We start from the raw sequence: 115,069 nt of genomic DNA, 5'->3' as shown, positions 1-115,069 counted from the left end.
GGCATCCGCCTCGGGAAGTCCTGCGGGTGGGGTCGTCAAAGGAACCTCCTCGGGTCAGGAGGCCCACTTCTTGAGCCACACCAAGTATGTCATGGCTCTGTTACCAAGCATTGGTCCATCGGTTCCCGAGTGTGACCCACGTCATATGGGAGAGTTCGCCCTCGTGTGGGCGGCGCTCAGGTACCGGAAGGGGCAGGCGGCCGCCCTGGCGGTCCTGGCGGCGCTGGTCACCGCCTGCGCCGTGTTCGCGCCGCTCTACGACCGCGTGATGCTGCAGAGCCTGGTCGACGTCCGGCTGGCGCACACGACGCCGCTGCTCTCCGGCGTCCAGCTCGAGGCGGCGCAGCGTGAGGCCGCCCGGTGGTCGACGGAGAAGCCGGCCGTCCCGCCGGAGCCGACCGAGCTGCTCGACCGCGTGCCGCCCGGTGCCCGGGCGTCGTACGGACCGCCGGTGCTGGGGTGGACCGACACGCTGACCCATCGCGTCGGGACGGAGGTGTCGGTCGGACAGCTGATGTGGCGCACCGCCGCGTGCGAGCACGTCGAGATCGTCGACGGCCGGTGTCCGCGCGCGGCGGGCGAGATCCTCGTCAGCGCGGCCGACGCCGACTACTTCCACCTGGCGGTCGGACGACGCGTGCAGGCCTCGGAGCTCTCCCCCGGCACGGAGGCTCCCCCGGGCCGCCACCTCACCGTCGTGGGCGCCTACAGCGACCCCGACGCCTCCTGGTTCGTGCAGGACCTGACCGGCTTCTCCGGCACGACCACGGAGGACGTGCCGGTGATGAAACGGCACGAGGCGTGGCTGACCGTCGAGCAGACCTTCACGAGCGGCCGACGGCTCCCGGTCGCCACGTCGTACGTCGGCCTTCGCCTGCGCCCCGAGCGCGTCGGCGTCGACGAGCTGCTCCGGCTGGGCGACCAGCTGTCCGCACTGCGCACGAGCCTCGCGCGATCGACGTCGGGGCCGCGCGTGCAGCTGACGACCGGGCTGACCGACACCGCCGCCGACGTCCGGTCCCAGCAGCACGACGCCCACGTCATCGTGCCGCTGCTGATGGCGCAGCTCGGCCTGCTCTGCCTGGTCGTCCTCTGGCTCGCGCTCGTCGCGGTCACCGACCTGCGCCGCAACGAGGTGGCGGTCGCCCGGCTCCGGGGCCGCGGCGTGCGGGGTGGCGGCCGGCTGGTCCTCACCGAGCTCCTGCCGGCGGTCGGTCTCGGTCTGGTCCCCGGCGTCGCGGCCGCCTGGGCCGGCGGGGCGCTCGCAGCACGGCTGCTGCCGGGGGACGCCGGCGTCGAGCTCCGGCTGCCGGTCCTCCTCGCGGTCGCCGCCGTGATCGCCGTCCTCGTGCTCACGATCCTCCTGGCCGCGAGCCGGGTCGGCCGGATGCCGGTCGACGCGCTGCTGCGCCGGAGCTCCTCGGCCCGGCGCGGCTGGCGGGTGGGCGCGGTCGACGCGGTGCTGGTCGTCGCCTGCGGGGTCGTGGTCGTCCTCTTCGTCGGCGGCGGCCTCGACGGTCCGGTCGCGCTCGTGGCGCCCAGCATCGTGGCGCTGTTCACCGGGCTGCTCCTGGCGCACCTGCTGACACCGCTCACGGCGGCGTGGGGGCGCCTGCTGTTGCGCCGTGGCCGCGCACGGACCGCCGTCGCACTGCTCGAGGCCGGCCGCAGCCCGGCGCTGCGCAGCACGGTCACCGTCCTCACGGTCGCCGCGGCGCTCGCGGTGTTCTCGGTCGACGCGGTGGTGGTCGCCGACCGCAACCGCACGGCCGCCGCCGAGCAGGAGGCCGGCGCGCCGGTCGTCGCGCTCGTCGCCAGCCACGACCTGACGGCCGTCGAGGAGGCGGTCGGTGACAGGCCAGGCGTCATGCCCGTCGTACGGATCCAGGGGACGAAGACGGTCCCCACCTTGGCCGTCCGCCCCGCCGACTTCCGCCGCATCGCGCTGCTCCCGGGCGACCTGGCGGACGACCTGGCGCGGACGAAGGCCTGGGCGGCACTGGAGGCCGGCGCCGTCGCACCGGTGGCGTTCACGGGCACGGCGCTCTCCGTGACGGCCACCGCACCGGGGCTGAGCGAGCCCGGCGAGGGCGCCGTCACGCTCGGCGCCGACCTCGCCTCCGGCAGCTCTCGGTCCCACACCGAGCTCGGGCCGGTGCCCCGCGAGGGCTCGCGACGGCTGACCGCGCCCGTGAGCTGCGACGACGGCTGCGACCTCGTCGGTCTCACGCTCTCGACCACCGGCGGGTCGCGGGTGACCGGGTCGGTCACCGTGCAGGACGTCCGGAGCGACGGCGCCCCCGTCGCCCTCGGCGACGCCTGGAGCCCGGGTCCCGACGACCGGGCCACCCCGCACCGGATCGCCGACGGGCTCACCCTGGCCGTCGACACCCGCGGCGAGGAGCGCGTCTCCGTCTCGCAGGGTTGGCTGCCGGAGGAGGTCCCGGCCCTCGTCACGGCCCCTGCCGCGACGCCCGACCTCGTGCTCACCGGCTTCAACGGTCGCCCGCAGGCCGGACGGGCCGCCGCGGTCGTCCCGAGGATCCCCGGCGCACCCGACCGGGCCGCCCTCGTCGACCTCGACGTCTTCCGGCGGGCCGCCTCGTCGGGGAGCGACCTGCAGGTCGAGCTGTGGGCGAAGGACACCGCGGCCCTGGGCCCGGTCGTCGACGCGCTGGAGCACGACGGCATCGGCGTCGTGAGCACGACGCGGCTCGCCGAGATCAGGCAGCGCTACGACCAGTCGGCACCCGCCTGGAGCGTCTCGCTCGGGCTCGTGGTCGGCCTGGCCGCCATCGGCGTCGCGCTCATCCTGCTCACCGTGCTGGCCGTCAGCGGCTGGCGGCGCACGGCCCGGGACCTGTCGACCCTCTGGCTCGGCGGCGTACGTCGTCGGGACGTGCACCGGCTGGGCTGGACCGCGCAGCTCCCCGCCGTGGTCCTCGGCGTGCTCGCCGGCGGCGCGTGCGGCCTGGTCGGAGCCGCCATGTCCATGCCGATCGTGCCGCTCTTCGCCGAGGCGCCCGGCGTCGACACCCTCGACCTCGGAACGCCATGGGTCCCGGTCACCGTCGTCGCCGCGGCGGTGCTCGCCGTGGTCGCCGCGTGCAGCACCGGCATCGGCTGGACGGTGGCCAGGCGCGCCTCGCTCGAACGGGTCCGGGAGACCGCATGATATTTACCCAACCGTGACCACGAACACCCGCCGACGTGGGAGAGTCTCCGGCGTGTGGCGCGCGCTCGGGTATCGCAAGGGCCAGGCCGCTGCACTCGCGGTCCTCGCCGCACTCGTGACGGCGTGCGCCGTGTTCGCGCCGCTCTACGACCGCGCCATGCAGCAGGCGCTCGTCGACGTGAAGCTCGACCAGGCGCCCGTGCTCGACACGGCGCTCCGGATGCAGGTGCAGGCCCTCTCCGGGGACGGCTACGTCCCGGCCCACATCCCCGCTCCCGACGACCTGGTCGCGGCCGTCCCCACGGACATCAGGCACGACTTCCGGGCGCCGACGCTCGGCTGGACCGCGACCGCCGACGAGGACCCGCGCGTCGGCGGCACGCTCGCCGGCCAGGTCACCTCCCGCACCGCCGCCTGCGACCACGTCCGGATCGTCTCCGGACGCTGTCCCGCGAAGGCCGGCGAGATCCTCGTGTCCACGCAGGACCAGAAGGTCCTCGGGCTGAACCCCGGGAAGAGCGTCACGGTCGCGGAGCAGCCCGCCGAGCACGTCCCCGACGGCCAGCCCCTCCCGCAGCGCGAGCTCGCCATCGTCGGGACCTACGCGCCGATCGCCGGCGATGACTGGTTCCACGAGCCGCTGACCGGCTGGGCCGGCAGCTCCACCGAGACCGTCCCGTCGCTCGTGCGGCACGAGATGTGGCTGTCGACGGACGCCACCTTCACCGACACCACGACGTCGCCGCTGCCCGACCTGCGCTCGTCGGTCCTGTTCAGGCTCGCGAAGGGCCGCGTCGGCATCGACCAGCTCCGCAAGCTGACGACCCTCGCCGGGCTCAGCGGTGCGCCGGTGCTCCGCGAGACCACCGCGCTCCCGGAGGTCCACACCGGGCTGCCCGCGATCGCCACCTCGGTCGCCTCCCAGGTCGACGACTCGCGGGTGCTCGTCCCGCTGATCCTGCTCCCCCTCGGCGTCCTGTGCCTCGTCGTGCTGTGGCTGGTGCTGCTGACGATCACCGACCTGCGCCGGACCGAGGTCGCCGTCGCCCGCCTGCGTGGCCAGGGGGTGCGTGGGGCACGCCGGCTGCTCACGACCGAGCTGCTGCCCGCCGTACTGCTCGGAGCAGTGCCGGGTGCGCTCGCCGCGCTCGTCGGCGCCTGGCTGGCGGCTCGTGCGCTCCCCGGCGACGCCGGTCTCGAGGTGCGTCCTCCCGTCTGGCTCGCCCTGGTCGGTGTCCTGCTCGTGCTGGTCGCGACGACCCTCGTGGCTGCCGTCCGTGTGGCGCGTACGCCGGTCGACGCACTGGTCCGCCGGAGCTCCACCGTCCGGCGTGGCTGGCGGCTGCGCGTCCTCGACGCCGTGCTCCTGACCGGCTGCGGCGTCACCGCCGCTGCCTTCGTGACCGGGAGCCTCAGCGGCCCGTTCGCCTACGCAGCACCCGCGCTCTTCGCGCTCCTGGTCGGCCTGGTCCTCGCCTACCTGCTGACGCCGCTCGCGGCCGCCGGCGGGCGCGCCCTGCTCCGCCGCCGGGCGACCGGCGGCGCCCTGGGGCTGCTCGACGCCGCGCGTAGCCAGAGCCTGCGCAGCACTGTCACTGTGCTCACCGTCGCGACGGCGCTCACGGTGTTCTCCGTCGACGCGGTGCTGGTGGCCGACCGCAACCGGGACGCGGCCGCGCGCCAGGAGGCCGGGGCGCCGGCCGTGCTCGACGTCTCCACCACCGACGTCGGCGCCATCGACGAGGCCCTCCAGGAGGTCGGCGACCCGCGGGTGACCCCGGTGGTGACGATCCAGCCGCCGGGCGCGGGGGCGGTCACCACGCTCGCCGTACGGCCCGAGGGGTTCGCGAAGGCCGCCCTCATCCCGCCCGGCGTGCTGCCGGCCGGGTGGGCGAAGGCGATCTCACCGAGCGGGGTCGACCCGGTCGACGTCACCGGCCGCCACCTCAGCGTCACCGTCAGCGGCGGTGTCTCGGCGGTCGACCTGCGGGCGAACCCCGTGGAAGCCGTCCTCGGGGTCGACCTCGTCACCAACCGGCTCGCCTTCCACCGCGACCTCGGCCCGCTCCCCGCGTCGGGGACCGCGCGCCTCGCCACGGCGATCCCGTGCGACAAGACGTGCCACCTGGAGGCGCTCACGCTGACGACCACGGTCGGCGCCTCCCTGGTCGGCGAGGTGACCCTCGATCGCGTCGCCGTCGACGGCAAGCCGGTCAGCCTGGGCGCATCCCAGACCTGGGCGGGCTACGACGACCCTGACGGCGGCGCCGTCGTGCCCAGCGGCGGCGACCCGCTCACCCTCACGATCAGGACGCAGGGCCCCGACGCGGTGGCGGTGACCCAGGCCTGGTTCGGGACGACCGCCGCCGCCGTCGCCACGAAGGGCACCTCCGTCACCGACAAGACCCTCTCCATCTCCGGGATCGACGGGAAGTCGCGCCCCGCGACGGTCGTCGGCAGGGCCGACCGGCTCCCCGGCGCGCCCGTCCGCGCCGTGCTGACCGACCTCGACGTGCTCCAGCGCGCGGCGCGCCCGAGCAGCGACGCCCGCGTGTCGGTGTGGCTGGGGAGCTCCGACCACGCCTTCGTCGAGCGGGTCGAGCACGCCCTCGCCGACCACGACGTCGCCGTCACCAGCACCCGCACGCTCGCCGACGTACGCCGCGGCTACGACCAGTCGATCCCGACCTGGAGCGTCCAGCTCGGCGTCCTCACCGGCCTCGCCGCGCTCGGCGTCGCCGTGCTGATGCTCGCGGTCGCCGCGGTCAGTGGCTGGCGCGTCCGCGCCCGCGACCTCGCCTCGCTCTGGGTCGGCGGCGTTCCCCGGCGCACCGTCGGCCGGCTCGCCGTCGCCGCTCAGCTGCCGACCATCGCGGTCGCCGTACTCGCCGGAGCGGTCTCGGGCCTCGTCGGATCGGCGGTCTCGATGTCGGCGATCCCCCTGTTCGCCGAGACACCCGAGGTCGACACGCTCGACCTCGCCACACCGTGGCTCGCGGTCGGCGCGGCGACGGTGGTGTGTCTCGTGCTGCTCGGCGCCATCGGCGCCGTGGCGGGCCGGGCGGTGTTCCGCCGGGCCGACCTCGACCGACTCAAGGAGGGCGCATGACCGGGCTGCGCGTGAGCACCCACGGCCTGGTGCACATCTACCGCGCCGAGGGCCATGACGTCGCCGCGCTCTCGGGCGTGGACCTGCACGTCGCCCCGGGCGAGCTGATGGGCCTGCTCGGTCCGTCCGGCGCCGGCAAGTCGACGCTGATGAACCTGCTCGCGGGTGTCTTCCGACCCTCCGCAGGCAAGATCCACGTCGGCGACACCGAGCTGTCGGCTGCCACGACCCGAGAGATCGACCGGCTGCGCGCGACCGAGGTGTCGCTGACCCTCCAGGGCGCGGCCCGCAACCTGCTGCCCTACGCAAGCCCCGCCGACAACGTGCGCTTCGCGCAGCGCGCGGCCAGGACGACGGGCAAGGACCTGCCCGAGCCCCTCGAGGTACTCGCCGACGTCGGGCTGACGAAGGACGCCGACGCGCCGTTGAGCGCCCTGACCCCCGGCGAGCTCCAGCTCGCCGCGCTGGCCGTCGCCCTCGCGCCGCGTCCGGGCCTCCTCTTGGCCGACGAGCCCACCAGCCAGCTCGACCACGGGGCTCGCGACCGCGTCCTCGACCAGCTCGCCTCGGTCAACGAGTCCTACGGCACCACGGTCGTCCTGGTCACCCACGACCCGCACGTCGCCGCGTTCCTCCCCCGCACCATCACCATCCGCGACGGCCGGGTCGGCGGCGAGGGCCGCAGCGGCGAGGAGTACGCCGTCGTCACCGCCGACGGCTTCCTCCCCCTGCCCGCCCACGTCCGTGACGACCTGCCGCCGGGGACGCTGGTCCGGTTCCACCAGACTGACGGTCGCTACGAGATCGTCCCGGAGGAGACCCATGACTGACCTGGTCGCCGACAGCCTCTCCGTGTCCTACGACGGCCTCGTCGCCGTACGACCGCTCGACCTGCGGCTGTCCCCCGGCTCCTTCCTCGCCGTGACCGGACCCTCCGGCGCCGGCAAGTCCTCGCTCCTGTGGGCGCTGGCCGCGGCGCTCGCCCCGGCGACCGGCACCGTGACGCTGGGCGCGACACCGGTGGACGGCCGCGACCACGCCGCCGCGCTGGGCATCTCCCTCATCCCCCAGGGCAACGGGCTGGCCGGCTCGCTGTCGGCCGACGAGAACGTGCTCGTCCCGCTCCTGACCCGCCGCGTCCCCCCGGCGGAGGCCCGACGCCGTACGGCCGACGCCCTCGCACTGGTCGGCCTCGCCGAGTCGGGACGGCATCTCGTCGACGAGCTCTCCGGCGGCCAGCAGCAGCGGGTCGCCCTGGCGCGGGCGTTCGCCCAGCAGCCGGCAGTCATCCTCGCCGACGAGTCGACCAGCGACCTCGACGCCGGCAACCGCGAGCGGATGATCGCCGCCCTGCGCGGCGAGGCCCAGCGCGGCGCCGTCGTCGTGCTCGCCACCCACGACCCCGAGGCCGCAGAGGAGGCCGACGCCGAGCTCGCGCTCGACGAGGGTGTGTCGACGTGGGTCAGGCCGCTGTCGGGCTGAGGGATGGTCTCGGTCGTGGGCGGTGAGTGACCAACCGTTGCTCAGCGCCGATCGGTTGAACCCTCACCGCCCCAACCCCAGCTGCACCTCCAGCGGTGAGTGACCAACCGTTGCTCAGCGCCGATCGGTTGATCACTCACCGCCCCAACCGCAGCGCCACCTCCAGCGGTGAGTGACCAACCGTTGCTCAGCGCCGATCGGTTGAACACTCACCGCCCCAACCGCAGCGGCACCCCCAGCGGTGACTGACCAACCGTTGCTCAGCGCGGATCGGTTGAACACTCACCGCCCCAACCCCAGCTGCACCCCCAGCGGTGAGTGACCAACCGTTGCTCAGCGCCGATCGGTTGATCACTCACCGCCCCAACGAGCAGCTCAGGCCCCGGCGCCGCCCGGCTCGTCGGCGAACACCACCGGACGATCGCCGGGGGTGCCCTCCATGTTGAGCGCCGCGTGGGAGATGACGGAGCGGACGTGCGCGCGCTCGCGGTCGGCTCCGCTGCGGCACGGGATCAGCACGTCGTGGATGGCGGGGGCGGGTGAGAGCGTGGCGGCGTATCCCTCGGTCTCGAGGGCGGCGATCACGGCGGCCGGGTCCTGCCCCTCCGGCACGTGGTAGCACAGCGTGTCGGTCGTCGGGGAGAACGCCTCCGCCTTCACCGCGGCGTCACGACGCCTGAGGGCCGAGACGGCGGCGACGATGACGACCATCGGGATGATGACCACGATCGCGGCGACGAGTACGGCAGACATGCGCGTCCGGTACCCAGATCGCTCAGTCGTGCTCCCAGTCCCGGCGCGGGCCGGTGACGGCGTCGCGCTCGGCCTCGCTCATCCGCCGGGAGCCGATGAGGCTGGCGACGGTGGTGATGGCGAGGGTGCCGAGGATGACGGCCAGCGACAGCCAGATCGGGATGTCGGGCGCCCACTCGACGTGGTGGCCGCCGTTGATGAACGGCAGCTCGTTCTCGTGCAGGGCGTGCAGGATGAGCTTCACGCCGATGAAGCCGAGCAGGAACGCGAGCCCGTAGGACAGGTAGATGAGCCGCTCGAGCAGGCCGCCGATGAGGAAGTAGAGCTGGCGCAGGCCCATCAGCGCGAACAGGTTCGCGGTGAAGACGATGTAGGGATCGCGGGTCAGCCCGTAGATCGCCGGGATCGAGTCGAGCGCGAACAGCAGGTCAGTCGTGCCCAGCGTGAGGACGACGAAGAACATCGGCGTCATCAGCCGCTTCCCGCCCACCTTGGCGAGCAGGTGCGTGCCGTGCCAGTCCGAGGTCGCGGGCAGGTTCTTCTCGGCGAAGCGGACGAGCCGGTTCTCCTCGTACTCGTCCTCGTCCTCGCCGCCCTCGCGGGCCAGCTTGACGGCCGTGTAGACCAGGAAGAGGCCGAACAGGTAGAAGACCCAGCTGAACTGGTTGATCGCCGCGGCGCCGAGGAAGATGAAGGCCCCGCGCATGATGAGCGCGAGGACGATGCCGACCATCAGGGCGGTCTGCTGGTACTCGCGAGGCACCTTGAAGTTCGCCATGATGATGATGAAGATGAACAGGTTGTCGACCGAGAGCGAGTACTCGGTCAGCCACCCCGCGAAGAACTCCGCCGACGGGTTGTGCGAGAGCGCGTGCGGTTCCGCGAAGATCGCCAGGCCGATCCCGAACAGGACCGCCAGGCCGATGAAGACGGCCAGGTGACGGCCGACCTCGGCCATCGTCGGCTCGTGCGGCCGGCGGGCGATCACGAAGATGTCGAGGGCGAGGACAGCGACGAGGACGACGGTCGTGACCGCCCAGACGGTCGGGGAGGCGACCGAGTCACCGAATGCGTTCATGCGAGATATCTCCTCCGGAGTGCGTGACGGAACTCCGGAGGTCTCTTCCACCCACGAGAACCGTGGATCGACGGCACCGGGTCCGTTCCGAGGAACGAGCCGTACTGACGACACCGCCGCGAAGGAATACTCCCCTCCATGCGTCGCCCATTGTGGCACGCCGCTGGTCGCCCCCGACCAGGCGGGTCGCCGGTAGCGTGATGGCGTGGACGCGAGCGAGTGGGACCAGCGGTACGCCGGCACGGAGCTGGTCTGGTCGGCGCAGCCGAACCGCTTCGTGGCCGAGGAGGTCGCCGACCTGCCGCCCGGCCGCGCCGTCGACCTCGGCGCCGGGGAGGGCCGCAACGCCCTCCACCTGGCCCGGCTGGGCTGGGAGGTCACGGCCGTCGACTTCTCGCAGGTCGCGCTCGACAAGGGCCGCACCGTGGCGGGCGACCTGCCGGTCACGTGGGTGTGCGCCGACGCGACGGCCTGGACCGCCGCGGAGCCGGTGGACCTGGTCGTCGAGGCCTACCTGCACGTCGAGCCGGCCGCCCGACGCGTCACCACCGACAACGCGTTCCGGTCGCTGCGGGTGGGCGGGACGTTCCTGCTGGTCGGCCACGACAGCACGAACCTGACCGAGGGCACCGGCGGCCCGCAGGACCCGGCAGTCCTGATGACGGCCGAGGACATCCTCGCCGACCTCGACGCCGCGGGGGCGTCGTACGACGTCGTCAAGGCGGGCCGGGTCGCGCGGCCGGTGGCCGAGCCCGGTCACGAGCACGCAGGGGACGACCGGATCGCCTGGGACTGCCTCGTCAGGGTGATCCGTCGGGCCTGAGCCGTCAGGCGTGGGGCGCGTGGCGCTCCTTCTGCCGGTCCTTGGAGGAGGGCAGGATGCCGGCGTCCTTGTTGCGCTGGGCCTTCTTGAGCTGACGCGACAGGCTCCAACCGAGGAGCGCGACGGCGACGAGCAGCAGGATGAAGACCGCGAAGGCGGTCCAGCCGGCCTTGACGTCCTCCGGCTTCGGGCCGTCGGTGGCCCAGGTGGTGGCCAGGGTGGCGATCAGGGTGTTCATGCGTGTTCCTCTGTGCTGATGCCGGCGAACAGGTCGTCCTCCGGCACGGTGGTCTCGACGTGGCTCGTGACGAGCTCGAAGTCCTCGGTCGGCCAGACCGTCGCCTGGATCTCGTGCGGGATCGCGAACCACGAGCTGTCGGGGTCGATCTGGGTGGCGTGCGCGAGCAGCGCCTGGTCGCGGACCCCGAAGTAGTCCGAGCATGGCACCTTCGTGGTGATCCGCTCGTCCCACTCCGGCTCGGGCTTCCAGCTCTCGAGCCGCTCGGCGTACGGCGACTCCAGCCCGTGGGCCAGCATCGCCTCGTGCAGGGCCAGGGTCTTCGGGCGGTTGAAGCCGTGGTGGTAGTAGAGCTTGAGGACCTGCCACGCCTCCCCCAGCTCCGGGTGCCACGTGGGGTCGGCCGCCTTGTCGAACGCGTAGACGCTGACCTGGTGGCACATCACGTGGTCGGGGTGGGGATAGCCGCCGCGCTCGTCGTACGTCGTCAGGACGTGCGGCCGGATCGAGCGGATGAGCCGCACCAGCGGCACCGCCGCCTCCTCGACCGGGACGAGCGCGAAGCAGCCCTCGGGGAGCGGGGGCAGCGGGTCGCCCTCGGGCCAGCCGGAGTCGACGAAGCCGAGCCAGTCCTGGGTGATGCCCAGGATGTCGCGCGCGCGCTCCATCTCCTGCCGCCGGATCTCGTGGATGTTCTCGAGGATCCCCGGCCGGTCCATCTTGGGGTTGAGGATCGAGCCGCGCTCGCCACCGGTGCAGGTCACGACGTGGACGTCGACGCCGTTGGCGGAGTACATGGCCGTGCTCGCCGCGCCCTTGCTCGACTCGTCGTCAGGGTGCGCGTGGACGTGCATCAGGCGCAGACCGGCCCAGTCGGCGGCTCGGGGGTGCTGGGGCATGCCCTGATCCTAGGTGGGACAGTAGGGCGGTGACTCAGCAGGATCCGCGCATCGCGCAGCGCTACGCCTCGAACCCCTCCGTGTGGCCCAAGGTCTTCCTGGTCCTCGGGGTGCTGCTCTCGTTCCTGCTCGCCGGCTGGCTGGCCTGGGCGGTCTGGGTCCACTCGACGCCGGAGGTCACCTCCAGCCTCACGACCTGGAAGGTCGTGGACCAGCACTCGGTGAACGCCACCTTGCAGGTCGACCTGCGGTCCGGGTCGAAGGACCCGCAGTGCCTGCTGCGGGCCTACGCCGAGGACCACACGCCCGTCGGCGACGCGGCGTTCACGCCGACGAACGGCCGCAACGACGTCACGATCAGGACCGAGCGACTGGCCACCTCGGTGGAGAAGATCGGCTGCACGACCGCCGGACAGAACGACGCCCGCTGACGCCCCGGGGTGTCGGGGACGTCAGCGGGCGTCGCGCGGGAGTCGCGGGGCGTCAGCCGTCGAAGCGCTCGGCGCTGAGGACCTGGACCTTGATGGCCTTGCCGGTCGGGCCGGTGAACTCGACGGTCTCCCCGGCCTTGTGGCCGAGGAGCGCCTGGCCGATCGGGGCCTGCGGGCTGAAGACGTCGCCGTCGTAGAACGGCTTCATCTCGATGGAGGCGAGCAGGAAGGTCTCGGCCTCGTCGTCGGCGTCGCCGTCGTACTTGTAGGTGACGACCTTGCCGGCGGCGACGGTGCCGTCGTCGGCGGCCTCGGTGGTGTCGGCGGTGCGCAGCAGCGCCTCGAGCGCCTGGATCTCGCCCTCGAGACGGCCCTGCGCCTCGCGAGCGGCGTGGTAGCCGCCGTTCTCCTTCAGGTCGCCCTCATCGCGCGCGGCGCTGATCTCGGCGACGATCGCCTGGCGCTGGGGACCCTTCATGTCCTCCAGCTGGGCGGCCAGCTGGTCGTAGGCGGACTTCGCCAGCCACACGGTGGCCGAGGTCTCGGTCTGCTGCGTCATGACGGGGCACTCCTGAGTGAAACGAAGGAAACTGGGCCGATCGGGAAAAACACGATCGCCATGAGTGACAACAACAGTCGGCGGGCGCATCCTTTCTCGACGGCCCAGCGGACTGTCAGATCGTCCAGTGTAACAAGTACTCGGCCGCGACGCAGGTAGATCCGAGGCGCCTGGGGAAAGCCCGATCAGGTGGTCTCGACGCGGTAACCGCGCGAGCGCAGCCGCTCCATGAGGTCGACCGCGTGCGGCTCGCCGCGGGTCTCCAGCTGCAGCAGCACCTCGACCTGGGTCAGGCTCAGGATCGGGCTGTTGCGGGCGTGGACGACCTCGAGGACGTTGGCGCCGGCACCGGCGACCTCGGCGAGCAGGTGCGCGAGCTCGCCGGGCAGGTCGGGGATCACCACGCGCAGCGTGAGGTAGCGGCCCGCGGACGCCAGGCCGTGCCTGATCACCTTGTTGAGGAGCAGCGGGTCGATGTTGCCGCCGGAGAGCACGATGACCGTCGGCCCGCGGAACGCGGCCGGGTCGTCCAGCACGGCGGCCACACCCGCGGCGCCGGCGGGCTCGACGACGAGCTTGGCCCGCTCCAGGACACCGAGCAGCGCGCGCGAGAGCGACTCCTCCGAGACGGTGCGGATCTCGTCGACGTGGTCGCGTACGGCGGCGAACGTGATGTCGCCCGGGAGCCCGACCGCGATGCCGTCGGCCATCGTGGTCATCGCCTCCAGCGCGACCGGGCGGCCCTCCGCCAGCGACCCGGGGAACGCCGCAGCGCCCTCGGCCTGGACGCCGACGACGCGGACGGACGGGTCCTTCGCCTTGATGGCGAGCGCGATGCCGGAGAGCAGGCCGCCGCCACCGGTCGGCACGACGACGGTGCGTACGTCGGGCACCTGCTCGAGGATCTCCAGGCCGACGCTCCCCTGCCCCGCCACGATGTCGACGTGGTCGAACGGGTGGATCAGCACGGCGCCGGTCTCCTCGGCGTACCGCCTGGCCGCGACGAGGCTGTCCTCGAGGTAGCGACCCTCGAACACGACGGTGGCGCCGTAGTTGCGGGTGGCCTTCTCCTTGGGGATCGGAGCGCCCTCCGGCATGAAGACGGTGGCGGGGATCCCGAGCCGCTGAGCGGCCAGCGCGACGCCCTGCGCGTGGTTGCCGGCGCTGGCCGCGACCACGCCGCGGGCGCGCTCCTCGGGACTGAGCCGGGCGATCCGGACGTAGGCGCCCCGGGACTTGAAGGACCCGGTGCGCTGCAGGTTCTCGCACTTGAACCGCACCGGGGCACCGGTCAGAGCCTCCAGCCAGCGGGCGCCCTGGACGGGCGTCTCGATGATCGCGTCACCCAGCAGGCCGCGCGCGGCCTCGATGTCGGCGAGCGTGATCAGGCCAGGGTCAGTCACCGGGTCGGTCACCGGTCACCTCCGCATCCTCGGGATCGACGTCTTCGGTGTAATCCTCGGCCAGCTCCTCCTCGGCGTCGGCACCGACCTCGGTCCCGGCGGCGAGGTGCTGGACGACGGCGTTGAGCGCGGCCGCCAGCGGCACCGCGACCAGCGCGCCGGCGATGCCCGCCACCAGCACGCCCGTCGCGATGGCGACGATGACGGCGAGCGGGTGCACGGAGACCCAGCGGCCGAGCAGGAACGGCTGGAGACCGTGTGCCTCCACCTGCTGGACGAGGATGACGCCGCCCAGCATCAGCAGCGCGGTGAGGGGGCCCTGGTCGACCAGCGCCACCAGGACAGCGACGCTGCCGGCGACGGTCGCGCCGACGAGTGGCACGAACGCGCCGAGGAAGACGAGCACGCCGATGGCGGCGACGAACGGCACGCCGAGGATGGCGGCGACGATCATGGTGCCGATCGCATCGACGGCCGCGACGATGACCGTCGCCCGCACGAACTGGGTCAGCGAGATCCACGCGACCCGGCCGGAGCCGTCGACCTGGCCGCGGGCCGCCCGCGGCGAGAGGCGGACCAGCCACGCCCAGATCCGGTCGCCGTCGGCGAGGAAGAAGTAGGTGGCGAACAGGGTGATGAAGATGCCGGCGAAGACGTGCGACAGCGCGCTGCCGACCTCCCCGACCCGGCCCACGACGTTGCCGCCGTTGGTGGTGCGGTCGGTGATCGCCTTCTGGATGCGGTCGATGTAGTCGTTGATCTGGCTGTCGCTGGCGTGCAGCGGGCCGGTCTTGAGCCAGTCCTTGATCTCACCGAGGCCCTTGACCGTCTGGTCGGCGAGGTCGTTCGCACCGTTGGCGACCTGCTGCCCGGCGAAGGTCAGCAGCGCCCCCACGAACAGGAGGCCGCCGATGACGACGAGGAGCGCGGCGGCACCCCGCGGCAGGCCGACGCGCTGCAGCGCCCCCACCACGGGTACGACGAGCGCGGCGATGAGCATCGCGACGACGATCGGGATCACCACGACCTCGAGGAAGCCCAGCGCGCGGACCAGCACGTACCCGGCGGCTGCGATGACCAGGAACCGCCAGGCCCACTGGGCGGCCAGCTCGACCCCGCGCGGCACCTCCGGCCGGCCGAGCGGCGCGACCGTCGTGACCGGGACGGCGAGCTGGGCCTGACGCTCCTCGCGCAGCTGGCTCCACTGGTGGAACAGCCGGGCGGCGAAGCTCGGGTCGTCCGGCGGCGGTGGCTGCGGTCCCGGCGCCGGATCGGTCGGGTTCTCCTCGGTCATGGGGAGGAGCCTAGGCCGGTGTGACGCGACACAGTCGGAGCACCGACCACGACACCGGCGGCAGCTCGATCCGGACGCCTGCGGCGGACATCCGCGCCGACTCGTTGGGACGCGGCAGGACCGACGTGGCGTCGTCGGCAGTCGCCGACCAGCTGTGGTCCGCGTGCGCGAGGGTCAGCGCCTCCACGACCTCGAGGTCGTCGAACCGCTGGAGGTCGACGGTCAGCCCGAGCTCGTCGTCCTGCGAGCGGTTGACCGCCAGGACGGTGACGTCACCGGTCGCGGCGTCGTGGGTCGCGGCCGCGTCCAGCAGCGCCACCTCGCCGTACCTGGAGGTCTCGTAGGTGGGCGTCTGGACCGCAGTCCGGAGCACGTCGCCGACGGCGTACCGCGAGGTGAGTGCGAAGGGGTGGAAGGTCGTCTGCCGCCAGCTGCGTCCGCCCGGCTCCGTCATGATCGGCGCGATGACGTTGACCAGCTGCGCGAGCGAGGCGGCATGCACCCGATCGGTGTGCCGGAGCAGGGCGATGAGCAGGTTGCCGACGACGACCGCGTCGGCGACGTTGTAGCGGTCCTCGAGGAGCACCGGCGCCACCGGCCAGTCGTCCCCGGACGGCGGCTTCGACGTGGCGCGATGCATATACCAGACGTTCCACTCGTCGAAGGAGAGATGGATCCGCTTCCGGTGCCGACCGACGGCCCGGACCGCGTCGGCCGTCGCCGTCACCGCCTGGATGAAGCGGTCCATGTCGACGGCCGAGGCGAGGAACGAGCCCAGGTCGCCGTCCTGCTCGCAGTAGTAGGCGTGCGCGGAGACGTAGTCCACGTGCTCGTAGGCCTCGGTGAGGACCACCCGCTCCCACTCGCCGAAGGTGGGCATGTCGGAGGACGACGAGCCACAGGCGACCAGCTCGAGGTTCGGGTCCATCATGCGCATCGCGCGGGCCGTCTCGGCAACGAGTCGTCCGTACTCCGCCGCCGTCTTGTGACCCAGCTGCCAGGGCCCGTCCATCTCGTTGCCGAGGCACCAGATCCTGATGTCGTGCGGCTGCTCGGATCCGTGGGACCGGCGCAGGTCGACGAGCGCCGTGTCCGCCGTTCCGTTGCAGTACTCCAGCAGGTCGAGCGCCTCCTGGACGCCGCGCGTCCCGAGGTTGACCGCCATCATCGGCTCGACTCCGGTCTTGCGGCACCAGCGCACGAACTCGTCGACGCCGACCCAGTTCGGCTCGGTGGAGTGCCAGGCCAGGTCGAGGCGCCGCGGCCGCTGCTCGCGCGGTCCCACACCGTCCTCCCAGCGGTAGCCGCTGACGAAGTTCCCGCCCGGGTAGCGCACCGTGCTGACGCCCAGCTCGCGGGTCAGGTCGACGACGTCCTCACGGAAGCCGTCGCCGTCCGCCGTGGGGTGGTCGGGGTCGTGGATGCCCGTGTAGACACATCGACCGAGGTGCTCGACGAAAGAGCCGAAGGTACGCCGACGGACCGGGCCGACGACGAAGGCGGGGTCGAGCGTCAGCGTGGCGGCGAGGGTCACCCCAGGGCTCGATCGAGGTCGGCCACGAGGTCGTCGGCGGTCTCGATGCCGACGCTCAGCCGGACCAGGTCGGCCGGTACCTCGAGGTCGGTGCCGGCGACGCTGGCGTGCGTCATCCGGCCCGGGTGCTCGATGAGCGACTCGACACCGCCCAGCGACTCGCCGAGCGTGAAGACCTCGGCGCGCTCGCACACCGCCAGCGCCTGGCTCTCGCCGCCGGCGACGCGGAACGACACCATGCCGCCGTACCGCTTCATCTGGCGGGAGGCGACCGCGTGGCCCGGGTGGCTCTCGAGACCCGGGTAGATGACCTCGGCGACGCGGGAGTCGTGGGACAGGAACTCGACGACCCGCTGGGCGTTGTCGCAGTGTCGGTCCATCCGGACCGCGAGCGTCTTGAGGCCGCGGTGGGTGAGGAAGGCGTCGAACGGGCCGGCGACCCCACCGATGGCGTTCTGGTGGAACCCGATCTTCGACGCCAGCTCGAGGTCGCGCACGACGAGCGCGCCCCCGACGACGTCGGAGTGGCCGCCGACGTACTTGGTGGTCGAGTGGACGACGACGTCGGCGCCGAGGGACAGCGGCTGCTGGAGGTAGGGCGACGCGAACGTGTTGTCCACGACCAGCAGCGCGCCGGCCGCGTGGGCCAGGTTGGCGAGCGCCGCGATGTCGGCGATGTTGAGCAGCGGGTTGGTCGGCGTCTCGACCCACACGAGCTTGGTGTGGCCCGGCCGGATGGCCTCGGCGACCGCCGAGACGTCGTGGATCGCGGCCGGGGTGTAGTCGAGGCCCCAGGGCCGCGCGACCTTGTCGACCAGGCGGAACGTGCCGCCGTAGGCGTCGTCGGGGAAGACGAGGTGGTCACCGGGCGTCATCAGCGACCGCAGGAGGGTGTCCTCGGCCGCCAGCCCGCTGGCGAACGCGAACCCGCGCTCCCCCTCCTCGACCGCCGCGATGGCGCCCTCGAGCGCGGTGCGGGTCGGGTTGGCGGAGCGGCTGTACTCGTAGCCGCCGCGCAGGCCGCCGACACCGTCCTGCTTGTAGGTGCTCGACGCGACGATGGGCGGGTTCACCGCTCCGGTCGTGGGATCCGGCTCGTATCCGGCGTGGATCGCACGCGTCTCGAAGCCTGACTTGTTCCGGTGCTCCTGGGTCACGGGATCGAGCCTAGAGGGTGGGAACTTCTGCACGGGTCGCGGTGTTGGATGGATGCCACCATCAGACCCTTGAAGGAGGACCACCATGTTCGGTCGTCCGACCGCACTCTTCTCCCCCGAGCAGACGCTCCCCGGCCACGAGGCCCCTCAGTGGGACCTGCCCGCCCAGCACCGCGTGCTCGGCACACCGCTGGACGCGACGCCCGGCGACGGCACCACGCCCGAGTCGTACGAGGTCGCCTACTTCGGCCTCGGCTGCTTCTGGGGCGCGGAGGAGATCTACTGGCAGAAGCCCGGCGTCTACTCGACCTCCGTCGGCTACCAGGGCGGCACGTCGCCCAACCCGACGTACGAGGAGGTCTGCACGGGCCGTACCAACCACACCGAGGCGATCCGGATCGTGTTCGACCCCTCGGTGATCTCGTTCGCCGACCTCGTCAGGACGTTCTTCGAGGTGCACGACCCGACGCAGGGCATGCGGCAGGGCAACGACGTCGGGACGCAGTACCGCTCGGCGATCTACTTCACCTCCCCCGAGCAGGAGCAGACCGCGCGCGAGCTGACCAAGGTGTACGGCGACGAGCTGGCGCGTCGCGGCTTCGACCCGATCACCACCGAGGTGCGCGAGGCGCCGATCTACTACTACGCGGAGCCGGCCCACCAGCAGTACCTCGACCGGGTGCCCCACGGCTACCGCTGCCACGCGAAGACGGGCGTTCCGTTCCCGGCGTCCGCCTGACGTTCACCCACACACCGAGAGCCTCGGCCGGAAGGCCGGGGCTCTCGGTGTGTGGCCCGCGGTAGCGTTCGGCGTCCACAGACACCGCGTCGAGGCTGGGAGAACACGTGTCGGCTCGTCCCGGGGCGCCGTCCGCGACCGCGCCCGTCCTCCCTGTCCCCGGCCCTGGCGCCGTCCCGGTCCCGGTCGCGGTCCTGGTTACGCTCCTCGTCGCGGTCCTCGTTGCGGTCGTGGCGCCCGCGGGATCCGCGTTTGCCGAGACCTCGCGATGGCCCGCCTACCAGCGTGTGTGGAGCGGCACTCTGCCGCAGGTCGCCGGGAACCGCGTGCGCGTCGTCGTGGACCGGGACGGCCAGGCGACAGCGGCCTGGGAGGCGAAGGAGTCGGCTGACTCCGTGTCGCTGTGGACCGCCCGGCGGTCCTCCGGCGGCGCCTGGGCGGCTGCCGAGGGGGTGACGACGTTCTCCGGCTTCTCGGTCGACTTCGACCTCGCCGTCGACGGCTCCGGCACCACGTCGATCGCCTGGGCCGACACGACCGACGGCACCGACATCCGGGCGGCTCGTCGCACCCGGACGGGGGCCTGGGGATCGCCGGTCGACCTGGGCAGCGGCCACCGGCCGCAGTTCGCCGAGGCGGCCGGCGGGGAGACGATCCTCGTCTGGAGAGGCTCCTCCTCGGTCGACGTACGACGCCTCGACCCCGGCACCGGCACGTGGACGTCGCTGCCCACGCTGGAGCTCTCGCGCCTGAGCAGCGACGTCGCCGTGGTCGGCGGGTCCGACGCCGGCCGTGGCCTCGTGGTGTCGTGGCGGGACGGCTACTCGTCGGGCGGCACGGTCCGCGTCGCCCGCCTCGGCGCGGACGGATGGCAGGACATCGGCACCTCGGCAGTGGTCGAGGGCTCCACGTGGCCACGCGTCGGTGTCGACCCGACCGGGCGCATCGTGGCGGGCGGCAAGGCGGCGTCCGGCGACGGCGTCGCCGGCACGCTGGTCACCGTGGGACCGGAGGGCACCGATGACGTCCCGTTCGAGCTCCCGGGCAACGACACCACCGTCGTCGAGATGTCCGCGACCGGCGAGATCGTCGCCGCGTGGCACGAAGGCGGCACCGTCTTCACGGCCGAGTACGACGCGGGCCGGTGGAGCGCGCCGCGACGCGCCCACAGCGCCCGACTGACCTCGACCGACGTCTCCGGGCTCCGCATCCAGCCCCTGTCGGACGGCCGGTGGCTCGCCAGCTGGCACCAGTCGGGCAGCTCCACGGCGGAGCAGGGCTTCTGGACCTCCCTGCGTGACGCCGACGGTCGGTGGCGCGAGGAGTATGCCGGCGACGGCTGCTTCTTCCCGGACGCCGTCGCCGCGGCACCGCGCGGCAGCATCGAGGTCGTCGGCGGATGCGGCAGCGGGGCGGTCGTCTCACGTCGGCTCGACGTCCACGGACCGACGGCGCGGATGCTGGGCGGCACACCGCTCCTGCCGACGTACCAGACGGGGATCGGGGCGACGGCGACCGACGACATCGGCGGCGTCGGCGTCGCCGGGTTCGAGTACCTCGCGAGGTCGGTGGGCTGGAACGGCGGCCCGTGGACCGGCTGGTCGCCGATCGGCACCGACGGCGTGCACACCGACGGCAACAGCGTGATCGACAACCCGACCGAGCGGCCGGGCCGCACCTACTGCGCCCGCGTCCGAGCCGTCGACGGCGGCGGCAACGTCGGGCCGCTGTCGACCGACGAGAGCTGCTACTCGGTGCCGATCGACGACCGGCAGATGCGGCGCAGCCGTGGCTGGCACGTACGGACGAACCACTACTGGCAGCACACCGCGCTGGTGACGAGGAAGCGGGGCGCGACCCTCCGCATGCCCGCCGTCCGCGCCCGTCGGTTCGCGCTGCTCGCCGACGCGATGCCGAGGGGCGGCCGGGTCGAGGTGCGGTTCGGGGGCCGGCTGCTCAAGCGGGTCACCCTGCGCAGCGCCTCCGTCAACGGCAACGACTACCGCAACATCCCGCTCGGCGTGCTCCCGGCGGCCCGGAGCGGGACGCTCGTCATCAAGGTGATCTCGACGGGGAGACCCGTGCAGATCGACGGGATCCACGCGACGCCCCTCTGAGCCGACACCCGTCGACGGGCTCGTCGAACGGGCAAAAGGGCTTCGACTTTCTCGCTCGAGGATGTCGTATCCGTCGGTCGCCGTTCGTGGAAGGGTTGGCGGGCATCGGGTCCGCGACTGACTGACGCAAGGGAGCAGGCATGACCGAGTACGCCATCTTCTTCAACCAGCAGTGGGTGGGCGACCACACCGAGGAGTGGTTCCACAGTCGCGGGCCGCTCGCCATGGCGGTCGTGCACGAGATGGAGGCAGCCGGCGTCCTGGTGTTCGCCGGGGGGCTCGAGGAGGAGATCGAGACCGCCTTCAGCGCCGACGCGACCAGCGGCACGCTGACCTTCACCGACGGGCCCTACGCCGAGACCAAGGAGTATCTCGGCGGCCTCACGATCGTCGACGTCCCTGACGACGCGGCGGCCAAGGTCTGGGCCGGCAAGATCGCCGAGGCGTGCGGCTGGCCCCAGGAGGTCCGCCGCTTCAAGCCGAGGCCCGACCGCGGCTGACCGGTGCCCGTCGGAGCCGCCCGACCGCCGAGGAGCCTCTCAGCCGAGGTCGCGGAGGTCGCGGTGGAGGGTCTGCTCCGGGGAGTTCTCCGTCACGCAGAACAGGAGGCCGGCGGGGTCGCGCAGGACGTGCCAGCCGCGGCCGGGACGCACGTCCTCGGCGCCCAGCGCCAGGATCCGGCCGACCTCGGCCGGGACGTCGTCGGTCCCGTGGTCGAGATGCGCACGCACCGGACCGTCCGGCTCGTCGAGCCGCTGGAACAGCAGCTGGAGCGGCGAGCCGCGGTCGTCGTGGAGCTTGCCGGCGAACTCGTGCGCCTCGGCGGCGGGGAACCACCGTCCCCCGAGGACTGCGCGCCAGAAGTCCACCTCGCGATCGTGCGCCGCCTGCGGCGAGTCGATGCAGACCTGCACCATGCGGGAGCGGTGGCCGTCGGGCCACGAGGTCGGCGCCGGCGGCTCCTGCTCACCGCTCGGGACGACGCAGAAGGGCAGGCCGCCGGGTGACCGCAGGGTCTGCCAGCGGTCCGCCTCGCCGACGAGCACGGCGCCGAGCCGGACCGCGTCGCGCACCGTCTGCTCGGGCCGGTCCGACGCGACGTCGACGTGCACCCGCGGGGGCCCGTCGATCTCCTGGAGGTGCAGGTAGGGCGCCCCGCCCGGCGGCTCGAAGCTGCGCAGCTCGGGATGCCCGGCCCACGTCGGGCCCGCCGGCCACCCGAGGACGCCCGCCCAGAAGGCGGCCGTCCTGGCGTGGTGCTCGACGGGGACGTCGACGACCGCGTGCAGCCAGCCCATCCCAGGAGGCTAGCCGGGATCGGGGCCGTCTCCGGCGGCGAGACGCCCCGCCCCCGCTCCGAACGCGAGCCCGAACGCGGGAGAACCCGCTGGCCTGAAAGGCTCAGCTCGGCCGCCGCGGGGCCGAACGGGAGTTCCGACCACTGCCCTGTAGAGATCGCGGGGACCCCTCGATGCCCGTCACGCCTGCTTCTCGGCGAGCGCTCGGCTGGCTGTTCAACATCGCCGTCTGCTGCGTCGGCGTCGCGATCGCGACCGTTGCCGCGGTGCTCGCCGTGTCGGACACGGACACCGTGCCCGCGCTGATGTGCATCGGCGGGCTGCTGCTCATCGTGATCGTCGGCCGGTTCCCGATCGTCTTCGACCCGGGCGACGGCGGCGGCGTCCAGATCGCCTTCGACTCGGCCGTCCTGATGTTCATGGTGTGCACGCTGAACACGTCGGATGCGCTGGTGGTGTGGTCGCTGGGCATCGTGGCGACCCAGCTCATCACCGACCGGCGCGCGGCGGCCAAGGTCTTCAACGTCGGCGTCCAGATCGTCGCCGGCTCGCTCGCGGCGCTGATCCTGACGAGCGTGCGCGGCGACGCCATCGGCACCGCGCGCGAGCTCGGCGGCGTGGCCCTCGCCGCGACGGCGTACTTCGCCGTCGACCTCGTGCTCTCCGCCGTCTCGGTCACGATCGCCGGCGGCGGCTTCGGGCGTCACCTCATGCAGCCCAAGTCGCTGCTGGCGGTCGCCTGCTTCGTCCCGTTCGACACGCTCGGCTACCTGGCCGCGGTGGTCTACCGGGTGACGCCGTGGTGGACGCTCACGCTGCTGTGCGTGCCGCTCGTGACGCTGCTCGTCGCGACCCGGGCGGTCACCCGGGGCCAGGAGAACGCGCGCCGGCTCTCCGCCCTCTTCGAGGCCGCCGTACGGGCGCAGACCCTCACCACCCGGGCCGACGTCGAGCAGGCCCTCGCCGGCGACGCCCGGCGGCTGCTCCGGCAGCCCCAGGTGTCGGTGCGGTCGACGCCGCCCGGCCGCGGCGAGATCGGCGCCCAGGTCGACGCCGGCGACCCGCCCACGTGGGTGGTGGCGCGCTCCCTCGACCGGGCCGTCTCGACCTCCGGCGCCGACGAGCAGGCCCTCAAGGCGCTCGCCGCGGTCGCCGCGGAGGCGCTGTATCGGCTCGGCCTGACCGACGAGATGGTGCACGTGGCGCGGCACGACCCGCTCACCGACCTGCCCAACCGCGGCATCCTGCTCGACCGCGTGACCGAGGCCCTGCGGACCGCCGACCAGCAGCCGGTCGCCCTGCTCTTCATCGACCTCGACGGGTTCAAGCCCGTCAACGACCGCTTCGGCCACGAGGCGGGCGATGACGTGCTCGTCCAGCTCGCCGACCGACTCCGCGCCTGCGTCGGCGACGTCGGCACGGTCGCCCGGCTCGGTGGTGACGAGTTCGCCGTCCTGCTGGAGAACCTGCGGCCGCCCGACGTGGAGGCGATGTGCAACCGCGTCGTCGCGGCGATCCGTGAGGACCTCTGCGTCGAGGGCCACGCGTTCTCCATCGGCGCCAGCGCCGGCATCGCGTTCGCGACCGCCGGCGACACGGCCGCGGGGCTGGTGCGCAAGGCCGACCTGGCGATGTACACCTCGAAGCTCGCGGGCAAGGGCGAGATCGAGGAGTACGACGAGGCGATGGGCCGCTCCCGCCTGGAGCGCCTCGAGCTGGTCGACGACCTGCGCGGTGCCGTGGCCCGAGCCGAGATCCAGGTCGCCTACCAGCCGATCGTCGCCGTCGACACCGGCCGCATCATCGGCGCGGAGGCACTCGCCCGGTGGACGCGCGACGGCGTCGCCGTACCTCCTGACGTGTTCATCCCGGCCGCCGAGGACGCAGGCCTCATCGTCGCGCTCGGCGAGCAGGTGCTGCGCCGGGTGGCCGCCGACGCGGCGTCCCTGCGCGGGGCCGTCGACGGCCCGTTCCGGATGACCGTGAACATCTCCGCGCGGCAGCTGCGCGACCCCGACTTCGTCGACAGCGTCCGGCGGGCGGTCGCGGAGATGGGCGGGATCACCCTCGTCCTCGAGCTCACCGAGCGGCAGGGCATCGACCTCGACCCGCACGTGCTGGCCCGGATGGAGGGGATCTGCGCCGCCGGCGCCCAGCTGGCGATCGACGACTTCGGCGTGGGCTTCTCCTCGATCAGCTATCTGCACGACCTGCCGGTGCACTACATCAAGGCCGACGCGTCCCTGGCCGAGGACATCGACATCGACGACCGTGCCCGTGGGCTGCTCCGCTCGGTGATGGCCATGGGCCGCACGCTCGGCTTCGGGGTGATCATCGAGGGCATCGAGCGCGAGACCCAGTTCAGCGCGCTCGGCGAGGACGCGGCCGGGCTCTGCGCCCAGGGCTTCTTGATGTACCGCCCGATGCCGGCCGACGACCTCCTCTCGGCCGTCGCGGCCGACCGGGTCGTGGGCGAGCCGCACACCGTCGCCGTACGTCGCTGGGAGGGCGTGGCCGCCGCGGTCGAGGCGACCGCCTGAGCCGTCCGCGGGCCATGGCCAGACCGCGCCGTCGGGTCTACCGTGCAAGGGAAGCGGCTCGGGCACTTCCCGACCCAAGGAGCAGCGATGCTGAACGACAGCAAGGTGACAGCCAACGTTCCGGCCGCAGACCTCGACCGGGCGCGAAGCTTCTACGCCGACAAGCTCGGCCTGGTCCCCAGCGAGGAGAACCCCGGCGGCCTCGTCTACAGCACGAGCGGTGGGACGACGTTCTTCCTCTACGAGACCGAGTACGCCGGCCGGTCCGGCCACACGATCGCCCAGTTCCACGTCGGCAGCGTCGTCGACGAGGTGCGCGACCTGACGGCCAAGGGCGTGACGTTCGAGCACTACGACATGCCCGGCGTCAGCTGGGACGGCGACGTCGCCAACATGGAGGGCATGGGCAGCGCCGCCTGGTTCAAGGACAGCGAAGGGAACATCCTCTGCCTCGACGACGCCAGGGTCGACTGACCCGCACCGCGTCGCTTCGTCCGTAGCCTGGGCCTCGTGGCGAGAGATCCTGCCCGGCCGGCCCAGGTCGCGGACGTGCACGAGCTCGCCCTCGGCATGCCGCACGTGACGATCTACCCGGGCACGCAGGGCAGGCCCGTCTACCAGGTCGGCGGCCGGTCGTTCGTCTTCTTCCGCAACCCGCGGCCCGACGCCGTCGACCCGGGGACGGGGCAGCGCTACGACGACGTCATCGTGTTCTGGGTGCCCGACGAGGGCGACAAGCTCGCGATGGTGCAGGACGAGTCGTCGCCGTTCTTCACCACCTCGCACTTCGACGGGCACCTCTCGGTCCTCCTCCGGGCGAGCCGCGTCGGGGAGATCAGCTATGGCGAGCTCGCCGAGGTGGTGCAGGACGCGTGGCTGTCACGCGCCTCGGCCCGACGCAGGGAGACCTGGCTCCGGGAGCACCGGGATGCCACAGTGTCCCCCGTGTCCTTCGACGTCTTCTTCCAGCGCTTCCAGGACGGTCGAGCGGCGCCGGGCGGCGGCGAGGCGATGCGCCGGGCGCTGGAGCCCTACATCGTCCAGGAGGACCCGGAGCACCGGTTCGCCTTCGTGGAGTACGGCGACGGCTCGGCCGACGTCTACCTCGACGACGACTCGATGATGGTCAACCACGTCGTCGGCGAGAAGCCGTGGGAGCTGCTGGTCGAAGGGGCGCGCGCGGCCGGGTGGGTCATCATGCCGACCGACGGCCCTACGTGCGTCACCGACGAGGCCCAGCGGCCCCACCTGCCCGAGGACCTCGCCGGCCAGGTCGTCCTGGTCGGGAGCGGCGTCGACCTGGTGCGCGTCATCCGAGCGTTGTGACCGCCGGCGGCTCGACGTCGCCGCAGCGCGCGCAGTGCCAGCACCAGGCCACGTTGACCGGCTCGGCACCGGCTCGCTGCGCGACGCCGACGACGCGGGCGTGGAGCGGCTCACCGCAACGGCACGTTCGCGGTGACGTCTCTGCGTGGCGTCGTGCCCACCAGCGCATCATGCCTCGACGATGCCACCCCCGGCCTGCCGGCGCCAGGGGCGGGCGCCAGCGGAGGGGCCGAGCCGGGGTCAGGGCTGGAGCTCGCCGACCGGGACCACGACGTCGACCCGGTTGCCGACCGGCGCCAGCGGGCACGCCCAGGCCGGGTCGTAGGCGCACGACGGCGCGTAGGCGAAGTTGAGGTCGATGACCAGGCGGTCGCCGTCGCCGCCGAGATCGGCGCCCTTGACGGTGTCGAGGACGTAGCGCCCGCCGCCGTAGCTGCCGCCCGGTGTGCCGCTGCCGCCGTCGCGGAGCGGGACGAACACCCCGCCGGCGTACGACCTGAGGCGCCACACGTCGAGGTCGCCGACGCCCGGGAGCGACACCACGCCGAGCCGTTCGAACGGCACGACCCCGTCCGTGCCGGTCTGGACGTCCCACGGTGTTGCGGCCGTGGGCCGCACCTCCACCTCGAAGCGCCACGACGGGTCGTAGGGCGCGACGGTCAGCCCGTCGAAGCCGGTCCGCCGCTCCGGCAGGAGGGGGCTCGCGGGGTGCTCGGCGAAGAGCTGGTCGCGACCCCGTCGCCACAGGTCGTGACCGGCCGCGGGGTCCGCCTCGGCGCGGACGGCCGCATAGAGCTCGAAGACCCGACGGCGCCAGTCGACCACGTCATAGGCATCCACGCCGGCGAGCCTACGCAGGATGGGTCAGAGCGGTGATGCCGCGGATCCGGTAGCCGTTGATGGAGTTCGCCCAGCCGGCGTAGTGCAGGTCCCACTCGCGGCTGAGGTGGTGGATCGGGACGGTCGCCACGTCTCCCTGGCCGCCGGCGTCGGAGGACCTGACCTTCCCGTGGCCCACCGAGATCGCGATGTGCCCGAAGCCGTGGCTCCCGCCGGTCCAGTAGACGGCCGCTCCTCGGGGCGGGTTCGGGTCCCGCGGGCGCCGGCCGGTCGCGTGCCGCCACGCGGTGGCCGCGTCGGAGTACTTCGAGGGGATGCCCGCCTGGTGGCGCGACCACACCAGGCACATGCCCGGCACGTTGGACACCGAGTGCATGGCCTTCGCGACGATCTGGGCCGCGTTGCTCCGCGCCATCGGGAACCGTGGTCGCCGTGGCGCGGGCAGGTGCGGCCGGCGTACGCGCGGCCGCCACCGGGCGGCCCGCTTCGGCTGGTGCGTCGCCGCCAAGGCACCGGACCGCGCGAGGGTACGCCGGTCGGATCCGCCGGAGACGGAGCGCGAGACCGGCAGGGCCGGGTGCTGCGGCGCGACGGTCGCGGGTCCACGGGGCGCTTCGGTCGTGGTCGCCCGCGCCTCGTCGGCCGCTGCGTGCTTGTGCTCGGCCACGATCGCGGTGGTGGTCAGGGCGATGCCCGTCACCAGGCAGACCGCCCAGGCGGGCGCGTCGGCGGCCCGGAGCATCCGGGTGTTGAACGGCGTCGACATGGTGCTTCCTCTCGCCAGCGTCACTTGCTGGTGAGACGTCGGCGGAGCGAGCGCCTGATGCGGGTGCGCGGGTGACCTACGTCATCCCGCGAGTCAGGCCGAGACGGCGGCCTGGCGGTCGTCCTCCTCGTAGCCGACCAGCCAGTGCAGGCCGAACCGGTCGACGACCTGGCCGTCGGAGGCACCCCACGGCCGCACCTGCAGGTCGTCGACGACGCGGCCGCCCTCGGAGAGCCGGGCGAACCAGTCCCGCAACGCGGTCGGCGCGGCCGCGCCCAGCAGCGAGAGCATCAGCCCCTCGGCACGGTACGGCGGCTCGTCGCCCGCGACGTCGGAGGCGAACAGGGCGACCGGTCCGTCGTGCAGGTAGCCGTGGGCGATGGCGTCGGCGGGGCCGTCGGTCCTGCTGAACTCGGCGTAGGTGTGCAGCTGCACGGCGCAGCCGAAGACGTCTCCGTAGAACGTCAGGGCCTCGCGGGCGGTTCCGGGGAGGTGGAGGTACGGCGTGGGCGCGGTCACCCGTCGGATGCTACTGATCCCGCGGACTCCGGAACGCTCCCTTTTCAGGGACGCCGGCCCCAGGCGCCGACCAGGAGCGGCGGCACGATGACGGACCCGGTGGACCGCAGCGACTCCGCGAGCCGGGCGGGCAGCGTGTCGAGCGCCAGGTCCTCCTCGGTCGCGAGTCCGTGCGCGACCATCACCGGCGCCAGGGAACGCACCACCGCGCTGAGCATGGGCGGCCCGACCGGGTCGTCGGGTGAGAGGTACTGAGCGATCCCGAGCCCGGCGACGTCCTCGACCCCTGCCTGCGCCAGGACGAGCTTGAGCCGCGAGCCGATCACCGGGTCCGCGCCGGCGGCACGGAAGGCGGTCATCACCAGCGAGGTCAGCTCGTCGCTCAGCCGGTTGGCGGGCTCGCTGCGCAGGCCGCCGATGTCGAAGTCGAGGAACACCACGCGACCGCCGGGACGGACGGCGCTGAGGTGGTGGCGCAGGACGCCGACGGGGTCGGCCATGTGGAACAGGATCAGCCGACCGACCACGGCGTCGTAGGACGCGCCGTCGGACCACTGCGTGACGTCGGCCTCGACGAACCGCACGTGCGGAAGGTGCGCGGACCGTGAGCGGGCCACCTCGAGCATGTGCGGGTCGACGTCGACGCCGACCACCTCGCCGCCCGGACCGACGAGCTCGCCGACCGCGCAGGCGACGTGCCCCAGGCCGGTGCCGAGGTCGAGCACCCGCATGCCGGCTGCGATCCCCGACGCCTGGAGGAGGACCCGGGTCGGCTCGGCGATGAAGGCGGCCTGTGCCTCCAGCCGGGCCAGCTCGGCGTCGTTGGAACCCAGTGCGTAGGTCGGCATGACGTGCTCCCTCCACTTCCTGGTGAAGAGGAGATCTGACGCTCGATGATACGCGCGCCGGCGGCCGCGGGACGGCCGTGGACGGGTCCGCCCTAGGTCGTGGCGGCGACGCGTCGGCGCCGTCCGACGGTGTCGTCCAGCGCCGGCCCGAGCTCGGGCCAGGCGAAGTCGAACCCTGCGGACGTGAGCCGGTCCGGCAGCACCCACCGACTCTTGAGCACGAGCTCGGACTCGTTGCGCAGCGCCCACAGCGCGGGCTCCAGCAGCCAGCGCGGAGCCGGCAGCCCGACCGGCATGCGCACGGCACGGCGCAGCTCGGCCATCAGCGTCCGGTTGTCGCTCGGGTTCGGCGAGGAGAGGTTCACCGGCCCGTCGATGTCGTCGCGCTGCTCGAGGAAGCGCACGGCGGCGAGCACGTCGTCGATGTGGATCCACGAGAACTTCTGCCGGCCGTGCGAGTGGTGGATCGGTACCGGTCCGCCGGTGGGCTCGTCCCCGATGCCGCGGTAGCGACGGTGCTGGAACCACCGGCCGTCGTACTGCGTGCCGCCGACGCCGAGGCGGGCGATCCGGGCGAGCATGTCGGAGGCGGGGCCGCCGAGCACGGCCATGCGCAGGGACACGCGGCGGGTCCCGGGCAGCTCGCCGGCGAAGAGCTCCCGCTCCCAGCTCCGCGCCACGTCGACCGAGAAGCCGGTGCCGAGCTCGCCGGCGGACTCCGTCTGCGGCCGGTCGAGGGCGTAGCGGTAGATCGTGGCCGTGCTGGCGTTGAGCCACAGCCGCGGCGGCTCGGCAGCGGCCGCGATGGCCTCGCGCAGCCCGCGGGTCGTGAGCACGCGTGATCGCAGGATCTCGTCGCGGTTGCGGTCGGTGTAGCGGCACCCGACGCTCTTGCCCGCCAGGTTGACGACCAGAGCCGCGCCGTCGACGAGCGCGGCGAGCGACGCCGGGTCCGACCAGCGGCCCTCCGGACCGTCGCGCCCGACGCGTGCGACGTCGTACCCCCGCGCGGTGAGGTCGTCGACCAGGCGACGCCCGATGAAGCCGCTCCAGCCGGCCACCACGGCGCGCGCCCCCTGAGTCATGGGCGGACGCTATCGACCGAGCGGCCTCCCCCGCCGGGCTATCCCCGGATGGCGTCGGCGATGGGCGTCGCCCCGTTGCGGAACTCGATGCTGCGGCCGACGGTCGCGTCGTCGTGCAGGACGGCCGCGACCACCGCCGCGACGTCGGCGCGCGAGACCGCGGTGTCCCGACCGGCGGTCTCCGCGGTGACGACGTCGATCCGTCCGGTCGGCTCGTCCAGGGTCAGGTGGCCCGGCCCGACGATCGTGAAGGCCAGCGAGGAACGGCGCAGGTGCTCGTCGGCCCTCGCCTTCGCCTCGGCGTACGCGAAGAACGGGTCGCTCCGCTCGAAGCCGTGGTCCGGCCGCGCACCGAGGTAGGACACCATGACGTAGCGCTGCACGCCTGCGGCCTCGGCCGCGTCGATGCTGCGGATGGCCGCGTCCTGGTCGACGCCGAAGGTGCGCACGGGGTCGCCTCCTCCGGCGCCCGCGGACCACACCACCGCGTCCTGGCCGCGCAGCAGGTCGGCGAGGTGCGCGGTGTCGAGGGTCTCGATGTCGGCGAGCACGGGGTGCGCGCCGGTCGCCGCGACGGCCGCCTGGTGGTCGGGATTGCGGAACACGCTGGTGACCTGGTCGCCGAGCTCGACCAGGAGCGGGGCCAGCCGAAGCGCGACCTTGCCGTGTCCACCCAGGATGATGACCTTCGCCATGAGGTGCAGGTACCCAGCGAGCGGTGCTTCAGGTGCCCAGGCGCTCACGGAGCAGCCGGGTGATCGGCCACGCGCCCTGCGACCAGTTCGAGACGACGGTGTAGGTGGTCGCCGTGGACGGCCGGTGCACGCTCGCGAACGACACGCCCGCGTCGTAGCCCTCGAGCCAGACCGCGTCGTGGGTCGCGTGGAGGTGGAAGCCGAGGCCGTAGCGCTCCTGCTCCTCGGGCCAGTCGCTGCGCGGTCGCACCATCTCGGCGACCCGATCCGAGGAAACGATCCGTCCGGCGAACAGCGACGTCCAGAAGCTGCTGAAGTCGGCGACCGTCGCGTAGGCGCCGCCGTCGCCGCTCCCGACGACGGGGAGGTGGAAGACGTTGGTCCTAGGGCCGTCGACGGCCAGGTAGCCGAGCGCGGCCCGGCCGGGCAGCTCGTCCGAGCGCAGGTAGGCGGTGTCGACCATGCCGGCGGGCTCGCACACGAGGGTGCCGACCAGCTGCTGGAAGGCGAGGCCGCTCGCCCGCTCGGCCAGCAGGGCGAGCACGACGTAGCCGCCGTTGTTGTAGGCGAAGCGCTCGCCCGCCGGGAACACCGTCTCGTGCCCGTCGAGCACCGGCAGGAACTGCTCGGTCGTCGCGAGCTCGTGCACGGGCACGGGCATCACGAAGTCGGTGATGTCGCCGACGGAGTGCTCGTCGAGGTAGTCGCCGATGCCGGAGCGATGGGCCAGGAGGTGCTCGACCGTCACGTCGTCGGCGATCGCGGGCAGGTCGTCGCCGAGCAGCGACCGGGCGGTCGTGCCGAGCTCGAGCGTCCCGCGCTCGACCAGGCTCATCACCGCCAGGGCCGTGAGGCCCTTCGACCCGCTCGCGGTCGCGAACAGTGTGTCGATGGTGTTGGGGATCCCGTGGGCGCGGTCGGCGAGCCCGTACGCCGCCGACAGCTCCGTCACCCCTGACCGGTCGACGCGGACCGCGCCGGAGAACCCGGTGCGTGCGGCTGCCTCGTCCACGGCGTTCGCGAGGAGCCCCATGCTCAGGTCACGTCGACGTCGCGGTGCCACGACTCGGTGACGAAGTCGGTGGTCCAGCCCATGGCGCGGTAGAGGCCGTCGGCGCCGGTGGGGCTGTCGGCGTCGACCTCGAGGCCGACGCTGTCCTGGCCGCGCTCGGCGACGTCGCGGATCACGGCACCGAGCAGGGCCTTCGCGACGCCGCGGCCGCGGGCGTGGCGGTTGACCCCGATGTACTCGACATAGCTGCTGCCGCCGGGCAGGACGGTGGCGACGAGGGCCCCCGCCGCGCGCGGCTCGGCGTCGGGTCGGTCCGGGTCGTCGACGAAGGCCAGCCACCACTGGTCCCAGTCGTGACCGGGCTCCTCACGGAGCCGTTGCACGAACTCGGGGAAGCTCTCCCGGTAGGAGTTGAAGTGGTCGGCGAAGGACTCCTCCAGCATCTGGTGGACCGTCCACAGGTCGGCGGCGACCGGCAGCCCGTTGTCGTGCCGGCGTACGCGCCGCACGGTCACGCCGGGGCGCGGCTCCGGCGGCTTCTCGTCGGTCTCGACCGGGCGACTCATCTGGAGCCAGGTGCGCACCTTGCGGTAGCCGGCGTCGGCGAGCCACTGCCGCTGGACGGTGTCGTCGGCGAACGGGCTGGCGTCGAGCTGGGTGGCGTGCAGGCCGCGCATCCGGGCGATCCCACGCGCGCGGTCGGCCGTCCAGGCGTAGAGCGCCGCGGCCACCTGCGCCGCCTGCTCCACCGAGCGGTCGACGTAGAGGTGGACCATCGTGCGACCGGCGGCGCGGTCGTGCACGGCCACCCAAGCGCGTACGACGCCCTCGGGGTCGACCGCGACCAGCTGCCGTCGCGTCCACGACCGCAGGCCGGCGATCTCCGACTCGACCCGGGACGCGTCGACGGAGCCGGAGCCGGTGTAGGGCTCCTTGTCGGCGGACCGGAGCGCGACGAGGGCCGGCAGGTCGTCGAGCTCAGGGGGCCGCGAGGTCCAGTGGGCGGGCAGGCTGACGGCGGTCGTCGACGGCGGCATCCCGCCAGTCTCCCAGAGGTCAGCAGACGGCCTTGCCGCCGGCGTAGTCGGGCGGCGGCGGACCGTCGGCGGAGTAGGGCGGCCGGTGCAGCACCACGCTCGCCGGCTCGATGCGGATCTCGTCGCCCTCGACGGTGGCCGTGCCGTCGATGAGCAGCGTGAAGCCCTTCTCCTCCGACGGCGGGCAGAGCACCGTGACGGCGGGGTTCGCGGTGACGTTGGCGCTGCTGGACCGGCCGGCGCCGACGACGACCCGGCCGTCCACCAGGCGGGGCCGCACCGCGACCGCACGCGTGGTGGCGTCGGTGGTGACGGTGAGCAGGTAGCCCTCGGCGTACTGCTCCAGGGCGCGGCCCAGGTCGGCCGCGGCGACCGGATAGCTCATGTCCTCGAGGCTAGAGCCCGTCAGCCGGCGCTGGCCAGGGAGAGCTTGACCGCGAAGCCCAGGAACAGCGCCGCGATCGTCGAGGTCGCCGCGGCGGAGACCGCACGACGCCGACGGAAGGTGTCGGCCAGCCGGTCGCCGCTCAGGATGAGCAGGGTCAGGTAGGTGGCGCTGGCGATCTGGGCGATGACCCCGAGCAGCAGGAACGACACCGCCGGCATGCCGTAGTCCGGGTCGACGAACTGCACGAAGAACGCCACGAAGAACAGGATCGCCTTCGGGTTGAGCAGGCTGATCACCAGCGCGCGCCGGTAGGGCCGCTCGCCGGGGACCGCCGGCTGCTCGGCGACGGCCTCCTGCACGGGGGTGCGCCGCGCCCGCCACAGCGCCCAGGCGCCCCGGAGCATGTTGAGGGCGAGCCAGCCGAGGTAGCCGGCGCCGAGGTACTTCACGATCCCGAACAGCAACGCGTTGCCCTGCAGCATCGAGGCCACGCCGCCGGCCGAGAGGGTCATCAGCACCGTGTCGCCCGTCCACACCCCGGCCGCCGCGGCATAGCCGCTGCGCACTCCGCGACGGGCCGCCACGGAGAGCACGTAGAGCGAGTTGGGTCCCGGCAGCAGCACGATGAGAACGGTCCCGACCAAGTAGGTCCCGAGGTCGGTCACGCCCAGCACGCACGGAGTGTGGCACGCCGGCGCTGCCGCCGGTGCGACATCTCAGGAACGGTCGACCCACCGGTCCTCGCCCGCCATGAGCACCCCGGTCCCGGCGGTCAGCTCGGCGACCAGCGCCGCCAGCCGCCGCTCGTCGGCGGGCGGCGCTCCGACGGTGAGCAGCACCGAGGCGTCGTACGACGTGCCGAGGACCGTGACCCCTGCCGACCGGAGGTCGGTCTCGACCCGGCCGGCGGTGTCGTAGGGCACCGCGAGCGAGAACTCGCGGACCAGCTCGCGGCGCAGCGTGCCGACCTCGTCGAGCCCCGCCCGTACGGCGTCGGAGTAGGCGCGCACCAGGCCGCCGGCGCCGAGCAGGGTGCCCCCGAACCAGCGGGTGACGACGGCGACCACGTCGGAGACGCCGGCACCACCCTGGTGGCCGCGGAGCACCTCGAGCATCGGCGCGCCCGCGGTGCCGGCCGGCTCGCCGTCGTCGTTGGACCGCTCGACCGGCTGCGGCGGCGACCCGAGCCGGAAGGCGGAGCAGTGGTGCCGGGCGTCCCAGCGCTCCTTGCGGAGTCGCTCGAGGAGGGCGCGGGCGTCGGCCTCGGTCTCCACCCGCCGCAGGGTCGCCCGGAAGCGGGACCGCTTGACCTCGATCTCGGCCTCGCCGTCCCGGGCGATCGTGAGGTAGCGCGTCACCACACCCCGATGATGTCTCCGCCGATCTTCACGATGAAGCCGGAGACGACGAGGATGAAGAAGATCCGCACGAACCGGGTGCCGCGCGAGACAGCGACGCGCGCGCCCAGCCAGCCACCGAGCAGGTTGCAGGCGGCCATGACCAGGCCGACGTGCCAGATCACTGCTCCCTGCGGGATGAACACGACCAGGGCGGCGAGGTTGGTGGCGACGTTGGCCATGCGTGCCTTGGCGGAGGCCTCGAGGAAGTTGTAGCCGAGCAGGCCCACGAGGCCGATCACGAAGAAGCTGCCGGTGCCCGGGCCGAGCGCGCCGTCGTAGAAGCCCACGCCGAGGCCGACCGCCACCGCGGCGAGCGTGTGGTGGTGCCCGGCGAAGCGGAGCTGCGTGATCTCGCCGAGGCTGGGCCGGAACAGCACCCACGCGCCGACCAGGATCAGCGCGACCAGCACGATCGGCTCGAAGACGCTCGACGGCAGGTGGGAGGCGACGGCCGCGCCGGCCGCCGAGCCGGCGAACGCGGCGATCATCAGCGGCACGAACGTGCGCGGGTCGGGGCGCACCCGGCGGTAGTAGGTCGTCGACGCCATCGTCGTGCCGAAGATCGACGACAGCTTGTTGGTCGCGAGCACCTGGACCGGGGCGGCGTTCGGGAGCCCGAGCAGCAGCGCCGGCAGCTGGATGAGACCGCCGCCGCCGACGACCGCGTCGACGAACCCCGCCGCCACCGCTGCCAGTCCGAGGAGGGCCAGGACGGTCAGGGTGGGGTCGGACACCCGGCCATTGTCCAAGGGCTCGCCGGGCGCCTCGCGGAGGGTGCAGACTCGTGGGGTGGCCGACCCCTTCCACCAGCGCCTGCACCACGTCGCTCCGAGCGGGTTGACCGGTGAGACCTCGCAGTCCGCCGGCATGCGGCGGCTCGAGGCGATCAGCGGCAAGAGCGTCGGGGCGCAGCACCTCTGGATGGGGCAGACGCACGTCCCGGCCGCGACCGCGTCGGCCGACCACCACCACGGGGAGTCCGAGACGGCGATCTACGTCGTGTCCGGTCACCCGGTCTTCGTCTTCGTCGACCATGACGTCGACCCGCCGGTGGAGCGCCGGATCGAGACCGCGCCGGGCGACTACGTGTTCGTGCCGCCGTACGCGCCCCACCGCGAGGAGAACCCCGACCCCGAGGAGGAGGCAGTCGTCGTGATCGCACGGACGACGCAGGAGGCGATCGTCGTCAACCTGGACCGGCTCGCATGACGTCGGTGAGCCTGCCGGTCGAGCGGCACCTGCTGCGGGCGAAGGACCAGATGGACGCGCGGTACGCCGACCCGCTGGACGTGGCCGCCCACGCCCGTGCGGCCGGGTTGTCCCCTGCGCACTTCAGCCGGCTGTTCAAGCAGGCGTTCGGCGAGAGCCCGCACGGCTACCTGCTCACCCGCCGACTCGAGCGGGCCGCCGCGCTGCTGCGCAACACCGACCGCAGCGTCGCCGAGATCTGCATGATGGTCGGCCTGAGCTCGGTGGGCAGCTTCACGACCAGCTTCAAGCGCATGTTCGGCGCCACGCCGACCGACTACCGCGCCGCCTATCCCGCGATCGCCGACCGCGTGCCGCTGCCGGGCTGCGTCGTCCGGGTGCACGGCCGCCCGCAGCGGCGCACGTTTCGAGAAGACGGCGACGGCACGGGAACCCTAGCGTCGGTTCCCACGGACCCGCCCGGGTCCGACGACTTGTGAGGAGCAGTCAGATGATCAAGATCACGACCGCCCAGGTGTGGGTGCTCGACCAGGACGAGGCCGTGCGGTTCTGGACCGAGAAGCTCGGCTTCGAGATCCGCCAGGACGCCTCGTTCCCCGAGCTCGGCGACTTCCGCTGGGTCACCGTCGGGGCGCCCGGCCAGGACTCCCCGGAGCTCGTGCTCATGGCCATTCCCGGCCCGCCGGTCTTCCCGGACTCGACGGTCCAGGAGATCAAGTCGCTGCTGACGAAGGGCCACTCCGGCGGCATCTTCATGCAGACCGACGACGTGCAGAAGGTCTACGAGGACCTCTCCGCCAAGGGCGTCGAGTTCACCGACCTGCCCGAACGGCGGCCCTACGGCATCGACTGCGGCTTCCGCGACCCGTCGGGCAACTCGTTCCGGCTCATGCAGCCGCTGCCGGAGTGATCCGATGTGCGCGTGGGCCTCAGCCCGCCCACCAGCCGCGACCACCCCAGCCGCCGAACCCGTCCGGGCCGCCGAAGCGGTCCGAGCGCGAGCCGAGGTAGGAGCCCACGACGGCGGCGCCGAGGTCATCCAGCTCCGGCGCGACGACCTTGCCCTCGACGCGGTCGGCCATCGAGTCGACGAACCGCGCGAGACCGGGGTCGTCGCCGAGCCGGAAGAACGTGGTCTGGGCGCCGAGCCGGCGGGCGTTGTCGAGCTCGCGGACGGCGTTGGCGATCGTGAGCGGGTGCGGCGGGTAGGAGAAGTAGACCTCGCCGTTCGGCTCCAGGTGTGAGGTCGGCTCGCCGTCGGTGACGATGAGCAGCACCGGCTGCGCGGTCGGGTGCTTGCGGAAGTGCCGGTTGGCGAGCAGCAGGGCGTGGTGCAGGTTCGTGCCCTTGTCCCACATGGCGTCGAGCGCGGTGAGCTCCTCGATCTCCATCGTGCGGGCCGCCCGGCCGAAGCCGATGAGCTGCAGGTCGTCGCCCCGGAACCGCGACCTGATGAGCGTGTGGAGCGCGAGCGCGGTGCGCTTCATCGGCACCCACCGGCCGTCCATCGCCATCGAGAAGCTGGTGTCGACGAGGAGCGCGACGGCGGCCTGGGTGCGGTCCTCGGTCTCCTGGACCTCGATGTCGTCGACGGTGAGGCGGACGGTGGGGCCGCCGCCCTCACCGGCGGTACGCCGCACCGCGTTCGTGATCGTGCGCGGGACGTCCCACGGCTCGGTGTCACCGAACGCCCACTGCCGGGTCGCCCCGGACAGGTCGCCGGCGGCGCCGGCGCGACGCAGGTCGCGCTGGCCCTGCCGGCCGTTCATCCGGTCGGCGACGTCCTTGAGCAGTGCCTTGCCGAGCTGGCGCATCGCCTTCGGGGTCAGCCGCAGGTCGCCGTCCGAGCCGCGTTCGAGCTGTCCTGTGTCCCGCAGCGCGCGCTCGATCTCCGCGAGCGTGCGCGCGTCGACGGCCGCCTGGTCGCCCAGCTGTCGCGCGAGCGCGTCGAGGTCGATGTCGTCGAGCCGGCTGCCGGCGTAGGACTGCGAGAGCTGCTCGGAGAGCTGGTCGAGCTCGGAGAGCTCCTGCAGCACGCCGGTCCCGTCGCCCAGGCCGAGGCCCTCCTCGCCGTCGAAGGTTTCCGACCCGCCCCAGTCCTCACCCGGCCTGAGCATCTGCAGGTTCGAGTCGAGCCGGGCCAGCGACTCCATCAGCGCCGGTGACCCGAACGCCTGCTGCGAGAGCTCCATCAGCTCCGCACGCTGCTCGGGCGACATCGAGTTGAGCATGCGCTGGGCGGCGGCCGCGCGCTGGGCGAGCGCGTCGAGGAGCTCGTCGACGTCCTGCGGGTTCTCCGGGAAGAAGTCCCCGTGCTTGTCCATGAACTCCTGGAAGTCCTCCGGGGTGTCCTGACCCATCGCATGCTTCTCGAGCAGCTCGTTGAGGTCGGTGAGCATCTCGTTGATGGCCGCCCGGTCCTCGTCGGTGGCGCCCTCCAGCGCCTGCTTCATCCCGGCGAAGCGCTGGTCGAGCAGCTCACGGCCGAGCAGGTCCTTGATCTGCTCGTAGGCCTCGCGGGCCTCGCGGCTCTGCCAGTCGTACGACGACAGCTCGGTCACCGCCGCTGCCGTGTTGGGCGGCAGGGAGTCCAGGCGCATCTCCCGGAACGCGCGGTCGCCGTCGTCCATCATCGCGTCGCGGGCCAGCTGCTTGCGCTCCTCGAGCACTGCCTTGTCGAGCAGCTCGCGCACCTCGTTGAGCGTGCCGTCGAGGTTGTGCCGCTGGGTCAGCTCCCGCCGCTTCTCGGCGACCTGCCGGGCGAGGTCGTCGAGCCCGCGTCCGCGATCGGTCCCTGCGCCTGTGGAAGGGCCGCGGCGGAGGAACTCGCGCATCGCCCGCTCGGGGCTGTAGCCGGCCATGACGTCCTGGCCGATCGCGTCGAGCGCCTCGGCGAGGTCGACGGGCGGGGCGAGCGGGTCGCCGCCGGCGTACTTCTTGTATCTCATGGATGCTCCCGGGTCTCGATACGACCGCTCGTCCGTCGCGGGCTGCTCGACCTCGATGTTCAGCCGTAGACGACCTCGTTGCCGTCGGTGTCCTTGCCGATCTTGCGGGCCAGGTAGAGGCCCTCGAGGGCGAGCTCGATCGCGCCGGCGCGCTCGCCGTCGCTGCGGGCCCGGAGCCGGTCGCAGACCTGGTCGTAGAGGTCGGACTCGCCCAGCCGCGGCAGGCCGGAGAGGAAGTCGATCGCAGTCATCCGGCCGCTGGTGGTCACCATCGCGCCGCTCTCGATCGCGTCGACCAGCAGCGCGAAGTCGAGGCCGCGGAAGTGCAGCCGCACGGTCTCGGCCACGGCGGTGCGCAGGAGGTGGGTGAGGATCTCGGCCTCGCGGCCCTCCTCCCCCGACTCGAACTCGACCTTGCCGCCGAGCACGTCGACGGCCGTCTGGAGGTCGACGACGCGGGCGACCGGCTCCTCGCCGTGGATGGTGGCCCGGTGCAGCGCCGCGGCCGCGATGGTCTCCGCGCCGGCGATCGAGAAGCGCGCGCTCACGCCGCTGCGCTGGTCCACCGCCGACGACTCCCGGAGGTTGCGGGTGAAGCGGGCGAGGATCTCGACGAGGTGGTCGGGTACGTCGGCCACCAGCTCGGCCTCCTGCCTGATCACCGCGACCTCCGCCGCCAGCTCGGCCGGGTAGTGCGTGCGGATCTCGGCGCCGAACCGGTCCTTCAGCGGCGTGATGATGCGCCCGCGGTTGGTGTAGTCCTCGGGGTTCGCGCTCGCCACGACGAGCACGTCCAGGGGCAGCCGCAGCACGTAGCCGCGGATCTGGATGTCGCGCTCCTCCATCACGTTGAGCATCGCGACCTGGATCCGCTCGGCGAGGTCGGGCAGCTCGTTGATGGCGACGATGCCGCGGTGGCTGCGCGGGACCAGGCCGAAGTGGATCGTCTCCGGGTCGCCCAGGGACCGGCCCTCGGCGACCTTCATCGGGTCCACGTCGCCGATCAGGTCGGCGACCGACGTGTCGGGGGTCGCCAGCTTCTCGGCGTACCGCTCGTCGCGGTGCCGCCAGGAGACGCGCAGCTCGTCGCCGTAGGTCGCGGCGGCCTGCCGGGACCCGACGGTGATGGGCTCGTAGGGGTGCTCGCCCAGCTCGGAGCCGGAGATCACCGGCGTCCACTCGTCGAGGAGGCCGACCATGGTGCGCAGCAGCCGGGTCTTGCCCTGGCCGCGCTCGCCCAGGAGGACGATGTCGTGGCCGGCGATGAGGGCGCGCTCGAACTGCGGGATGACGGTCTCCTCCATCCCGTGCAGACCGGGCCACGGATCCTCCCCGCTCCGCAGCTTGGCCAGCAGGTTGTCGCGGATCTCTGCGCGCAGCGGACGGTGGACGTGACCGCTCGCGCGGAGCTCTCCCAGGGTGGCGATCGTGGGGGCATCAGACACGCTCCTCACGCTACGCCCGGCGCGCAAGCGGATAGTCTCTCCGACTGTGTTGGTTCGGGACTGTCCCTGCGGCTCGGGCACGCGCTACGACGAGTGCTGCGGTCGCCTGCACCGCGGGGCGGCGACGGCGACCACCGCGCTGGAGCTGATGCGGGCGCGCTACGCGGCGTACGCCGTCGGCGAGGCGGGCTTCGTCTTCGCCACCTGGCACCCGCGGACCCGGCCGGACGACGTCACGCTCGATCCGGATCTGATGTGGACCGGCTTGAGGGTCGATCGACACGGCGAGGACTGGGTCGAGTTCACGGCGTCCTACGTGTCCCGCGGCGTGGCCGGGGGGCTCCACGAGCGCAGCCGGTTCGAGCAGCGCGCGGGACGGTGGGTCTACGTCGACGGCGAGGTCGACTGAGCCCCTCCGGAACGCTGGGCCGAAGGTCCCGTGTTGCCGGCTTCGTCCCCGCGCGACCCGGGCTTCGGGGAGAATCGACGCACCGCTCCCCCCTCTCGATGATGACTTCCCTGATGCCGACGATGCTCCCTCCTCTGCACGCCCAGCTCGTCCTCAGCGACGGCGAGGGCCGCGACTGGCAGAGCCGGGTCGAGGCGATCGACCCCTACGCCCTGACCGTCGCCCGACCGTTCGACCTGCCGCTCGACGGCGGCCCGACCACCGGCTCGCCGCTCGAGCTCACCTGGGGCTCCGACGGGGGCTCCTTCAGCCTGCCGGTCGAGCTCGCCGAGACCGTCCGTGACGGACACGTCGCGCTCTGGGTGGTCACGCCGAAGGGCGAGGCCACGCGGTCCCAGCGGCGCGCCCACTTCCGGCTCGACCTCGACGGCGACGTCGCGCTGACCGTGCAGGACGAGGCGTTCGACGGCCACCTCGTCGACGTGAGCGAGGCCGGGCTGCGTGTCCGGCTGACGCCCCAGGACGCGCGGGCGTTCCGGCCGGGCTCGCCCGTGACCGCCGCCTTCGAGATCAGGCAGGAGCGGTTCGGGGTGGCGGGCAGGGTCCTGCGCAGCTGGCCGAGCGCCCGCGCCAACGGCGACGACGCGACCGACGTCGTGCTGGTCCTCGAGCTCCCCGAGCCGCAGGCCCGTGACCTGCGCCGGGCGATGATGGCCGAGCAGGTGCAGCGCAGGCGGCTCGCGCGGGACTGACCTCCGGCCGGCCGGCCGGACCGGGGACGTCCGGCCCTGCCCGACGGCCAGGCGGCGTACGAGCATCGACCGCACGGCGCCGACCCGGCACCGACGCACCGGCCATGATGGCGGCGAGGAGCGCCTCGTCGTCGTCGAGCAGCAAGACCTCGGTCATCGTTCCTCCCCCGCCAGTTCCACCACCCGGTCGACGAGGTCGAGCCCAGACGTCTCGTGGGTGATCCACAGGATGCTGCGGTCCTCGTCCTGCAGCACCTCGCGTGCGAGCGCCTCCGCCGTCGCGGTGTCGAGGTGGGCCGTCGGCTCGTCGAGCACCAGCACGTCCTGCCCGGCGAGCAGGGAGCGGGCGATCGCGAGCCGGGCCCGCTCCCCGCCGGACACCTGCGCGCCGCCGTCGCCCAGCCGGGTGCCGAGGCCCTCCGGGAGGTCGTCGAGCCACCCGCCGAGGTGCGCCTTCCGGAGCGCAGCCTCGACGTCCGCGTCGCCCGCGCCGGGGCGCGCGAGGCGGACGTTCTCGACCACGTTGGACGCGAAGACGTGCGGGTCGTCGTCGACGAGGCCGATGGTGCGGCGTACGTCGTCCAGCGCCAGCGACCTCATCGGCCGGGTGCCGAGCCGCAGCTCGCCGGCGTCCGGGTCGACGAACCGGAGCATGAGGGAGGCCAGCGTGCTCTTGCCCGAGCCGCTCGGGCCGGTGATGCCCACCCGCTCGCCGGGCGCGAGGGTGAGGTCGAGTCCGTCGAGCACCCGTCGCTCCCCCCAGCTGACGGCGAGCTCACGGCCACGGACCGCCGAGCCGTCGGGCTCGGCCGGGCTCGCCGGGTCGCTGACCGCGGGGTCGCGGGTCTCGAGGTCGTGCAGTCGTCCCTCGGCAGCGGCGGTGCGCGCCGCGACTGCGCCGGCGTCGGCCAGCGTGCCGACCGGCTCGGCGAGCGCGAGCGGTGTGAGGGCGAGCAGCGCGAGGATCGGTCCGCCGACCTCGCCCGTCACGAGCGCGGTGGTCGCCGCGACGCCGGCGCCCGCGGCGAGAAGGACCAGCGCGCGGGCGAGCCCGAGCCAGGTGGCGCTCGCGACCGTCGCGGCGGCGAGGTCGCGGCCGGCCTCGTCGACGCGGGCGACCGCCCGCTCCTCCGCCTGCCACACCCGCAGCTCGGTGGTCGCCTGGACCGCCTCGGCGACCCGCTCCGAGACGGCGGCACGCGCGGTGACCGCCCTCCGCTCGGCCGTGCGCGCACCGGCCCGGGCCAGCGCGTAGGCGACGCCGCCGACCCCGCAGAGCGCCACCACGACCGCCGCGGCCCGGGCGTCGAGCAGCGCCGTCACCGCGGTCGCGACGACGGCTGTCACGACGAAGGACCGCACCGGCAGCCGGACCCGCAGCTCGCGGTCGAGCACCGCGTCGACGTCGTCGACGATCGCGGCGAGCACGTCGCCCCGGCGCTTCCCGAGCCGGCCGGGCGTGAGCGGCACGACCGCGTCGAAGACCTGCACCCGCCGGGCGGCCAGCAGCCGCAGCGCACTGTCGTGGGACAGCAGCCGCTCGGCGTACCTCAGGGCCGGCCGGGCGATCCCGAACGTCCGCACCCCCACGATCGCGACCAGGAGCGTGAGCACCGCGGGCTGGTAGGACGCCTGCACGATCAGCCACCCGGCCGTCGCGGTGAGCGCCACCCCCGCCGTGCTCGCCAGTCCCCCCAGCACCGCCGAGATCCGGGTTGTCGCCCCTCGACTTCCGGGTTCCCGCCCCTCGAGATCCGGCTTGTCGCCCCTCGAGACGGGGGTTGTCGCCCCTCGAGATCCGGCTTGTCGCCGTCCGTCGACGACCGGCCGCAGCTCGACGACGTGGTCGGCGAGCGCGACGAGGGCCGGCCGGTGCGCCACGAGTACGACGGCCCGCGACCGTCCGAGTTCGGCGACCGTGTCCGCGATGACCCGCTCGGTGTCCGCGTCCAGGTGCGCGGTCGGCTCGTCGAGCAGCACCCACGGCCGGTCGGAGAGCACCACCCGGGCCAGCGCCAGCCGGGCCCGCTCCCCCGCGGAGAGCGTGAGCCCGTCCTCACCGAGCTGGTCGCCGAGCTCGACCCGGTGGTCGAGGGCGACCCGGGCGAGCACCGCCCGGAGCTCGTCGTCGGTGGCGTCGGGCCGGGCCAGACGGAGGTTCTCGGCGACGGTGCCGGCCAGGAAGACGGGTCGCTGGGGCAGCAGGGCGATCCGGTCGGGCGCCGGGAGGTCGGCGTACCCGGTGGTCGGCGGGAGGAGGCCGGCCACGACCGCGAGGAGCGTCGACTTGCCACAGCCCGACGGGCCGACGATCGCGGTCACGCCCCGGCTCGGGACGGACAGGGTGATCGGCGCGAGGGCCGGCACCGAGCGCCCGGGATAGGTCACCGACACGCCCTCGAGCGCGACGGACGGGCAGCTCTCCGGATCTCGAGGGGCGACAACCCCGAACTCGACGGGCGACAACCCGGAGGTCGAGGGGCGAGAACCCGGAAGTCGAGGGGCGACAACCCGGGTCTCGGCGACGCTGGAGAAGGTGGCGGCGCCCTCGGCGGCGGCGTGGAACTCGGCACCGACGCGGCGCAGCGGCCAGTAGGCCTCGGGCGCGAGCAGCAGCACGACGAGGGCGGTCTGCAGGGAGAGGGAACCGGAGGCCAGGCGCAGGCCGACGGTGACAGCGACCAGCGCCACCGAGATGGTCGCGACCAGCTCGAGCACCGCCGAGGAGGCGAACGCGATCCGGAGGGTGCGGAGGGTACGGCGGCGGTAGCGGTCGGTCACCGCGGCGATGACCGACGACTGCGCCCGCGCGCGACGGAACGCGACCAGCGTCGGCAGCCCCCGCATGACGTCGAGGAAGTGCCCGGCGAGGTCGGCCATCGCCCGCCACTGGGACTCCGCCCGGTCGCGGGTGGCGAGCCCGACGAGGATCCCGAACACCGGGATGAGCGGCAGCGTCGCGAGCACGATGACACCGGAGAGCGGGTCGAGGACGGCGATGGCCACGACCACGAGGAAGGGCAGCACGCCGGCGAGGACCAGGGCGGGGACGTAGCGGGTGAGGTACGGCTCGGTCGCCGCCGCCCCACGGGTCGCCAGCGCGGTGACCGAGCCAGACGAGCCGGGGAGCGAGCTGGAGAGGGCGGCGCGCACGACCCCCCGTCGTACGTCGGCCCCGACGAGCGCCGCCGCACGGGCCGCGGCGACGTCGGAGGCCCAGCCGACCAGGGCGCGCGCCGCGAAGACGCCCACCACGAGGGCCGCCCACGCCGTCAGCGGCTCGGCGTGCAGCGCGGCGATGATCAGCTCGGTGACCGCCCAGGCCTGGCCGACGAGGAGGAGGGCGCCGACCACTCCGCACAGCAGCACGACGGCGAGCGGGCGGGTCGCGACGGCGAGCTGTCGGCGCACCGCCGGGTCGGTCGGCCTCATGCCGGCGAGGCTGTCGGCCGCGGTCCGCCGTGCTCGAGCTCGGCGTCGGGCAGGTGGTGGACGCCGATCCGGCGCCGGAACACCCAGTAGGTCCACGCCTGGTAGCAGAGGACCAGCGGCGTGAAGACCAGCGCGACGATGGTCATCACCTTGAGCGTGTAGTCGGTGGCCGACGCGTTCGAGGTGGTGAGCGAGAGACCGTCGGCGAGGGTCGTCGGCATCACGTCGGGGAAGAGCGCGACGAACAGGCCGGCCACCGCCAGGGCGAGGGTGACGAACGTGCCGAGGAAGGCCCAGCCCTCTCGGCCGCGGGCTGCCATGAGCAGCCCGGCGACCAGGGCCAGTGCGGCGAGCGCGAACAGGACCGCTGACCCGCCGTTGCCGGTGTGCGCCTGCGTCCAGACGAGGAACACGACGGCCAGCACCGCCGCGACGGCGCCGACCTTCACCGCCAGGGCGCGCGCCCGGTGGCGGATGTCGCCCTCCGTCTTGAGCGCGACGAACATCGCGCCGTGGGTCAGGAACAGCGTCAGCGTGACCAGCCCGCCGAGGAGGGCGTAGGGGTTGAGCAGGGTCCACAGCGAGCCGGCGAACTCCTTGTCGGCGTCGATCGGGACCCCGTGCACGATGTTGGCGAACGCCACGCCCCACAGCAGCGCCGGCACGAAGGAGCCGACGATGATCACGCGATCCCACCAGCCGGCCCAGGTGGCTCCGGGGCGCTGGTGGCGGTACTCGAACGCCACCCCGCGCACGATCAGCGCCAGCAGGATGAGCAGCAGCGGCAGGTAGAACCCGGAGAACAAGGTGGCGTACCACTCCGGGAACGCGGCGAACGTCGCGCCGCCGGCGGTGAGGACCCAGACCTCGTTGCCGTCCCAGACCGGGCCGATCGTGTTGATCATGACGCGCCGCTCGCGGTCGTCGCGGGCCAGCACCGGCAACAGCATCCCGACGCCGAAGTCGAAGCCCTCGAGGGTGAAGTAGCCGACCCAGAGGACGGCGATGAGGCAGAACCAGACGGTGGACAGCTCCAGGCCAAACACGGGTCAGTCTCCTCAGTAGGCGAAGGTCAGCGGGCGGTCGGCGTCGTCGGCCGGCGGTCGCAGGCTCGGCGACGGTGGCTCGACGAACTCGTCGGGCCCTTGACGGATCACCCGCCGCAGGAGGCTGATCTCGACGACGGCGAGCACGAGGTAGAGGAGGGAGAACGACAGCAGTGACGCCCACACCTCACCCGCGGAGACGCCCGGCGAGACCGCGTTGCGGGTGGTCATCACGCCGAAGACGACCCATGGCTGGCGGCCCATCTCGGTGAAGATCCAGCCCATCGAGTTCGCGAAGAGCACGAACAGCGGCACGGAGATCGCCAGCGGCGCGAACCACCGCGAGGTCGGCGTACGCCCCTTGCGGGTGAGCCACAGGATCAGGGCCGCTCCCCCAGCGCCGGCGGCGCCCAGGCCCATCATCCAGCGGAACGTCCAGTAGGTGACGGGGACGATCGGCGTGTAGTCGTCGGGCGTGTAGTAGCGGGCGCCGGGGTCGGAGCCGTACTGCTGCTGGTACTGCTCACGCAGCTCGTTGATGCCGTGGACCTTCTGGTCGAAGTGCCCCGTGGCCAGGAAGGAGAGGACGCACGGCACCTCGAGCGCCCACTTCTTCTCCTTGCCGTCGCGGGTGCCGATCGTGAACACCGAGAACGGCGCGCAGCTGTCGGAGGTGTCCCACAGGGCCTCCGCGGCGGCCATCTTCATCGGCTGTACGTCGGTCATGATCTTGCCCTGCACGTCGCCGGTGAACGCGACGACGATCCCGGCCCCGAAGAGCACCCAGGCGCCCATGCGGATCGAGCGCCGGTGCAGCCGCTGGTCGTCGCGCCGGCCCCGGACGTAGAGCCAGGCGCTGACGCCGATGACGAACGCCGCGCCGGTCATGTACGCCGCCCCGATGACGTGCGGGAACGTGCCGAGCTGGACCTTGTTGAACATCACCGCCCAGAAGTCACGCAGCTCGGCCCGGCCGGTGTCGGGGTTGTAGACGTAGCCGACGGGGTGCTGCATCCAGGAGTTGGCGGCGAGGATGAACCAGCTCGAGGCGAGGGTGCCGAGGTGGACGATCCACATGCACGCGGCGTGCAGCCCGCGCGGGAGCTTGTCCCACCCGAAGATCCACAGGCCGATGAAGGTCGACTCGAGGAAGAACGCCAGCAGCGCCTCGATCGCGAGCGGTGCTCCGAAGACGTCGCCGACGAAGCGGGAGTAGTCCGACCAGTTCATGCCGAACTGGAACTCCTGCACGATGCCGGTGACGACGCCCATCGCGATGTTGATGAGGAAGAGCTTGCCGAAGAACTTCGTCAGCCGGAGCCACTCCTCACGCTTCGTGGTCAACCACAGCGTCTCCATGAGGGCGACGAGGAAGCTGAGCCCGATCGTGAGCGGGACGAAGAAGAAGTGGTAGACGGTGACGATGCCGAACTGCCAACGCGCGAGATCCAAGACGCTGTCCACGTCACGGACCGTACACCTTGTGAATGCATTCACAAGGTCGCAAGCGGACTTCCCGATGGGACCTTCATCACCTTGTGAATGTATTCACAAGGTGATGAAGGTGTGGAGACGGACGACGGGCCGCAGCCGGTGGCTGCGGCCCGTCGTGAGAGGGGTGGCCCCTACTTCGCGCTGAGGTAGGCCAGCAGGTCCTGCCGGGTGAGGACCCCGACCGGCTTGCCGTCCTCGTGGACAAGCACCGCGTCGGCCGTCTCGAGCAGCTTGACCGCGGCGCGGGCGTCCTCGGTGGAGCCGATCGTCGGGAGCGTCGGCGACATGTGCTGCTCGACGGAGTCGGTCAGCGTCGCGTTGCCGGTGAAGAGCGCGTCCATCAGGCTGCGCTCGGAGACCGACCCGGCCACCTCGGCGGCGACGATCGGCGGCTCGGCCCGCACGACGGGCATCTGGCTGACGCCGTACTCCTGGAGGATGTGGATGGCCTCGGCCACCGTCTCGCTCGGGTGCGTGTGGACCAGGTCGGGCAGCCGGCCGCTCTTGCCGCGCAGCACCTCGCCGACCGTCTGGGTCGGGGTCTCGCCGCCGGTCGCGAAGCCGTACTGCGCGAGCCAGGCGTCGTTGAAGACCTTGGTGAGGTAGCCGCGGCCGGAGTCCGGCAGCAGCACCACGATCACGGCGTCGGTCTGCCCGGCCTCGGCGAGCTCGTGGGCGAGCTGGCGGGCGGCGTACGCCGCCATGCCGGACGAGCCGCCGACGAGGAGGGCCTCCTCCCGCGCGAGCCGGCGCGTGAACGCGAACGAGTCGCCGTCGGAGACCTCGATGATCCGGTCGGCGACCTTCCGGTCGTAGGTCTCCGGCCAGAAGTCCTCGCCGACGCCCTCGACGAGGTAGGGGCGGCCGGTGCCGCCGGAGTAGACCGAGCCGGCCGGGTCGGCGCCGATGACCTGGATCTCGGGGTTCTGCTCCTTGAGGTAGCGACCGATGCCACTGATCGTGCCGCCGGTGCCGACACCGGTCACGAAGTGGGTGATCCGCCCGTCGGTCTGCTTCCAGATCTCGGGGCCGGTGGTCTCGTAGTGCGACCGCGGGTTCTCCGGGTTGGAGTACTGGTCGGGCTTCCAGGCCCCCGGCTGGCTGGCCAGCCGGTCACTCACGTTGTAGTAGCTGTCGGGGTGCTCGGGCGGCACCGCTGTCGGGCAGACGACCACCTCGGCGCCGTAGGCGCGCAGGACGTTGCGCTTGTCCTCGCTCACCTTGTCGGGGCAGACGAAGACGCACTTGTAGCCCTTCTTCTGGGCGACCATGGCCAGGCCCACGCCCGTGTTGCCGGAGGTCGGCTCCACGATGGTGCCGCCTGGCTGGAGCGCCCCGGAGGCCTCGGCGGCCTCGATCATCCGGGTGGCGATGCGGTCCTTCACCGAGCCACCGGGGTTGAGGTACTCCACCTTGGCGAGGACGAGCGGGCCGGCCTGGGTGTCGCCGGACGGCAGGTCGAGGGTGCGTCCGAGCCTCAGCAGCGGGGTGTTGCCGATGAGGTCGATCAACGAGTTCACGTACTCCACGTGGCCAGCGTACGGTGACGGCCGCGTACGAGAACGATCGCCGCGTTCTCTAAGGTGTGGGTCGTGCGTTCCCGCAGCCGAGGCCTCCCCACCAGGACCGCCGCCGTCACGGCCGGCGGGCTCGGCGTCACCGCTGCGGGGCTGTTCGCGGTGCTGGCCGCCGAGGCGAAGTTCGCCTACGCGGCGGTGCACGCCGTCGAGCTGCAGCCGCCGCCGAACGCGAGCGGTTGGTACGGCCACAGCAAGCCCGGAACGCCGATCCGCGTCGCGCTGCTCGGCGACTCGTCGGCCGCAGGCTACGGCCTCGACGTCGTCGAGGAGACGCCGGGCGCGATGCTCGCCGGGGGCATCTCGGAGCAGACCGGACGGCCGGTCCGGCTCGACGAGATCGCCGTCGTCGGGGCCCTGTCGGCCGACCTCGACCTACAGGTCGACCGGGCGCTCTCGCTGCGGCCCGACGTCGCGGTCATCCTCATCGGCGCCAACGACGTGGTGCGGCTCAAGCGGCCGACGTCGTCGTCGCGCCACCTGGCCCGCGCCGTACGCCGGCTCCGGGACGGCGGCATCCAGGTCGTCGTCGGCACCTGTCCCGACCTCGGCACCGTCCAGCCGATCCTGCCGCCGCTGCGCCAGATCGCCCGCGCCTGGTCGCGCCGTGTCGCCGCCGAGCAGACCCTGCACACCATCCGCGCCGGCGGTCGCACCCTGTCGCTCGCCGACATCCTGGGTGCCGAGTTCCGCGCGCAGCCCGGCTTCTTCTTCGGCCCCGACAAGTTCCACCCCAGCGCGCCCGGCTACGCCGCGCTCGCGGCCGTGCTGGTCCCCTCGACCCTGGCCGCGCTCGGGGTGGTCGGCGACGAGGAGGCCGAGCTCGAGGCGGTCCGCGGCCGGGTGGTCCTGCCCATCGCCGCCGCCGCGCTGCGCGCCGTCAACCGGCAGGGCACCGAGCTCGACCCCACGGAGATGCCGCCGCGCCGCTTCGGCGTACGCGGCCTCTGGGTCACCCTGCGCCGCCGCCGGCGGCGGGCCGTGCCGCGCGAGGCGCCCGAGGTCGAGTCGGCCTGACGGGTCGGACAGGTGCGCCGGGGTCTGCCCGCGACCCCGCCAAACTGTCACGGTGACAGTTGGGGGTGTGAGTGCCGTTCCGAAGGGTCACCGGCGGCGCGAAGTGTCACGGTGACACTTTGGCGCCGTTCCGCGAACGAACACCGTGACACGTGGGGGTGTGAGTGACCGTTCCCAAGGGTCACCGACGGCGCGAAGTGTCACGGTGACACTTCGGCGCGGTTCCGCGAACGAACACCGTGACACGTGGGGGTGTGAGTGACCGTTCCGAAGGGTCACCGACGGCGCGAAGTGTCACGGTGACACTTCGGCGCGGTCCCGCGAACGATCACCGTGACACGTGCGTGAGCAACCCCGGAACGACGAAGCGGCCGCCGGGGAGTCCCGGCGGCCGCTGTCGTTGCGTGGGTCAGTTGCGGAAGGCGGCGAGGATCCGCAGCAGGTTCTGGTAGATCCAGACGAGGCTGACCGTCATCGCGAAGGCCGCCCGCCACGACTCGCGCTCGTCGAGGCCGTTGCGGATGCCGTTCTCGACGAAGTCGAAGTCCAGCACCAGCATGAAGATGCCGAGCGCGAGGCCGGCGACCGCGGTGAGCAGGCCGATGCCGCCGATGCCGAACAGGCCGAGACCGGCGCCGAACATGCTCAGGACGAGCTCGAGGATCGACAGACCGATCATGCCGAACACGCCGGCCATCACGATCATGCGGAACTTGTTGCCGACCTTGATGTCGAAGAACTTGTACGCCGCCAGGGTGCCCGCGAACGCCGCGAACGTGCCGGCGACGGCCGGGACGACGAGGCCGCCGCCGTAGGCGCCGTCGATGAGCTTGCTGAACGCGCCGAGCGCGACACCCTGCAGCGCGGCGTAGATGAGGACGAGCGCCGGGCTGATCACGCGCTTGAACGAGTTGACCCAGGACAGCGCGAACGCGCCGAGCGCGCCGATGGTGCCGGCGGCGGCGAGGGAGCTGATGTCGACCGTCGGGTCCGTGACGTCGGGCGTCACGATCCAGGTCGCGGCGGCGGCGACGATGACGACGGCGAGCGAGATCGCGGTCGCCTGGACGACCGAGTCGATCGTCATCGGCTTGGCGGTGCGTGTGGGCGCACCGGGCGTGCCGACGCCCCACGTGCTGGGGTCGGAGTAGCCCGAGCCCGAGCCGTAGCCCGAGTGGGCCTGCCCGTTGCCGGCGTACGTCGGGTTGCCGTAGGCGTTCTTGCTGAAACCCTCGGAGTTGCGGAACACCGGGTTGTTGCTCTGCATGTTGGTCTCTCCTTGGAGGCCGACGAGGGCCGTCGATCTGACGGCACCTGATGGAGCCATCCTAGGCACCACCTAGTGCTTGAACGCCCGGTCCCACCGGGACGTTCCGGCCACAGGATGAGAATCGGCTGATCTTCCCATCGGCCGTCGATGCAGGTGCCCCCACTGGGACTCGAACCCAGACTGAACCGCTTTTAAGGCGGCTTCCTCTGCCGATTGGGATACGGGGGCCTCGGGGCGTCACGTCGCTGGTGACGTCCCGAGGCTAGTGGGGCTCAGCTCCCGACCGGCGCGGGGTCCGGCTCGTCGTTGGTGTCGTCGCCGTCGTCGGAGTCGTCGAGCACGACGTCCTCGAACTCCTCCACCGCCTGGGCGGCCCGCTCGGCGAGGAGGACCGGCGGGTTCTCCTGACGGGTCTTGAGGACGGCGGCGGCGACGGTGACGAGCGCGGCGAGGCCGACGAGGAGAAGCAGCTTCTTCATGGCAGGGGGCCTTCCCGAGGGAACGAGGACGCTGGTGCGGTGCCCAGTCTGCCGTGCCGGGGGTAGCGGTGTCAGTCGACGAGCGACCAGGCGATGCCGTCGAGGATGTCGCTCTCCGAGACGACCAGTGCGTCGACGGGTGCGCGCCGCAGCACGCGACTCAGGATGAGGCCGCCCGCAGCGATCACGTCGGCACGCCCCGGGTGCATCCACGGCAGGGCGAGTCGCTCGTTGACGGTCATCGCGACCAGCCGGTCGACGAGGGCGTGCACGTCCTCGACCGCGAGGACCGCCTGGTCGATGGCCGCACGGTCGTACGCCGGCAGGTCGAGCACCCCCGCGGCGATGGTCGTGATCGTCCCGGCGACGCCGACGACCGTCGCCGCCCGAGCCGGCGAGACCGGGCTCTGGTCGAGGTGGTCGTCGATGTCGCGCACGCAGGCCGAGACCTCGACCATCGTGGGCGGGTCGGAGCGCAGGTGCCGCTCGTGGAGCCGGACGGACCCGACGTCCATGGAGTGCGCGGCGGACGGCGGCGCGGTCAGCGAGGAGCCGCGGATCAGCTCCGTCGACCCGCCGCCGATGTCGAGGACGAGCACCGGCAGGTCGGGGGCGTGACGCAGGTGGCGGGCCGCTCCGTCGAACGCGAGCGCGGCCTCCTCGGAACCCGACACCACCTCCGGCTCCACCCCGAGCCGGTCGCGGACACCGGCCGTGAACGCGTCGGCGTTCCCCGCGTCGCGAGTCGCCGAGGTGGCCACGAAGCGGACACGGTCGACGCCGTGGTCGCGGATGAGGCCGGCGTACTCGTCGATCGCGGCGAACGCACGCCCGAGCGCCTCGTCGGCGATGACGCCCGAGGCGTCGAGGCCCTGACCGAGCCTGACCATCCGGGCCTCGCGCACCGCGACATCGAGCCCTCCGCTGCCGTGGGTCCCGATCAGCAGCTTGATGGTGTTGGTGCCGCAGTCGATCGCGGCGACGGCGCTCATGCCGGGTCGACCTCGACGCACGGCCCGCTCTCCCACCACTCGCCGAGCGCGTCGAGCACCTCGTCGCCGAGCGGGTTGACGCCGCGTCCCTGGGCCAGCGCCTGGCCGGCGAGGACGTGCAGGCACTTGACGCGGTCGGGCATGCCCCCGGCCGAGATGCCCTCGATCTCGGGGACGCTGCCCAGCTCGGCCCGCGCGGCGAGGTAGCGCTCGTGCGCGCCGCGATAGGCGGCGGCCAGCTCTGGGTCGGTCCCGAGCCGGTCCTGCATCTCCTTCATCACGCCGCCGCCCTCGAGCGTGCCGATCCGGGACGCGGCGCGCGGGCAGGTCAGGTAGTAGGTGGTCGGGAACGGAGTGCCGTCCGGCAGCCTCGGCTCAGTCGTCACCACGTCGGGCAGGGAGCAGGGACACCGGTGACCGATCTCGTGGATGCCGCGGGGCAACCGCCCGAGCTGAGCGGCGACGGCCGCCTCGTCGGCGGGATCGATCACTGAGACTCCTTCTCTTCCTTCGCTCCGTTGATCTTCCTCGCGGGCCCGCGCTCGTCGAGCGCGGGCGGGTCGCCGGCGAGCGCCACCGACGCCCAGGCATCCTCCCACCACGCCTTCGGCTGGTGCGACCCCACCGCGTCGGGCGCGGTGAGCGTCGACTCCGGCTCGATCCGCTTCCCGTTGGCGTCGAGGGCGACGTACGCCGTCTCGCCCGGCATCACGTAGCCGAACCGCTCGCGCGCCTGCTGCTCGACGTAGGCCGGGTCCTTCCAGCGCTCCTTCTCGCTCTGCAGCTCGTCGATCGCCTGGGTGCGCTGGGCGATCTGCGCCCGCATCGTGTCGATGTGGTCACGCTGCTGCAGGTAGGCCTTCAGCGAGGACGCGAACGACACGACCAGCACCGCGACGACGAGGACGAGCACGGCGGCGCGGCCGGTCAGCCTCGGGTTGGCGCGGGGGTCGATCTTCGTGAGCCGGTCGGCAGCGGCGGCCGCCGCGGCCCGCGCCTCGGCGGCGCGGCGGGCGGCCGGCGTACGGCCCGGGCCGGTGCGGCCGCGAGGACCCCGTGCGGAGCTGCGTCGCTGGTCGGCCATGCCCGCGATTCTCCCTGACGCGGTGGGTCGATCCCGGGAGTGAAACGCAGACGCCGAGATCGGGGTTGTCGCCCCTCGAGCGACAACCCCGATCTCGGCGGGGTGGGTCAGCCCTGGTAGCGCGGGAAGGCGCCGCGGCCGGCGTAGCGGGCCGCCTCGGCGAGCTCGTCCTCGATGCGCAGGAGCTGGTTGTACTTCGCGACGCGGTCGGACCGGGCGGGTGCGCCGGTCTTGATCTGGCCGCAGTTGGTGGCGACGGCGAGGTCGGCGATCGTGGTGTCCTCGGTCTCGCCGGAGCGGTGGCTCATCATGCAGCGGAAGCCGCTGCGGTGGGCCAGGTCGACGGAGTCGAGCGTCTCGGTGAGCGAGCCGATCTGGTTGACCTTGACCAGCAGCGCGTTGGCCTGCCCGCCCTCGATGCCGCGACCGAGCCGCTCCACGTTGGTGACGAACAGGTCGTCGCCGACGAGCTGGGTCTTCGAGCCGAGGGCGTCGGTGATGGCCTTCCAGCCGTCCCAGTCCTCCTCGTCGAGCGGGTCCTCGACGCTGACGATCGGGTACGACGACACGAGGTCGGCGTAGTAGGCGATCATCTCGTCGGTGGTCTTGGCGGCGCCCTCGAACGTGTAGGAGCCGTCCTTGAAGAACTCGGAGGCCGCGACGTCCATCGCCAGTGCGATGTCCTTGCCCAGCTCGTAGCCGGCCTTGCCGACGGCCTCGGCGATGAGGTCGAGCGCGGCGCGGTTGCTGTCGAGGTTGGGCGCGAAGCCGCCCTCGTCGCCCAGGCCGGTCGACAGGCCCTTCTTCTTCAGGACCGACTTCAGCGCGTGGTAGACCTCGGCGCCCGAGCGCAGCGCCTCGCGGAACGTCGGGGCGCCGATCGGCGCGATCATGAACTCCTGGACGTCCACGTTGGAGTCGGCGTGCGAGCCGCCGTTGAGGATGTTCATCATCGGCACCGGCAGCAGGTGGGCGTTGGGGCCGCCGACGTAGCGGTAGAGCGGGAGGCCCGAGCTGTCGGCGGCGGCGCGGGCGACGGCGAGCGAGATGCCGAGGATCGCGTTGGCGCCGACGTTGGCCTTGTTGGGGGTGCCGTCGGCGTCGATCATCGCCTGGTCGACGAGACGCTGGTCGTCGGCGTCGAGGCCCTCGACGACGGGCGCGAGCGTCTCGACGACGGCGTCGACGGCCTTCTGAACGCCCTTGCCGGCGTAGCGCTCGTCGCCGTCGCGCAGCTCGACGGCCTCGAACGCGCCGGTGGACGCGCCGGACGGGACGGCGGCACGCGCGAAGGTCCCGTCCTCGAGGAGGACCTCGACCTCGACGGTGGGGTTTCCGCGTGAGTCGAGGATCTCGCGGGCTCCGACGGCTTCGATCGCAGACACTGATGAACTCCTAGGTCGATGGGGTCGATGGGACCGCCCGTCAGCCTAGTGGTCGTCAGGACTGGTCGGGACAGCTGCCGGGGAGGTTCTCCTCGGCCCAGGTGGTGATCGCCTCGAAGGCGGGGGCGAGCGCCTGGCCGGACGGGGTCAGCTGGTAGGTCACGGCGATCGGCGGGCCGGCGTCGACGGACCGCTCGAACAGCCCCGCCGCGGTCAGCTCGGAGAGCCGCTCGGACAGCATGGAGTCGCTGATCCCGGGGACGGCGCGCTTGATCTCGGCGTACCCGGCCGGACCGTCGAGCAGGACGCCCAGCAGGAGGCCGTTCCACCGCTTCCCGAGGAAGCCGAAGGCGCGCCCCAGGGCCGCGGCGCACTCGCGCGGCTCGTGGCGGAGCTCCTCGGTGGTCATGCCTCCAGCGTACGGGCAAGGCCCTCGGATCCGGGTGTTACTTTTATTTCCGGAGTTACAGGAATAGTCGAAGCAACCCGGAAGTTGAGAGCACCATGACCGCCAGCACTGAGACCGTCACCCTCGAGCCGCTCGACGCCCGAGGCCGGGAGATCGTCTTCACCCACGCCCGTACCGTCAACTCCTTCGCCGACACCCCCGTGTCGGACGAGGAGCTCCGCGACATCTGGGAGCTGACCCGCTTCACGCCGACCATGGCCAACACCCAGCCGCTCCGCGTCGTCTACGTGCGTACGCCGGAGGGCAAGGACCGCCTCGTCGAGCACCTCGCCGAGGGCAACCGCGCGAAGACCGCGTCCGCCCCGGTGACCGCCATCGTCGCCTACGACAAGAAGTGGCACGAAGAGATCCCCAACGTCTTCCCGATCCGCCCGGAGATGAAGGACCACTTCGAGGCCGACGAGGCCGCCCGCCACGGCGCCGGCAACTTCTCCGCCGCGCTGCAGGCCGGTGCCTTCATCCTCGCCATCCGTGCCGCCGGCCTCGCCGCCGGCCCGATGGGTGGCTTCGACAAGGACGGCATCGACGCCGAGTTCTTCCCCGAGGGCGACTGGACCACGCTCATGGTCGTCAACATCGGCCACCCCGGTGAGAGCCCCTGGTTCGACCGCCTCCCCCGCGTGTCCGTCGACAAGGCCGTCGCCTGGGCCTGACCCGTCCCTCCCCTGAGTCGGGGGTCCTGCACCGTCGAGGTGCGGGGCCCCCGACTCGTCGTCTTACGATGGGGAGGTGCCAGCGGTCACCCGCTCGGCTCTTCTCGGGCAGCTGGGCATGCTCGTCGACGAGGCCTCCACCGGTCAAGGAAGGGTCGTCGTGGTCTCGGGCGAGCCCGGAATCGGGAAGACCACGATGGCGCGGGCGCTCCTGACCGGACGCCGCGAGCGGGTGCTGTGGGGCGCCTCCGAGCCGCTCGCCACGACGCGTGCGCTGATGCCGCTCTACGACTGGGCGGCCACGCTCCACGGCGAGGTCGCCGCTGCCCTCGCCAGCGACGACCCCCGGCACGACGTCTTCATCGAGACGCTCGCCGAGATCGGGGTGGAGCCGACGATCGCCGTCGTCGAGGACGTCCACTGGGCCGACGACGCGACCCTCGACCTGCTGGTCTTCCTCGGCCGCCGGCTGGCCGGCCGCCCGGTCACCCTCCTCGTCACAGCCCGCGACGACGAGCCGTCGGCCGGTCCCCGCGTCGCCGACGTGCTGCGTCACCTGGCCTCCCTGCCCGGCAGCCACCGGGTCGTCGTACCGCCGCTGACACGGGGCGAGGTCGCCCAGCTCACCGCCGGCACCGGGCTGGACGCAGTCCGGGTGCGCGAGGTGACCGGCGGGAACGCCTTCTTCGTCACCCAGGTCGTCGCGACGCCGGACGGCGAGCTCCCCGCCTCGGTGCGCGACACGGTGCTCGCCCGCGTCGCGCTCCTCTCCCCCGGCGCCCGGCGCGCCGTCGAGACCGTGGCCGTGGTGCCCGACCGGGCCGAGCTCGACGTCGTGTACGCCGCCGGCCCGGCGGACCCCTCCGACGTCGAGGAGGCCGAGCGGGCCGGCCTGCTCGTCTCCGACGGGCGGACCGTCAGCTTCCGCCACCAGCTGGGCCGCGAGGCCGTCGAGACCTCGCTGCCGGGCGCCCGCCGACGCGACCGGCACGTCGCCGTGCTCGCCGCTCTCACCGCCGGGCCGGGCGCCCAGGACGCGGCGATCGCCTACCACGCGGACCTGGCCGGCGACCACCAGGTGGCGGTCGCCTACGGGCTCCGGGCCGCCCAGGCCGCGGGCCGGCAGCGCGCCCGCAAGGAGGCGTGCGTCCACCTGGCTCGCGCCGCCGCACACATCGACCACCTCGAGGCGGCCCAGGCGGTGTCGCTCCTGCGCGCCAGCGCCGAGGCCCTCACCCTCGGCGGGGACGTCCCCGCCGCGGTGTCGTCGTCGGAGGCGGCCGTCGCCTACGCCCGCACCGTCGGCGATCCCGACGTGCTCGCCGGGCAGCTCGCCGCCCACGCGCAGATGCTGTGGCGGAGCGGCCGCGGCGCCGACGCCCGCAGCGCCTTGGGGGCCGCTCTGGAGAGTGCCACCGAGGCGCCCGGGAGCGCCGGCGAGCTGGCGGCGCTCGCCATGTCGAGCACGTTCCACATGCTGTCCCGGGAGATCGAGGAGTCGATCACCACCGGCCGGCGGGCGATCGAGCTGGCGCAGACACGCGGCGACGACCGGCTGCTCGCGCAGTCCCTGCACGCGGTCGGCACCGCGTCCTGGTTCTCCCGGCCGCAGGACGCCGAGAAGCTCATGCTGCAGGCCTACGACCTCGCGGAGGCGATGCAGGACGACGAGCACGCCGGCCTCACCCTGGTGAACCTCGGCTGCGGCGCCGGCGAGGTGCGCCACTACGCGGAGGCCAGGCACTGGCTGGACCGTGCGCTGGTCTACTGCACCGACCGCGACATCGACATCTACGTCGGCTACGCGACCGCCTGGCTGTCGCGCGTGTGCCTGGAGCAGGCCGACTTCCGCCAGGCCGAGATCCTCGCCACCTCGGTCGCCGACGGCCCCTACCTCGTCACGCGGATCGTCGCCCACACCACGCTGGGTCGTCTCGACGTCCGGCTCGGCAACGCCGGCGACCACCTCGACACCGCGTGGGCGCTCGCGGAGCCGACCGGCGACCTCCAGCGGCTGTGGCCGGCGGCCGCCGGGCTGGCCGAGGCGGCGTGGGCGCACGGCGCGCCCCTGCCCGACCGGGTGCTCCCCGTCTTCGAGCAGGCGGCGTCGCTGCGGCACGCCTGGGCGGTCGGCGAGCTCGGCTGGCACCTGGTCAGGGCCGGTGTCCTCCCTCCCGACGACCTGCGGCTCGCGCCGGCGGCGCCTCCCTACGCCGCCCTCATCGCCGGCCGCGACGCCGAGGCGGCCGCGCTCTGGGACGCGCTCGGGTGCCGCTACGAGGCAGCGCTGGCCCGCTCCGAGCTCGGTGACCCGCGCGCGCTCCGCGCCGCGCTCGCCACCCTCGACGAGCTCGGCGCCCGGGGCGACGCCGACCGCGTCGCCAACCGGCTCCGCGCGCTCCACGTCCCGGTCCCACGACGCCCCCGGCGTACGACGGCCGCCAACCCGTCGGGCCTGACCGACCGCGAGCTCCAGGTGCTGGCGCTGCTGCGCGAGGGGCTGACCAACGTCGAGATCGCCGAGCGGATGTTCATCTCCGCCAAGACCGCCGAGCACCACGTGTCGGCCATCCTGACCAAGCTCGGGGTCGAGTCGCGCACGGCGGCGGCCGCCCGGACCGACATCGCGGCGCGGTGACGAACGCAATGTGGGGGGTCGACACCCATGTGCCGACGCCGCCGACGCGTGAGGGTGGTGGGATGCGCGTCGACATCACCCTCCTGGGCGGGTTCTCCGTCCTGGTCGCCGGCGCGCCCGTGGCCGACGGGGCGTGGCGGCGACGCAGCGCGAGCGCCGTCGTCAAGCTGCTCTCGCTGAGCGAGGGCCGCGCCCTCCACCGCGAGCAGGTGGTCGACCTGCTGTGGCCGCACCTGCCGGCCGCGACGGCGCTGCCGCGCCTGCACCAGGCCGCCCACTACGCCCGCAACGCGCTCGGCCGGCGCGACGGCGTCGTGCTGCGCCGCGACCGGGTGCACCTGCTCCCCGACGCCGACGTCCGGGTGGACGCGCTGGAGTTCCGTCTTCGCGCCGAGCGCGCGCTCACCCTGGGCACGCCCGACGCGGCAGACGACGTCCTCGCCGACTACCCCGCCGACCTGCTTCCCGAGGACCTCTACGCCGAGTGGGCGGCCCCGCATCGCGAGAGCGTCGGCGTGCTCCGCGACCGGCTCCAGCGGCTGACCGGCCGCGCGGGCTACCTGGGCGACCCGGGCGAGCCGGACGACCCGGACGATGCCGCCGACGGGCTGCGCGACAGGACCGCCCGCTCGGTGCGCGCGCTCGCCGGCCACCACCACGGCAGGCGCCACGCGCGCACGCTCCTCCTGGTCATCGACGACCTCGCCGCCGCGGACCCTGCGTCGCTGCGGATGCTCCACCACGTCGCCGCCAACATCACCGCGCGCGGCATCGGCCGCGTCGTGGAGCTGGACTAGGCGACGCCCTCCTCCACGCCCGGGAGCCCCTCGAGGAGCGTGACCTCGTCGGCCATCGCGACACTGAGCCGCTTGACCAGCGGCGCGACCTCGGCGCCGCGCCAGTCGAACGACGCGATCTCGTCGCTCGCCTCGAGCATCGGCCGAGCCAGGGAGTCGCGCTGCCGGGCGAAGTCGGCCAACGCCGCCGTGCCGCCGTCGGTGCCGCCGTCCGTGCCGCCGTCGAACGCGGCGACGAGGGCGTTCGCGGCGAGCTCCGCGTCGCGCAGGGCGTCGGTCATGCCATGGGTGCTCATCGGGTCCTTGTAGAACCCGGCGTCGCCGACGAGGACCCACCCCGGGCCGGACGCCTGGCGCAGGAAGCCGGGGAGGCCGCTCCACCCGCGAAACCGCTCGGTCCGCCGGGCCCGGGCCACCGGGTGCCCGGGCGCGACCTGCTCCAGCGCCGCGCGCCAGGCGCGATCGGGATCGCCGGTCCACAGCTGCCGCAACCGGGCCGGCGTACTGCCCACGAAGACGCAGGCAGCGCCGTTGTTGGTCGGGATGACGCCGCCGCCGGCGTGGTCGCCGTAGAACCACTCGGTGCCGGGGACGGCCAGGTCGAGGTAGGTGTAGCGCACGGCGCTGCGGTTCCGTCCGGAGGCGAGCACCCTGGCGCGGGCCGCCGTCGCGACGAGCGAGCGGATCCCGTCGGCGCCGACCACGAACCGGGCCCGCAACGCCCCGTGCGGGGTGACGACGCCGCACACCCGGCCGGTCGCGTCGCGCAGCAGGTCGGTCACGGCGTAGCCGTGGCGGACCTCCGCGCCGGCCTCTGCCGCCGCGGCGACGAGGATCTCGTCGAGCAGGTCCCGCCGGGGCGCGTAGAGCGCCTCGACGCCGGGGCTGGGCCGGTGACCGACCGTGACCGGCTCCTCCCCGGGGTAGCGGAACGTCGTCGATGCGATCGGCGGTGTCCCGGCCGCGACGATGCGGTCGAGGAGACCCCAGCGGGAGAGCTGGAGTACGCCGGCGCGCATGAACGCGTGGGTCGAGAGGGTGTCGGTCCCGCGGCGGCCGCGGTCGAGCAGCAGGACCCGCAGGCCGGCGCGAGCCAGCAGCATGGCGGTCGAGGCGCCCGCGACACGGGCGCCGACCACGATGACGTCGTACCTCATCCTGCTTCCTCCATCTCCGCGAGGGCCGAGCCCAGGCCACGGGCGTCGTCGGCGCACAGGTGGGTCACGACGTCGCGGGCGCTGTAGCGCGCGCCGTCGATCGACGCCGCGTCGCGCCGGTGCTGGAACCGCTGACCGACGACGTAGAGCCCCGGTGCCGGGGTGACGCCCCGGACCTGGCGGATCGACCCGTCAGGTGACGTCACCGGGACCTGCAGCCACGGGTGCGAGGGCCGGTAGCCGGTCGCCACGATCACCGTGGCGATGCCGTCGGCCCGCAGGTCGACGACCTCGCGCGTCCGACCGATAGGCACGGGGCCGGGTCGGTCCGCCGGGCCGTCCGGCGCGGCCGGCCACTCGTCGAGCCGCCCGCACGCGGCGGCCTCGTGCAGGTGCCGGTCGGCGGTGTCGAGGAAGCGGTGGAGCCGGGCGTCGGCGCTGGCGACCGTCGCCGCCAGCTCCTCCGCGCTCGCGACGTGGATCCGGTGTCCGTAGGCCTCGTGGAAGCGGCCCACCACCTCCACGCCGACGGACTGGAGCGTCCGGAGGTCGAGGTCGGCGGTGCGCCCCGCTCCCGCCGAACGTCCGACCAGCTGGAAGGACGGCTCGCGTCGGGCCGCCGCGTGGTCGGGCATCGAGTCGATGGTCCGCGCGAACCGGCCGGCCCGCTCGAGCCACCAGTAGGCGTCCACGCCGCGGTAGCGGCGCGGCATCCGGGCGTGCGTCCCGGCCGCGAGGACCACCCGCCGGCCGGCCAGGGCCAGCTCCTCGGCGATCTGGACGCCGGAGGAGCTGGCACCGACCACCAGCACGCCGCCGGGTGGCAGCGCGTCGGGGCGGCGGTACTCCAGCGGGCTGAGCACGGTGATCGCCGGGTCGAGACCGGCGAGCCCCGCCGGGACCGCCGGCCGACCCGTCGGGCCGGTCGCGATCACGACGTGGCGCGCCACCCAAGTGCGGCCGTCGGTGACGACCCGGTAGCCGTCGTCAGCGGCGTCGACGGAGCGGACGTCGCGTCCGGTCTCGACGGGTGCCGCGGCGGCGTACGCCTCCAGGTGGCGCACCAGCTCGGCAGCGCTCAGGTAGCCGTCCTGGTCGGGCCCGTCGTAGCGCCATCCCGGCAGCCGGCACATCCAGCTGGGAGCGAGCAGCCGCAGCGAGTCCCAGCGCTCGGAGCGCCAGGACTCGGCGACCCGGCCCCGGTCGAGCACGACGTGGTCGCGGCCGGCGCCCGTGAGGAGGCGGCTGACCGCGAGACCGGCGTGCCCGGCCCCGACGACGACGGTGTCGACGTGGCTGACCATGGTGGCCGGCCTCAGGCCGCGGTACGACGGGCGACGACGTCGACCTGGACGGGGGTCGGGTTGGTCAGCGCGTCGAAGACGGCCGACCGGCGCCGGGACTGCTCGACGATGCCGCGCAGCGTCTCCTCGTCGGCGTCGCCCTCGATCTCGAACGACACCGCGATGCCCGAGTAGCCGTTGCGGACGTCGTCGGACAGCCCGAGGATGCCGCGCAGGTCGATGTCACCGGTCACCGTGGAGCACACCTTGGTCAGGGACACACCGCGGGCGGACGCCACGTTGACGAGGCCCGAGGTGATGCAGGCGGCGATCGCGTGGAGGAGGTACTCCACCGGCGTCGGTCCGTGGTCGGTGCCGACGAGCACCTCCGGGTGGTCGCTCTCGACCACCGTCTCCTGGCGGTGCTGCAGCTCCTGCATCGCGCCGTGGAAGTCGGAGTAGACGCTGCGGCTGTGGGTGCCGGCCTCCCAGGTGTTGCGGGCGCGGAACTGGAACGCGGCGATGGCGGGGTTCTCCTTCACCACGTCCAGGGTGGCGAAGAGGGTGGGGACGTCCACACCGTTGCGGGGCGGACGAGGGGTGGTCGTGACGGTCATGCGCGTGAACCTTTCGGTGCGGCGGTGCCGCCCGGTGCGGCCCGCTCGTCCACGACCGTGGCAGCGACACCTTCCGCACACCTTCCGCGCCCGCTGGGAAGTGGAAGGTCAGCGGAAGGTCGGCGACGGAAGGTCAGGGCCATGACGAGCCTCACCACCCCGCCGGTCGGCACGGTCGCCCGACGCACCCGGCGGGTCAGTCGGCACGACATCGAGCTGTTCACCGAGATCAGCGGCGACCGGAACCCGATCCACTACGACGCCGACCTGGCCGCCCGGTCACGGTTCGAGGGGATCGTCGTCCAGGGCGGTGTGACCTCGGCGCTCCTCAACGCGGTGGTCGCCGAGCAGCTGCCGGGACCCGGGAGCGTGTTCCTGGCGGTCTCGTGGCGGTTCCGTGCGCCGGTCCGGCCGGGCGACGAGATCACGGCGACCGTCGAGGTGACGGCGGCACGTACGGACAAGCCGGTCACGACGCTGGCGACGGCGATCACCAACCAGGACGGCGTCGTCGTCCTGGACGGGACCGCCGTCGTGTGGCGCGACCCGGTCGTCGCCGCCGGTTGAGCGCGGGTCGGCGCATCCCCGCATCCGGTCCCGTCGGGGATGCGCCGGCTCCGTCACCGCCTCTCGGCGGCCTTCGCGGCCTGCCAGAGCTCCTCGATCTCCTCGATCGTGTAGCGGCGACCGGACTCCCACACCTGCTGCGCGTCTGGACCGAAGACGTGCGGGTTGCGCCGCTTCATCTTCTCGGTGAGACCGGCGATCACGTCGTCCATCGTGAACTCGCCGGCCTCCTCGGCGATCGCGGCGTGGAAGTAGATCTGCAGCAGCAGGTCCCCGAGCTCCTCGGCGAGGTGCTCGGGGTCGCCCTCGTCGATCGCCTCGAGCACCTCGTCGGACTCCTCGCGGAGGAACCGCGCCAGGCTGGTGTGGGACTGCGACGCCTTCCAGGCGCAGCGCTCGCGCATGAGCCGCATCAGGTCGAGGAACTCGACGAGTCCCTCCCCCGTGGCGCGGCCCTCAGCCACAGCTGCGGCTGCCCTCCGCAGGCGCGGCGGACGGGTCGGCGGCCGCCTTGACGGCCGTCTTCGCCTGCGAGCTGGTGGCGAGCGACAGGCTGGAGTCGACGTGGGTGAACTGGCCGCCGTGCAGCGTCAGGCCGTAGACGGGGTTGATGGCGACGTGCTGCTCGTCGAGCCACTGCGTGAACGCCTGCTCGCCGGTCTGGCTGATCACCGAGCTCACGTAGGCCTGCGCGCCGCCGACCTCGACGACCGCGTCCTGGGTGGCCTGGTCGAAGTCGCCGAGCTGCTGCCGCAGCTGGTTGACCTGGGTCTTGTAGGACGCGTCCGGCTGGACCCCCCGGATCTCGGCGTACCGCTCCGCGACCAGGCGGGCGGCCAGCGCGCTGACCACCTCGTTCTGGACCGTCTGGGCACTCGCCGAGCTGCCGGTCTTGGCCACCGCGTCGCAGTACTCGGTCGCGACGTCGTGGACGTGGGTGGTGGTCACGCGCATCCCGTCGATCTGCAGCGCGGTGCCGGGCCGGGGGCCGGGGTCACCACCGCAGGCGCTGAGGGCGAGAGCGAGGACGGGAACGGTCAGGAGTGTGACGCGGCGCACGCCGGACACCCTACTCAGAGAGCCCCGGCGTGGTGCAGCAACTGCCGCAGCAGCGAGCCGCGCCCGCCCTCCATGTCGGAGGCGATCGCGTCGGACGCCGCCTCCTCGGGCGTCAGCCAGGTGATCTCGAGCGCATCCTGCCGGGGCTGGCACTCCCCCGACACCGGCACGACGAAGGCCAGCGCGACCGCGTGCTGGCGCGGGTCCTGCAGCCGGTCGGGCCACGGGAAGTACTCGGCCACGGCCGCCGGCACCGTGCTCACCGGCAGGACCGGGAAGGCGGTCGGGCCGAGGTCCTTCTCCAGGTGGCGCATCAGGGCGTCGCGGATCCGCTCGCCGTGCTGGACGCGGCCCGACACCAGCGAGCGGGTGATCAGGGCGGTCGTCGACGAGCCCCGCAGGAGCAGGCCGACACTCGACACCCGACCGGACGGCTCGACGCGGACGGGCAGCGCCTCGACGTACAGCATCGGCACGCGTCCGCGGGTCTCGGCAAGCTCGCCGTCGGTCATCCAGCCCGGCTCGGTGTCCTCCCCCAGCTCCCAGCGCGACGACTCCTCGCCGAACTCCTCACCGAACGCCTCCATCGTCATGGCGCGACCCTATCCGGCCGGGGCTCGAGGCTCGCTCCGCTCGCACCTCAACCAGCGGCCGGCTCGGTCACCGGGTCGATGACGGCGTCGATCACCCCGCGCGCCCACTGCAGCAGCGCGACGCCGTCGAGCGGCTTCGCCGGGAAGCCGGAGGAGATCGGTCGCGGCACCAGGATCGTGTCGACCTGGGTCTTGACCAGCGACTTGGGGTAGAGCCGCTGGAGGCGGACCTGCCGGCTCTCGGGGAGTACGACGGGCGCGAACCGCACGTTCTTGCCCGCGATCGTCACCTCGCCGACTCCCGCCTTCCGCGCCCGGGCCCGGAACCGGGCGACGAGCAGCAGCGACGCGACCTCCTGAGGCGGCTCGCCGTAGCGGTCGTCGAGCTCCTCGCCGATGGCGTCGACGTCCTCGTCGGTGCGGACCTCGGCGAGCCGCTTGTACATCTCCAGACGCAGCCGTTCCGAGGGGATGTAGTCGTGCGGCAGGTGCGCGTCGACGGGCAGCTCGATGCGAACCTCGTTGAGCTCCGGCTCGGTCTCGCCCTTGAAGTCGTTGACCGCCTCGCCGACCAGCCGGACGTAGAGGTCGAAGCCCACGTCGGCGATGTGGCCGGACTGCTCGCCGCCGAGCAGGTTGCCGGCGCCGCGGATCTCGAGGTCCTTCATGGCGATCGCCATGCCACCGCCCAGGTCGGAGTGCTGGGCGAGCGTCGCGAGCCGCTCGTGCGCCGTCTCGGTCAGTGGCTTCTCCGCCGGATAGAGGAAGTAGGCGTAGGCGCGCTCGCGCGAGCGCCCGACCCGGCCACGGAGCTGGTGCAGCTGCGAGAGGCCGAGCGTGTCTGCGCGCTCGATGATCATCGTGTTGGCGTTCGACACGTCGAGGCCCGACTCGACCAGGGTCGTGCAGACCAGGACGTCGAAGCGCTTCTCCCAGAAGTCGAGCATCACCTGCTCGAGCTGCTTCTCGTTCATCTGCCCGTGCGCGGTGGCGACCCGGGCCTCGGGGACGAGCTCGCGGATCCGCGCCGCGGCCTTCTCGATGGACTGGACCCGGTTGTGGATGTAGAACACCTGCCCCTCGCGGAGCAGCTCACGGCGGATCGCGGCGACCACCTGCCGGTCCTCGTAGCCACCGACGTAGGTGAGCACGGGGTGGCGCTCCTCCGGCGGCGTGGTGATCGTCGACATCTCGCGGATTCCGGTGATCGCCATCTCGAGCGTGCGCGGGATCGGCGTCGCGCTCATGCTGAGGACGTCGACGGCCGTCCGCATCCGCTTGAGCTGCTCCTTGTGCTCGACGCCGAAGCGTTGCTCCTCGTCGACGATGATGAGACCGAGGTCCTTGAACCTGATGTCCGGGTTGAGCAGCCGGTGCGTGCCCACGACGATGTCGACGGAGCCGTCGGCCATCCCGGCCATGATCTCCTTCGACTCCTTGTCGGTCTGGAACCGGCTCAGGCCCCTGAGGACGACCGGGAAGCCGCTCATCCGCTCCGAGAACGTGCTCAGGTGCTGGGTGACCAGCAGCGTGGTCGGCACGAGCACGGCGACCTGCTTGCCCTCCTGCACCGCCTTGAACGCGGCGCGGACGGCGATCTCGGTCTTGCCGTAGCCCACGTCGCCGCAGACGAGGCGGTCCATCGGGACCGACAGGCGCATGTCGGCCTTCACCTCGTCGACGGTCGAGAGCTGGTCGGCCGTCTCCTGGAACGGGAAGGCGTCCTCGAGCTCGCGCTGCCACGGGGTGTCCGGACCGAACGCGTAGCCCTTCGTGGCCTGGCGCGCCGCGTAGAGCTTGATGAGCTCGGCGGCGATCTCGCGCACCGCCTTGCGGGCCCGGCTCTTGCGCTTCTGCCAGTCGGCGCCGCCCAGCCGGTCGAGCGAGGGCTGCTCGCCGCCGACGTAGCGGGTGACCTGGTCGAGCGCGTCGGCCGGCACGTAGAGGCGGTCCGGCGGGCCGCCGCGCTTGGAGGCGCCGTACTCGAGGACGAGGTACTCGCGGACCGCGCCGCCGACCTCGCGCTGCTTCATCTCGACGAAGCGGCCGACGCCGTGCTGCTCGTGGACGACGTAGTCGCCGGTCTTGAGCTCGAGCGGGTCGATCTGCCGCTTCCGGCGCGCCGGCATCTTCTGCATGTCGCGTGTGGAGGTCTTCTGGCCGGAGACGTCCTCACCGGTCACGATGACGAGCTTGGTGACGTCGTCCACGAGGCCGGTGCTGATGGAGCCGCAGGTGACGGTCACGACGGCCGGGTCAGGGCCGTCGACGAGAGGCGCGTCGAGGCGCGCCGGCACGTCGCGCTCCCCCAGCGCCTCGACCGTGCGCTGGGCGGGGCCGTGGCCAGGGTGGACGACGACGGTGCGGTAGCCGCCGAGCCGCCAGGTGTCGAGGTCAGCGATGGCCTTCTCGACGTCGCCACGGTAGGGGTCGACCGGGTGGTGGGGCAGGGTGCGGACCGGCACGCCGGCGGTGTCGGCCGTGTCGGCCGCGATCGCGGCGGCGTCGTCGGCCAGCCCGAACGGGCTCATCGACCACCAGGTGTGTCGTCGGGCGAGGGCGTGCGAGCGCACGTCGCCGAGGTCCCAGTACGACGCCTTGCCCAGGTCGATCGGCGCGCTGCCGCCGCTCGCCGCGGCCGCCCAGCTCGCCCCCAGGAACTCCTCGCTCGTCGCGACGAGGTCGTGCGCCCGCCGGCGCACGCGTTCCGGGTCGAGCACGAGGACCTGGGTGGCGGCCGGCATCAGGTCGACGAGGAGCTCCATGTCGTCGACGAGCACCGGCGCGAGCGACTCCATGCCCTCGGCGGCGATGCCGGCGGCGATCTTGTCGGTGAGCTCGATGAGCTGCGGGTGCACCTCGCCGAGCACCTTCGCCCGCGCCCGCACCTCGTCGGTCAGCAGGAGCTCGCGGCACGGCGGCGCCCACAGCCGGTCCGCCTTGTCCATCGCGCGCTGGTCGGCGACGGAGAAGCTGCGGATCTCCTCGACGTCGTCGCCCCAGAACTCCACGCGCAGCGGGTGCTCCTCGGTCGGCGGGAAGACATCGACGATGCCGCCGCGGACGGCGAACTCGCCACGCTTCTCGACCAGGTCGACCCGGCTGTAGGCCGCGTCGGCGAGCCGGCGTACGACGTCGTCGAGCGGCGCCGTCTGCCCCGGCACCAGCTCGACCGGCTCCAGGTCGCCGAGACCCTTCACCTGCGGCTGGAGGACCGAGCGGACGGGCGCCACGACGACCCGGATCGCCGGGTGCTCAGGCGTGGGGTGCGTCAGCCGGCGCAGCACCGCCAGCCGGCGTCCGACGGTGTCGGAGCGCGGGCTCAGCCGCTCGTGCGGGAGGGTCTCCCAGCTCGGGTAGTAGGCGACCTCGTCCGGCTCGAGCAGGCCGGCCAGGGCAGCGACGAGGTCCTCCGCCTCGCGGCCCGTGGCCGTCACGGCGAGCACCGGGCGGTCGGCTCGAGCCAGCCCGGTGACCAGGAACGGGCGCAGCGCCTCCGGACCGGTCACGTCGAGCGTCGCGACCCCGCCCCCGCGGGCGTCCTCGATGACGTCGGCGAGGGTCGGCTCAGCGAGGACGGCATCGGCCAGAGCAGCGAGCGGGAGGGGCATGCGGACTCCTGGGCAGCACGACGACAGCCCCCGGTCGACCGGCGACAGGGGGTGGGAACGGGCCCAGTCTACGGTTGGCACGTGAGGTCGAAGAGGGCGGCGCTGGCGGCTGCGGTGCTGGTCGCCGGGCCGGTCTTCGGACTGGTCGTGGGGTGCTCGAGCGAGCCGACGGCAGCCCCGGGATCGCCGACCGCGTCGCCCGCGTCGCCCACGTCGCCCACCACGTCGCCGACCAGCACGCCCACCACGTCCCCTGCCTCGCCGACCACGGCTCCGGCGACGACGCCGCCGCCGGCCGTGACGGACTCGGCCGCGCCGGCGCCCGGCACGGTCCCGCCGACGTGGCTCGGCACCCGAGTCCTCCCGACGACCGCCGCTGGGTACGGCGAGATCCGACCCACGCCGAAGGAGCTGCGCAACCGCCGGTTCACCCTGCCCGACACCGTGCCGATGCTCCCTGGCGACGGCTTCGCGAGCCGGATCACCTCCCCCGCGCCGGCGGACGTCATCGCCCGCTCGACCTGGGTGCCGGGCTGCCCGGTCGACGCGTCCGACCTCGCGTGGGTGCGACTCACGTTCCGGGGCTTCGACGGCGCCCGGCACACCGGCGAGCTGCTCGTGAACGCGTCGGCCGCCGGCGACCTGGTCACGGCGTTCCGCGACCTCTACCGGGCCCGCTTCCCCATCGAGGAGATGCGCATCACGACCCGGGCCGAGCTGGACGCCCCGCCGACCGGCGACGGCAACAACACCGGCGTCTTCAACTGCCGACCGAAGGCCGGCCAGACGAGCGGGTTCTCCCAGCACGCCTACGGGCTCGCGGTCGACATCAACCCCTTCCAGAACCCCTACGTCAAGGGCTCGCTGGTGCTCCCCGAGCTGGCGTCGGCCTACCTCGACCGCAGCGACGTACGCCCCGGCATGATCCTCGCCGACGGCCCCGTCGTGCGTGCCTTCGCCCGCAACGGCTGGGGCTGGGGCGGCAGCTGGCACACGCTGAAGGACCTCCAGCACTTCAGCCAGGACGGCACCTGACCGCTCACTCGCTGGTCGAGGAGCGAGCGCCAGCGAGCGCATCGAGACCCGGCGGTCTCGATACGCCCTCGCCCAGGCGCTCGGGCTACTCGACCACCGACGCGGTGCGCTGGGCGTAGACCTGGGCGGCGGCGTAGACCTGGTCGACGTACGCCTGGCTGTGGTTGTAGGAGAACACGGCCTTGGCCCAGCCGGCGCCGCTGCTGAGCGGGCCGGAGGCGCACAGGTAGCGGCCGGCGGCGTAGGCCGCGTCGTCGAGGTCCTGCACGTTCGTCACGCCGTCGCCATCGCCGTCGGAGGCCCAGCCGGACCACGTCGACGGGATGAACTGCATCGGTCCCGCCGCCTGGGCCCATTCCCCCTGGTCGGTCGGGATCGCGGCCACGCCGGCCGAGCCGTCGAGGGTCGGCCCGAGGATGGGCGCGGACGGTACGCCGTCCTCGCCGAGCGTCCGGCCCCCGAACGTGCCGTGCTGCGACTCGACCCAGCCGATCCCGGCGAGCGTGGTCCAGCCGAGGTGGCAGCCGGCGTCGTCGCCGGCGAGGCGGAGCTGGGCGGTCGCGTAGCCGCGCAGCGCGGGCGCCGGGATGCCTGCCTTCGCGGCGGTCGCCGACAGCCAGTCGGAGGAGACGGTCGCCCCGAGCGAGCGGCCCTGCGCGGCGGCCGGCGACATCGCGGGGGCGGGCTCGGCGGGCGCCGTCGGCGCTACGGCGGGTCCGGCGGGTGCGGCGACCGGCAGGTCGCGCGACCCGGAACCGCTCGCGAGGACGACGTACCCGAGGAGGGCGAGCGCGGTGGCCGCCACCACCGGAGGAAGGAGGGTGCGCAGGCTCACCCGACCGTCACCCGAACCGCCCGTTGACGTAGTCGTGCGTGCGCTGGTCCTGCGGGTTGGTGAACATCGCCTCGGTGTCGCCGTGCTCGACGATGACGCCGGGCGTGCCCTGGGCGGCGAGGAAGAACGCGCACTCGTCCGAGACGCGCGCTGCCTGCTGCATGTTGTGGGTGACGATGACGATGGTGACCTCCTGGGCCAGCTCCTTCATCGTCTCCTCGATGACGCGGGTCGACGTCGGGTCGAGGGCGGAGCAGGGCTCGTCCATGAGCAGCACGCGCGGCTTGATCGCCATGCTCCGCGCGATGCACAGGCGCTGCTGCTGACCGCCGGACAGGCCACCGCCGGGAGCCTCCAGCCGGTCCTTGACCTCGTTCCAGAGGCCGCCCAGGCGCAGGCAGTGCTCGATGAGCTCGTCCTTCTCCGACCTCGATGCCTTCTTGCCGGTGAGCCTCAACCCGGCGAGCACGTTCTCCCGGATGGACATGGCGGGGAACGGGTTGGGCTTCTGGAACACCATGCCGATCTCGCGGCGGGCGTCGGTGAGCTTCTTGTCAGGGGCGTAGATGTCCTCACCGTCGAGGAGCACCTCGCCGGCGAGCTTCGCCGACGGCACCAGCTCGTGCATCCGGTTGAGGGTGCGGAGGAACGTCGACTTGCCGCAGCCGGACGGGCCGATCAGGGCGGTGATGCTGCCGGCGCGCATCGTCAGCGACACGCGGTCCAGGACCAGGCGGTCGCCGAACCAGCACGAGACGGAGCGCGCCTCGAGCTCGGCGAGCGGGGTCGTCGGTGCCGCAGGCATGGGCCCACCGAGGGTCGTCAGCGGCAGGTCCGGGATGACGGCGGTCGCGGGGTCGGTCACGAGAGTCTCCACATCGAGTTGCTGGCACGAGTACGCCGGGGGGCCGCCCGATCGGCCGCCCGGCTGTTCTCGCAGGGGTCTGCTACTTCTGCTTGATGGCGAACTTGAGGGTCGTGACGCCGTAGGTGGCGTTGCCGGCCCAGACCGCCTTGAGGGCGTGACGGCCCTTCTTCAGCTTGGGCAGGGTGACCTTCTTCGAGACGCCCTTCGTGACCTTGACGGTCTTGATGAGCCTGGCGCCGTCGTAGATCTTCACGGTGCCGGTGAACTTCGCCGGCGTGACGATCTTGATCTGGCCGGTGGCCTTCTTGCCCTTCTTGACCGCCGACGGGAAGGTCTCCTTCAGCTTGCCGGCAGGCTTCTTGACGACCGGCGGCGGGGTCGCCGCGGAGACGGTGATCTTGGCGTCGGCGCCGGAGGTGGAGAACTTCGTGGCGTCGGTCGGGATGAACGACACCGCGACAGGCTGGTTCGCACCGGCCCGGAGCGTGGCCGGCAGGGTGACGGTGGCCTTGCCGGTGCCGTCGAGGGCGACCGGGGCGGACACGTAGGAGCCGACGTTGACGACGACCTTGCCGGCCGGCGTACCGGCGGCCGAGACGACGGACACGGCGACCGGGTGGGTCCGGTTGGCCGGACCGCTGGTGACGGTCGCGGCCGTCGTGGTGTCAGCACCCTTGCCCTTGGCCTTGAGGCTCGCGGCGGTGGCGTTGGTCTTCACGCCGCAGGCGCCACCGTTGGCGCTGGAGTCGAGCTGCCAGAAGCCCTGCTGGGCGATGATCGACGTGGCCGCCGAGCTGCAGATGAAGCCGGTGGGGCCGAAGAGGGCCTGCATCTGGGCGCTCGAGTCGAGCCACTCGGCCGGGACCGTCTTGTCGGTCTGCTTGCTGCGCAGCACGTTGTACATGGCGCGGTTGAACGACCAGCCGTTGAGGATGCTGACCTTCTTGCTGGTCTTGTTGGCGAAGCCGGCACGCCCGAAGGAGAACGGCGCGATCGCGTTCGGGTCGTTGTAGATGAACGACGGGTCGTGCTCCTGCACGTTGTCGCTGCCGACCTTGTTGATGGCGACGCCGTTGCCGCCGTTGGCGAGGGCGGTGCCACCGTTGAGGTTGGTGAGGCGCTTGACGAAGTCGTCGTGCGTGCCGCCGGTGAACGGGATGAGGGGCTTGATGGTGCCGGGCTTGCCGCCGACCTGCGCCCAGTCGGTGATCGTGCCGGCGTAGATGCCGAGGACCTGAGCCGCGGTCAGCTGCGCGGGAGCGTTGCCGCCCGGCGCCGTCACCATGACGATGGTGTCGAGCGCGTAGGGGTAGGCGACCAGGCCCTGCTGCGCGACGTCGGCCGAGCTCGGGTCGAGCGCCCCGGAGGAGCGGGCGAAGGTGTACTGGTCCGACTGGGCGCTGGTGGCGCCGTAGAGCGCCTTGCGACCGTTGCCGGAGCCAGCCACCGTGTGGCGGAACTCGGCGGCGGCACCGGCGCGCGGCGTGAAGGACTTCGGCGCCGCGGCGTTGCCCGCGTCGCACGGGAACGTCGTGGCCGAGTTCGCCGGCGTGGTGACGCAGGCGTCCCACGAGTAGAGCTTCGGGCCCGACGCCGTGGCGTTGTAGGCGTCGGAGAGGGCCTGCATGACGTACTGCGTGGTGTCCGAGCCGACGCCGACGTAGTCGGAGGTCGCCGAACCGGCAGCGTTGGGCGTGCCCGCGGGGTCGGCGAGAGCCGGACCCACCACGGAGAGGGTCAGCGCCGAGGCGGCGGCGACCGCCCCGACCGTTGCCCTGATCTTGCGTACAGACATCAATCTGCTCCCTGATCTCTTCCTTGGATGGGACGTTCTCGATGTGGCTCTCACATCAAGTTCGGTAACAGCCGCGCGACCTCGTCGGTCGCCGACCACGCCAGCGCGATCGCGAGCGGGGTGGCGAGCACCCACACCAGCGGCGCCGGGAACCGGCGGCGGGCGGTGCTCACGGCGAGCACCAGCGCCAGCACGCCGGCCAGCAGGAGGACGAGCACCGGCAGTGCGCTCGTGTCACGTGCCATGACCCGCTCCGAGGCCGGCACCGCAGCCGCGACCGGACCCGCGGGCAGCGCCTTCTCGGTGACGGCGTCGACGTAGAGCACCTGCCCGGGACGCAGGGCGGACAGGGCGCCGGAGCCTTCCGCCGAGACGAGCGTCAGCAGGCCGCCGCTTCCGGTCGGCGCGGTCGGGACCGGGTCACCGGCCCGGCGGACCGACCTGACCTGGTAGGTCACCTCGCCCTCGGCGTTGCGCACGGTGATCGCGTCGCCGGGCGCCAGCCGGTCGAGGTCGCGGAACGGGGCGCCGTACGACGACGCGCGACCCATGACGACCGACACGCCCGCCTGCCCGGGCAGCGGCGTGCTGCGCAGGTGGCCCGGCCCGGCCCGCAGGTCGCCCGAGGCCGTGCCGTCGACGACGACCTGCTCCAGGTCGAGCTGCGGGATCGACAGCAGCGCGACCGGCGACCCCGGCTCGAGCGGCTTGCCCTGGTAGTCGAGCGCGCCCGTGGGCGCGGTGCCCGCAGCGAGCTCCTTGCGGAACTCGCCGTAGAGCAGGTCCTGGCTGCGCTGCGCGCTGAGCCCGCCGAGCACGAGCAGCTGCAGCAGCATCCACGCGCAGATGACCGCGATGACCGTGAACGCCGAGGAGGCGACGGCGATCGTCTCCTCGACCTCGCCGGGCCGGATCGGCTTGGCCGCGGGCATCGGATCGCGCAGCGGATCGCGCAGCGGACGGCGCAGGCGGGAGCCGGCCCGGCGGCCGGGCCGCCGCAGCGCTGCGATCGCGCTCATCGGACACCTCGCACGCGCAGCAGCAGGCGGGACACCGAGGCCACGAGGCCGGCGGCCAGGCCGCCGAGCAGCAGCAGCGGCAGCAGGCCGCTGCCGAGGGAGGAGCTGACCGGTGCCGTCTTCGCCGCCGCGGTCGCGACCGAGCCGCTGCCGGGCTGCCTCGAGGCGGGGGCGGCGCCCGGCGGGGCGGCCGAGGTCGGCGCGTTCCCCGGCGCGGCGGTGGAGGGTCCCGTGGTCGTGCCCCCGGTGGAGGTGGGTGTCGTCGACGGGCTCGTCGGCGTCGCCGCCGCGGGCGGCTTCTGCGCGAGCACCGCCCTGCGCACGGCCAGCGCAGCGTCGTACAGCTTCTTCGTCGGACCGCTGTCGACGATCGGCAGGTAGCCGGCGGGGAGCTGGCCGTTGCCGCGACCGGGCTTCTGCCCCTCGGTCAGCGACACGGAGATGAACTGCCCGACGTGGCGGGCGGTCGTCTTGTCGAGGCCGTAGGTCTTGGCCGCGGTGTAGACCGCCATCGTGCCCGGGTAGGCGGTCCTGCTCCTGCGCACCTTCGCCTGGTCGAGGTCGTAGGGCCTGAGCGACAGGTCCTCCCGCTTCGACGTGCGCGACGTGCCGACCCGGTCCATCAGCCCGACGGCCGACCGCATCCCGGCGTTGTCACCGGCGACGTAGGCGCCCTTCGCGGCCTGCAGCGACGCGACCCGGATGCCGTAGCGCTGGGCGTCGCTCAGCGAGACGATCCCGAGCATGAACCGCTGCCCGATGCCCTGCTGGGCGATCCGGCCGATCTTGTAGATGTTGGCCGACGGGTCGTAGTCGCACAGCGTGTTGACGTTCGGCCAGCCGAGGAGCAGCGCGATCGAGATCAGCCGCAGGTTGCTGACGGGGGCCGCGATCTTCGGCAGGTAGGGCCCGGGGTTGGCGTCGAGGCAGCCGTTGCCCGTCTTCTGCGGGAACCACGTGTCGAGCAGCGGCCAGGTGTCCACCGGCAGCTGGATCTTCTTGTACGCCGGGTTGACGGTCATCCCCCACGGGTCCGCCTTGCCGTTGAGGAAGGCCCGCGCGTCGGGGTCGGTCTGCAGGTAGGACGTGAGCTGGACGACCAGCTGGGCGCTGGTGTTGAGCGCCAGCAGCGTGGACGCGGCCTCGCTGAAGTGGTCGGTGTCGAGACCGGGGTTGAGCGCCTCGAACTCGGGGTCGAGGTTGATCGAGAGCGGGTTGTCGCCCAGCCCCGGTCGCTTCGCGCCGGTCGGTGATCCTGGGTAGGACTCGGTGAGCAGCTTGGCGATGAGGCGCGCGTTGAGCCGCAGGCTCTGCTGCTCCCCCGCGTTGCCGGGCTTGTCGACGACGAATCCGATCCCCCAGCCGGTCACCGCCGTCGGTGCGTAGCCGATGCCGCGGTCGCCGTCCTGCCGCCCGCTGATCTGCGCCGCGGCCGCGCCGCCGGTCTTCATGAGCGTGAAAGCCGCCTCGTCGGGCATGGAGTTGGCCTGCCAGTTGAACCGGCTGCGGTTGAGGCAGTACGCCGGCGCCCACTGCAGCGCCGCCTGGCTCATCAGCTCGCTGCCGTAGAACGGCACCGGGTCGCCCTGGCCGAGCAGGCTGCAGGTGTTCGGCGGCTGCGCGAAGTCCAGCGGGACGCTGAACCGGTTGTCCCAGTTGGACGGGGACCACCACAGGGCCGGGCTCACGGCCTCGGCCGGGCCGACGCTGCCGTCGTTGGTGCTGCCCGGCAGGTAGTTGCCGGTCTCGTTGCAGAAGCCACCGGGCGCGTCGCAGCTGATGCCCATGATCGGGATCACGACGAGCGTGCAGGCGACGGTGTGCGAGCAGCCGAGTGCCTCGTTCTCGGTGGAGGTACGGACCTCGAAGTCCGCCGACCCGGTGCCGTCGAGGGCGGTGAACGCGGCGGTCTCGTTGGGCGGGTCGGCGGTGCCGGCGGCCGCCTGGGGCGGCATGTTGTTGGCGTTGCAGCCCGCGTAGAACTTGCCGTCCGCGCCCTCGAACGGGGTGATGTGGTAGGTCTCGCTGTCGGCGACCGGGCAGTCGGCGGGCACCTTGTCGGGGTCGATGCCGGACACGTGGGCGCGGTCGGCGTCGCTGGCGGCCGCGTCGTGGACCCACGACGCGACCGAGGCGCTCTGGGAGAGCGTGCGCTGGGCCGCGGTGCTCGTCCAGCAGGTCGACGGCCGGATCTGCCGGGCCGCCGGCAGCGACGGGTCGTCGACGCCGCGGCACTCGAGCAGCAGCACCGGATACTCCTGGCTGAGGCCCTTCTCGCCGAACGGGTTCGCCGCGCGGCCGCCGCTCGGGTGCGCGCCCGACCAGGTGACGTGGATCCGCTCGCGCGACTGCAGGTCGGTGTGCTTGTCGACGCGGACGGTCACGGTGCGCGAGTCGCTGGCCTGGTCGCCGACCACGGTCGGCGGAGCCGACGGGTCGGCCGGGTCCTCGACCGTCCGGCTGTTGACGTAGTAGTCCCGGGTCAGCTTCTTCGTCTGGGACCAGCCGCCACCGGTGGCGGCCACCGCCGCCGGCGTGGCAGTGCCGGCCGAGAAGAACGTCAGGGAGCCGGCGACCAGGCCGAGCGCGACGAGCGCCCGGACCGCTCCGCGCCTCACGCCGCACCTCGACGACGGCGGAGCCACGCGACGTACACGCCGGGCAGCAGCACGATGGCGAGCAGCTCGAGCACCGCTGTCACGCCGAAGACGCGTCGGTCGCCGGCACGGTCGGCCGTCAGCTCGTACGGGCTCGCGACCGCGTCGGTCGCCGTGCCGCCGTCGGTGGCGACCGGGGCGGCGCCCGGACCCGCCGCGACGGCGCCCGGGTCGACGGCCGTGCCGGCGGGCACCGCGCCCGCGGTCGGCGCAGCCCCGGCCGTCGGCGCGACGGGGGTGCCCCCGGAGGTCGCGGCGGTCGTCGTCCTGGTCGCGGTCGGGGTCGCGGTGGTGCCGCAGGGGCCGGCGCCGACCTTGTCGCACGCCTCCGGCATCGGTGCGATCTGCGCGAGGTGGTTGGCCTTGAGGTTGCCGGCCACGAACGTCGGGTTGTTGCACTTGGTCACGTCGCGGCTGGTCAGGTCGACCTTCGGGTCGGCGGCCTTCAGCTTGGCGACCTGCGTGAAGCCGGCCTGCACCAGGTTGAGCGGCAGCGGCGAGTAGCCGTACGGGCCGGCCTTGGACTGACCCGAGCACAGGGAGTAGGTGAGGAAGTCGGCCAGCGTCTGCCGCTTGCCGGTCGTCATCCGCCGGTCGGCGGCGTCGATCGGGAGGAGCATGTAGGAGTACGACGACAGCGGGTAGGTGCGCGGGTCGTCGTACTTGTAGACGCCGTCGAGGATCTGGGTCAGGTAGTCCTGCGAGCTGGTGTTCTGGTTGATCCTCGCCTGGGTCAGGGCGACGGCCACGTTGTACTGGGTCGGCTCGACGAAGTAGCCGGCCTTGTTCTCGACCTTGACCACCGGGTAGTGGGCGTTGATCGGGTAGGAGTACTCGACGTAGCCGATCGTGCCGTTGCCGGCGGGGCCCTTGATCGTGTTCATGACCTGGTCGGAGCCCGACGCGGCGATCTGCGTGCCCTTGCGGGGGAACTGCGAGGTGAGGCCGGCCTGGCCGTTGTAGGGCCGCCAGATCGACGGGTACATCGTGTCGAGGTAGCGCGTGAACTGGGCCGTCGTACCGGAGCCGTCGGAGCGCACCACCGGGTGGATCGGCAGTGACGGCAGCGCGTGGCCGTTGTTGTCCTTGGTGATCTGCGGGTCGTTCCAGTTGGTGATCTTGTTGGTGAAGATCTTGGCGATCGTCTCGCCCGAGAGCCGCAGCGACTTGACCAGCTTGCCGCCGACCTCGACGTGGTAGGTGAAGGCGGTGCCGCCGGCCACGATCGGTAGGTAGGCGTAGGGCCGCTTGCTCGTGTCCGCCTGGTTCGTCACCGGGTCGACACCCTGGTAGGGGATCTCGGAGATGCCGAAGTCGGTGACGTAGTTGGCGAAGTCCTTGCGGCCCTGCGACGAGCCGTTGTTGTTGTAGGAGACCTGCATGCCGCTCGAGCTCACGTCGGCGATCCACTGCTGGAGGATCACGTAGGACCAGGTCGAGCCGGAGCCCTCGAGCTTGTCGTACTGGGCGAAGGCGGGCGCCGGCCGGAGGGCGACCAGCGCCATCAGGACCACGGCGGACAGCAACGCCCCGCGGCGGCGGGCGCGTGGGGTCGGGGGGTTCACGGAGGTACTCACTTCCTGGGCCTGGCGAGGAGTCGTGCGACGACGAAGAGGACGAGCACGAGGATGAGCAGGACCGACGCCGTGGCGAAGGCCCGCTCGATCGCGATCGGGACGCCGCTGCGGACGGTCGAGAAGATGTAGAGCGGCAGCGAGTTCATGACGCCCTGGCTCGGGTCGGTGACGAGGAACGCCGCCGCGCCCGAGGTGATGAGCACCGGCGAGGTCTCCCCGATGCCGCGGGCGATGCCGAGGATCAACGCGGTCGCGAGACCCGGTCGAGCGGTCGGGAGCACGACGTGCCAGACCGTCTTCCAGCGGCTGGCCCCGAGGGCCAGGCTCGCCTCGCGGAGGCCACCGGGCACGACCCGGAGCACGACGTCGGATGCGCGGGCGATGATCGGCAGCATCATCACCGAGATCGCCAGGCCGGCCGCGAGACCGGAGCGGGGCACGCCGAGGGCGATGATCAGGGTCGTGTAGATGAAGAGACCGGCCACGATGGACGGCAGCGCCGTCATCGCCTCGACGACCGTGCGTACGACGCGCGCGAACCGGCCGCCCACCTCGGTCATGAAGACGGCGGTCCCGACGCCGAGCGGCAGCGTGATCGCGACGGCGATCCCGATCTCGATCAGCGAGCCGACGATCGCGTGCAGGATGCCGCCCTTGTCGAGCGGGTCGCTCGGACCGACGCCGGTCATGTCGTGGATGTAGAAGTTGAGGTGCACGAGCGGGTGCCAGCCGCGATGGAAGACGAAGAAGATCGTCGACGCGAGGGCGCTGAAGACGACCAGCGCGCCCGTGGAGACGAGCCACTGCGCGATCCGGTCCTTGACGACGACGAGGTCGTCGGTCAGCGCCGTCGTCACGGACAGCACGAGCAGGTTCATGGCGCCGAAGACGACGAGGAACCACGCGGGCCCCGGCGTCGGCAGCAGGCGCTGGGTGATCACCCAGGCGAGCGCGGCCGCGGACAGGCGCGAGCCCCAGATGACGAGGCGGTCCTGCTCGGGCATGGCGCCGAGACCGGCCCGCGGGACGGGAGCGGGCGTCTCCTGACCGCTCGCCGGCAGGTGCGTGCGCGGCTGGGGGTCGTCGGTCGCCTCGGTGACGGGCGCGGACACGGTCATGGTCACGAGGTCTCCGCCCCCGATCGGCTGCGGTTCACGACGATCGCGGCCAGCGTGTTGACGACGAGCGTGATGAGGAACAGCACGAAGCCGGCGGTGAGGAGGGCCGAGAGCTGGATGCCGTTGGCCTCGCCGAACTGGCCGGCGATGAGAGCGGAGACGGTGTCGGTGCCGATCTCGAGGATGCGCGGCTTGATGACGAACTCGGGGCTGATGATCAGCAGGACGGCGATGGTCTCGCCGAGCGCCCGGCCCAGGCCGAGCATCGTGCCGCCGATGATGCCGCCCTTGCCGAACGGCAGCACGACGGTGCGGATCATCCCCCACTTCGTCGCACCGAGCGCGAGCGCTGCCTCCTTCTCGCCGGCCGGCGTCTGCGAGAACACCTGCCGCATGACCGCGCAGGCCATCGGCAGCACCATCATCGCCACCGCGATGCCGGCGACGAACGCCGACGCCGTGTAGCGGCTGGCGTCCGGGACAGCGGCATCGGCGTCGGTGCCCACGGAGAAGATCGGGATCCATCCCAGGTGCTGGTGGAGGACGTGGGCGAACCCGCTCGCGTGCGGCTGGATGAGGAAGAAGCCCCACAGGCCGTAGACGATCGAGGGGACGGCCGCCATGAGGTCGACGAGCGACACGAGCGTCGCCTTCCAGCGGTCGGGCGCGTACTCGCTGATGTAGAGGGCCGTCGCCAGCGAGAGCGGGAACGCGAACGACATCGCCACCAGGGCGACGGACAGGGTGCCGACCAGGACCGCGGCGATGCCGAGCACGTCGGCCTCCGGCTGCCACTGCGTCTCGGTCAGGAACGAGAATCCGTAGTGCCGGAACGTCGGCCACGACTGGTAGGCGAGGAAGACGCCGATGCCGCCGGTGATGACGAGCACCGAGGCGCCGATCGCTCGGAAGGTGTGCGCGAAGACCGCGTCACCGCCGGTCGGCTTGCGGGAGATCCGTCGGGGGCGGACGCCAGCGGGGGCGTCCGGCACGGGAAGGGTGGTCACCTGGTGGCTTTCTTCACTCACGCCCGAGACGGCGGTCGAACGTCGTGAGTGTCGAGAAGCGAGGCGAACCGGGGGGCCGCGGACGGTGAATGGCGACCGAACAACGTGGCGGCTTTTGGCCAACAAGATGACGTGAGGCCGGCTGCCTAGCCCAGAGGGGCTAGACGGCCGGGGATCGCGGGCTCAGGGTCCCGCAACGGCAGGTGAACGGCGGGCGACGGAGCGGGTCAGGCGCCGACGGTCTCCACATCGATCGCCGGGTCGAGCTCCGAGCCCGACGTGCGGGGCGCGGGGACGGCGCCGGCGGGCTCGCGGCTGCGCAGGAAACGGTCGAACTCGGCCTCGGAGTCCACGTCGACGAACGTGTGACCGAAGCCGTCCCCGGCGACGGGGCCGGCGACCGTGATCCGCGCCGGGATGCCGAACAGCCCGTCGTAGACGCCCACGTAGGCCTCCGACTGCGCCCGCCAGTCGAGGTGCCGGCAGACCCGCGCGCGGGCCTTGCGTGCCATGTCGAGCCGCTGCTCCGGGTCGTCGAGCAGCCGCTCGACCGCGTCCGCGAACGCCGACACGTCGCCGGACGCGACGTAGAGGCACGAGTCGGCGCCGGAGACGCGGGTCTCGACCAGGTCGAAGGAGACCGACGGCAGGGCGTAGGCCATGTACTCCATCGTCTTGTTCATCGTCGACACGTCGTTGAGCGGCGTCTTGAGGTCCGGGCAGACGCCGATGGTCGCCCGGCTGAGGTGCTCGGCGATCATGCCCGCGTCGGCGCGGCCGGTGAACGTCACCACCTCGTCGAGGCCGAGTCGGGTGCACTGCTCGCGCAGGTCGTCGTAGCAGTCGCCGAAGCCGAGCAGGGTCGCCTCGACGTCGGTCCGGCCCCGGCGGTGGACGAGCTCGTCCATCACCTCGAGGACCAGGTCGACCCCGTCCTGCGGGTTCATGATGCCGAGGTAGACGAGCGAGTGCCGCCGCGGCACCTCGGCCGAGGGCTGCACCGGTCGCATCACGCGGGTGTCCGGCCCGCTGCGCACCACGGTGACCTGGTCGCCCGCCATGCCACCGCGGGTCAGCGCGATGCGCCGGTAGGACTCGTTGGTGGAGATGACGTGGTCGGCGGTGCGGTAGGTCATCGCCTCGAGCCAGACCAGACAGTTGTACTGGGCGCGCGCCATCCGGCCGCGCGGCTCGCCGAACCGGGAGAGGAACAGCTCGGGGTTGAGGTCGTGCTGGTCGAACACGAACCGCACGCCCTTGCGGCGCCACAGCCGGGCCAGCGCCCAGTAGGTGTCCGGCGGGTTGCACGCCTGGATGACGTCGAAGTGCTGCCGCTTCCAGACCTTCCTGCTGAGCAGCGCCGTCCGCAGCCAGCAGTACACGAACTCGAGCAGGTAGCCGAGCACCCCCGAGGCCTGGGGCGGCGGCTGGTACTTGTAGATCCGCACGCCGTCGATGACCTCACGACCCGGGTCGCCGGGACCCTTGGGACAGATCACGCTCACGTCGTACCCGGCCGCGCGGAGCGCCTGGCACTCCAGCCAGACCCGGCGGTCCAGCGGCACGGGCAGGTTCTGCACGATGACGAGGGCATGGATCCTGGCAACCATGGGCCCACCTTCTGAGCAGGTCAGCGGGCGGGTCGGGCCACGCCTGGGATATCACTCATATGAGGGAGTGCTCTCGGCGGCGGCCGCCGTCCGCCCGGCCAGCGCGGCGCCGAGGTTGATGAGCAACGCGACGGCGCTCGGCTCGGGGGTGCAGGTGCCGTCGACGACGCCGGCCAGCCAGTCGGACCGGAAGAACCCGGCGGTGGCCACCGACTCGAGCAGCTGGGGCCGCTCCCGCCAGTGGCGTACGACGGCCGCGGCGAGCACCGCACCGCCGACCGGCGGGCGCCGCCTGCCGGCCAGGCGCTGCGTGACCTTGCGCCCGCCGCGGCGGATCACGCCGCGGGCGTTGCCGACCGCCCGGTGCAGCCCGGGCTCGGCCATCGTGGCGGGCGCGGGCCGACCGTCGAGCGGGATCCGGGCCAGGTCCTCGTCGAGGGCGACCTGGAGCCGGGCGAGGAACCGGGAGTTCCGCTTGTCCTCCGGCGCGAGGCCCCGCACGGTGGCGATGAACCGGTCGTCGAGCATCGGGTTCGTCGAGACCCGGTCGGTGCACACCGCCGTCTCGGTGCCGCCCGCCCACCGCTGCATCCGGTGCTCCAGGTAGAGGTCGTCGGTCGCCGCCGACCAGCCGTGGCCCGTAGCGGCGAGGATCCGGTGGACGTCCTGCGTCGTGAAGTCGCGAGCCCAGTCATGGAACTCGGGCTCGAGCGCGTCCGGGGGCACCGCGTCGTTGACGAACATCCGCCACCGGGTCAGCTGGAGGGTGCGCCGCATCGTCGGCTTCTCGTGGGCCACCGGCCCGAGGTAGTAGAAGCCGCGCGCGAGCTCGCCGCCGAGGCCGGAGATGCGGCGACCGGGCCGGGCCCGCAGCTCGGCGTAGTCGAGGGCGGCGGCCGCGAGCGGGTCGGCCATCAGCTCCAGGCGCGCCGCCGCGTCGAGGCACAGCTCGTGCGCCTCCGCCGGACTGAGCTCGTCGAGGCCGTCGAGGGTGAGCGTCTCGTGCTGCAGACCGCACCGGCGGGCCAGCGCTCCGGCGATCACCTGGTCGGCGCAGTCCGGCGGACCGAGCGTCATCGCGGCGACCGACGGCCGCCGCGCCGGCGCGATGGCGGAGAGGAGCAGCCGCGAGTCCTGCCCGCCGGTCAGCTGCAGGACGGCGTCGGGATGGTCGTCGAGATAGGCCCCGAGATAGCCGCGCAGCATCTCGCGCATCCGGACGACGGCGGCCTCGAGGGTCGTCGGCTCCGGCTCCGGCGACGCGTACGACGTCTCGACGAGCCGGCCGTCGCCGAGGGTGACCAGCCCCCCGGGTCCGACCTTCGTGACCCCGTCGAAGAGCGTGCGGGTGCCCAGCTGCCAGCCGAGCATGGTCTGCACGGCGAGCGCCTCGCGGTCCAGGGGCGCATCGGTGAGCGCCGCCAGCGCGCGGGCCGAGGTCGAGACGGCGCCCCAGCCAGGGCCGCCGGTCGAGTAGAGGTGCCGGAAGCCGAGCCCGTCGGTCGCGGCGACGAGGGTCCCGGCGTCGCGCAGCGTCACCGCGGCGAACGGCGGCATCAGCGTCGGGAGCAGGTCCTGGTCTGGCCCGAGCAGCACCCGTCGTACGGACTCGGGCCCGAGCCGGCGATCGCGACTGCGGGCGTCGCCGCAGAGCAGCATCACCGCCGAGGTGCTGGGCCGGACGGCCCCGTCGCCCCACACGGCGAGCCGCAGGCCGGGGCCCGTCCCCGGGCCGCCCTCCTGCCACCAGGCGCGGCGCGTCGGCCCCGCCACCCCGCGCGGCGGGGTGGCGCCGGCCGCGAGGGAGAGCGCGGCGAAGCCGGGCTGGTCCATGCCCGCAGGTTCCGCCGCCCGCTCGAACGCTGGCCGCGATGGTGGCGCGGCTACCTCATCTTGGTGAGCCCCCGTCCGGGCCTACCCGCACGGGAGCTTCCTGACCGTCACCCGCCGCCCGTCGACGAGGCGGACGAGCCGGGCGTCCCAGGTGCTGAGGAGGCTGCAGTCGGCGGTGAACGGACCGAACCAGTAGGAGCCGGCGACCACCTCGAGGTTGCGGACCGACCCCCGCGTCCCGAGCCGGAACGAATAGCCGCCGCCCTCCACCAGCAGGCCGTCGATGTCGACCGAGGTGTTGCCCTGGTCCGGGTAGAAGAACGGCGACGTGCCCGTGCAGGTCCGGGTCCCCTCGAGGATGAGGACGCTGTTGCGCACGGTGAGCGCGTTGCCCTGCCACCCCTGGAGGCTGTCGCCGTGCCAGTCGACGCTCTCGCAGTTGTTCGGCGGGGTGATGCGGGCGTAGGAGTCGCGCACGACCACCGGGCCACAGCCCTGAGGCTTGCCTCCGACGCGGAAGCCCTCCGGGAAGCCGTCGATCTTGACCCGGTCGGCGGTGTAGCCGCCCGTCGAGATGGCGGCACCGAGGCCGGCCGTCTTCTGGCCGGGTGCCCGCACGACCGACACCTGCTGCATCAGGAGCCCCGTGGTGCAGGTCCGACCGGGCCAGTTGCCGATCCAGCCGCCCACGACCTCGACGCGCCGCAGCGTCACGTTGTCGGCGGCGACCTCGAGGCCGCCGTTGACGCGCAGGTCCTCGACGACCGCCCCCGGCGTGCGAACGGTGTAGGTGCCGTTGACCGTCCGCTTCGGCCGCCAGCCCGCCGGCACGCCGGCCGTCGACTCGGTCGGCAGGACATCCGGCACGAACGCCACGTCGGCGAAGAACGCCGAGGTCGACGACCGGGTCGGGAACGACTGACCGTGCGTGGCCACCCGCGCCCCGGTCGCGACGAGTGCCCCGCTGCGGACGACGCGTCCCTTCGCGAAGACGTTGCCACGGCGCGACACGTGGCGGCCGGGAACGGTGTAGCTCACGACGTAGGTCCGTCCGGTGTGCAGCGCGACGGGACGCGCGAGGGCCCGGGCCTGCCAGCCGGCCGCCCCGCTCCTGGGGATGCGCACCTGGCCCAACCGCCTCCCGCCGGCGGTGAAGAGCCGCATCCTGACCGCCGCCTGGGGCGCGCGCACGCTGTAGAAGCGCAGCGCGGTGACGCGGCCCGACCTCGTCGGTCGGAACCGCGTGCCGACCGTCGTCGCCGTCGTGCGCCGGTCCGAGGCACGCGGCTTCGCCTTGCGCCAGATGCCGTACGCCGCCGGGGCGGTCCTGGCCGCCTGCGGTTCCGCCGAGCTGGGCGTGTCGGCCGCCAGCGGTGCCCGCGCCGCCACGGCAGCTCCTCCGCCGCCGGGGTCGGCGCCGAGGAGCAGCTGCGTGCCGACGGCGACCGCGGCGACAGCGAGGAGCACCGTCAGGACGTGTCGGCGCCGTCGGGGAGCGCGGTCGGTGAGGGCGTGGGTCATGGGCGGCAACCTCCGCTTCGTCGGGGTCTCGGTGGAGTCAACACGAACGCCTAGTCGCACGGAAGGACGGAGACAGGCACCGGCTGTCCGTGGTCGAGGCGGACGAGCCTGGCGTCCCAGGCGCTGAGGAGCCCGCACTTCACGTCAAGCGGGCCGAACCAGGAGGCGTCGGCGACGACGTCGAGGTTGCGCACCGACCCCGGCGTCCCGAGACGGAACGAGTAGCCGCCGCCCTGGACGAGGAGGCCGTCGATGTCGACCGACGTGTTGCCCTGGTCGGGGTAGAAGAAGGGTGCGGTCCCCATGCAGTCGCGGCGGTCGGCGAGGACGAAGACGCTGTCGCGCACGGTGAGCCGGGCGCCCTCCCAGCCCTGGATCGCGTCGCCGTGCCAGTCGAGGCCGGCGCAGTCGGCGGGCGCCGTCACGCGGACCCAGGAGTCGCGCACCACCACGGGTCCGCACCCCTGGGGCTTCCCGCCGACCCGCATGCCCTCCGGCAGCCCGTCGATCTTCACGCGGTCGGCCGTGTAGCCGCCGGTCGAGATCGCGGCGCCGAGGCCGGCGGTGTCCTCGCCGGGCCCCGCGAGGACCGACACCTGCTGCAGGAGGAGGCCGGTGGTGCAGGACGCACCCGAGGGCCAGTTGCCGATCGACCCGCCGACGACCTCGACGCGGCGCAGCGTCACGTCGTCGGCCGCGATCTCGATGCTGCCGTTGACGCGGAGATCCTCGACCACCGCGCCCGGCCTGCTGACGACGTAGCGGCCGTCGACCGTCTTCCTCGGCTTCCAGCCCGCCGGTACGCCGGCCGTGTCGGCGGTCGGGAACCGCGGACTGCGGCCGCCCTTCACCGTCGGCGGCGGCGTCCCGCTCGGGCTCGGGGTGTCGGTCGGGCTCGGCGTCGGCACCGGGGTGGCGCCCGCGGCAGGCGGCGCCGTGGTCCCGGCCGGAGGCGTCGGCGGCTGGCTCGAGGAGCCGGGCGGGCGCACGACGATGTCGACGGTGTAGCTGGCGGCCTCGTGGGTCTTCGACGGGAAGCCGCCCGGCGCGTAGTCGTAGACGCCCGCGTCCGGCCGTGCGGAGAGCGGGCCGCGGGAGACGGCGTCGGTGAAGTAGTGCTCGTCGGCCGAGTAGCGGCCGTCGTTCGCGGTGTAGGAGATGACGTAGTCGGTCCCGGGCCGCAGCGTCGGCGGGTCACCGAACCGCGCGGTCTGCAGGCCGGCCGCCGAACCGTCGGCGAACGTCGCCACGGCCAGCTTGCGGCCGTCGCCCGACCACAGCGTCGCGGGGTGGGGCCCGGTGTCGCCGGGCCCCCGGTAGTACTGGGCGGCGATCGCCTCGGCCGACCGGTCGACACGGAACCGCAGCCCCAGCTCGACGGGCCGACCGTCGGGCTCGGTCAGCACCTTCGGCACCTCGTCGTCGGGCAGCAGGCTGACCGCGCCGCTCCACCGGTCGCCCCCACCGGTGAGGACCAGGACGCCTGCCCCCACGACGAGAGCGAGCGCCACCACGCCGATCACGACCCGCTGCCGCCGGGTCAGGGTCGGCAGTCGCCGACCAGGAGCGTGGCCAGCGAGACTGCGCTCGCGAACTGGCATGGAGTACCGATCCGTGTGGGGCTGGACACGACGGTCGAACGGTAGGAGGCCGGGGTGGGCCGCTGCACCCCTCGATGACCCAGATTGGGTATCGCTGGTCGAGGGCCGTCGACGACGCCCGAAACCACCTCGCGGGGGCGGCCGTGGCCGTTAGCATGACGGCCGTGAACGCTCTCGCGGACCGCATCCGGTCCGTGCGCGCGCGGGCGCTGTCGGAGGCGACGGTCGTCGACCGGCGGGCCACGTTGACCGACGCCGAGCTGCTCCGGTCGGCCGAGGACCTGGTCCGCACGATCCGGGCCGAGACCGATCGGGCCCGGCCGGTGGTCGCCGCCGTCCTCCCCCTCGCGACCGACGCGCTCGTGCTGCTGACCGCCGCCGTCCTCGGTGACCTCACCCTGTGCTGCGTCGATCCTGCCGCGCCGGAGGAGCGCCGGGCCGCCGTCCTGGACGCGCTCGGCCCGGACGTCGTCGTCGACGGCTCGGGGCTGCGCCGCAGCACCGGCGTCGACCGTGACGACCTGCCGTCCGGGTACGTCGCCATGTCGTCGGGCTCGACGGGGGGCGGCCCGAAGGGCGTGCTGTCCTCCTGGTCCAACATCGCGCAGTTCGTGCCGCACGGCGCCGAGGCCCTCGACCTCGACGAGGGGTCGGTGTGGGCGGAGGTCTCGCACCTCTCCTACGACCTCGCGATGACCAACCTCCTGGTCGCGCTCGCCGCCGGCAGCAGCCTGCGGCTGTCGTCGGCGCTGGGCGACCGGCTGCGCCCGCTCGCCTTCACCGAGAAGGCCGGCGCCACCCACCTGCGCCTCGCGCCGCGGTTCATCGAGCTGGCGGTCAACGAGCGGCCCGGCCCGGGTCCGCGGTCCCTGCGCGTGTGGGGCTCGGGCGGGGACCGGCTCTCCGAGGCGGGAGCACGTCAGGTGTTCGGGCTCGGGGTCTCCCTGCTCGTCAACACCTACGGGACCAGCGAGACGATCGGGTTCGCCAGCGCCGGGCGGATGACACCCGACGACGAGCTCCCCTCGCTGCACGGGACCGTGACGATCGGGCGCGGCACGGTCGGCCCGTGGCACACCGGACTGCACCGGCGGGGCGACCAGGACATGCTCGCGATCGAGTCGCCGCACCTGCCCGGCGGCTACCTGTTCGGCAGCCCGAGCGGCGACTACCCGCGCTGGGAGGGCGCCGGGCAGGTCCTCACCGGCGACACCGGCGGACGGGTGGGCGATGACCTCTTCTGCCTCGGACGCGCCGGCCGGCGCGTCAAGCGGAGCGCCAGCTTCGTCGACCTCGACGAGCTGGACGCGTCGGTCCGGGAGCGGCTCGGCGTGTCGACGTACACGACCGCCACCGCGAGCGGTGAGCTGGTCAGCCTCGTCGAGGGACCCGAGGCGCAGCTCGAGGAGCTGCGCCGCCGGCTCGGCGGCGTCCTGCGTCCCGACAGCGTGCCCCAGGCGCTGGTCGCGGTCGCGCAGCTGCCGCGGCTCGGCAACGGCAAGCTCGACCACGGCGAGGCGCAGCGGCTGGCGCTGGACGCCGACGCCCGCCGAGCCGAGGGCGACTGAACGGGCTCAGCTGCTCTGACGGTCGATGTAGGCCGACAGCGAGCCGACGCTCTCGAACACCTCTGCGGTGATGTCGTCCTCGTCCATGTCGAAGTCGAACCGCTCCTCGATGACGGTGATCAGCTCGACGAGCGCCAGGGAGTCCAGCTCGGGCAGGCTGCCGAACAGGAGCGTGTCGGCGGTGAAGGTCCCGGCACTGTGGTCCTCCCCCAGCACGTGCGTGAGGGCGTCGGCCAGGCGGTCGACGGTGGTGGTCGTCGGGACGGTGTCGCTGGTCATGGGGTGCCTTCCGGGTCGGAGATGGGTGCGGGTCAGACGAGCACTTCGAGCGGCTGCGGGTGGCTGAGGAACGCCGTGGGGCTCGCGGTCAGGCCGTAGGCGCCGGCCTGGTGCACGACCACGAGGTCGTCCACCTCGGCGCGGGGCAGGGCCACCTTGTCGCCGAGCAGGTCGAGCGGCGTGCACAGGGACCCGACGACCTGCACCACCTCGGAGTCGGCCTCGTCCATCCGGTTCGCCACCGCGATCGGGTAGTTGCGGCGGATGACCTGGCCGAAGTTGCCCGAGGCCGCGAGCTGGTGGTGCATCCCGCCGTCGACGACGAGGAAGGTGCTGCCGCGGGACAGCTTCCGATCGACGACGCGGGTGACGTAGACGCCCGCCTCGCCGACGATGTAGCGGCCGAGCTCGACGACCACGCGGGCGCCGGGCAGCCGCGGCCGGACCCGCGCCGCGAGCAGCGACTCGAGGTTGGCGCCGACCGTCCCGAGATCGAGCGGCACGTCCTTGTCGTAGTAGGGGATGCCGAACCCGCCGCCGATGTTGAGGTACGTCGGCTCGTCGGCGAGGTCGTCGGCCAGCCGCAGCACCAGCTCGACGGTGCGAGCCTGCGCCTGGGCGAGGATGTCGGCGTGCAGGTTCTGCGAGCCGGAGAAGACGTGGAACCCGACCACGTCGACGTCCCGGTCGCCGAGCTCCTTGAGCAGGGCCGGCACCTCCTCGGCGTCGACGCCGAACTGCTGGGCGCCACCGCCCATCCGCATCCCCGAGCCCTTGACCTCGAAGTCCGGGTTGACCCGCACGGCCACCTGCGGGCGCACGCCGAGGCGCTCGGCCGCGGTCGTGAGCCGCTCGGCCTCCAGCGGCGACTCCAGCTCGACGAGTACGCCGGCAGCGACCGCCTGGGTCAGCTCGGCGACCGACTTCCCCGGTCCGGCGAAGCTGATGGCCGCCGGCGGCACCGGCGTGTCCAGCGCGACGCGCATCTCGGCGCCGGAGGCGACGTCGAGCGAGTCGACGATCGTGCTCAGGTGCTGGACCACCGCCGGCATGGGGTTGGCCTTGACGGCATAGCTGAGGTGGACGTCGTGCGGCAGCGCGGCGCGGAGCTGCCCGACCCGGGCGTCGAGGCGGGAGCGGTCGTAGGCGAAGAACGGCGTGCTGCCGACCCGCTCGGCGAGACGGCTGACGGGGATGCCACCCACCAGCAGCTCGCTGCCGGCGGTGGGGAACGACATGGTGCGTCGGTCGATCTGGGTCACGGTCACCACTCCAAGCAGGTCAGCTCGCTGTACAGGTAGTCGACGTGCTCGGGATCGAGGTCGTCACTCCTGAACATCTTGGGTCGGGAGGTGGACAGCAGCACCGAGCCGGCCGGTCGCCCGCCGGCGACCCGCAGCTCGACGAGGGTCGCCGGGATGCCGTGCCGGATCATCAGGTGGCCGGCGACGTTGCGGGCGTGCCGGCGGAACAGCTCGGGGTTGCTGGCGTGGAGCACCGTCGCGAACGCGCGGACCCCCTTGCGGGAGTCACGGCGCAGGACGACGTACGAGTGGTCGTGCGGGGTGGCGAGCAGCAGGTGCCGCGCCGCCGCGGTGTCGCGGTGGTCGAGGTAGACCCGCCGCTCCTGGTCGGTGAGTCGCTCGAGCAGCGCCTCGGGGTTGCTCGTGACCTTGACCCCGCGGCGTGGCGGCGCGGGGATGTTGGGCAGCAGGGCGGTGGTCGTGTCGAGGTCGACGAACTTGAGACGCCGGTTGAGCGGCACCACGTTGCCGCTCGGCGAGAAGTCGGTGAAGGCGTAGCCCTTCTGCTTCAGCAGCGTGGTGAGCAGCCGCAGCCCCTGGTGCCGGTGGCTGTCCAGCACGCACCACGCGCCCAGGTTGCACACCCGCAGCGACCGGCCCGCGATCTCGCGCTCGGAGTAGTAGGCGAGGTAGGCGCCGACCACCCGGCCCTCCTCGGCCAGGAGGTAGCCGTGGTTGGGCTGCGGCACCTTCCACGGCACCTGCAGCGCCCGCACCCACGACCTGATGGGCACCGACCGGTTCAGGTTCTCGTGGAGGAACCAGCCGACGGCGCGCAGGTCGGCGGTCGTGATGGGCGCGAGGGCGACGCTCATGCGTTCCTCCGGTGGGTCAGGCCTCGGCGTTCCTGAGATCGCGAGATCCTGAACGCTTCGGGAGCCGATACGATTCTGGTCACAGGTACCGACGGCGAGGGGGCGACCTGTCCATGGCGTCTCGAGCGGATCAACGCCTCGTCAACATCTGCCTCCACGGCATCGGTCGCCCGGCTCGGCCCATGGAGCCCGGCGAGGACGCCTACTGGATCGACCCGAGCCTCTTCGAGCAGGTCCTGGACGTCGCAGCTTCCGATCCGCGCGTGCGGATCAGCTTCGACGATGGCAACGCGTCCGACCTCGCCCTCGGTCTCCCGGCGCTCCGCGAGCGCGGTATGACCGCCACGTTCTTCGTGCTGGCCGGACGGCTCGACCGGCCCGGCAGCCTGTCCTCGGCCGACGTGCGCGAGCTCGTGGACGCCGGCATGCGCATCGGGACGCACGGGATGGACCACGTCCCCTGGCGCGGCCTGTCGGACGCGTCGCTGCGGCGCGAGCTCGTCGACGCCAGGATCGCGATCGCCGAGGCGGCCGGCACGCCCGTCCTCGACGCGGCCCTGCCGCTCGGTCGCTACGACCGGCGGGTGCTCGACGCGCTGCGCCGCGAGGGCTACCTCTCCGTGCACACCAGCGACCGTCGCTGGGCCCGCGACGGCGCCTGGCTGCAGCCGCGGTTCAGCGTCCACAGCGATGACACCCCCGACAGCGTGCGCCAGCGGGTACTGGCCACTCCGTCGGTCATCGAGCGGGCCAAGCGCGGGGCGATCGGCCTCGTGAAGCGCTACCGCTGACCTCATGCGACCCACCCCGGTCCCCGGCTGCCGGTGAGGCGGCGCGGGTGGAGGAGGGTGCGCGTGGCGCGGCGCGAGGTCTCCTTGCCCAGGAGGGCGCGGGTGCCCTCGCGCAGCAGCAGCATCGCCCAGTAGAGCGTCGTCTCCGCGCGGCCGTGGCGCTGGGCGAACAGCTTGACCCGGTTGGCGACCAGCAGCGACCACAGGGCCGGCGACGTCGCCGACTCCCCACCCAGGTGGACGGCACCTGCCGTCGGCACGAAGCGGATCGTGAAGCCGGCGTCACCGGCGCGCAGGTGGAAGTCGGTCTCCTCGGAGTAGAGGAAGAAGCTCTCGTCCCACGGGTGGCACGCGGCGAGGCAGGCAGCGCTGATCAGCTGCGTCGAGCCCTCCGCCCAGTCGGTGGTCGTCGGGCGGTCGTAGCGGCGCGGGTCGGTGATGTGCTCGCCGAGGAGCGGGATCCGGCCCGCGCGGCGGCCCCCGATGAGCGCATCGGCGGCGGCCCGCAGCACGGTGGGCTCGCGCCGCATCGACATCGTCAGCCGGCCGTCCGCGTCGGTGAGCCGGGGTACGGCGATCCCGGCGCCCTCCTCCTCGAGCACGCGCAGCAGCTCGGGGACGCACCCGGGGTCCAGCCGCACGTCCGGGTTCAGCACCATGGTGGGACCGGACGCTCCCGCCGCCTGGACCGCCGCGTTGATGCCCGCGGCGTAGCCGGCGTTGCGGCCCATCTCCACGATCTTGGCCTCCGGCGCGAGCTCGCGCAGGAGCTCGACGGTGCCGTCCGCCGAGGCGTTGTCGGCGACCACGAGGTGCCACGGCACCTCCCCGAGCCCGGGTCCGAGCGAGGCCACGAACGCGGGCAGCAGGTGGGCGCTGTTGAAGGTGACCACGACGACGGTCACGGTCGCTGAGACGTGGGTCATGCCGCTCCCTCCAGCACGGGCGTGCGGGACTGGCGCTCGAGCTCCGGTTCCGGCGGCACGCCCAGGCGGGTCAGCCGCCAGGTGGCACCACCGAGACCGGTGAGCAGGAAGGTGACGCCGGCGGCCATCGGGAACCCGAGGCCGTCGAAGGTGGCATGGGCGACCAGGAGGCCGAACAGGCCGGCCGAGATGCTGAGCCCGACGTTGCGGGAGCGCTCGTCGGCGGCGTGGTGGTGGGTGCCGCGGGCACAGAAGTAGCCGATGAGCAGCGCGATGAGGAACATGCTCAGTCCGATGGCACCGAGCTCCACGAGCAGCAGGAGGTACTCGTTGTCGAGGATGCGGTAGTACTGCGGCATGAGCGTGAACAGACCGCGCCCGAACCACGGATGCTCGCCCCAGAGCAGGTGCACCGCCGCGTAGTCCTGGGTGCGTCCCTCGACGCTCGGATCCTTGTCGGCGTTCACGAAGAACGACAGCAGGGTGCCGACCAGGCCGGGCACGGCGACGCGTAGACCGACGACGGCGAACGGCAGGATCGCCAGCGCGCGGAGCTTCCATCGCGCCGGCCACCCGATGAGGAGCACGAGGAAGGCGCACAGGACGGCCACCACGGCTCCGCGCGAGACCGACAGGAACATGCCCAGGCCGATGAGGAAGGTCGGCAGCAGGGCGTAGCGCTCGCCCCAGCGGAAGATCGTCCGGTGCAGCGCCAGCGGGAAGAGGGCGGCCAGCACGACGCCGTACTCGATGGGGTGGGCCGCGGTGCTGGCCACCCGGTTGAGGACCGACCGCGACGCGACCGCCCCGAAGTCGGAGTTGGCGCTCAGCCCCGGGATCTGGAACAGGCCGGCGATGTCGAGGCCGGTGAAGAACTGGATGATGCCGAGGCCGGCCATGAAGGCGGCCAGCCAGCTGACCCAGTTGACGACGGTGTCGATGTCCCGCCACGACCGCATGCCCTCGGCGGCCAGCAGCATGATGCCGAGCCACCCGACGACCGAGAGCAGGCCTCGGTCCGCCGCCTTGGCCACCATCGCGTTGATCTCGTCGACGGTCGGCGCCAGCAGCGTCCAGTTGTCGATGCCGCTGCGCACCGCGGGCGGCGCGAACCACCCCGTCGCCGTGCCGTTGGCGTAGGGGATCAGGATCGCGACGGCCATCAGCGCCGCGCCCACCCGGGTGGGCGTGAGCCCGCGGATGGGGTTCTGACCGCCGAGCGTCGCGCAGACCCACCAGGCCAGCGCGACCATCCCGAGCATGTTGGCCGGCGTGCCCGGCGCGCCCAGCGGGCGGAAGATCAGGACGGACGGGATGCAGAGCAGCATCGCGATGTAGAGGCACACCACGAGCACCGCGGGCACGCGCTTGGCACCCGGACGGCTGCGCACGTAGGCGCGCAGCCCCTCCAGGCGGAGGACGCGGAGGACCCTGGTCACGGCCCGCGCCGCGCCTTGACCCGCTTGTCAGCCTCGAACGCCGGGTCTGCCTCCTCGGCGTCGGTGTCCTCCACCTTGGCCAGCTTGAGGTCTCGCACGAACTTGCGCCGCGACAACAGCTTGTCGAGCACGAACGCCGCGATCAGGGTCAGGATCCCGCCGGCGGCTGCCACTCCGGCCAGCGCACGGATCTTGTTGCCGGGCACGACCTCGGCGCCCTTCCCCACGTTGGTGTCCTCGGTGTAGATCGACTGCGACGCCGGTACCGAGACCGCCTTCTGCCGCTGGTCGAGCCGTTCCTTCAGCCACTTCATGACGCGGTCGCGCATGGCGACCGCCTTCGCGGGGTCGACGTCGGTCGTGCTGATCGTGAGCAGCGGACCGGTCGACGGGACCAGCGCCACCGAGTACTCGGTCTTGAAGCCCTCGCTCGCGAACTGGGCGATCACGTCCTTGGTCATCGACTCCGTCGCGATCAGCGACGCGGTCGTCGTCAGGCCCGGCACCAGGTTGATGTAGGGGTTGGACGGCGTCGCGTGGCCGGTGGCGTCCGGCGGCAGCAGGAAGAGCATCTCCCCCGACGCCTGGTATTGCGTCGGCAGGGTCTTCATCGCGTACGCCGCCCCACCGACGATCAGCACGAGGCCGATGACGGCGACGTACCACCGTCTCAGCAGCAGCCTCACTGCATCCATGAAGTACATGTGCATCCTCCTTGAGCTACGCCCCACGCCGTAGAGGCAGATGTCCGTCCCCCGCCCGCCCCGGAGTACGGGGCGTCCCGAGCGCTGCGGCGGCCCAGTCGCGATAGCGGCTGCTCCAGTCGTTGTCCCCCCGGAACCGGGCGATCTCGTCGGCCGTGGCGCGCGGCAGCTGCGCGGCACGCCGGACCGTCGGCGCGAGCCGGGCACCGGGCTCGACCAGCAGGCACCGGTCGGACACCCCGCGCATCGGCTCCAGGTCGGCGGCGACGACCGGTGCGCCGGCGGCCAGGTACTCGTAGAGCTTCAGCGGGCTCATCGCGACCGACATCGGGGTCCGGCGGTGCGGGACCAGGCAGACGTCGGCGGCCGCCATCATCGCGAGCACCTCGGGCCGCGGCTGGAGCTCGTGGAAGACCACGTTGGGCTGCTGCAGCAGCCGCTCGAAGCGGGTCGGGTCCTGCATGTGGCCGACCAGCACGAGCGACCAGTCCGGAAGGTCGCGGGCCAGGTCCTCGAGCGCCTCGACGTCGACACGGTCCTCCATCGCTCCTGCGTAGAAGGCGACCGGCTTCTCGACGGCCTCGAACCAGTCCGGCGTCTGCGCCGGCGACGCGTAGTCGGCCAGCGAGATCCCGTTGGGTACGACGGCCGAGCGGCTCGCGCCGACCCGGTCGACGATCGCCTGGGTGACCCCGACGACCTTGACGTCGCGGGTCGCCATCTCGGCGTAGCTCCACGCCATCAGGTCCCGTGCGGCCGCCATCGGCGGGTAGGTGAGCCAGTCGTCCCAGCCGTAGTAGACGACGTCGGCCCACCGGCTCCGGTCGGCGACGGCGGCGAGGACGGGATGGCAGGTGACGAGGACGGCCTGCGGCCACCCCGCCTCCTCGTTGCGGTCGGCGAGCCAGCGATCGAGCCGCTGGTAGGCCCGCGTCGAGCCGGCGCGGTCATGCGTGTCGCCGCGGCGCCACCGACGAGGCTGCACGAACCGGCGCGACGGGCCCGCGGGGAACCCCTCGTCGGGGGCGACGGCGCGCCGCCGCAGCCGGGCCAGCTGGCTCCGGAGCGGGTCGGCGACCAGGAGGGTGTCCACGGTGGGGTCGTCGCACAGCTGCTGGGCGACGCGGTCCGGCGACCACGACATCTGCCGCGGGACGCCGTCCGCCCAGGTGTGGAAGGCGAGGGAGAGAACGACCGACGTCATGACGAGCCTTCGACCGCCCCGGCGAGCACCTCGACGACGCGCTCCTGCTGCTCGACGGTCAGGTGCGGGAACATCGGCAGCGAGAGGATCTCGCCGGCGGCGCGCTCGGCGACCGGGAAGCTCCCGGCGGGCAGGCAGAGGTCGGCGTACGCCGCGGTCAGGTGCACCGGGGTCGGGTAGTGGATGCCGGCGCCGATCCCGGCCGCAGCGAGCTCGGCGAGGACCCGGTCGCGGTCGGCGACCCGGACGACGTAGAGGTGCCAGACGTCCTCGTTGCCGGGTGCCGAGGTCGGCACGCGCACGCCGGGGACGTCGGCGAGGAGCCGGGCGTAGCGCTCGGCGGCCTGCCGCCGCATCTCGTTCCACTTCTCCAGCCGGGCCAGCTTCGCCCGGAGCACGACGGCCTGGACGGTGTCGAGACGGGAGTTGCGGCCGACCACCTCGTGGACGTACTTGCTCGGCGAGCCGTGCGCGCTCAGCACCCGGACCCGGTCGGCGATGCCGGCGTCGTCGGTCATCACCGCGCCCGCGTCGCCGGCGGCACCGAGGTTCTTGCCCGGGTAGAAGCTGGTCGCGGCCACGCGCCCCAGCGATCCGGCCGGGCGGCCGGCGCGGCGGGCGCCCTGCGACTGGGCGGCGTCCTCGAGGACGGGGATGCCGAGTCCGAGCAGCTCCTCGACAGGTGCGGTCTGGCCGAACAGGTGGACGGGGACGACGAGTCGGGTGCGGTCGGTGACCGCCCGCTCGACGGCCGCCGGGTCGAGGAGCAGGTGCTCGTCGTCGACGTCGACCAGGACCGGCGTCGCGCCGACGGCGGACACGGCCTCGGCGGTGGCGATGAACGTGTTCGCCGGGAGGATCACCTCCGAGCCCCGGCCGATGCCGAGAGCGCGCATCGCCAGCTCGAGGGCGTCGGTGCCGTTGGCGACGCCGACGCAGTGCCGTACGCCGACGTAGCCGGCGTACTCGTGCTCGAAGTCGGTGACCTCGGCGCCGCCGATGAAGGCGGTTCGCTCGAAGACGGACGCGAGGCCGAGCTGGACCTCGTCCTCGATCTCGGCATGCTGCGCCGCGAGGTCGACGAAGGGGACGGTCATGAGATCGGCTGCTTCCGTGGGTCGTGGTTGCGGGACAGGCTGCGGGCGGGCACGCCGGCCCAGGTCTCGCCGGGGGGCAGGTCCTCGAGCAGGACGGCGCCCATGCCGAGCACGGCGCCGTGCCCGATGGTGACGCCCTGCCGGACGCTGGCGTTCATGCCGAGGTAGGCGCCCTGGCCGACGGTCACGCGACCGCCCAGGGAGACGCCGGCGCAGAGGGTGGCGTAGTCGGAGACGACGTCGTCGTGGGTGAGCGTGACGTTGGGCATCGCGACGACGTGGCGGTGCAGGTGCACGTCGGCGGTCAGCACGACCGACGCGAGCAGGATGCAGCCGGGGCCGACCGTGCAGCCCGGCGGCACCTCGACGCTGGGGTGGATGACGCGTCCGTAGGAGCTCGTGCCGACGCCCATCGCGCCGAGCCGGCGGGCGATGTGCCGGCGGGCGTGGCCGCTGCCGGCGCAGATCAGCAGGTCGCCGTCGAACTCGTCGGCCGCCAGCGAGATCGGCCCGATCACCGACACGCCGTCGATCGCCTTGCCCTGCAGGGCGGGGTCGTCGTCGAGCAGGAACAGGTCGTCGTAGCGGCGCATGGTCGCCTCGAGGGCGATGACCTCGCGGGCGAGTCCGCCGGCGGCGAGCAGCAGGAGGACGCTCACAGCACGCTCCTCGGGTCACGCAGGACGTCGATGACGCGGGCCTGCTCCGACTCGGACATCTGGTGGAAGAGCGGGAGGATCAGCGTCGCGTCGGTGAGCCACTCGGTGACGTGGAGCGCGACACCGCCGGTGTCGCGGTCGGCGTACGCCGGCTGGCGGTGGGCGGCCATGATGCCGCGCCGCGCCGAGATCTCGGCGGCGGCCAGGGCCGCCATCAGGCCCTCGCGGTCGACCGGGTAGCCGTGCCCGACCTCGACCCAGAAGGACTGGAAGTTGGAGGTGCCCCACGACGGGTCGGCGACGGCGCGCAGGCCGTAGATCTCGCCGATCTCCTTCGCGTACGCCGCCGCCAGCTCACGTCGCCGGGCGACCGCCTCGGGCAGCCGGGCCAGCTGGACCAGCCCGACCGCGGCCTGCAGGTCGGTCATCCGGTAGTTGAAGCCGATCTCGTCGTACTGCTCCGGCGGCGCCAGCACGCTCTGGTGCCGGGCGGCCGCCGATGCGCTCATCGCGTGCTCGCGCAGCTTGCGGGCGCGGTCGGCCCAGTCGGCGCGCGACGTCGTCAGCATCCCGCCCTCTCCCGTGGTGAGGATCTTGCGGGGGTGGAACGACCACGCGGCGATCTCCGCCTCGACGCCGACCGGCCGGCCGCGGTAGGTCGAGCCGGCGGCGCAGGCGGCGTCCTCGACCACGACGATGCCGCGCGGGTCGCAGAGGGCACGCAGGGCGCCGATGTCGACGGGCACGCCGCCCTGGTCGACGGCGATGACGGCACGGGTCCGGCTCGTCAGCGCCTGCTCGACGGTCCCGGCGGTGAGGTTGCCGGTCGTCCCGTCGACGTCGGCGAAGACCGGTCGCGCGCCGACGTACGTCGGGGCGTTGGCGGTGGCGATGAACGAGAACGACGGCACCACGACGTCGTCGCCCGGGCCGATCCCGGCCACGACGAGGGCGAGGTGGAGCGCGGTCGTGCAGTTCGAGGTCGCCACGGCGTACGACGCCTGCTGGCTCTCCGCGAACGCCTGCTCGAAGGCCGCGACCCGCGGACCCTGGGCGACCCAGCCCGAGGCGATGACGTCGGCCAGCGCGGCCGCCTCCTCCTCGCCGAGCCACGGCTGCATGACGTTGACGCGGGTCATGACGTCACCAGGAGCGAGCGGCCGGCGGCGATCTCGTCGCGGAGCGGCCGCCACCAGTCGACGAGCATGCGAAGCCCGTCCTCGAGCCCGATGGTCGGCTCCCAGCCGAGGTCGCGCCGGGCGGCGCCGATGTCGGCGAGCCGGCGAGTGACGCCGTTGACGGCCCGCTCGGGGCCGTGCTCGACCCCGAGGTCGGAGCCCATCACCCGGAGCAGGGCCTCGGCCAGCTCGAGCAGGCTGGTCTCGGTGCCGCTGGCGATGTTGTAGCGCCCCTGGACGATGTCGCTGGCGGCGGCGAGGACGTTGGCACGGGCGATGTCGGGCACGCAGACGAAGTCCATCGTCTGCCGCCCGTCGCCGAAGATCAGCGGCGGGAGGCCGTCGTCGATGCGCTCCATCCAACGCACGAGCACCTCGGTGTAGGCGCCGTGGACGTCCATCCGCGGGCCGTAGACGTTGAAGTAGGCCAGGCCGACGTAGTCGAGGCCGCGCATCGCGCGGAAGCTGCGGACCAGGCCCTCGTTGAAGGACTTCGCCGCGCCGTAGAGGGTGTCGTTGTTGTGGTGGTGGTGCCGCTCGGTGGTCGGGAACTCCTCGGCGAGGCCGTAGACCGACGCCGACGAGGCGTAGACCAGCTTGCCGACGCCCGCGTCGGCCGCCGCCTCGACCACGTTGAAGGTGCCGTCGACGAGCACCTCCAGCGCCAGCCGCGGCTCCTCGGCGCACTGGGTGATCCGGATCGCCGCCTGGTGGAACACCAGGTCCTTGCCGCGGGAGAGGTCGTGGACGAGGTCGCGGTCGCGGATGTCCCCCTCGACGAGCGTGACCCGGCCGCTGGCGATCGCCTCGTCGAGGTTCGCCCGCCGTCCGCGGACCAGGTTGTCCAGGACGTCGACGTGGGCGACGCCGGCCGCGACGAGCTGGTCGGTGATCGTCGAGGCGATGGTGCCGGCACCGCCGGTCACCAGGACGCGGGCTCCCTGGAGGTTCATCGGACCAGCTCCAGGGTGGGCTCGAGGTCGGCGACGTCCACCTGAGCGCCCCGCGCCCGCAGGCTGGTGGCGGCCGCCTCGAGCACGGAGAGCACCCGCAGCCCCGCCGTACCGTCCGTGGCCGGGGATCGGCCCTCCCGGATGCTGGCGGCGAACTCGGTGACCATCTGCCCGAGCGCCTCCCGCTCCGGGAGGGCCGGGGCCCAGGTGTCGCCCAGTCGGTAGTTGATGGAGGCGGTACGCCGGTCGGCGCTGTCCACCGTCTGCTGCACGAGGTCGACGCCGCGGTCGAAGACGCTCAGCCGCTGCTGCGGGTTGAGGTCGTCCCAGACCAGCGTGCGCTCGCTGCCTCCGATGACCATCTGGCGGATCTTGGTCGGGCTGAGCCAGTTGACGTGCACGTGGGCGAGCGCGCCGCCGGCGAGCGGCAGGGAGAGGTAGCCGACGCACGGCTTGCCCGCGCGGATCGGGTCGGCGCCCTGCGCCGCCACGCCGGTGGGCCGCAGCCCGTCCGGCAGGATGTAGTCGAGGATCGACAGGTCGTGCGGCGCCAGGTCCCAGAACACGTCGACGTCGGGCTGCACGAGGCCGAGGTTGATCCGGACGGAGTCGACGAAGAGGATCTCGCCGAGCGACCCGCCGGCCACCAGCTCGCGGATCTTCTGGACCGCCGGCGTGTAGCAGAACGTGTGGTCGGTCATCAGGACCAGGCCCTGCTCCCGGGCGGTCTGGACCATCGAGCGGCCGGCGGCGACGCTGTCGGCCAGCGGCTTCTCGACCAGGACGTGCTTGCCCGCACGCAGCGCCGCCTCGGCGATCGGCTGGTGGGTCCGCGCCGGGGTCGCGATGGCGATCGCGTCCACGTCGTCGCGGTCGAGCACCTCGTCCAGGCTGTCGGTGACCAGCACGCCGCTGCGGGCGCCGACCACTCCCTCCGCCCGGGCGGTGTCGAGATCGCAGACGGCGACGAGGTCCCAGTCGGCGTTCGTACGGAAGTTGCGGATGAGGTTCGGGCCCCAGTAACCGGCGCCCACCACCCCCACCCCAAGGGGCTCCGTTGTCGTCATCGTTCCTCTTCGGCGTTCGACGAGCTTGCTTGGTCCATTTCGGCGGACGCACGTCGCGCCGCGGTCGGTGCGACCGCCTTATCCCCCAACTTGGGGAGCGCCCGACCCACCCCGTGACGGCCCGCACGCCTGCTCTCCCCCACCCCGCCGAGACCCGGGTTGTCGCCCCTCGAGATCGGCGTTCCTGCCCCTCGAGATCGGGGTTCCTGCCCCTCGAGATCGGCGTTCCTGCCCCTCGAGATCGGCGTTCCTGCCCCTCGAGATCGGCGTTCCTGCCCCTCGAGATCGGCGTTCCTGCCCCTCGACATTGGCGTTCCTGCCCCTCGAGATCGGGGTTCCTGCCCCTCGAGATCGGCGTTCCTGCCCCTCGAGATCGGCGTTCCTGCCCCTCGAGATCGGGGTTCCTGCCCCTCGAGATCGGGGTTCCTGCCCCTCGAGATCGGCGTTCCTGCCCCTCGAGATCGGCGTTCCTGCCCCTCGAGATCGGGGTTCCTGCCCCTCGAGATCGGCTTGCGTGCCCCTCGAGATTGGCTTTCGTGCCCGTCGAGAGGGGTGTTGTCGCCCGTCGACTTCCGGTTTGCTGTCCTGGCGCCGGGCAGCAACCGGGAAGTCGACGGGCAAGAACCCCAAAGTCGACGGGCAAGAACCCGGAAGTCGACGGGCAAGAACCCGGAAGTCAACGGGTGGCGCGATGGAGGTGGCCGAGGCGGTGTCGAAGCACGATGTAGCCGCCGCGTCTGGTGGCGGAGTCGACGATCTCGAAGTCGCCGGTGTCGACCAGCTCGTCGACGAGGCGGACGGCGCCGGGGCGGAGCGTGCCGACGACCACGACGACGCGCGCGGCGGCCAGGGTGCCGGCGAGGTCCTCGGCGTCGGCCTCCGGCAGATCAGAGCGCGGGCCGAGGTAGACGAGGGTCGCCAGGTCCGGCACCGGCGTCGGCTCACCGGCGGCGACGGGGACCACTTCCGGCATCCGCGGGTTCCGCGCCGCGGCCAGCCGCAGGGAGCGCTCGTGCAGGTCCAGCCGGGAGCGGCCGACGACGACCAGCCGGTCCAGGTCCTCGCGCTCGACGGCGTCGTCGAGCGCCGCGAGCCAGGCGGCACTCACCCATCGGCGGGCCGTCTCGCGGACCCGTTCGCGCAGGCCGGCGCGCACCGCCCCCCACCCCCGCCGTACGACGGCCACGGACTGCCGCCGGCGCGGTTGCCGTGCCGGCGGGGCGGGCGCGGCCGCCACCGGACGGACGGCGCCGGGGACCGGATCGGTCCGGTCGGTCCGGTCGGCCGGGTCGGGTTCGTCGGCCAGCCGGGCGATGCCGGCGGCGACCTCGCCCTGCCCGTTGCGGACCAGCGTCGTGCGGACGGTGTCGAGCCACTCGGCCCAGGAGCTCGCAGGCAACGGGCTGACCGACGCCCGGACCGGCGCGGCGACGCGGGCCGGAGGCACGCCCGTCACCTGTTCGACGACCGCGCGGACACGCTCGAGCGTCGGATGCCGCAGACCGGGATGCTGTGCCGCCGCTGCGGACGCCTCATCCAGGGCTCCCCGGCAGAGGAGCGCCCATACGTGCACCGCCCACTGGACGGGGTCGGGGTCCACCGGCCCGTAGAGCCGGTCGTTGTGGTCGAGCAGCGTCACGACGGTCGCGTCGGCACCGGCGGCGTCTCCGTCGAGCAGGCGGGCGACCGCCTTCCCGACCTCGGCCTCGGGCATGTACTGGTAGTTCGAGGCGCCGGTGAAGGCCCGCACGGCCGCGTCGCGGCGGCCTCGCTCCAGGGCCGCCCAACCGCGCCGGACGAGCTCCCGGTCGACGGCCTCCCCCGCACCGACCGAGGGCCGGGCCGAGGGCTCGGTCGAGCGAGCCGACGCCGCCGGACGCGTCAACGGCGCCAGCGGGTGCTCCTGGACGATGCCGTCGGTCGAGCCCGTGGCCGACACGAGGTCGTACCAGTCCCTGATCTGCCGTCGGTGCGCGGCGGTGTGCCGACCGTGCACGAGCCGGTGCCCGGCGTCGGTGATCGCCGCCAGCTCGTCGGGATCGGCCAGCAGGTGGTCCACCTTGTCGATCACGTCGTCGGCGTCGGCGAAGACGCAGTTGACCATGTCGACGTACCCGGCCGCCTCGAGCACGGGCGTCCGCTCGGCGATGAGGCAGGTGCGGGCGGCCGGGATCTCGAGGTGCTTGCGCACGAGGTCGCGCGTGAAGCTGCCGCAGCTGGGCGCCAGCGCCGCCGACCCGATCAGCCTCGAGTAGGACTCGCCGATCGACATCCGTCGGGCTCCGGTCGACTCGGCCCAGCCGAAGTGCGGCATCGTCAGCACCGGGTAGTGCTGCGACAGCACGCGGCTGACCCGGTTGCGCCACGGGTAGTGCCGCGCCTGGCTCCCGGTCAGGATGATCGGGACGACCTTCGGGAGCCCGTGGTCGCGGTGGACGGCGGGGTCGACGAAGTTGGGCCAGCAGAACAGCCGGTCGGCGATCTCGGGGGTGTAGTCAGCCATCGACGCCGAGACGGTGAAGAACGTCTCGACCCCCCACTGCGCCATGTCCGAGACGAACACGGCCCGGACCGGGTCGAACGCGTCGCCGTTGAGGAAGCCGATCTTCGGGATCTCGGGGTGCGTGTGCACGTTGCGGACCTGCCGCGGACCCACGTAGACGCCCGACTCGAACAGCACCAGGTCGGGCTGGTGGCGGTCGCACTCCTCGTCGTAGTCGCAGTCGCGGTCGACGAGCACGACGTCGAAGAACAGCCGCAGGCAGGCCAGCTGCTCCTCGAGGTGCTGGAGGAGGAACCCCGGCTGGCCCGGCCGGGTCCACCGGAAGAAGAGCAGCCGCGGGCGCGTGGTCTCGGGTTCGGTCGTCACGATGCCATCACCGGGGCCATCACTGCTCCTGCGCCGCGCGGGAGCCGTCGGGCATCACGCGGCGGCCGAGGTCGCGCAGCGGGTCGATCAGCCGCGCCAGCGGCCCGAGCCGGTGCGGCGACACGAAGTCGGCCAGCATCGGCGCCGAGAGCAGGACGTACGTCGCCCCGCCGGCGAGCCCGCCGAGCAGCAGTCGCGTCGCGGGCGGTCCGGGCAGGGCGGCGGCAGCTGCCGCCGCGGCGCCGGCGACGGTGGCGGTGAACAGGGGCGGGAGCGTCGCCACGGCGACCGCGCGCACCGCGCGCGGCACCAGCTGACCGACCGACCAGAGGTACAGCGGCAGGACGATCGCGACGAGCACCGCGACGTGCGCCCAGGCCACCCCCCGCAGGCCGGTCAGGTGGGAGCCGACCAGCATCGCGGGCACCAGCGTGAGGATCCACGCCACCTGGATCACCAGCGCACGGGCCGTGCGCCCCCGGCCGACCAGCAGGTTGGACAGCAGCGAGATGACCACGAACAGGCCGCCGTAGACCGACAGCACCTCGAGGACCGGGATCGACGCCGCCCACGTGCCGCCGTAGAGCGTGGTGACGAGCGGGCGCGCGAGGGCGAACGTGAGCACGGAGATGGGCAGCGCGACGAGACTGACCGCCCGCGCCGACCGTCGCAGCGCGGCGTGCAGGAGGTCGCCGTCGTCGCCGACCCTTGAGAACGCCGGCATCGCGACCCCGTTGATGGCGGCGCTCAGCACCGCCATCGACCACGAGCAGACGTTGAAGGCCAGCAGGTAGACGCCGAGCAGGGCGGGGCCGAGCTGGTGGCCGATGAGCGCGTAGTCGGCGTTGACCAGCGCGTAGTTCACGAGGTTGGCACCGGCCAGCGGCAGCCCGAAGACGAGGACGACGCGCAGGTGCCGCGTCTCCAGCCGGGGCAGGTAGACGCGCCCCACGAGGAACGCGGCCGCGAGGCACTGGAAGACCACGGTCGCGACCCGCGACCACGCGAAGGCCATCGCGCCCGACCCGTGGAAGGCGAGAACGACCAGGAGGATGTTCGCGGGCACGAAGCCGACGACGTTGGACAGCATGATCCGGTCCTGGCGGAACTCCCGGGCGAGCAGCGCGGTCGGCACCGCGGCCATGCCCCCGAACAGCAGGCACAGCGACATCACCCGGATCGGACCGGTCGCGTCCGGGGCGCCCAGCGCGCTGGCGAGCCACGGCGCCGCGAGGGCGACCAGCCCGGCCAGGACGGCGCCGCTGAGCACGGAGATGAACGTGACCGTCGGCGCCACCTCGTCGGGGTCGTGGTCGCCCCGCATGAGGAACGCCGAGACCCCCCAGTCCGCGAAGCCACCGACGACCACCGCGACGGTGAGCGCCACCGCGAAGACGCCGAACTCGTGGTGCGTCACCAGTCGTACGACGACCGCCATCACGGCGATGTTGGCGAAGCGCAGCCCGAGGTTGTTGAGCACGCCCCACAGGGCGCCCTTCCTGATCCGCCCCTCCAGGGAGGGCGCCGCGGTCTCTGTCACGTCGGCCGTCATGGCACCGCGTATCGCATCTCGATGTCGGCGAAGTAGTTGGTGGCGTTCCACGAGTTGGTCGGGAACCCGCCGTTCGCGGTGTAGAGGTAGCGCCCGTTGCCGGTGGCCGGCGCCGACAGCACACCGTTGGTGAAGCCGCCGGTGAAGAACGCGCTCGTGGTCGAGTAGTGGCCGTTGGGCGCGTAGTAGGACACGACGTAGCTCTGCCCGGCCGACACCGCGAGCGGCGTCGCCAGCTTGGCGAGCTGCCAGCCCGTCGCGGTCTCGTTGGTGAACGTGACCGTCGCGAGGCGGGTGCCCGTCGAGCTCCAGATCGAGCCGGTGTGCGTGCCGGTGTTGCCGGTGCCCTTGTAGAACCGGATGCCGGTCACCTGGCCCGCCACCGACGGGGTGAACACGGTGCCGAGCTCGACCGAGGACGAGTCCGACGCTGACGGCGTCGCCGGCACCTGCGTGGTGAACAGGGTGGCGAACGCGGTTGCCTGGGGCTCGGTGTGGAACGTCCAGGTCTGCGTCGGCAGCACGGCCCCCTTCATCGAGACCACCCCGCTCACCGTCACCGTGATGTCGGTGTCGGCCGGCAGCGCCGAGCTCGGCGTGAACGTGAGCGTCTTGGCGTCCGCGGACAGCGCCGCCGTCCCGGCGACCGGGTTCGGCCCGGCGCTCGCCGTCATCGACCAGCCGTTCGCGATCGCGGTGGAGAAGGTCATCGACGCCGTCGCGCCCGTCCCGATGTCGGTCGCCCCGTTCGTCGGCGTCCGGCCGGCCACCGAGATCGACGGCGGGTCGGCGACGTACACGACGTCGACGAAGTAGTTCGTCGCGTTGTAGCTGTACGTCGGGAGGCCACCGCCGTAGAGGTAGCGACCGTTCGTCGTGGCCGGTGCCGTCAGGTCACCGGAGACGTACGGGCTGGTGAAGAAGCTCGGCGTCGTCGCGTAGTGTCCCTGCGGCGCCAGGTAGGAGACCACGTAGGTCTTCCCCTCGCTGACCGGGATCGGCGTGGCGAAGTTGGCCGTCTGCCAGCCGCTCGCGGTCTCGTTGGCGAAGGTCACCGTGCCGAGACGGTTGCCCGCGGAGTCCCAGACGGAACCGGTGTGGGTCCCGCCGTTGCCGTCGCCCTTGAAGAACCGGACCGACTTGATCTTGCCGTCCTGGGCCGGCACGAACGCCGCGCCCAGCTCGACCGCAGAGCCGTCGTTGGCCGACGCGGTCGCCGGCGTGAGGTCGCCGAACATCGACTGCGGCGCCGCGATGGAGTCATCACCGCTGGTGTGGAACGCCCACGTCTGGTCGGCCAGGGTGGCGCCGTCGGTGGAGGCGATGCCGGACACCTTGACGGTGATGTCGACGTCCTTGGCGAAGGCCTGGGCGGGCGTGAAGGTCAGCTGGTTGCCACCGGACAGGCTGGTGCCGCCGGCGAGCTGGGTGCTCCCCTGGCTGACCGTGACGGAGTAGCCGGCGGCGAGCGCGGCCGTGAAACGCACGGTCACCCGGCTGCCCCTGGCCACGTCCACCGCACCCGGGGCCGGGCTCTGGGAGGCGATCGCGATCGTGGGCTTGGCCAGCTCGAAGATCGGGTCGACCAGGTAGTTGTTGGCCGACGAGCCCTGCGGGAAGCCCGAGCCGTAGGCGTAGGCGCCCGCCGTCGACGTCACCGTGAGCGGCGCACGCGACAGGTTCGAGGTGGTGAACGCGTTCGGCGTCATCGAGAACACGCCGCTCGGTGAGTAGTACGACGCGACGTACTGCGTGTCCTTCGTGATCGGCACCGGCTGGGTGAAGAGCAGCTCCTGCCAGCCGCTCGACGTCTCGTTGGCGAACGTGCCGGTCGCGAGCGCGGCTCCGCCGGCGGACCAGAGCGTGGCCGTGTGGGCCCCGCCGTGGCCGGGCGCCTTGTAGAACCGGACACCGGTGATCACGCCGTCCTTCGAGGACGTGAACCGCACGCCGAGGTTGAGCGCCTGGCCGTCGGTGGCATCGAGGACGGTCGGGGTCGTGGTCTCGTCGAAGAGCGTGCACGGGCACACCCCGGGCGCGTTCGGCGGCCGTGCCGTGCGGAACGTCCAGCTGCCGCCGGCCGTCAGGTGGTTGCCGTTGGCGTCGGTCGCGTCGACCTTCGCGGTGTACTGGACGAAGCCGCTGAGCGCGGCGTTCGGCGTGAACGTCACGGTCTTGCTCGCCGCGTCATAGCCGGTCGTGCCCGCGACCGCGTTGCCGAGCGAGTCCTTGAGGGTCACGCTCTGGCTGCCGGCCGAGATCGGCTTGAGGAACTGTGCCGAGACCGTCGTGGTCGTCGGCACGCTCGAGGAGTCGGGCAGCGGCCACTGGTTCGTCGCGACCAGCGGCGAGCTGTCGGTCGTGGAGTAGACGACGTCGACGTAGTAGTTGGTGTTCTGGTAGCTCTGCGCCGGGAAGCCGCCAGCGGTCCCGAAGACGCCGGCCGGCTGGGCGCCGTACCCGCCGGCGACGAAGAGTGCGCCGGCATCGGTCGGGCCGGAGGAGAACCCGAACGACTGGGCCGCGTAGTGCCCGCTCGGCGCCGTGTAGGACACGATGTAGGTCTGTCCGGCCGTGGCCGAGACCGGTGTCGAGAACAAGGCGGTCTGCCAGCCCGAGGCGGTCTCGTTGGCGAAGGTCACCGAAGCGAGCTTCTGACCGGTCGCGGACCACAGGGTGCCGACGTGCGTGCCAGCGTTGCCGGTGCCCTTGTAGAACCGGACGCCGGTGATGGCACCGTCGCCGGTCGGCACGAACCGTACGCCGAGCTCGGCGGCGTTGCCGTCCTGGACGGCCGGTGTCTGCGGTGTGGCCGCGCCGAAGATGCTGCACGGGCAGGCGGAGCTGAACGACCGGGTCGCGGTCGCGCCGATGTTCGCGCTGTCGTCCATGCCGCGGACCCGTACCGACGCCGCGCCCACGCCCGACTGGATGTAGGTGTAGCTCCACGTGGAGCCGCCGTTGGCGGCGTGCCAGGTCTGGCCGCCGTCGGTGGAGACCTCGACGCCGGCGACGACACCGCCGCCCGTGTCGGTCGCCGTGCCGGACACGGTGACGTTGGTGCCGTTTGCCTGGGTCGACCCGGCGGCCGGTGCGTTGATCGTCACCGTAGGACCGGTCGTGTCGGTGGACTTCGTCGTCGCGGTCAGGCCGGCCATCAGCGTGGTCGGCTGCACGCCCATGTCGGCGAAGAGGTTGATCTGCGCCTGCTGCATGCGCGGGTCGGCGGTGCCGCCACCGCGGTCGTGCTCACCGCTGAGTCCCCAGGTCCACTGGATGGTGCCGGCGTCGAAGACGAGGGCGCCGCTGGCGGCGCGGTACTCGGTGAGGTGGTGCGTGGTGGTGCCCGCCGCGGTGGTGTTGCCGAAGTCCTGGAGGTACTGCGGGACCGCGCCGGTGGTCGTGGACAGGTGGATGAGACCCGCCGGTCGCAGTCCGTTGTCGAGGTCCTCGTCGGACTCGTAGCCGATCGTGCTCTGCAGCAGCGCCGTCGACTGCCCCGCGGTCATGCTGGTCAGCGACGTGCCACGCCACAGGCGCAGCTTCGCCTCGGCCGCGTTCACGGTGATCGCCAGGTCGCTGAAGTTCGACATGTAGGCCTGGCCGGTCAGCTGGTTCTCGGTGCGACCGCCACCCTTGCTCGCCGGTGCGAACCGCGGGTCGCGCCAGGTACCCGTCCACTGGTCCGACGGGTCGATCTTCGCGTTGGCCCAGGTCTCCTTGTAGCAGACGATCGTGCGGTACGCCGTGTGGCTGCTGTCGGCCGACGCCTCGTAGCGCGTCTTCCAGTAGACCTCGTTGCCGCTGAGGAACTGCAGGTTCACGCCGGCATCGCGGGCCGCCTCCACGTTGGCACGCTGGGTGCCGCTCCAGTACTCGTCGTGCCCGACCGAGAGGAAGACCTTGTGGTTGGTCAGCAGGTCGCCGCGCCGGTCGGTGTCCAGGCCGGCGATGTAGCTGACGTCGTAGCCGTTCTGCTCGAGGAACTGGACCAGCGGGTACTCGTTGGAGAAGAAGAAGTCGCGCCCGCCGTTGTCGCCGCGGGTCATCACCGGGCGGTTGTAGCTGATCTTGTAGGCGCGCCCGTTGGCTGCGCCCTGGTAGTAGTCCGAGCCGCCGTAGGTGTTGTAGGCCTGCCACGTGGTGTCCGACGTCTGGAAGACGACGTCGGAGTGGCTCGCGTCGTTGCGCACGACGAAGGTGATGTGGCTGCGCGCTCCGGTCGACGGGATCTCGAGCTTGGCGATGTAGACGCCCGACACGGCGCTGGTCGGCACGTTCCAGGTCGCCGAGACCGCCCAGTTGCCGCAGTCGTAGAGCTCCACCGAGGCGTCCGTGATGCAGTTCGGCTGCGTCTGGGGCAGCGTCGCCGACGGCGTCACCGTGTCGACCTGGCGGGCGCCGTCACCGCCGTAGTAGCCCAGCCGGTAGATGGTGATCGTGTAGTTCGACGCCGCGGTGTCGATCTTGAACGAGATCGGCGAGCCGACGTTGACGCTGATGTCGGTCGAGAAGCCCTGGATCGTGTTCGAGCCGGCACCGGTGATGTCCCACTCGTCGGGCGAGTTGCCGGTCTTCTGGTTCTCGCAGGCGATCGGGTTGCCCCCCGCTCCGCACGGATCGGTGGCCGCGCTCGCCCTGCTGGCGGCGACGCCGACGAGTCCGGCGACGGTGAGGATCAGCCCGAGGGCCAGGACGAAGAGCCGACGGCTCCCGACGGGGTGAGACGGCCACATGGTCGTGCTCCTTCGGGTGTGGGTCACGCGCGCGAGCTCTCGTCGCGCAACCAGGTGGTGAAGTCGGCCGCCCGAACGGCCTTGCGGGCGCCCCATCGCGCACGCAGTGAGATCCCGAGAAACACGGGGAGCCGGAGCGCGACCCTGCGGTCGTGGCGCGCGAGGCCGACGAGGGTCGAGACCGAGGTCGAGGACCGCGTCGTGCTGGCACCGTCGAACTGGGCGTTCCCGGTGACCACGCGGGTCCGGCGGCGGAGCAGGTCGCGCACGGTGCGCGGCGGGCGTACGACGACCACTGCCCGGTCGACGACGCGGCGCTCCTGCTCGGCGAACGCCTCCGACATCGCGAGGTCGTCACCCATCAGCCCGGCGAACGCGTCGACGCGCTCCTGCCCGGCGGCGGAGAGGGCCACGGCACCGCGGCCGAACAGCCCGCCGCGCACGTGCGGCAGCTGCTCCCACACCTCGTAGTAGGCGCGCACCGGCCAGGAGGAGGCCTCCAGCGGCACGATCCGGGCGGGCCCGGCGGCGTGCACGCCCTCGGCCCGCACCGCGTCGGCCAGCGCGACCGCGGCCGGTCCGGCCAGCGTCACGTCGGCGTCGAGGTGCACCCGCGGGAACACGTCGGTCGCGTGGTTGCCGACCTCGACCGCGCGGGCCTTCGACGCCTCCGGGATCTCGAGGACGCGTACGCCGGCCACGGTCCGGGCCTCCGCGGCGGTGTCGTCGGTGCAGCCGTTGCAGACGACCACCACGTCGAGCGTCCCCGCGGGCAGGCCGCTGAGCAGCTCGGTGAGGTTGGCGCGGATGCCGCGGGCCTCGTCGTGGGCGGGGATCACCACGCTCACCGAGGCATGCCGCGTCGAATCCGTCATGGGCCGCAGCCTCGGCGGGATGCGGGCCGATCCAGCGGCCCGCTCGCCGCATCACCCAATATTGAGTAGGGAGGTTTCCCCAGGAAACCGAAAGGCCCGGCCGCCCCTGTTCGACAGGGGCGCCCGGGCCGCGCGGCTCAGCCTTCGACGCCCCCGGGGAGGACGAAGTTGATCATCGCGCTGTTGTCGTAGTCCTGGGCCAGCACGCGGCCGGGGTTGCCGCCGACGAGGCAGCCCGCTGGCACGTCCCTGGACAGGATCGTGCCGGCCGAGATCGTGACGCCGTCACCGATGGTGACGTCGCCGGTGATGGTCGCGCCGGGGCCGATCCACACGTCGTTGCCGAGGCGCGGGACGCCCTGGTCGCCGGCGGCGACCCGCTGCCCGATCGTGACGTTCTGGTGGAGCACGCAGTTGCTGCCGATGACGACCGGCCCGATCGTCACGCCGTGCCGGTGCATCAGCAGCAGGCCCGGGCCGATGTCGGCCCGGTTGCTGATCTCCAGGTGGTCGCGGTGGGTGACCCGGCGGTTCCAGATCCAGTGGAGCGCGACGGCCGCCAGGCCGCGGACCCGGTCCCGCGACCGGAGCTCGCGGGCCCATCGGCCGAAGCGGTAGCACGCCACGCCCTGCAGCTCGGAGTTGAGCAGCCAGAAGAGCACCCGAGACCTCCGTGACGGCCGGTCCCGGCCGAGCACGATGTGGTAGGTCTTGGCGAGGTCGACGTCGAAGTCGCTCATCGGTCCACCAGCGCCGCGGCCGTGGCCGGGCGCGTGCACGAGGTCGGCGGTCATCCCCGTCAGACGCCCGCGGTGGCCGTCTTCCGGGTCACGAACGCCTCGAGCCGGTCGATCCCGTCCAGGTTCTGCGGGACCGTCTCGTCGTCGGCGACCTTGACGCCGAACTCCTGCTCGAGGAACTCGATGAGCTCCAGGATGCCGGTCGAGTCGATCACTCCGGTCTCGACCAGCGAGTCCGTCGGCGCCGGCATCCGCGACTCGTCGGCGAGCAGCAGGTCCTCGAGGATGAACTTCTCGAGCCTATCCCTAATATCAGCCATTTCCGTCCCCTTCACGCGGCTGTGAGCAGCTTTCGTCGGTCCTATTGGGGGCCACGGGTCCTCGGTCGAGGGCCCGTCCGGCACACCGTGGACGACATGCAAGGGGACGATATGTCGCACGATCTGCGTCACCGGGTCGGTGACGAGAACATAGCCCTTTTTGGTGGCGACGAGGACGCCGACCTGACGGCCGTGCGCGTGGCGATCTATCTCGAGGACGCCCTCGCGATCACGCTGCCGCCGCGGCTGCTCGACGCCGCCCACCTGGGCACGCCGGAGGCCCTGGCGACGACCCTCGACGGTCTGCTCGGGCCCGCCTGATGTGCGGTGTCTGCGGGGTCTACTCCCCCGCCGAGCGACCCGACGGCGGGCTGGTCACCCGGATGATGGGCGCCCTCTCCCACCGCGGCCCCGACGGCAGCGGGCTCTTCCGCGACGAGAGGGTGGCGCTCGGCCACACCCGGCTCGCGATCATCGACACCGCGCACGGCGTCCAGCCGATGTGCAACGAGGACGGCCGCGTCTGGGTCACCTTCAACGGCGAGATCTTCAACTACGTCGAGCTGGCCGCCCAGCTCCGCGACCGCGGGCACACGTTCCGCACCCACAGCGACACCGAGGTCATCGTGCACGCGTGGGAGGAGTGGGGGCCGGGCTGCTTCGAGCGCTTCAACGGTCAGTGGGCGCTGGCGATCTGGGACCGCCGCACGGACCGGCTCGTGCTGTCGCGGGACCGGTTCGGCGTACGTCCGCTCTACTACACGCGCGCGGGGCGGCGGCTGCTGTTCGCCTCCGAGGTGAAGGCCTTGTACGTCGACCCGGCGGTGTCGCGGGCCCTCGACCCGGTCGGCCTCGACCAGGTGCTCACGTTCTGGTCGGTCGTCGCGCCGCGGACGGTCTTCGCGGGCGTGAGCCAGGTGCCGCCCGGCAGCTACGTGGTGGTCGAGCAGGGCACCGAGACGCTGCACAGCTACTGGGAGCCGACGTTCCCGGCCGCGGGTGCGGAGCCGCAGCAGGACCTGGCGACCAACGTCGAGGAGCTGCGCGAGCAGGTCGTCGAGGCCACCCGGTTGCGGTTCCTGCGCAGCGACGTCCCCGTCGGCGCCTACCTGTCCGGCGGCATCGACTCCGCCGTCACGGCCAGCGCCATCGCGGCCTACACCGACGCCGAGCTGCACACCTTCTCCCTGCGGTTCGCCGACGACGAGTTCGACGAGGGCGGCTTCCAGGGCCTGATGGCGAAGCGCCTCGGCACCGTGCACCGCGACATCGTCGTGACCGAGCGCGACATCGCCGACGTCTTCCCCGACGTCGTGTGGCACGCGGAGAACCCGTTGCTGCGGACGGCGCCGGCCCCGATGTTCCTGCTGTCCCGCCTGGTGCGGGACTCCGGGTTCAAGGTCGTGGTGACCGGGGAGGGCTCGGACGAGGTGCTCGCCGGCTACGACATCTTCCGCGAGGCCAAGGTCAGGGCCTTCTGGGCGCGCGACCCCGAGTCGCCGAGCCGGGCCCGCGCGGTCGAGCTGCTCTACCCGTGGATGCGGCGCTCGCCCAACCAGGCGCCGGCCTTCGCCAAGAGCTTCTTCGGGCGCAACCTCGACCCGGGGGACCCGGCGCTGTCGCACCGGCCGCGCTGGGACTCGACGGCGACGCTGAAGTCGATGCTGACGCCGGGCGCCCGCGCGGAGGTCTCCTCGGCCGACGACCTGGTCGCCGGCATGCCGGCGGCGAGCGCGAGCTGGGACCCGCTCGCCCGCGCCCAGTGGCTCGAGATGACGACGCTCCTGCCCGGCTACATCCTGGCCTCGCAGGGTGACCGCATGCTGATGGGCAACTCGGTCGAGGGCCGCTTCCCCTTCCTCGACCGCAACGTGGCGGCGCTGGCGAGCCGGTTCCCGGCCCGGCAGAAGATCCTCGGCCTCGACGAGAAGCACCTCCTCAAGCGCGCGTTCGAGGACCTGCTCCCCCGCGAGATCGTCGATCGCCCCAAGCAGCCCTACCGCGCCCCCGACGCCGCGAGCTTCTTCGCCGGCGGCTCGCCGGACTGGCTCGACGACGTGACGTCGCCGGGGGCCGTCGTCGACGCCGGCGTGTTCTCCCCGGTGATCGTCGACCGGCTCCTCGACAAGTGCCGGCGCAACGGCGGCCGCGGCATCAGCAACACCGACAACATGCGGCTGGTCGCGATCCTCTCGGTCCAGCTGCTGCACCGCCAGCTCGTCGCGGGCGGCCGGACGGCACTCGCGGAGCCGCCGGCTCCCGTCGCCGTCTTCGACTCCCTCGACCCGACCACACCCGACGTTCCCTCGATCGACCACTACGAAGTGAGGACCTGACCCATGAGCACCAAGTTCGGAACCGACAGCCTCGTCATCGACGAGGCCGCGGAGGTCGCCCGGATCGCCGAGACGATCCGCGCCTACGCCGCCCGGAACAAGCGCAAGGGGGCCGTCGTCGCGGTCTCCGGCGGCATCGACTCGAGCGTCGTGGCGGCCCTGTGCGTCCGTGCGCTGGGCGCCGAGCGGGTGTTCGGGCTGCACATGCCCGAGCAGGAGTCGTCCTCCGAGACGCTCACCTACAGCATGAAGCTCACCGACTCCCTCGGCATCGACTCGGTCCTCGAGGACATCTCGCCGATCCTGGCCGGCGTCGGCTGCTACGAGCGGCGCGACGACGCGATCCGCCGGATCTTCCCCGACTACGGACCGGGCTACAAGTCCAAGATCGTGTTGCCCAGCGTCGTGGACTCCGACGCGTTCCGGCTCTACTCGGTGGTGGTGGAGGACCCCGACGGCCACCAGGAGAGCCGCCGGCTGACCCCCGACGCCTACCTGGAGATCGTCGCGGCGACGAACTTCAAGCAGCGGACGCGCAAGATGCTCGAGTACTACCACGCGGACCGGTTGAACTACTTCGTCGCCGGCACGCCCAACCGCCTCGAGTACGACCAGGGCTTCTTCGTGAAGCTCGGGGACGGGGCGGCCGACGT

The 115,069-nt window shown here is 72.6% G+C and carries 101 protein-coding genes and 1 tRNA gene (1 of these 102 cut by a window edge); 28 read left to right on the top strand and 74 right to left on the bottom strand.

Annotated elements, in window-relative coordinates; all coding sequences use genetic code 11:
• Positions 1 to 145: 145 nt before the first annotated feature.
• The 4 genes from QDS12_RS12210 to QDS12_RS12195 are packed head-to-tail and all read left to right on the top strand — an operon-like array spanning position 146 to position 7,766.
• Positions 146 to 3,175: an FtsX-like permease family protein gene (locus QDS12_RS12210; protein WP_279879287.1), complete on the top strand. Its 3,030-nt coding sequence runs from the start codon at positions 146 to 148 to the stop codon at positions 3,173 to 3,175.
• Positions 3,176 to 3,227: 52 nt separating this feature from the next.
• Positions 3,228 to 6,284, top strand: a complete 3,057-nt coding sequence (locus tag QDS12_RS12205; protein WP_279879286.1) for an FtsX-like permease family protein — start codon at positions 3,228 to 3,230, stop codon at positions 6,282 to 6,284.
• Positions 6,281 to 7,114 (top strand): ATP-binding cassette domain-containing protein, encoded by an 834-nt coding sequence (locus QDS12_RS12200; RefSeq protein WP_279879285.1) that lies wholly within the window; start codon positions 6,281 to 6,283, stop codon positions 7,112 to 7,114. The genes QDS12_RS12205 and QDS12_RS12200 overlap by 4 nt, the downstream gene beginning before the upstream one ends.
• A complete protein-coding gene (locus QDS12_RS12195) occupies positions 7,107 to 7,766 on the top strand; it encodes an ATP-binding cassette domain-containing protein (RefSeq protein WP_279879284.1) in 660 nt (219 codons plus the stop codon). The genes QDS12_RS12200 and QDS12_RS12195 overlap by 8 nt, the downstream gene beginning before the upstream one ends.
• 375 nt (positions 7,767 to 8,141) lie before the next feature.
• On the opposite strand, the gene QDS12_RS12190 is transcribed toward QDS12_RS12195, so the two are convergent.
• Together QDS12_RS12190 and QDS12_RS12185 are read right to left on the bottom strand one after the other, a co-directional pair.
• A complete protein-coding gene (locus tag QDS12_RS12190; RefSeq protein WP_279879283.1) occupies positions 8,142 to 8,519 on the bottom strand; it encodes a hypothetical protein in 378 nt (125 codons plus the stop codon).
• A gap of 22 nt (positions 8,520 to 8,541) precedes the next feature.
• Positions 8,542 to 9,597, bottom strand: a complete 1,056-nt coding sequence (locus tag QDS12_RS12185; RefSeq protein WP_279879282.1) for a TerC/Alx family metal homeostasis membrane protein — start codon at positions 9,595 to 9,597, stop codon at positions 8,542 to 8,544.
• Positions 9,598 to 9,802: 205 nt separating this feature from the next.
• Here QDS12_RS12185 and QDS12_RS12180 point away from each other — a divergent pair, with 205 nt between their 5' ends.
• Positions 9,803 to 10,420, top strand: coding sequence for a class I SAM-dependent methyltransferase (locus tag QDS12_RS12180; RefSeq protein WP_279879281.1), 618 nt, complete (start codon positions 9,803 to 9,805; stop codon positions 10,418 to 10,420).
• A 4-nt stretch (positions 10,421 to 10,424) separates the two neighbouring features.
• Here the strand turns inward: QDS12_RS12180 and QDS12_RS12175 are convergent, their stop codons facing one another.
• Positions 10,425 to 10,658, bottom strand: a complete 234-nt coding sequence (locus QDS12_RS12175; RefSeq protein WP_279879279.1) for a hypothetical protein — start codon at positions 10,656 to 10,658, stop codon at positions 10,425 to 10,427.
• Positions 10,655 to 11,557 (bottom strand): mycothiol conjugate amidase Mca, encoded by a 903-nt coding sequence (gene mca / locus QDS12_RS12170; RefSeq protein ID WP_279879278.1) that lies wholly within the window; start codon positions 11,555 to 11,557, stop codon positions 10,655 to 10,657. The genes QDS12_RS12175 and mca overlap by 4 nt, the downstream gene beginning before the upstream one ends.
• Positions 11,558 to 11,586: 29 nt before the next feature.
• Here mca and QDS12_RS12165 point away from each other — a divergent pair, with 29 nt between their 5' ends.
• Positions 11,587 to 11,988 (top strand): DUF4307 domain-containing protein, encoded by a 402-nt coding sequence (locus QDS12_RS12165; protein ID WP_279879277.1) that lies wholly within the window; start codon positions 11,587 to 11,589, stop codon positions 11,986 to 11,988.
• Between the two features lie 52 nt (positions 11,989 to 12,040).
• Here the strand turns inward: QDS12_RS12165 and greA are convergent, their stop codons facing one another.
• The 5 genes from greA to QDS12_RS12140 form a co-directional block, all read right to left on the bottom strand.
• Positions 12,041 to 12,547 carry a transcription elongation factor GreA gene (greA, locus tag QDS12_RS12160; RefSeq protein WP_279879276.1) on the bottom strand — a complete coding sequence of 169 codons (507 nt, stop codon included), beginning with the start codon at positions 12,545 to 12,547 and terminating at the stop codon, positions 12,041 to 12,043.
• Positions 12,548 to 12,732: 185 nt separating this feature from the next.
• Positions 12,733 to 13,962: a threonine ammonia-lyase gene (gene ilvA / locus QDS12_RS12155; RefSeq protein WP_279879275.1), complete on the bottom strand. Its 1,230-nt coding sequence runs from the start codon at positions 13,960 to 13,962 to the stop codon at positions 12,733 to 12,735.
• A complete protein-coding gene (locus QDS12_RS12150) occupies positions 13,943 to 15,244 on the bottom strand; it encodes an AI-2E family transporter (RefSeq protein ID WP_279879274.1) in 1,302 nt (433 codons plus the stop codon). The genes ilvA and QDS12_RS12150 overlap by 20 nt, the downstream gene beginning before the upstream one ends.
• 10 nt (positions 15,245 to 15,254) lie before the next feature.
• On the bottom strand, positions 15,255 to 16,778 hold the full coding sequence (locus QDS12_RS12145) for an alpha-N-arabinofuranosidase (RefSeq protein WP_279879273.1): 1,524 nt from the start codon (positions 16,776 to 16,778) through the stop codon (positions 15,255 to 15,257).
• Positions 16,775 to 17,935 (bottom strand): cystathionine gamma-synthase, encoded by a 1,161-nt coding sequence (locus QDS12_RS12140; protein WP_279879272.1) that lies wholly within the window; start codon positions 17,933 to 17,935, stop codon positions 16,775 to 16,777. Before QDS12_RS12140 ends, QDS12_RS12145 begins: the two co-directional genes overlap by 4 nt.
• Positions 17,936 to 18,020: 85 nt before the next feature.
• Here QDS12_RS12140 and msrA point away from each other — a divergent pair, with 85 nt between their 5' ends.
• The 3 genes from msrA to QDS12_RS12125 all read left to right on the top strand — a co-directional run bounded on the left by msrA (position 18,021) and on the right by QDS12_RS12125 (position 21,291).
• Positions 18,021 to 18,674, top strand: coding sequence for a peptide-methionine (S)-S-oxide reductase MsrA (gene msrA / locus QDS12_RS12135; RefSeq protein ID WP_279879271.1), 654 nt, complete (start codon positions 18,021 to 18,023; stop codon positions 18,672 to 18,674).
• 326 nt (positions 18,675 to 19,000) lie between these two features.
• Positions 19,001 to 20,791, top strand: coding sequence for a hypothetical protein (locus QDS12_RS12130; protein ID WP_279879270.1), 1,791 nt, complete (start codon positions 19,001 to 19,003; stop codon positions 20,789 to 20,791).
• 140 nt (positions 20,792 to 20,931) lie between these two features.
• Positions 20,932 to 21,291, top strand: coding sequence for a YciI family protein (locus tag QDS12_RS12125; RefSeq protein ID WP_279879269.1), 360 nt, complete (start codon positions 20,932 to 20,934; stop codon positions 21,289 to 21,291).
• Between the two features lie 39 nt (positions 21,292 to 21,330).
• On the opposite strand, the gene QDS12_RS12120 is transcribed toward QDS12_RS12125, so the two are convergent.
• On the bottom strand, positions 21,331 to 22,089 hold the full coding sequence (locus QDS12_RS12120) for a VOC family protein (protein ID WP_279879268.1): 759 nt from the start codon (positions 22,087 to 22,089) through the stop codon (positions 21,331 to 21,333).
• 173 nt (positions 22,090 to 22,262) lie between these two features.
• Between QDS12_RS12120 and QDS12_RS12115 the strand changes: the two genes are divergently transcribed.
• The 3 genes from QDS12_RS12115 (at position 22,263) to QDS12_RS12105 (ending at position 25,955) form a co-directional block, all read left to right on the top strand.
• The gene (locus QDS12_RS12115) at positions 22,263 to 24,629 is read left to right on the top strand and encodes an EAL domain-containing protein (protein WP_279879267.1); all 2,367 of its coding nucleotides are present in this window, start codon (positions 22,263 to 22,265) and stop codon (positions 24,627 to 24,629) included.
• 87 nt (positions 24,630 to 24,716) lie between these two features.
• Entirely contained in the window at positions 24,717 to 25,103 is a 387-nt protein-coding gene (locus QDS12_RS12110; RefSeq protein ID WP_279879266.1) for a VOC family protein, read from the top strand.
• 36 nt (positions 25,104 to 25,139) lie between these two features.
• Entirely contained in the window at positions 25,140 to 25,955 is an 816-nt protein-coding gene (locus QDS12_RS12105) for a hypothetical protein (RefSeq protein WP_279879265.1), read from the top strand.
• A 240-nt stretch (positions 25,956 to 26,195) separates the two neighbouring features.
• Here the strand turns inward: QDS12_RS12105 and QDS12_RS12100 are convergent, their stop codons facing one another.
• The 12 genes from QDS12_RS12100 to QDS12_RS12045 form a co-directional block, all read right to left on the bottom strand.
• Positions 26,196 to 26,795 (bottom strand): DUF1684 domain-containing protein, encoded by a 600-nt coding sequence (locus QDS12_RS12100; protein WP_279879264.1) that lies wholly within the window; start codon positions 26,793 to 26,795, stop codon positions 26,196 to 26,198.
• Between the two features lie 10 nt (positions 26,796 to 26,805).
• The gene (locus QDS12_RS12095; protein WP_279879263.1) at positions 26,806 to 27,561 is read right to left on the bottom strand and encodes a hypothetical protein; all 756 of its coding nucleotides are present in this window, start codon (positions 27,559 to 27,561) and stop codon (positions 26,806 to 26,808) included.
• A gap of 93 nt (positions 27,562 to 27,654) precedes the next feature.
• Positions 27,655 to 28,080 (bottom strand): VOC family protein, encoded by a 426-nt coding sequence (locus QDS12_RS12090; protein ID WP_279879262.1) that lies wholly within the window; start codon positions 28,078 to 28,080, stop codon positions 27,655 to 27,657.
• 44 nt (positions 28,081 to 28,124) lie between these two features.
• Positions 28,125 to 28,928, bottom strand: a complete 804-nt coding sequence (locus tag QDS12_RS12085) for a methyltransferase domain-containing protein (protein WP_279879261.1) — start codon at positions 28,926 to 28,928, stop codon at positions 28,125 to 28,127.
• 92 nt (positions 28,929 to 29,020) lie between these two features.
• Positions 29,021 to 30,013 (bottom strand): DUF1731 domain-containing protein, encoded by a 993-nt coding sequence (locus tag QDS12_RS12080; protein ID WP_279879260.1) that lies wholly within the window; start codon positions 30,011 to 30,013, stop codon positions 29,021 to 29,023.
• Between the two features lie 38 nt (positions 30,014 to 30,051).
• A complete protein-coding gene (locus QDS12_RS12075; RefSeq protein ID WP_279879258.1) occupies positions 30,052 to 30,708 on the bottom strand; it encodes an NAD(P)H-binding protein in 657 nt (218 codons plus the stop codon).
• 28 nt (positions 30,709 to 30,736) lie between these two features.
• The gene (locus QDS12_RS12070; protein ID WP_279879257.1) at positions 30,737 to 31,741 is read right to left on the bottom strand and encodes a serine hydrolase; all 1,005 of its coding nucleotides are present in this window, start codon (positions 31,739 to 31,741) and stop codon (positions 30,737 to 30,739) included.
• 2 nt (positions 31,742 to 31,743) lie between these two features.
• Positions 31,744 to 32,757: a GNAT family N-acetyltransferase gene (locus QDS12_RS12065; RefSeq protein WP_279879256.1), complete on the bottom strand. Its 1,014-nt coding sequence runs from the start codon at positions 32,755 to 32,757 to the stop codon at positions 31,744 to 31,746.
• Positions 32,758 to 32,776: 19 nt separating this feature from the next.
• Entirely contained in the window at positions 32,777 to 33,142 is a 366-nt protein-coding gene (locus QDS12_RS12060) for a hypothetical protein (protein WP_279879255.1), read from the bottom strand.
• Positions 33,143 to 33,162: 20 nt separating this feature from the next.
• Positions 33,163 to 33,819 (bottom strand): leucine efflux protein LeuE, encoded by a 657-nt coding sequence (gene leuE / locus QDS12_RS12055; RefSeq protein WP_279879254.1) that lies wholly within the window; start codon positions 33,817 to 33,819, stop codon positions 33,163 to 33,165.
• Positions 33,820 to 33,861: 42 nt separating this feature from the next.
• Positions 33,862 to 34,506 (bottom strand): YigZ family protein, encoded by a 645-nt coding sequence (locus tag QDS12_RS12050; protein WP_279879253.1) that lies wholly within the window; start codon positions 34,504 to 34,506, stop codon positions 33,862 to 33,864.
• Entirely contained in the window at positions 34,500 to 35,279 is a 780-nt protein-coding gene (locus QDS12_RS12045) for a TSUP family transporter (RefSeq protein WP_279879252.1), read from the bottom strand. The genes QDS12_RS12050 and QDS12_RS12045 overlap by 7 nt, the downstream gene beginning before the upstream one ends.
• Positions 35,280 to 35,334: 55 nt before the next feature.
• Between QDS12_RS12045 and QDS12_RS12040 the strand changes: the two genes are divergently transcribed.
• From QDS12_RS12040 to QDS12_RS12030, 3 genes are read left to right on the top strand one after another with little or no spacing between them, the layout of a single operon-like run.
• A complete protein-coding gene (locus tag QDS12_RS12040) occupies positions 35,335 to 35,754 on the top strand; it encodes a cupin domain-containing protein (protein WP_279879251.1) in 420 nt (139 codons plus the stop codon).
• Positions 35,755 to 35,759: 5 nt separating this feature from the next.
• On the top strand, positions 35,760 to 36,233 hold the full coding sequence (locus QDS12_RS12035; protein ID WP_279879250.1) for an AraC family transcriptional regulator: 474 nt from the start codon (positions 35,760 to 35,762) through the stop codon (positions 36,231 to 36,233).
• Between the two features lie 11 nt (positions 36,234 to 36,244).
• Entirely contained in the window at positions 36,245 to 36,664 is a 420-nt protein-coding gene (locus tag QDS12_RS12030) for a VOC family protein (RefSeq protein WP_279879249.1), read from the top strand.
• A gap of 19 nt (positions 36,665 to 36,683) precedes the next feature.
• Here QDS12_RS12030 and QDS12_RS12025 read toward each other — a convergent pair whose 3' ends face one another.
• Together QDS12_RS12025 and QDS12_RS12020 are read right to left on the bottom strand one after the other, a co-directional pair.
• On the bottom strand, positions 36,684 to 38,702 hold the full coding sequence (locus QDS12_RS12025; protein ID WP_279879247.1) for a VWA domain-containing protein: 2,019 nt from the start codon (positions 38,700 to 38,702) through the stop codon (positions 36,684 to 36,686).
• A gap of 59 nt (positions 38,703 to 38,761) precedes the next feature.
• The gene (locus QDS12_RS12020; protein ID WP_279879246.1) at positions 38,762 to 40,147 is read right to left on the bottom strand and encodes a magnesium chelatase; all 1,386 of its coding nucleotides are present in this window, start codon (positions 40,145 to 40,147) and stop codon (positions 38,762 to 38,764) included.
• Positions 40,148 to 40,193: 46 nt separating this feature from the next.
• Between QDS12_RS12020 and QDS12_RS12015 the strand changes: the two genes are divergently transcribed.
• Together QDS12_RS12015 and QDS12_RS12010 are read left to right on the top strand one after the other, a co-directional pair.
• Complete coding sequence (locus QDS12_RS12015; RefSeq protein ID WP_279879245.1) at positions 40,194 to 40,556, top strand: YchJ family metal-binding protein; 363 nt, start codon at positions 40,194 to 40,196, stop codon at positions 40,554 to 40,556.
• Between the two features lie 113 nt (positions 40,557 to 40,669).
• Complete coding sequence (locus tag QDS12_RS12010; RefSeq protein WP_279879243.1) at positions 40,670 to 41,308, top strand: PilZ domain-containing protein; 639 nt, start codon at positions 40,670 to 40,672, stop codon at positions 41,306 to 41,308.
• 153 nt (positions 41,309 to 41,461) lie between these two features.
• On the opposite strand, the gene cydD is transcribed toward QDS12_RS12010, so the two are convergent.
• The 4 genes from cydD to QDS12_RS11990 form a co-directional block, all read right to left on the bottom strand.
• On the bottom strand, positions 41,462 to 44,740 hold the full coding sequence (cydD, locus tag QDS12_RS12005; protein ID WP_279879242.1) for a thiol reductant ABC exporter subunit CydD: 3,279 nt from the start codon (positions 44,738 to 44,740) through the stop codon (positions 41,462 to 41,464).
• Positions 44,737 to 45,777 (bottom strand): cytochrome d ubiquinol oxidase subunit II, encoded by a 1,041-nt coding sequence (cydB, locus tag QDS12_RS12000; RefSeq protein ID WP_279880432.1) that lies wholly within the window; start codon positions 45,775 to 45,777, stop codon positions 44,737 to 44,739. Before cydB ends, cydD begins: the two co-directional genes overlap by 4 nt.
• A gap of 21 nt (positions 45,778 to 45,798) precedes the next feature.
• Positions 45,799 to 47,250 (bottom strand): cytochrome ubiquinol oxidase subunit I, encoded by a 1,452-nt coding sequence (locus QDS12_RS11995; protein ID WP_279879241.1) that lies wholly within the window; start codon positions 47,248 to 47,250, stop codon positions 45,799 to 45,801.
• Positions 47,251 to 47,411: 161 nt separating this feature from the next.
• Positions 47,412 to 48,809 (bottom strand): cystathionine beta-synthase, encoded by a 1,398-nt coding sequence (locus tag QDS12_RS11990; protein WP_279879240.1) that lies wholly within the window; start codon positions 48,807 to 48,809, stop codon positions 47,412 to 47,414.
• 63 nt (positions 48,810 to 48,872) lie between these two features.
• Between QDS12_RS11990 and QDS12_RS11985 the strand changes: the two genes are divergently transcribed.
• Positions 48,873 to 49,874 (top strand): SGNH/GDSL hydrolase family protein, encoded by a 1,002-nt coding sequence (locus QDS12_RS11985; protein WP_279879239.1) that lies wholly within the window; start codon positions 48,873 to 48,875, stop codon positions 49,872 to 49,874.
• Between the two features lie 409 nt (positions 49,875 to 50,283).
• Here the strand turns inward: QDS12_RS11985 and QDS12_RS11980 are convergent, their stop codons facing one another.
• The 8 genes from QDS12_RS11980 to QDS12_RS11945 form a co-directional block, all read right to left on the bottom strand.
• The gene (locus tag QDS12_RS11980) at positions 50,284 to 51,141 is read right to left on the bottom strand and encodes a Bax inhibitor-1/YccA family protein (protein WP_279879238.1); all 858 of its coding nucleotides are present in this window, start codon (positions 51,139 to 51,141) and stop codon (positions 50,284 to 50,286) included.
• Positions 51,142 to 51,298: 157 nt separating this feature from the next.
• Positions 51,299 to 51,372 (bottom strand) — tRNA-Leu (locus QDS12_RS11975).
• Positions 51,373 to 51,416: 44 nt separating this feature from the next.
• The gene (locus QDS12_RS11970) at positions 51,417 to 51,623 is read right to left on the bottom strand and encodes a hypothetical protein (RefSeq protein ID WP_279879236.1); all 207 of its coding nucleotides are present in this window, start codon (positions 51,621 to 51,623) and stop codon (positions 51,417 to 51,419) included.
• A gap of 71 nt (positions 51,624 to 51,694) precedes the next feature.
• Entirely contained in the window at positions 51,695 to 52,615 is a 921-nt protein-coding gene (locus QDS12_RS11965) for a Ppx/GppA phosphatase family protein (protein WP_279879234.1), read from the bottom strand.
• A complete protein-coding gene (locus tag QDS12_RS11960; RefSeq protein WP_279879233.1) occupies positions 52,612 to 53,106 on the bottom strand; it encodes a DUF501 domain-containing protein in 495 nt (164 codons plus the stop codon). Before QDS12_RS11960 ends, QDS12_RS11965 begins: the two co-directional genes overlap by 4 nt.
• Positions 53,103 to 53,699 carry a septum formation initiator family protein gene (locus tag QDS12_RS11955; protein ID WP_279879232.1) on the bottom strand — a complete coding sequence of 199 codons (597 nt, stop codon included), beginning with the start codon at positions 53,697 to 53,699 and terminating at the stop codon, positions 53,103 to 53,105. Before QDS12_RS11955 ends, QDS12_RS11960 begins: the two co-directional genes overlap by 4 nt.
• Positions 53,700 to 53,806: 107 nt before the next feature.
• Positions 53,807 to 55,084, bottom strand: a complete 1,278-nt coding sequence (gene eno, locus QDS12_RS11950) for a phosphopyruvate hydratase (RefSeq protein ID WP_279879230.1) — start codon at positions 55,082 to 55,084, stop codon at positions 53,807 to 53,809.
• A 55-nt stretch (positions 55,085 to 55,139) separates the two neighbouring features.
• Positions 55,140 to 55,493, bottom strand: coding sequence for a helix-turn-helix domain-containing protein (locus QDS12_RS11945; RefSeq protein WP_279879229.1), 354 nt, complete (start codon positions 55,491 to 55,493; stop codon positions 55,140 to 55,142).
• Positions 55,494 to 55,588: 95 nt separating this feature from the next.
• Here QDS12_RS11945 and QDS12_RS11940 point away from each other — a divergent pair, with 95 nt between their 5' ends.
• From QDS12_RS11940 to QDS12_RS11930, 3 genes are all read left to right on the top strand, one after another.
• Entirely contained in the window at positions 55,589 to 56,206 is a 618-nt protein-coding gene (locus QDS12_RS11940; RefSeq protein ID WP_279879228.1) for a malonic semialdehyde reductase, read from the top strand.
• A 76-nt stretch (positions 56,207 to 56,282) separates the two neighbouring features.
• Complete coding sequence (locus QDS12_RS11935) at positions 56,283 to 58,844, top strand: LuxR family transcriptional regulator (RefSeq protein ID WP_279879227.1); 2,562 nt, start codon at positions 56,283 to 56,285, stop codon at positions 58,842 to 58,844.
• A 62-nt stretch (positions 58,845 to 58,906) separates the two neighbouring features.
• Positions 58,907 to 59,641, top strand: coding sequence for a hypothetical protein (locus QDS12_RS11930; RefSeq protein WP_279879226.1), 735 nt, complete (start codon positions 58,907 to 58,909; stop codon positions 59,639 to 59,641).
• Here QDS12_RS11930 and QDS12_RS11925 read toward each other — a convergent pair.
• From QDS12_RS11925 to QDS12_RS11915, 3 genes are read right to left on the bottom strand one after another with little or no spacing between them, the layout of a single operon-like run.
• Complete coding sequence (locus QDS12_RS11925; RefSeq protein WP_279879224.1) at positions 59,638 to 60,798, bottom strand: NAD(P)/FAD-dependent oxidoreductase; 1,161 nt, start codon at positions 60,796 to 60,798, stop codon at positions 59,638 to 59,640. The two genes, QDS12_RS11930 and QDS12_RS11925, sit on opposite strands and share 4 nt — an antisense overlap.
• Positions 60,795 to 62,102 carry an NAD(P)/FAD-dependent oxidoreductase gene (locus tag QDS12_RS11920; protein ID WP_279879223.1) on the bottom strand — a complete coding sequence of 436 codons (1,308 nt, stop codon included), beginning with the start codon at positions 62,100 to 62,102 and terminating at the stop codon, positions 60,795 to 60,797. Before QDS12_RS11920 ends, QDS12_RS11925 begins: the two co-directional genes overlap by 4 nt.
• A gap of 11 nt (positions 62,103 to 62,113) precedes the next feature.
• Entirely contained in the window at positions 62,114 to 62,698 is a 585-nt protein-coding gene (locus QDS12_RS11915; RefSeq protein ID WP_279879222.1) for an OsmC family protein, read from the bottom strand.
• 141 nt (positions 62,699 to 62,839) lie between these two features.
• Here QDS12_RS11915 and QDS12_RS11910 point away from each other — a divergent pair, with 141 nt between their 5' ends.
• A complete protein-coding gene (locus QDS12_RS11910) occupies positions 62,840 to 63,265 on the top strand; it encodes a MaoC family dehydratase (protein WP_279879221.1) in 426 nt (141 codons plus the stop codon).
• 53 nt (positions 63,266 to 63,318) lie between these two features.
• On the opposite strand, the gene QDS12_RS11905 is transcribed toward QDS12_RS11910, so the two are convergent.
• The 5 genes from QDS12_RS11905 to QDS12_RS11885 all read right to left on the bottom strand — a co-directional run bounded on the left by QDS12_RS11905 (position 63,319) and on the right by QDS12_RS11885 (position 68,971).
• A complete protein-coding gene (locus QDS12_RS11905) occupies positions 63,319 to 63,729 on the bottom strand; it encodes a MazG nucleotide pyrophosphohydrolase domain-containing protein (RefSeq protein ID WP_279879220.1) in 411 nt (136 codons plus the stop codon).
• Positions 63,722 to 64,324, bottom strand: a complete 603-nt coding sequence (locus tag QDS12_RS11900; protein WP_279879218.1) for a hypothetical protein — start codon at positions 64,322 to 64,324, stop codon at positions 63,722 to 63,724. Before QDS12_RS11900 ends, QDS12_RS11905 begins: the two co-directional genes overlap by 8 nt.
• A gap of 14 nt (positions 64,325 to 64,338) precedes the next feature.
• Positions 64,339 to 64,917 (bottom strand): DUF4916 domain-containing protein, encoded by a 579-nt coding sequence (locus tag QDS12_RS11895; protein WP_279879217.1) that lies wholly within the window; start codon positions 64,915 to 64,917, stop codon positions 64,339 to 64,341.
• Positions 64,918 to 64,964: 47 nt separating this feature from the next.
• Positions 64,965 to 68,528, bottom strand: a complete 3,564-nt coding sequence (gene mfd / locus QDS12_RS11890) for a transcription-repair coupling factor (RefSeq protein ID WP_279879216.1) — start codon at positions 68,526 to 68,528, stop codon at positions 64,965 to 64,967.
• A gap of 68 nt (positions 68,529 to 68,596) precedes the next feature.
• Positions 68,597 to 68,971: a hypothetical protein gene (locus tag QDS12_RS11885; RefSeq protein WP_279879214.1), complete on the bottom strand. Its 375-nt coding sequence runs from the start codon at positions 68,969 to 68,971 to the stop codon at positions 68,597 to 68,599.
• A 7-nt stretch (positions 68,972 to 68,978) separates the two neighbouring features.
• Between QDS12_RS11885 and QDS12_RS11880 the strand changes: the two genes are divergently transcribed.
• Entirely contained in the window at positions 68,979 to 69,563 is a 585-nt protein-coding gene (locus QDS12_RS11880) for a M15 family metallopeptidase (RefSeq protein ID WP_279880430.1), read from the top strand.
• A gap of 85 nt (positions 69,564 to 69,648) precedes the next feature.
• On the opposite strand, the gene QDS12_RS11875 is transcribed toward QDS12_RS11880, so the two are convergent.
• The 12 genes from QDS12_RS11875 to QDS12_RS11820 form a co-directional block, all read right to left on the bottom strand.
• Positions 69,649 to 70,398, bottom strand: a complete 750-nt coding sequence (locus tag QDS12_RS11875) for a lytic transglycosylase domain-containing protein (protein WP_279879213.1) — start codon at positions 70,396 to 70,398, stop codon at positions 69,649 to 69,651.
• Between the two features lie 7 nt (positions 70,399 to 70,405).
• Entirely contained in the window at positions 70,406 to 71,203 is a 798-nt protein-coding gene (locus QDS12_RS11870; RefSeq protein ID WP_279880428.1) for a phosphate ABC transporter ATP-binding protein, read from the bottom strand.
• 142 nt (positions 71,204 to 71,345) lie between these two features.
• Positions 71,346 to 73,061 (bottom strand): substrate-binding domain-containing protein, encoded by a 1,716-nt coding sequence (locus QDS12_RS11865; RefSeq protein ID WP_279879212.1) that lies wholly within the window; start codon positions 73,059 to 73,061, stop codon positions 71,346 to 71,348.
• A 50-nt stretch (positions 73,062 to 73,111) separates the two neighbouring features.
• Entirely contained in the window at positions 73,112 to 74,080 is a 969-nt protein-coding gene (locus tag QDS12_RS11860) for a class E sortase (RefSeq protein WP_279879210.1), read from the bottom strand.
• Positions 74,077 to 76,698, bottom strand: coding sequence for a hypothetical protein (locus tag QDS12_RS11855; protein ID WP_279879208.1), 2,622 nt, complete (start codon positions 76,696 to 76,698; stop codon positions 74,077 to 74,079). The genes QDS12_RS11860 and QDS12_RS11855 overlap by 4 nt, the downstream gene beginning before the upstream one ends.
• Positions 76,695 to 78,302, bottom strand: a complete 1,608-nt coding sequence (gene pstS / locus QDS12_RS11850) for a phosphate ABC transporter substrate-binding protein PstS (protein WP_279879207.1) — start codon at positions 78,300 to 78,302, stop codon at positions 76,695 to 76,697. Before pstS ends, QDS12_RS11855 begins: the two co-directional genes overlap by 4 nt.
• Before the next feature lie 8 nt (positions 78,303 to 78,310).
• A complete protein-coding gene (gene pstA, locus QDS12_RS11845) occupies positions 78,311 to 79,432 on the bottom strand; it encodes a phosphate ABC transporter permease PstA (protein ID WP_279880426.1) in 1,122 nt (373 codons plus the stop codon).
• A 2-nt stretch (positions 79,433 to 79,434) separates the two neighbouring features.
• Entirely contained in the window at positions 79,435 to 80,439 is a 1,005-nt protein-coding gene (gene pstC / locus QDS12_RS11840; protein ID WP_279879206.1) for a phosphate ABC transporter permease subunit PstC, read from the bottom strand.
• Positions 80,440 to 80,666: 227 nt separating this feature from the next.
• A complete protein-coding gene (locus tag QDS12_RS11835) occupies positions 80,667 to 82,049 on the bottom strand; it encodes a glycosyltransferase family 4 protein (protein WP_279879204.1) in 1,383 nt (460 codons plus the stop codon).
• A 51-nt stretch (positions 82,050 to 82,100) separates the two neighbouring features.
• Positions 82,101 to 83,882 carry a hypothetical protein gene (locus QDS12_RS11830; protein ID WP_279879203.1) on the bottom strand — a complete coding sequence of 594 codons (1,782 nt, stop codon included), beginning with the start codon at positions 83,880 to 83,882 and terminating at the stop codon, positions 82,101 to 82,103.
• A gap of 81 nt (positions 83,883 to 83,963) precedes the next feature.
• Positions 83,964 to 85,403: a DUF4082 domain-containing protein gene (locus tag QDS12_RS11825; protein WP_279879202.1), complete on the bottom strand. Its 1,440-nt coding sequence runs from the start codon at positions 85,401 to 85,403 to the stop codon at positions 83,964 to 83,966.
• 50 nt (positions 85,404 to 85,453) lie between these two features.
• Positions 85,454 to 87,004, bottom strand: coding sequence for a DUF4082 domain-containing protein (locus QDS12_RS11820; protein ID WP_279879201.1), 1,551 nt, complete (start codon positions 87,002 to 87,004; stop codon positions 85,454 to 85,456).
• 164 nt (positions 87,005 to 87,168) lie between these two features.
• Here QDS12_RS11820 and QDS12_RS11815 point away from each other — a divergent pair, with 164 nt between their 5' ends.
• Positions 87,169 to 88,572: an AMP-binding protein gene (locus QDS12_RS11815; protein WP_279879200.1), complete on the top strand. Its 1,404-nt coding sequence runs from the start codon at positions 87,169 to 87,171 to the stop codon at positions 88,570 to 88,572.
• 6 nt (positions 88,573 to 88,578) lie between these two features.
• Here the strand turns inward: QDS12_RS11815 and QDS12_RS11810 are convergent, their stop codons facing one another.
• The 3 genes from QDS12_RS11810 to QDS12_RS11800 are packed head-to-tail and all read right to left on the bottom strand — an operon-like array spanning position 88,579 to position 90,970.
• A complete protein-coding gene (locus QDS12_RS11810; RefSeq protein ID WP_279879199.1) occupies positions 88,579 to 88,851 on the bottom strand; it encodes a phosphopantetheine-binding protein in 273 nt (90 codons plus the stop codon).
• Between the two features lie 32 nt (positions 88,852 to 88,883).
• Positions 88,884 to 90,113 (bottom strand): pyridoxal-dependent decarboxylase, exosortase A system-associated, encoded by a 1,230-nt coding sequence (locus QDS12_RS11805; RefSeq protein WP_279879198.1) that lies wholly within the window; start codon positions 90,111 to 90,113, stop codon positions 88,884 to 88,886.
• Positions 90,114 to 90,115: 2 nt separating this feature from the next.
• Positions 90,116 to 90,970, bottom strand: coding sequence for a hypothetical protein (locus QDS12_RS11800; protein WP_279879196.1), 855 nt, complete (start codon positions 90,968 to 90,970; stop codon positions 90,116 to 90,118).
• 113 nt (positions 90,971 to 91,083) lie between these two features.
• Between QDS12_RS11800 and QDS12_RS11795 the strand changes: the two genes are divergently transcribed.
• Positions 91,084 to 91,761 carry a polysaccharide deacetylase family protein gene (locus QDS12_RS11795; RefSeq protein WP_279879195.1) on the top strand — a complete coding sequence of 226 codons (678 nt, stop codon included), beginning with the start codon at positions 91,084 to 91,086 and terminating at the stop codon, positions 91,759 to 91,761.
• 2 nt (positions 91,762 to 91,763) lie between these two features.
• On the opposite strand, the gene QDS12_RS11790 is transcribed toward QDS12_RS11795, so the two are convergent.
• The 15 genes from QDS12_RS11790 to QDS12_RS11720 form a co-directional block, all read right to left on the bottom strand.
• Positions 91,764 to 92,687, bottom strand: coding sequence for a glycosyltransferase family 2 protein (locus tag QDS12_RS11790; RefSeq protein WP_279879193.1), 924 nt, complete (start codon positions 92,685 to 92,687; stop codon positions 91,764 to 91,766).
• Positions 92,684 to 94,126, bottom strand: coding sequence for an O-antigen ligase family protein (locus QDS12_RS11785; protein WP_279879192.1), 1,443 nt, complete (start codon positions 94,124 to 94,126; stop codon positions 92,684 to 92,686). Before QDS12_RS11785 ends, QDS12_RS11790 begins: the two co-directional genes overlap by 4 nt.
• Entirely contained in the window at positions 94,123 to 94,830 is a 708-nt protein-coding gene (locus QDS12_RS11780) for a hypothetical protein (RefSeq protein WP_279879191.1), read from the bottom strand. Before QDS12_RS11780 ends, QDS12_RS11785 begins: the two co-directional genes overlap by 4 nt.
• Positions 94,831 to 94,846: 16 nt before the next feature.
• Positions 94,847 to 96,034, bottom strand: coding sequence for a glycosyltransferase (locus tag QDS12_RS11775; protein ID WP_279879189.1), 1,188 nt, complete (start codon positions 96,032 to 96,034; stop codon positions 94,847 to 94,849).
• Positions 96,031 to 97,131: a DegT/DnrJ/EryC1/StrS family aminotransferase gene (locus tag QDS12_RS11770; RefSeq protein WP_279879187.1), complete on the bottom strand. Its 1,101-nt coding sequence runs from the start codon at positions 97,129 to 97,131 to the stop codon at positions 96,031 to 96,033. Before QDS12_RS11770 ends, QDS12_RS11775 begins: the two co-directional genes overlap by 4 nt.
• Entirely contained in the window at positions 97,128 to 97,790 is a 663-nt protein-coding gene (locus tag QDS12_RS11765) for a NeuD/PglB/VioB family sugar acetyltransferase (protein WP_279879186.1), read from the bottom strand. Before QDS12_RS11765 ends, QDS12_RS11770 begins: the two co-directional genes overlap by 4 nt.
• Complete coding sequence (locus QDS12_RS11760; protein ID WP_279879185.1) at positions 97,787 to 98,929, bottom strand: DegT/DnrJ/EryC1/StrS family aminotransferase; 1,143 nt, start codon at positions 98,927 to 98,929, stop codon at positions 97,787 to 97,789. Before QDS12_RS11760 ends, QDS12_RS11765 begins: the two co-directional genes overlap by 4 nt.
• Positions 98,926 to 99,921: an NAD-dependent epimerase/dehydratase family protein gene (locus tag QDS12_RS11755; protein WP_279879184.1), complete on the bottom strand. Its 996-nt coding sequence runs from the start codon at positions 99,919 to 99,921 to the stop codon at positions 98,926 to 98,928. Before QDS12_RS11755 ends, QDS12_RS11760 begins: the two co-directional genes overlap by 4 nt.
• Positions 99,918 to 100,988, bottom strand: a complete 1,071-nt coding sequence (locus tag QDS12_RS11750) for a Gfo/Idh/MocA family oxidoreductase (protein WP_279879183.1) — start codon at positions 100,986 to 100,988, stop codon at positions 99,918 to 99,920. Before QDS12_RS11750 ends, QDS12_RS11755 begins: the two co-directional genes overlap by 4 nt.
• A 676-nt stretch (positions 100,989 to 101,664) precedes the next feature.
• The gene (locus QDS12_RS11745; protein WP_279879182.1) at positions 101,665 to 103,857 is read right to left on the bottom strand and encodes a glycosyltransferase; all 2,193 of its coding nucleotides are present in this window, start codon (positions 103,855 to 103,857) and stop codon (positions 101,665 to 101,667) included.
• A gap of 19 nt (positions 103,858 to 103,876) precedes the next feature.
• A complete protein-coding gene (locus tag QDS12_RS11740; protein WP_279879181.1) occupies positions 103,877 to 105,409 on the bottom strand; it encodes an oligosaccharide flippase family protein in 1,533 nt (510 codons plus the stop codon).
• Complete coding sequence (locus QDS12_RS11735) at positions 105,406 to 110,145, bottom strand: DUF4082 domain-containing protein (RefSeq protein WP_279879180.1); 4,740 nt, start codon at positions 110,143 to 110,145, stop codon at positions 105,406 to 105,408. Before QDS12_RS11735 ends, QDS12_RS11740 begins: the two co-directional genes overlap by 4 nt.
• Before the next feature lie 23 nt (positions 110,146 to 110,168).
• Positions 110,169 to 111,020, bottom strand: a complete 852-nt coding sequence (locus tag QDS12_RS11730; RefSeq protein WP_279879179.1) for a glycosyltransferase — start codon at positions 111,018 to 111,020, stop codon at positions 110,169 to 110,171.
• Positions 111,021 to 111,157: 137 nt separating this feature from the next.
• Positions 111,158 to 111,814: a serine acetyltransferase gene (locus tag QDS12_RS11725; RefSeq protein WP_279879178.1), complete on the bottom strand. Its 657-nt coding sequence runs from the start codon at positions 111,812 to 111,814 to the stop codon at positions 111,158 to 111,160.
• 5 nt (positions 111,815 to 111,819) lie between these two features.
• Positions 111,820 to 112,080, bottom strand: a complete 261-nt coding sequence (locus tag QDS12_RS11720) for an acyl carrier protein (protein WP_279879177.1) — start codon at positions 112,078 to 112,080, stop codon at positions 111,820 to 111,822.
• An 87-nt stretch (positions 112,081 to 112,167) separates the two neighbouring features.
• Between QDS12_RS11720 and QDS12_RS11715 the strand changes: the two genes are divergently transcribed.
• The 3 genes in view from QDS12_RS11715 to nadE are tightly spaced (at most 3 nt apart) and all read left to right on the top strand, a layout consistent with a single transcriptional unit that may run on beyond the window.
• Complete coding sequence (locus QDS12_RS11715) at positions 112,168 to 112,401, top strand: hypothetical protein (protein WP_279879176.1); 234 nt, start codon at positions 112,168 to 112,170, stop codon at positions 112,399 to 112,401.
• Positions 112,401 to 114,416: an asparagine synthase (glutamine-hydrolyzing) gene (asnB, locus tag QDS12_RS11710; RefSeq protein WP_279879175.1), complete on the top strand. Its 2,016-nt coding sequence runs from the start codon at positions 112,401 to 112,403 to the stop codon at positions 114,414 to 114,416. The genes QDS12_RS11715 and asnB overlap by 1 nt, the downstream gene beginning before the upstream one ends.
• Before the next feature lie 3 nt (positions 114,417 to 114,419).
• Positions 114,420 to 115,069, top strand: partial view of an NAD(+) synthase gene (nadE, locus tag QDS12_RS11705; protein ID WP_279879174.1) — the 5' portion only. It continues 340 nt past the right edge of the window; 650 of the gene's 990 nt are visible here — the first part of the coding sequence; it begins with the start codon at positions 114,420 to 114,422; its stop codon lies beyond the right edge, outside the window.

The organism is Nocardioides sp. CER19, assembly GCF_029846275.1.
Classification (GTDB): domain Bacteria; phylum Actinomycetota; class Actinomycetes; order Propionibacteriales; family Nocardioidaceae; genus Nocardioides.
The sequence above is the reverse complement of the archived record's forward strand: the minus strand, read 5'-3'. Positions and strand labels throughout refer to the sequence as shown.

Bases quoted from the DNA above. Each gene is read 5' to 3' on its own strand.
- QDS12_RS11945 (WP_279879229.1), bottom strand. From the start codon at position 55,493: ATGACCACCGAGGAGCTCCGCCACGAGCCGCGCGAGTGCGCCGCGGCC.
- QDS12_RS11740 (WP_279879181.1), bottom strand. From the start codon at position 105,409: ATGACGGCCGACGTGACAGAGACCGCGGCGCCCTCCCTGGAGGGGCGG.
- greA (WP_279879276.1), bottom strand. From the start codon at position 12,547: ATGACGCAGCAGACCGAGACCTCGGCCACCGTGTGGCTGGCGAAGTCC.
- QDS12_RS12195 (WP_279879284.1), top strand. From the start codon at position 7,107: ATGACTGACCTGGTCGCCGACAGCCTCTCCGTGTCCTACGACGGCCTC.
- QDS12_RS11790 (WP_279879193.1), bottom strand. From the start codon at position 92,687: ATGACCCACGTCTCAGCGACCGTGACCGTCGTCGTGGTCACCTTCAAC.
- QDS12_RS11830 (WP_279879203.1), bottom strand. From the start codon at position 83,882: ATGGACCAGCCCGGCTTCGCCGCGCTCTCCCTCGCGGCCGGCGCCACC.
- QDS12_RS11835 (WP_279879204.1), bottom strand. From the start codon at position 82,049: ATGGTTGCCAGGATCCATGCCCTCGTCATCGTGCAGAACCTGCCCGTG.
- QDS12_RS12060 (WP_279879255.1), bottom strand. From the start codon at position 33,142: ATGAGCTATCCGGTCGCCGCGGCCGACCTGGGCCGCGCCCTGGAGCAG.
- QDS12_RS11895 (WP_279879217.1), bottom strand. From the start codon at position 64,917: ATGACGATGGAGGCGTTCGGTGAGGAGTTCGGCGAGGAGTCGTCGCGC.
- QDS12_RS11770 (WP_279879187.1), bottom strand. From the start codon at position 97,131: ATGACCGTCCCCTTCGTCGACCTCGCGGCGCAGCATGCCGAGATCGAG.
- QDS12_RS12185 (WP_279879282.1), bottom strand. From the start codon at position 9,597: ATGAACGCATTCGGTGACTCGGTCGCCTCCCCGACCGTCTGGGCGGTC.
- QDS12_RS11795 (WP_279879195.1), top strand. From the start codon at position 91,084: ATGGCGTCTCGAGCGGATCAACGCCTCGTCAACATCTGCCTCCACGGC.
- QDS12_RS11880 (WP_279880430.1), top strand. From the start codon at position 68,979: ATGCTCCCTGGCGACGGCTTCGCGAGCCGGATCACCTCCCCCGCGCCG.
- QDS12_RS11725 (WP_279879178.1), bottom strand. From the start codon at position 111,814: ATGACCGCCGACCTCGTGCACGCGCCCGGCCACGGCCGCGGCGCTGGT.
- QDS12_RS11980 (WP_279879238.1), bottom strand. From the start codon at position 51,141: ATGCAGAGCAACAACCCGGTGTTCCGCAACTCCGAGGGTTTCAGCAAG.
- QDS12_RS11775 (WP_279879189.1), bottom strand. From the start codon at position 96,034: ATGACGTCGGTCGTTCTCTCCCTCGCCTTCCACACCTGGGCGGACGGC.
- QDS12_RS11860 (WP_279879210.1), bottom strand. From the start codon at position 74,080: ATGAGCGCGATCGCAGCGCTGCGGCGGCCCGGCCGCCGGGCCGGCTCC.
- mfd (WP_279879216.1), bottom strand. From the start codon at position 68,528: ATGCCCCTCCCGCTCGCTGCTCTGGCCGATGCCGTCCTCGCTGAGCCG.
- QDS12_RS11930 (WP_279879226.1), top strand. From the start codon at position 58,907: ATGCGCGTCGACATCACCCTCCTGGGCGGGTTCTCCGTCCTGGTCGCC.
- QDS12_RS11760 (WP_279879185.1), bottom strand. From the start codon at position 98,929: ATGACCCGCGTCAACGTCATGCAGCCGTGGCTCGGCGAGGAGGAGGCG.
- QDS12_RS12150 (WP_279879274.1), bottom strand. From the start codon at position 15,244: ATGACCGAGGAGAACCCGACCGATCCGGCGCCGGGACCGCAGCCACCG.
- QDS12_RS11915 (WP_279879222.1), bottom strand. From the start codon at position 62,698: ATGACCGTCACGACCACCCCTCGTCCGCCCCGCAACGGTGTGGACGTC.
- QDS12_RS11800 (WP_279879196.1), bottom strand. From the start codon at position 90,970: ATGAGCGTCGCCCTCGCGCCCATCACGACCGCCGACCTGCGCGCCGTC.
- QDS12_RS11910 (WP_279879221.1), top strand. From the start codon at position 62,840: ATGACGAGCCTCACCACCCCGCCGGTCGGCACGGTCGCCCGACGCACC.
- QDS12_RS11970 (WP_279879236.1), bottom strand. From the start codon at position 51,623: ATGAAGAAGCTGCTTCTCCTCGTCGGCCTCGCCGCGCTCGTCACCGTC.
- QDS12_RS12110 (WP_279879266.1), top strand. From the start codon at position 24,717: ATGCTGAACGACAGCAAGGTGACAGCCAACGTTCCGGCCGCAGACCTC.
- QDS12_RS12210 (WP_279879287.1), top strand. From the start codon at position 146: ATGGGAGAGTTCGCCCTCGTGTGGGCGGCGCTCAGGTACCGGAAGGGG.
- QDS12_RS11720 (WP_279879177.1), bottom strand. From the start codon at position 112,080: ATGGCTGATATTAGGGATAGGCTCGAGAAGTTCATCCTCGAGGACCTG.
- QDS12_RS12175 (WP_279879279.1), bottom strand. From the start codon at position 10,658: ATGAACACCCTGATCGCCACCCTGGCCACCACCTGGGCCACCGACGGC.
- QDS12_RS12025 (WP_279879247.1), bottom strand. From the start codon at position 38,702: ATGAGATACAAGAAGTACGCCGGCGGCGACCCGCTCGCCCCGCCCGTC.
- mca (WP_279879278.1), bottom strand. From the start codon at position 11,557: ATGCCCCAGCACCCCCGAGCCGCCGACTGGGCCGGTCTGCGCCTGATG.
- QDS12_RS12070 (WP_279879257.1), bottom strand. From the start codon at position 31,741: ATGGGGCTCCTCGCGAACGCCGTGGACGAGGCAGCCGCACGCACCGGG.
- QDS12_RS11920 (WP_279879223.1), bottom strand. From the start codon at position 62,102: ATGGTCAGCCACGTCGACACCGTCGTCGTCGGGGCCGGGCACGCCGGT.
- QDS12_RS12190 (WP_279879283.1), bottom strand. From the start codon at position 8,519: ATGTCTGCCGTACTCGTCGCCGCGATCGTGGTCATCATCCCGATGGTC.
- QDS12_RS12030 (WP_279879249.1), top strand. From the start codon at position 36,245: ATGATCAAGATCACGACCGCCCAGGTGTGGGTGCTCGACCAGGACGAG.
- msrA (WP_279879271.1), top strand. From the start codon at position 18,021: ATGTTCGGTCGTCCGACCGCACTCTTCTCCCCCGAGCAGACGCTCCCC.
- QDS12_RS12065 (WP_279879256.1), bottom strand. From the start codon at position 32,757: ATGCCGCCGTCGACGACCGCCGTCAGCCTGCCCGCCCACTGGACCTCG.
- QDS12_RS11865 (WP_279879212.1), bottom strand. From the start codon at position 73,061: ATGTCTGTACGCAAGATCAGGGCAACGGTCGGGGCGGTCGCCGCCGCC.
- QDS12_RS11870 (WP_279880428.1), bottom strand. From the start codon at position 71,203: ATGCCTGCGGCACCGACGACCCCGCTCGCCGAGCTCGAGGCGCGCTCC.
- QDS12_RS11735 (WP_279879180.1), bottom strand. From the start codon at position 110,145: ATGTGGCCGTCTCACCCCGTCGGGAGCCGTCGGCTCTTCGTCCTGGCC.
- QDS12_RS11780 (WP_279879191.1), bottom strand. From the start codon at position 94,830: ATGTACTTCATGGATGCAGTGAGGCTGCTGCTGAGACGGTGGTACGTC.
- pstA (WP_279880426.1), bottom strand. From the start codon at position 79,432: ATGACCGTGTCCGCGCCCGTCACCGAGGCGACCGACGACCCCCAGCCG.
- QDS12_RS11955 (WP_279879232.1), bottom strand. From the start codon at position 53,699: ATGGCCGACCAGCGACGCAGCTCCGCACGGGGTCCTCGCGGCCGCACC.
- QDS12_RS12085 (WP_279879261.1), bottom strand. From the start codon at position 28,928: ATGCCGACCTACGCACTGGGTTCCAACGACGCCGAGCTGGCCCGGCTG.
- QDS12_RS12075 (WP_279879258.1), bottom strand. From the start codon at position 30,708: ATGGCGAAGGTCATCATCCTGGGTGGACACGGCAAGGTCGCGCTTCGG.
- asnB (WP_279879175.1), top strand. From the start codon at position 112,401: ATGTGCGGTGTCTGCGGGGTCTACTCCCCCGCCGAGCGACCCGACGGC.
- QDS12_RS11810 (WP_279879199.1), bottom strand. From the start codon at position 88,851: ATGACCAGCGACACCGTCCCGACGACCACCACCGTCGACCGCCTGGCC.
- QDS12_RS11730 (WP_279879179.1), bottom strand. From the start codon at position 111,020: ATGACGGATTCGACGCGGCATGCCTCGGTGAGCGTGGTGATCCCCGCC.
- QDS12_RS12080 (WP_279879260.1), bottom strand. From the start codon at position 30,013: ATGACTCAGGGGGCGCGCGCCGTGGTGGCCGGCTGGAGCGGCTTCATC.
- QDS12_RS11825 (WP_279879202.1), bottom strand. From the start codon at position 85,403: ATGACCCACGCCCTCACCGACCGCGCTCCCCGACGGCGCCGACACGTC.
- QDS12_RS12125 (WP_279879269.1), top strand. From the start codon at position 20,932: ATGACCGAGTACGCCATCTTCTTCAACCAGCAGTGGGTGGGCGACCAC.
- QDS12_RS12120 (WP_279879268.1), bottom strand. From the start codon at position 22,089: ATGGGCTGGCTGCACGCGGTCGTCGACGTCCCCGTCGAGCACCACGCC.
- QDS12_RS11755 (WP_279879184.1), bottom strand. From the start codon at position 99,921: ATGAACCTCCAGGGAGCCCGCGTCCTGGTGACCGGCGGTGCCGGCACC.
- QDS12_RS12200 (WP_279879285.1), top strand. From the start codon at position 6,281: ATGACCGGGCTGCGCGTGAGCACCCACGGCCTGGTGCACATCTACCGC.
- QDS12_RS12010 (WP_279879243.1), top strand. From the start codon at position 40,670: ATGCCGACGATGCTCCCTCCTCTGCACGCCCAGCTCGTCCTCAGCGAC.
- QDS12_RS11965 (WP_279879234.1), bottom strand. From the start codon at position 52,615: ATGAGCGCCGTCGCCGCGATCGACTGCGGCACCAACACCATCAAGCTG.
- QDS12_RS11925 (WP_279879224.1), bottom strand. From the start codon at position 60,798: ATGAGGTACGACGTCATCGTGGTCGGCGCCCGTGTCGCGGGCGCCTCG.
- cydD (WP_279879242.1), bottom strand. From the start codon at position 44,740: ATGAGGCCGACCGACCCGGCGGTGCGCCGACAGCTCGCCGTCGCGACC.
- QDS12_RS11750 (WP_279879183.1), bottom strand. From the start codon at position 100,988: ATGACGACAACGGAGCCCCTTGGGGTGGGGGTGGTGGGCGCCGGTTAC.
- QDS12_RS12095 (WP_279879263.1), bottom strand. From the start codon at position 27,561: ATGTCGACGCCGTTCAACACCCGGATGCTCCGGGCCGCCGACGCGCCC.
- QDS12_RS11940 (WP_279879228.1), top strand. From the start codon at position 55,589: ATGACCGCCAGCACTGAGACCGTCACCCTCGAGCCGCTCGACGCCCGA.
- QDS12_RS12115 (WP_279879267.1), top strand. From the start codon at position 22,263: ATGCCCGTCACGCCTGCTTCTCGGCGAGCGCTCGGCTGGCTGTTCAAC.
- QDS12_RS11820 (WP_279879201.1), bottom strand. From the start codon at position 87,004: ATGCCAGTTCGCGAGCGCAGTCTCGCTGGCCACGCTCCTGGTCGGCGA.